At 31.4% G+C, this 115,343-nt stretch carries 106 protein-coding genes, 5 tRNA genes, 1 other RNA gene and 1 riboswitch (2 of these 113 running past the window's edge); of the genes, 85 read left to right on the top strand and 27 right to left on the bottom strand.

Annotated elements, in window-relative coordinates; translation table 11 throughout:
* The 3 genes in view from DEFDS_RS09805 to nikR are tightly spaced (at most 57 nt apart) and all read right to left on the bottom strand, a layout consistent with a single transcriptional unit that may run on beyond the window.
* On the bottom strand, positions 1-939 hold the 5' portion of the coding sequence (locus DEFDS_RS09805; protein WP_013008639.1) for a molybdopterin-dependent oxidoreductase. The gene continues 738 nt to the left of window position 1, outside the view; 939 of the gene's 1,677 nt are visible here — the first part of the coding sequence; it begins with the start codon at positions 937-939; the stop codon falls past the left edge of the window.
* A gap of 8 nt (positions 940-947) precedes the next feature.
* Positions 948-1,448 (bottom strand): TlpA family protein disulfide reductase, encoded by a 501-nt coding sequence (locus DEFDS_RS09800; RefSeq protein WP_013008638.1) that lies wholly within the window; start codon positions 1,446-1,448, stop codon positions 948-950.
* Between the two features lie 57 nt (positions 1,449-1,505).
* On the bottom strand, positions 1,506-1,907 hold the full coding sequence (nikR, locus tag DEFDS_RS09795) for a nickel-responsive transcriptional regulator NikR (protein WP_013008637.1): 402 nt from the start codon (positions 1,905-1,907) through the stop codon (positions 1,506-1,508).
* Positions 1,908-1,964: 57 nt separating this feature from the next.
* On the opposite strand from nikR, the gene DEFDS_RS09790 reads away from it, so the two are divergent.
* From DEFDS_RS09790 to DEFDS_RS09775, 4 genes are all read left to right on the top strand, one after another.
* Positions 1,965-2,759, top strand: a complete 795-nt coding sequence (locus DEFDS_RS09790) for a metal ABC transporter substrate-binding protein (protein WP_013008636.1) — start codon at positions 1,965-1,967, stop codon at positions 2,757-2,759.
* Positions 2,752-3,531, top strand: coding sequence for a metal ABC transporter ATP-binding protein (locus DEFDS_RS09785; RefSeq protein WP_013008635.1), 780 nt, complete (start codon positions 2,752-2,754; stop codon positions 3,529-3,531). The genes DEFDS_RS09790 and DEFDS_RS09785 overlap by 8 nt, the downstream gene beginning before the upstream one ends.
* Entirely contained in the window at positions 3,524-4,321 is a 798-nt protein-coding gene (locus DEFDS_RS09780; RefSeq protein WP_013008634.1) for a metal ABC transporter permease, read from the top strand. The genes DEFDS_RS09785 and DEFDS_RS09780 overlap by 8 nt, the downstream gene beginning before the upstream one ends.
* A 166-nt stretch (positions 4,322-4,487) precedes the next feature.
* The gene (locus DEFDS_RS09775) at positions 4,488-5,693 is read left to right on the top strand and encodes a rhodanese-like domain-containing protein (protein WP_041223729.1); all 1,206 of its coding nucleotides are present in this window, start codon (positions 4,488-4,490) and stop codon (positions 5,691-5,693) included.
* 82 nt (positions 5,694-5,775) lie between these two features.
* On the opposite strand, the gene DEFDS_RS09770 is transcribed toward DEFDS_RS09775, so the two are convergent.
* From DEFDS_RS09770 to DEFDS_RS09755, 4 genes are read right to left on the bottom strand one after another with little or no spacing between them, the layout of a single operon-like run.
* Positions 5,776-6,411, bottom strand: a complete 636-nt coding sequence (locus tag DEFDS_RS09770) for a carbonic anhydrase (RefSeq protein WP_013008632.1) — start codon at positions 6,409-6,411, stop codon at positions 5,776-5,778.
* Entirely contained in the window at positions 6,395-6,802 is a 408-nt protein-coding gene (gene mce, locus DEFDS_RS09765; RefSeq protein ID WP_013008631.1) for a methylmalonyl-CoA epimerase, read from the bottom strand. The genes DEFDS_RS09770 and mce overlap by 17 nt, the downstream gene beginning before the upstream one ends.
* Before the next feature lie 28 nt (positions 6,803-6,830).
* Complete coding sequence (gatB, locus tag DEFDS_RS09760; RefSeq protein WP_013008630.1) at positions 6,831-8,267, bottom strand: Asp-tRNA(Asn)/Glu-tRNA(Gln) amidotransferase subunit GatB; 1,437 nt, start codon at positions 8,265-8,267, stop codon at positions 6,831-6,833.
* An 11-nt stretch (positions 8,268-8,278) separates the two neighbouring features.
* Positions 8,279-8,647, bottom strand: a complete 369-nt coding sequence (locus DEFDS_RS09755; RefSeq protein WP_013008629.1) for a gamma-glutamylcyclotransferase family protein — start codon at positions 8,645-8,647, stop codon at positions 8,279-8,281.
* Positions 8,648-8,762: 115 nt separating this feature from the next.
* On the opposite strand from DEFDS_RS09755, the gene DEFDS_RS09750 reads away from it, so the two are divergent.
* The gene (locus DEFDS_RS09750) at positions 8,763-9,791 is read left to right on the top strand and encodes a zinc-dependent alcohol dehydrogenase family protein (protein ID WP_013008628.1); all 1,029 of its coding nucleotides are present in this window, start codon (positions 8,763-8,765) and stop codon (positions 9,789-9,791) included.
* 4 nt (positions 9,792-9,795) lie between these two features.
* Here DEFDS_RS09750 and DEFDS_RS09745 read toward each other — a convergent pair whose 3' ends face one another.
* A complete protein-coding gene (locus DEFDS_RS09745; RefSeq protein WP_013008627.1) occupies positions 9,796-11,295 on the bottom strand; it encodes a DUF445 family protein in 1,500 nt (499 codons plus the stop codon).
* Positions 11,276-12,184, bottom strand: coding sequence for a Ppx/GppA phosphatase family protein (locus tag DEFDS_RS09740; RefSeq protein WP_013008626.1), 909 nt, complete (start codon positions 12,182-12,184; stop codon positions 11,276-11,278). The genes DEFDS_RS09745 and DEFDS_RS09740 overlap by 20 nt, the downstream gene beginning before the upstream one ends.
* Positions 12,185-12,269: 85 nt before the next feature.
* Here DEFDS_RS09740 and DEFDS_RS09735 point away from each other — a divergent pair, with 85 nt between their 5' ends.
* The 28 genes from DEFDS_RS09735 (at position 12,270) to DEFDS_RS09605 (ending at position 44,603) form a co-directional block, all read left to right on the top strand.
* A complete protein-coding gene (locus DEFDS_RS09735; protein WP_013008625.1) occupies positions 12,270-13,712 on the top strand; it encodes a thiolase family protein in 1,443 nt (480 codons plus the stop codon).
* A gap of 487 nt (positions 13,713-14,199) precedes the next feature.
* Positions 14,200-14,637 carry an Hsp20/alpha crystallin family protein gene (locus DEFDS_RS09730; RefSeq protein WP_013008624.1) on the top strand — a complete coding sequence of 146 codons (438 nt, stop codon included), beginning with the start codon at positions 14,200-14,202 and terminating at the stop codon, positions 14,635-14,637.
* A gap of 46 nt (positions 14,638-14,683) precedes the next feature.
* Positions 14,684-15,799, top strand: a complete 1,116-nt coding sequence (dnaJ, locus tag DEFDS_RS09725) for a molecular chaperone DnaJ (protein WP_013008623.1) — start codon at positions 14,684-14,686, stop codon at positions 15,797-15,799.
* A gap of 10 nt (positions 15,800-15,809) precedes the next feature.
* Positions 15,810-16,190 (top strand): heat shock protein transcriptional repressor HspR, encoded by a 381-nt coding sequence (locus DEFDS_RS09720; protein WP_013008622.1) that lies wholly within the window; start codon positions 15,810-15,812, stop codon positions 16,188-16,190.
* A 14-nt stretch (positions 16,191-16,204) separates the two neighbouring features.
* Positions 16,205-18,808 carry an ATP-dependent chaperone ClpB gene (gene clpB, locus DEFDS_RS09715; RefSeq protein WP_013008621.1) on the top strand — a complete coding sequence of 868 codons (2,604 nt, stop codon included), beginning with the start codon at positions 16,205-16,207 and terminating at the stop codon, positions 18,806-18,808.
* A gap of 145 nt (positions 18,809-18,953) precedes the next feature.
* Positions 18,954-19,874, top strand: a complete 921-nt coding sequence (locus DEFDS_RS09710) for a sigma-70 family RNA polymerase sigma factor (protein ID WP_050742538.1) — start codon at positions 18,954-18,956, stop codon at positions 19,872-19,874.
* Positions 19,875-19,893: 19 nt separating this feature from the next.
* Positions 19,894-20,226, top strand: coding sequence for a phasin family protein (locus DEFDS_RS09705; RefSeq protein ID WP_041223727.1), 333 nt, complete (start codon positions 19,894-19,896; stop codon positions 20,224-20,226).
* Complete coding sequence (locus DEFDS_RS09700; RefSeq protein WP_041223725.1) at positions 20,207-20,788, top strand: NUDIX hydrolase; 582 nt, start codon at positions 20,207-20,209, stop codon at positions 20,786-20,788. Before DEFDS_RS09705 ends, DEFDS_RS09700 begins: the two co-directional genes overlap by 20 nt.
* Positions 20,789-20,971: 183 nt before the next feature.
* On the top strand, positions 20,972-25,657 hold the full coding sequence (locus DEFDS_RS09695) for an NAD-glutamate dehydrogenase domain-containing protein (protein ID WP_013008617.1): 4,686 nt from the start codon (positions 20,972-20,974) through the stop codon (positions 25,655-25,657).
* Between the two features lie 206 nt (positions 25,658-25,863).
* Positions 25,864-27,288, top strand: coding sequence for an aldehyde dehydrogenase family protein (locus DEFDS_RS09690; protein WP_013008616.1), 1,425 nt, complete (start codon positions 25,864-25,866; stop codon positions 27,286-27,288).
* A gap of 10 nt (positions 27,289-27,298) precedes the next feature.
* On the top strand, positions 27,299-28,639 hold the full coding sequence (locus tag DEFDS_RS09685) for a 3-oxoacid CoA-transferase (protein WP_013008615.1): 1,341 nt from the start codon (positions 27,299-27,301) through the stop codon (positions 28,637-28,639).
* 64 nt (positions 28,640-28,703) lie between these two features.
* Complete coding sequence (gene nqrA / locus DEFDS_RS09680) at positions 28,704-30,023, top strand: NADH:ubiquinone reductase (Na(+)-transporting) subunit A (RefSeq protein WP_013008614.1); 1,320 nt, start codon at positions 28,704-28,706, stop codon at positions 30,021-30,023.
* Positions 30,023-31,219 (top strand): NADH:ubiquinone reductase (Na(+)-transporting) subunit B, encoded by a 1,197-nt coding sequence (locus DEFDS_RS09675; protein WP_013008613.1) that lies wholly within the window; start codon positions 30,023-30,025, stop codon positions 31,217-31,219. The genes nqrA and DEFDS_RS09675 overlap by 1 nt, the downstream gene beginning before the upstream one ends.
* Positions 31,209-31,976, top strand: a complete 768-nt coding sequence (locus DEFDS_RS09670; RefSeq protein WP_013008612.1) for a Na(+)-translocating NADH-quinone reductase subunit C — start codon at positions 31,209-31,211, stop codon at positions 31,974-31,976. The genes DEFDS_RS09675 and DEFDS_RS09670 overlap by 11 nt, the downstream gene beginning before the upstream one ends.
* Before the next feature lie 10 nt (positions 31,977-31,986).
* Positions 31,987-32,601 (top strand): NADH:ubiquinone reductase (Na(+)-transporting) subunit D, encoded by a 615-nt coding sequence (locus DEFDS_RS09665; protein ID WP_013008611.1) that lies wholly within the window; start codon positions 31,987-31,989, stop codon positions 32,599-32,601.
* Positions 32,594-33,205 carry an NADH:ubiquinone reductase (Na(+)-transporting) subunit E gene (gene nqrE / locus DEFDS_RS09660; RefSeq protein WP_041223723.1) on the top strand — a complete coding sequence of 204 codons (612 nt, stop codon included), beginning with the start codon at positions 32,594-32,596 and terminating at the stop codon, positions 33,203-33,205. The genes DEFDS_RS09665 and nqrE overlap by 8 nt, the downstream gene beginning before the upstream one ends.
* 20 nt (positions 33,206-33,225) lie before the next feature.
* Complete coding sequence (gene nqrF / locus DEFDS_RS09655) at positions 33,226-34,446, top strand: NADH:ubiquinone reductase (Na(+)-transporting) subunit F (protein ID WP_041223982.1); 1,221 nt, start codon at positions 33,226-33,228, stop codon at positions 34,444-34,446.
* Position 34,447: 1 nt separating this feature from the next.
* Entirely contained in the window at positions 34,448-34,579 is a 132-nt protein-coding gene (locus DEFDS_RS13000; protein ID WP_153801492.1) for a FeoB-associated Cys-rich membrane protein, read from the top strand.
* A gap of 41 nt (positions 34,580-34,620) precedes the next feature.
* Complete coding sequence (gene galE / locus DEFDS_RS09650; RefSeq protein WP_013008608.1) at positions 34,621-35,649, top strand: UDP-glucose 4-epimerase GalE; 1,029 nt, start codon at positions 34,621-34,623, stop codon at positions 35,647-35,649.
* A gap of 59 nt (positions 35,650-35,708) precedes the next feature.
* Positions 35,709-35,794, top strand: a tRNA-Leu gene (locus tag DEFDS_RS09645).
* 323 nt (positions 35,795-36,117) lie between these two features.
* Positions 36,118-36,729, top strand: a complete 612-nt coding sequence (locus DEFDS_RS12730) for a TetR/AcrR family transcriptional regulator (protein ID WP_050742522.1) — start codon at positions 36,118-36,120, stop codon at positions 36,727-36,729.
* Positions 36,729-38,114 (top strand): TolC family protein, encoded by a 1,386-nt coding sequence (locus DEFDS_RS09635; RefSeq protein ID WP_013008606.1) that lies wholly within the window; start codon positions 36,729-36,731, stop codon positions 38,112-38,114. The genes DEFDS_RS12730 and DEFDS_RS09635 overlap by 1 nt, the downstream gene beginning before the upstream one ends.
* Positions 38,098-39,252, top strand: a complete 1,155-nt coding sequence (locus tag DEFDS_RS09630) for an efflux RND transporter periplasmic adaptor subunit (protein ID WP_041223721.1) — start codon at positions 38,098-38,100, stop codon at positions 39,250-39,252. Before DEFDS_RS09635 ends, DEFDS_RS09630 begins: the two co-directional genes overlap by 17 nt.
* The gene (locus DEFDS_RS09625) at positions 39,252-42,338 is read left to right on the top strand and encodes an efflux RND transporter permease subunit (protein ID WP_013008604.1); all 3,087 of its coding nucleotides are present in this window, start codon (positions 39,252-39,254) and stop codon (positions 42,336-42,338) included. The genes DEFDS_RS09630 and DEFDS_RS09625 overlap by 1 nt, the downstream gene beginning before the upstream one ends.
* A gap of 70 nt (positions 42,339-42,408) precedes the next feature.
* Positions 42,409-42,822: an HIT family protein gene (locus DEFDS_RS09620; protein WP_013008603.1), complete on the top strand. Its 414-nt coding sequence runs from the start codon at positions 42,409-42,411 to the stop codon at positions 42,820-42,822.
* 9 nt (positions 42,823-42,831) lie between these two features.
* Positions 42,832-43,593: an imidazole glycerol phosphate synthase subunit HisF gene (gene hisF, locus DEFDS_RS09615; protein ID WP_013008602.1), complete on the top strand. Its 762-nt coding sequence runs from the start codon at positions 42,832-42,834 to the stop codon at positions 43,591-43,593.
* 12 nt (positions 43,594-43,605) lie between these two features.
* Positions 43,606-43,890, top strand: coding sequence for a phosphoribosyl-ATP diphosphatase (gene hisE / locus DEFDS_RS09610; protein ID WP_013008601.1), 285 nt, complete (start codon positions 43,606-43,608; stop codon positions 43,888-43,890).
* On the top strand, positions 43,887-44,603 hold the full coding sequence (locus DEFDS_RS09605) for a Rossmann-like domain-containing protein (RefSeq protein ID WP_013008600.1): 717 nt from the start codon (positions 43,887-43,889) through the stop codon (positions 44,601-44,603). The genes hisE and DEFDS_RS09605 overlap by 4 nt, the downstream gene beginning before the upstream one ends.
* Here the strand turns inward: DEFDS_RS09605 and DEFDS_RS09600 are convergent.
* The gene (locus DEFDS_RS09600) at positions 44,600-45,535 is read right to left on the bottom strand and encodes a glycoside hydrolase family 130 protein (protein ID WP_013008599.1); all 936 of its coding nucleotides are present in this window, start codon (positions 45,533-45,535) and stop codon (positions 44,600-44,602) included. The two genes, DEFDS_RS09605 and DEFDS_RS09600, sit on opposite strands and share 4 nt — an antisense overlap.
* Positions 45,536-45,546: 11 nt before the next feature.
* The gene (locus DEFDS_RS09595; protein ID WP_153801491.1) at positions 45,547-46,686 is read right to left on the bottom strand and encodes a glycosyltransferase; all 1,140 of its coding nucleotides are present in this window, start codon (positions 46,684-46,686) and stop codon (positions 45,547-45,549) included.
* 343 nt (positions 46,687-47,029) lie between these two features.
* Between DEFDS_RS09595 and DEFDS_RS09590 the strand changes: the two genes are divergently transcribed.
* The 25 genes from DEFDS_RS09590 to ssrA all read left to right on the top strand — a co-directional run bounded on the left by DEFDS_RS09590 (position 47,030) and on the right by ssrA (position 63,954).
* On the top strand, positions 47,030-48,199 hold the full coding sequence (locus tag DEFDS_RS09590; RefSeq protein WP_013008597.1) for a nicotinate phosphoribosyltransferase: 1,170 nt from the start codon (positions 47,030-47,032) through the stop codon (positions 48,197-48,199).
* Complete coding sequence (locus DEFDS_RS09585; protein ID WP_013008596.1) at positions 48,189-48,830, top strand: protein-L-isoaspartate(D-aspartate) O-methyltransferase; 642 nt, start codon at positions 48,189-48,191, stop codon at positions 48,828-48,830. The genes DEFDS_RS09590 and DEFDS_RS09585 overlap by 11 nt, the downstream gene beginning before the upstream one ends.
* A gap of 132 nt (positions 48,831-48,962) precedes the next feature.
* A complete protein-coding gene (locus DEFDS_RS12725; protein ID WP_013008595.1) occupies positions 48,963-49,394 on the top strand; it encodes a 23S rRNA (pseudouridine(1915)-N(3))-methyltransferase RlmH in 432 nt (143 codons plus the stop codon).
* A gap of 49 nt (positions 49,395-49,443) precedes the next feature.
* Positions 49,444-49,806 carry a TraR/DksA family transcriptional regulator gene (locus DEFDS_RS13145; protein WP_013008594.1) on the top strand — a complete coding sequence of 121 codons (363 nt, stop codon included), beginning with the start codon at positions 49,444-49,446 and terminating at the stop codon, positions 49,804-49,806.
* A gap of 3 nt (positions 49,807-49,809) precedes the next feature.
* Positions 49,810-51,327: a 2,3-bisphosphoglycerate-independent phosphoglycerate mutase gene (gene gpmI / locus DEFDS_RS09570; RefSeq protein WP_013008593.1), complete on the top strand. Its 1,518-nt coding sequence runs from the start codon at positions 49,810-49,812 to the stop codon at positions 51,325-51,327.
* Between the two features lie 220 nt (positions 51,328-51,547).
* A complete protein-coding gene (locus DEFDS_RS09565) occupies positions 51,548-51,982 on the top strand; it encodes a ComF family protein (RefSeq protein ID WP_231841018.1) in 435 nt (144 codons plus the stop codon).
* Entirely contained in the window at positions 51,979-53,286 is a 1,308-nt protein-coding gene (locus DEFDS_RS09560; RefSeq protein ID WP_041223720.1) for a PAS domain-containing protein, read from the top strand. The genes DEFDS_RS09565 and DEFDS_RS09560 overlap by 4 nt, the downstream gene beginning before the upstream one ends.
* 10 nt (positions 53,287-53,296) lie before the next feature.
* Entirely contained in the window at positions 53,297-54,295 is a 999-nt protein-coding gene (gap, locus tag DEFDS_RS09555) for a type I glyceraldehyde-3-phosphate dehydrogenase (protein WP_013008590.1), read from the top strand.
* 67 nt (positions 54,296-54,362) lie between these two features.
* Complete coding sequence (locus tag DEFDS_RS09550) at positions 54,363-55,517, top strand: phosphoglycerate kinase (protein ID WP_013008589.1); 1,155 nt, start codon at positions 54,363-54,365, stop codon at positions 55,515-55,517.
* A 123-nt stretch (positions 55,518-55,640) separates the two neighbouring features.
* Positions 55,641-56,063, top strand: a complete 423-nt coding sequence (locus DEFDS_RS09545) for an ATP synthase F0 subunit B (RefSeq protein WP_013008588.1) — start codon at positions 55,641-55,643, stop codon at positions 56,061-56,063.
* A 10-nt stretch (positions 56,064-56,073) separates the two neighbouring features.
* Positions 56,074-56,631 (top strand): ATP synthase F0 subunit B, encoded by a 558-nt coding sequence (locus DEFDS_RS09540; RefSeq protein WP_013008587.1) that lies wholly within the window; start codon positions 56,074-56,076, stop codon positions 56,629-56,631.
* Entirely contained in the window at positions 56,628-57,170 is a 543-nt protein-coding gene (gene atpH / locus DEFDS_RS09535) for an ATP synthase F1 subunit delta (RefSeq protein ID WP_013008586.1), read from the top strand. Before DEFDS_RS09540 ends, atpH begins: the two co-directional genes overlap by 4 nt.
* Before the next feature lie 24 nt (positions 57,171-57,194).
* Complete coding sequence (gene atpA, locus DEFDS_RS09530) at positions 57,195-58,703, top strand: F0F1 ATP synthase subunit alpha (protein WP_013008585.1); 1,509 nt, start codon at positions 57,195-57,197, stop codon at positions 58,701-58,703.
* Positions 58,704-58,716: 13 nt separating this feature from the next.
* Complete coding sequence (gene atpG / locus DEFDS_RS09525; protein WP_013008584.1) at positions 58,717-59,574, top strand: ATP synthase F1 subunit gamma; 858 nt, start codon at positions 58,717-58,719, stop codon at positions 59,572-59,574.
* 21 nt (positions 59,575-59,595) lie between these two features.
* Positions 59,596-61,002, top strand: coding sequence for a F0F1 ATP synthase subunit beta (atpD, locus tag DEFDS_RS09520; RefSeq protein ID WP_013008583.1), 1,407 nt, complete (start codon positions 59,596-59,598; stop codon positions 61,000-61,002).
* 2 nt (positions 61,003-61,004) lie between these two features.
* Complete coding sequence (locus DEFDS_RS09515; RefSeq protein WP_013008582.1) at positions 61,005-61,421, top strand: F0F1 ATP synthase subunit epsilon; 417 nt, start codon at positions 61,005-61,007, stop codon at positions 61,419-61,421.
* Between the two features lie 30 nt (positions 61,422-61,451).
* Positions 61,452-62,147 (top strand): tRNA1(Val) (adenine(37)-N6)-methyltransferase, encoded by a 696-nt coding sequence (locus DEFDS_RS09510; protein ID WP_013008581.1) that lies wholly within the window; start codon positions 61,452-61,454, stop codon positions 62,145-62,147.
* A 17-nt stretch (positions 62,148-62,164) separates the two neighbouring features.
* Positions 62,165-62,464 (top strand): MTH1187 family thiamine-binding protein, encoded by a 300-nt coding sequence (locus tag DEFDS_RS09505; protein WP_013008580.1) that lies wholly within the window; start codon positions 62,165-62,167, stop codon positions 62,462-62,464.
* Complete coding sequence (locus DEFDS_RS13065) at positions 62,454-62,636, top strand: hypothetical protein (protein ID WP_041223719.1); 183 nt, start codon at positions 62,454-62,456, stop codon at positions 62,634-62,636. Before DEFDS_RS09505 ends, DEFDS_RS13065 begins: the two co-directional genes overlap by 11 nt.
* Positions 62,637-62,719: 83 nt before the next feature.
* A tRNA-Lys gene (locus tag DEFDS_RS09495) sits at positions 62,720-62,795 on the top strand.
* A 5-nt stretch (positions 62,796-62,800) separates the two neighbouring features.
* Positions 62,801-62,875 (top strand) — tRNA-Glu (locus tag DEFDS_RS09490).
* Between the two features lie 7 nt (positions 62,876-62,882).
* Positions 62,883-62,955: transfer RNA gene (locus DEFDS_RS09485), tRNA-Val, on the top strand.
* Between the two features lie 6 nt (positions 62,956-62,961).
* Positions 62,962-63,036: transfer RNA gene (locus DEFDS_RS09480), tRNA-Asp, on the top strand.
* Positions 63,037-63,110: 74 nt separating this feature from the next.
* Complete coding sequence (gene smpB / locus DEFDS_RS09475) at positions 63,111-63,566, top strand: SsrA-binding protein SmpB (RefSeq protein ID WP_013008579.1); 456 nt, start codon at positions 63,111-63,113, stop codon at positions 63,564-63,566.
* A 41-nt stretch (positions 63,567-63,607) separates the two neighbouring features.
* Positions 63,608-63,954, top strand: a transfer-messenger RNA (tmRNA) gene (gene ssrA, locus DEFDS_RS12855).
* A gap of 483 nt (positions 63,955-64,437) precedes the next feature.
* Here the strand turns inward: ssrA and DEFDS_RS09470 are convergent.
* Complete coding sequence (locus tag DEFDS_RS09470; RefSeq protein ID WP_013008578.1) at positions 64,438-65,385, bottom strand: metal-dependent hydrolase; 948 nt, start codon at positions 65,383-65,385, stop codon at positions 64,438-64,440.
* Positions 65,386-65,672: 287 nt separating this feature from the next.
* Between DEFDS_RS09470 and DEFDS_RS09465 the strand changes: the two genes are divergently transcribed.
* The 6 genes from DEFDS_RS09465 (at position 65,673) to DEFDS_RS09440 (ending at position 72,384) form a co-directional block, all read left to right on the top strand.
* Entirely contained in the window at positions 65,673-66,680 is a 1,008-nt protein-coding gene (locus DEFDS_RS09465) for a carotenoid 1,2-hydratase (RefSeq protein WP_231841017.1), read from the top strand.
* Between the two features lie 28 nt (positions 66,681-66,708).
* Positions 66,709-67,365, top strand: coding sequence for an ABC transporter ATP-binding protein (locus tag DEFDS_RS09460; protein ID WP_013008576.1), 657 nt, complete (start codon positions 66,709-66,711; stop codon positions 67,363-67,365).
* On the top strand, positions 67,358-69,859 hold the full coding sequence (locus DEFDS_RS09455) for an ABC transporter permease (RefSeq protein ID WP_013008575.1): 2,502 nt from the start codon (positions 67,358-67,360) through the stop codon (positions 69,857-69,859). Before DEFDS_RS09460 ends, DEFDS_RS09455 begins: the two co-directional genes overlap by 8 nt.
* 168 nt (positions 69,860-70,027) lie before the next feature.
* Positions 70,028-71,011: a 4-hydroxythreonine-4-phosphate dehydrogenase PdxA gene (gene pdxA, locus DEFDS_RS09450; RefSeq protein WP_041223718.1), complete on the top strand. Its 984-nt coding sequence runs from the start codon at positions 70,028-70,030 to the stop codon at positions 71,009-71,011.
* A complete protein-coding gene (gene rsmA / locus DEFDS_RS09445) occupies positions 70,986-71,795 on the top strand; it encodes a 16S rRNA (adenine(1518)-N(6)/adenine(1519)-N(6))-dimethyltransferase RsmA (RefSeq protein ID WP_013008573.1) in 810 nt (269 codons plus the stop codon). The genes pdxA and rsmA overlap by 26 nt, the downstream gene beginning before the upstream one ends.
* Complete coding sequence (locus DEFDS_RS09440; RefSeq protein WP_153801490.1) at positions 71,788-72,384, top strand: 3'-5' exonuclease; 597 nt, start codon at positions 71,788-71,790, stop codon at positions 72,382-72,384. Before rsmA ends, DEFDS_RS09440 begins: the two co-directional genes overlap by 8 nt.
* Here DEFDS_RS09440 and DEFDS_RS09435 read toward each other — a convergent pair.
* From DEFDS_RS09435 to DEFDS_RS09410, 6 genes are all read right to left on the bottom strand, one after another.
* Entirely contained in the window at positions 72,378-72,740 is a 363-nt protein-coding gene (locus DEFDS_RS09435) for an STAS/SEC14 domain-containing protein (RefSeq protein WP_013008571.1), read from the bottom strand. The two genes, DEFDS_RS09440 and DEFDS_RS09435, sit on opposite strands and share 7 nt — an antisense overlap.
* A 396-nt stretch (positions 72,741-73,136) precedes the next feature.
* Positions 73,137-74,918, bottom strand: a complete 1,782-nt coding sequence (locus DEFDS_RS09430; protein WP_013008570.1) for a chloride channel protein — start codon at positions 74,916-74,918, stop codon at positions 73,137-73,139.
* The gene (locus DEFDS_RS09425; protein ID WP_013008569.1) at positions 74,911-75,693 is read right to left on the bottom strand and encodes an ABC transporter permease; all 783 of its coding nucleotides are present in this window, start codon (positions 75,691-75,693) and stop codon (positions 74,911-74,913) included. Before DEFDS_RS09425 ends, DEFDS_RS09430 begins: the two co-directional genes overlap by 8 nt.
* Entirely contained in the window at positions 75,686-76,369 is a 684-nt protein-coding gene (locus DEFDS_RS09420; RefSeq protein ID WP_013008568.1) for an ABC transporter ATP-binding protein, read from the bottom strand. The genes DEFDS_RS09425 and DEFDS_RS09420 overlap by 8 nt, the downstream gene beginning before the upstream one ends.
* The gene (locus DEFDS_RS09415) at positions 76,366-77,079 is read right to left on the bottom strand and encodes a class I SAM-dependent methyltransferase (RefSeq protein WP_013008567.1); all 714 of its coding nucleotides are present in this window, start codon (positions 77,077-77,079) and stop codon (positions 76,366-76,368) included. Before DEFDS_RS09415 ends, DEFDS_RS09420 begins: the two co-directional genes overlap by 4 nt.
* Entirely contained in the window at positions 77,076-78,209 is a 1,134-nt protein-coding gene (locus DEFDS_RS09410) for a homoserine O-acetyltransferase MetX (RefSeq protein WP_013008566.1), read from the bottom strand. The genes DEFDS_RS09415 and DEFDS_RS09410 overlap by 4 nt, the downstream gene beginning before the upstream one ends.
* A gap of 74 nt (positions 78,210-78,283) precedes the next feature.
* Positions 78,284-78,393, bottom strand: a riboswitch (SAM riboswitch).
* Between the two features lie 137 nt (positions 78,394-78,530).
* Here DEFDS_RS09410 and DEFDS_RS09405 point away from each other — a divergent pair.
* From DEFDS_RS09405 to DEFDS_RS09385, 5 genes are read left to right on the top strand one after another with little or no spacing between them, the layout of a single operon-like run.
* A complete protein-coding gene (locus DEFDS_RS09405; protein WP_013008565.1) occupies positions 78,531-78,782 on the top strand; it encodes a hypothetical protein in 252 nt (83 codons plus the stop codon).
* Positions 78,766-79,428 (top strand): endonuclease III domain-containing protein, encoded by a 663-nt coding sequence (gene nth, locus DEFDS_RS09400; RefSeq protein ID WP_013008564.1) that lies wholly within the window; start codon positions 78,766-78,768, stop codon positions 79,426-79,428. Before DEFDS_RS09405 ends, nth begins: the two co-directional genes overlap by 17 nt.
* 3 nt (positions 79,429-79,431) lie before the next feature.
* A complete protein-coding gene (locus tag DEFDS_RS09395) occupies positions 79,432-79,884 on the top strand; it encodes an Lrp/AsnC family transcriptional regulator (protein ID WP_013008563.1) in 453 nt (150 codons plus the stop codon).
* 7 nt (positions 79,885-79,891) lie between these two features.
* Complete coding sequence (locus tag DEFDS_RS09390) at positions 79,892-80,674, top strand: glycosyltransferase family 2 protein (protein ID WP_041223716.1); 783 nt, start codon at positions 79,892-79,894, stop codon at positions 80,672-80,674.
* 21 nt (positions 80,675-80,695) lie between these two features.
* Entirely contained in the window at positions 80,696-82,261 is a 1,566-nt protein-coding gene (locus tag DEFDS_RS09385; protein WP_013008561.1) for a LysM peptidoglycan-binding domain-containing protein, read from the top strand.
* A gap of 258 nt (positions 82,262-82,519) precedes the next feature.
* On the opposite strand, the gene DEFDS_RS09380 is transcribed toward DEFDS_RS09385, so the two are convergent.
* The 3 genes from DEFDS_RS09380 to mtaB are packed head-to-tail and all read right to left on the bottom strand — an operon-like array spanning position 82,520 to position 86,298.
* Entirely contained in the window at positions 82,520-83,398 is an 879-nt protein-coding gene (locus tag DEFDS_RS09380; protein ID WP_013008560.1) for a phosphoribosylaminoimidazolesuccinocarboxamide synthase, read from the bottom strand.
* Positions 83,376-85,070, bottom strand: coding sequence for an FAD-dependent oxidoreductase (locus DEFDS_RS09375; protein WP_013008559.1), 1,695 nt, complete (start codon positions 85,068-85,070; stop codon positions 83,376-83,378). Before DEFDS_RS09375 ends, DEFDS_RS09380 begins: the two co-directional genes overlap by 23 nt.
* On the bottom strand, positions 85,063-86,298 hold the full coding sequence (gene mtaB, locus DEFDS_RS09370) for a tRNA (N(6)-L-threonylcarbamoyladenosine(37)-C(2))-methylthiotransferase MtaB (RefSeq protein WP_013008558.1): 1,236 nt from the start codon (positions 86,296-86,298) through the stop codon (positions 85,063-85,065). Before mtaB ends, DEFDS_RS09375 begins: the two co-directional genes overlap by 8 nt.
* 130 nt (positions 86,299-86,428) lie before the next feature.
* On the opposite strand from mtaB, the gene DEFDS_RS09365 reads away from it, so the two are divergent.
* Both DEFDS_RS09365 and glnD read left to right on the top strand, forming a co-directional pair.
* Entirely contained in the window at positions 86,429-86,896 is a 468-nt protein-coding gene (locus DEFDS_RS09365; RefSeq protein ID WP_153801489.1) for a flagellar basal body-associated FliL family protein, read from the top strand.
* Positions 86,897-89,458 carry a [protein-PII] uridylyltransferase gene (gene glnD / locus DEFDS_RS09360; protein ID WP_013008557.1) on the top strand — a complete coding sequence of 854 codons (2,562 nt, stop codon included), beginning with the start codon at positions 86,897-86,899 and terminating at the stop codon, positions 89,456-89,458.
* 114 nt (positions 89,459-89,572) lie between these two features.
* Here glnD and DEFDS_RS09355 read toward each other — a convergent pair whose 3' ends face one another.
* Positions 89,573-92,953, bottom strand: coding sequence for an EAL domain-containing protein (locus DEFDS_RS09355; protein WP_013008556.1), 3,381 nt, complete (start codon positions 92,951-92,953; stop codon positions 89,573-89,575).
* 146 nt (positions 92,954-93,099) lie between these two features.
* On the opposite strand from DEFDS_RS09355, the gene DEFDS_RS09350 reads away from it, so the two are divergent.
* Positions 93,100-95,259 carry a methyl-accepting chemotaxis protein gene (locus tag DEFDS_RS09350; RefSeq protein ID WP_013008555.1) on the top strand — a complete coding sequence of 720 codons (2,160 nt, stop codon included), beginning with the start codon at positions 93,100-93,102 and terminating at the stop codon, positions 95,257-95,259.
* Between the two features lie 53 nt (positions 95,260-95,312).
* On the opposite strand, the gene DEFDS_RS12720 is transcribed toward DEFDS_RS09350, so the two are convergent.
* Complete coding sequence (locus DEFDS_RS12720) at positions 95,313-96,398, bottom strand: GGDEF domain-containing protein (RefSeq protein ID WP_013008554.1); 1,086 nt, start codon at positions 96,396-96,398, stop codon at positions 95,313-95,315.
* Positions 96,399-96,688: 290 nt separating this feature from the next.
* Between DEFDS_RS12720 and DEFDS_RS09340 the strand changes: the two genes are divergently transcribed.
* The 5 genes from DEFDS_RS09340 to DEFDS_RS09320 all read left to right on the top strand — a co-directional run bounded on the left by DEFDS_RS09340 (position 96,689) and on the right by DEFDS_RS09320 (position 104,361).
* Positions 96,689-99,481, top strand: coding sequence for a bifunctional diguanylate cyclase/phosphodiesterase (locus DEFDS_RS09340; RefSeq protein ID WP_013008553.1), 2,793 nt, complete (start codon positions 96,689-96,691; stop codon positions 99,479-99,481).
* 161 nt (positions 99,482-99,642) lie between these two features.
* A complete protein-coding gene (locus DEFDS_RS09335; RefSeq protein ID WP_013008552.1) occupies positions 99,643-100,284 on the top strand; it encodes a GntR family transcriptional regulator in 642 nt (213 codons plus the stop codon).
* Between the two features lie 9 nt (positions 100,285-100,293).
* On the top strand, positions 100,294-101,679 hold the full coding sequence (locus DEFDS_RS09330; protein WP_013008551.1) for an ATP-grasp domain-containing protein: 1,386 nt from the start codon (positions 100,294-100,296) through the stop codon (positions 101,677-101,679).
* A gap of 11 nt (positions 101,680-101,690) precedes the next feature.
* A complete protein-coding gene (locus DEFDS_RS09325; RefSeq protein WP_013008550.1) occupies positions 101,691-103,250 on the top strand; it encodes a KamA family radical SAM protein in 1,560 nt (519 codons plus the stop codon).
* Positions 103,243-104,361, top strand: a complete 1,119-nt coding sequence (locus DEFDS_RS09320; RefSeq protein ID WP_013008549.1) for a M20/M25/M40 family metallo-hydrolase — start codon at positions 103,243-103,245, stop codon at positions 104,359-104,361. The genes DEFDS_RS09325 and DEFDS_RS09320 overlap by 8 nt, the downstream gene beginning before the upstream one ends.
* Here the strand turns inward: DEFDS_RS09320 and uvrC are convergent.
* Complete coding sequence (gene uvrC, locus DEFDS_RS09315; RefSeq protein ID WP_050742521.1) at positions 104,332-106,140, bottom strand: excinuclease ABC subunit UvrC; 1,809 nt, start codon at positions 106,138-106,140, stop codon at positions 104,332-104,334. The two genes, DEFDS_RS09320 and uvrC, sit on opposite strands and share 30 nt — an antisense overlap.
* Before the next feature lie 191 nt (positions 106,141-106,331).
* Between uvrC and DEFDS_RS09310 the strand changes: the two genes are divergently transcribed.
* From DEFDS_RS09310 to DEFDS_RS09280, 7 genes are all read left to right on the top strand, one after another.
* The gene (locus tag DEFDS_RS09310) at positions 106,332-107,327 is read left to right on the top strand and encodes a TAXI family TRAP transporter solute-binding subunit (RefSeq protein WP_013008547.1); all 996 of its coding nucleotides are present in this window, start codon (positions 106,332-106,334) and stop codon (positions 107,325-107,327) included.
* Positions 107,328-107,416: 89 nt separating this feature from the next.
* A complete protein-coding gene (locus DEFDS_RS09305) occupies positions 107,417-109,444 on the top strand; it encodes a TRAP transporter permease (RefSeq protein WP_013008546.1) in 2,028 nt (675 codons plus the stop codon).
* 118 nt (positions 109,445-109,562) lie between these two features.
* A complete protein-coding gene (locus tag DEFDS_RS09300) occupies positions 109,563-109,982 on the top strand; it encodes a secondary thiamine-phosphate synthase enzyme YjbQ (RefSeq protein ID WP_013008545.1) in 420 nt (139 codons plus the stop codon).
* A gap of 5 nt (positions 109,983-109,987) precedes the next feature.
* Positions 109,988-110,836 carry a DHH family phosphoesterase gene (locus tag DEFDS_RS09295; protein WP_013008544.1) on the top strand — a complete coding sequence of 283 codons (849 nt, stop codon included), beginning with the start codon at positions 109,988-109,990 and terminating at the stop codon, positions 110,834-110,836.
* Positions 110,833-111,408, top strand: coding sequence for a ribosome biogenesis GTP-binding protein YihA/YsxC (yihA, locus tag DEFDS_RS09290; protein ID WP_013008543.1), 576 nt, complete (start codon positions 110,833-110,835; stop codon positions 111,406-111,408). The genes DEFDS_RS09295 and yihA overlap by 4 nt, the downstream gene beginning before the upstream one ends.
* Positions 111,368-111,937 (top strand): phospholipase D-like domain-containing protein, encoded by a 570-nt coding sequence (locus DEFDS_RS09285; protein ID WP_013008542.1) that lies wholly within the window; start codon positions 111,368-111,370, stop codon positions 111,935-111,937. The genes yihA and DEFDS_RS09285 overlap by 41 nt, the downstream gene beginning before the upstream one ends.
* Positions 111,934-112,626 carry a DUF554 domain-containing protein gene (locus DEFDS_RS09280; protein ID WP_013008541.1) on the top strand — a complete coding sequence of 231 codons (693 nt, stop codon included), beginning with the start codon at positions 111,934-111,936 and terminating at the stop codon, positions 112,624-112,626. Before DEFDS_RS09285 ends, DEFDS_RS09280 begins: the two co-directional genes overlap by 4 nt.
* Before the next feature lie 27 nt (positions 112,627-112,653).
* Here DEFDS_RS09280 and DEFDS_RS09275 read toward each other — a convergent pair whose 3' ends face one another.
* From DEFDS_RS09275 to DEFDS_RS09265, 3 genes are read right to left on the bottom strand one after another with little or no spacing between them, the layout of a single operon-like run.
* The gene (locus DEFDS_RS09275) at positions 112,654-113,040 is read right to left on the bottom strand and encodes an acyl-CoA thioesterase (RefSeq protein WP_013008540.1); all 387 of its coding nucleotides are present in this window, start codon (positions 113,038-113,040) and stop codon (positions 112,654-112,656) included.
* The gene (locus DEFDS_RS12715; protein WP_013008539.1) at positions 113,041-113,592 is read right to left on the bottom strand and encodes a chalcone isomerase family protein; all 552 of its coding nucleotides are present in this window, start codon (positions 113,590-113,592) and stop codon (positions 113,041-113,043) included. It abuts the gene before it with no gap.
* The gene (locus DEFDS_RS09265; protein ID WP_013008538.1) at positions 113,579-113,995 is read right to left on the bottom strand and encodes a MerR family transcriptional regulator; all 417 of its coding nucleotides are present in this window, start codon (positions 113,993-113,995) and stop codon (positions 113,579-113,581) included. The genes DEFDS_RS12715 and DEFDS_RS09265 overlap by 14 nt, the downstream gene beginning before the upstream one ends.
* Before the next feature lie 229 nt (positions 113,996-114,224).
* Here DEFDS_RS09265 and DEFDS_RS09260 point away from each other — a divergent pair, with 229 nt between their 5' ends.
* A protein-coding gene (locus tag DEFDS_RS09260; protein ID WP_013008537.1) for a thiolase family protein crosses the window boundary here: on the top strand, positions 114,225-115,343 show its 5' portion. It continues 57 nt past the right edge of the window; the window shows 1,119 of its 1,176 coding nt (coding positions 1-1,119); it begins with the start codon at positions 114,225-114,227; its stop codon lies beyond the right edge, outside the window.

Raw genomic sequence — 115,343 nt, 5'->3', positions numbered from 1 at the left:
GCCTTTTTCTAAGAATTTAGAGATTTCATAAATTTTAATTTTCTTTTTAGGTAAAACTGTTGGTTTTTCAAAACTTTCTTTAGATGATCTGCCAAAGTAAAGATAGTCAAGGTTATCTGTTATTACAGCTAAATGATTTATCCAGTTGATAATGTTTTTTCCATTTGTGTATCTTTGAAGCCCCATACCAGTTATTATGCCGGTTTTACCTTTTTTGAAAATATCAGCTAAATAAAATAAATCTTCAGTTTTTACATTTGTTATTTTTTCAAAATTTTTATCCACTTGTTTATTTTGTAAGATATTGATAATATTTACTACAAGGATTCCATCAGTAGCAGGGTTTATTCTTATAAATTTATCAGCCAGTTTTACTGTTTCTGATTTAATCGGGTCGATATAGATTATTTTTTTACCTTTCTTTTTTAATGTCTTTAGATAAGCATAAAGATGTGGGCTTGTTACTTTGCAGTTTTTCCCAAAAAGGATTATATTGTCAACTAACTCTAAGTTTTTAATGTCAGGGTTTGTTATATTTCCAAAATCTTCTATGTGAGCTGTAATACCAGTTTCATCGCAAAGACTCCCATCAACGAAGTAGCAGTTTTCAAACTGCTGAAAAATAAGATCATAGTAGCTCATATAATACCCAAGGCTACCACTTCCTCTAAGATAAAGGATATTTTTATCAGCATTTTCTTTTAAAAATTGTGCTGTGATTTTACAGACTTCATCAAAATTTTTCTTAACTGTTTTATTATCAATTTTTATAAAAGAGTAATCGTCAGTTAAAACTTCACGCTCATAAAATTTTTTTAGCTTTATGCAGAGAAAATTTTTAAAGCCATTGATTTTGTTTATATAGAAAAAATTGCCCTTTTCATCTACGGAAAAAGGGCAACAGTCAGGGCAATCTTTTGAGCAAAAAAATTTTTGCATAAAGATACTTATTTATTTAAAAGGTCTAAAATATAATTTTCGAGGTCTTTTTCATCTATGTAACCAACATGTAGGTTATAAAGTGTGCCACCTTTTTTATAAAATACACTTGTAGGTATTGTACTAACGTTGAAATAAGCTTCAAGCGATCTGTCTGCATGGTAAACAGGATAAGTTATCCCATATTTATTAACAAATTTAACTGCATCATCTACATTATCATCAATGGAGAAAGCAAGTATGATAAAACCTTTGTCTTTTAATTTGTTGTAAACTCTTACGAATCCTGGGGTTTCCTGGTTACATGGTGGGCACCAAGATGCAAAGAAATTTACCAGGATGACTTTATCTTTATATCTATTTTTTAACTCTTTAAACTGAGCTACATTTATTGTTTCTAAGCTTGAAACAATCTGTTTTGTATTTTCTGCCTGTTGGTTTTGGCTACAACTTGAAAACAGTAAAGATAAAACAAGAATACTTACCGCTAATATAGATTTAATCCTCATAGATTCCCCCTTTTTTTGAATAGGTATAATTTAAAATGGATCAATTTTCAAACTGTTTTATTCTAAATCTGCAATTGTCAAGTTTGTCTGTTTTATATTTTTTAAGAATTTTAATTTTTTGTATAGTTCATTTATTTTTATACTTTCCCCTTTTACAATAATTACTTCAAAGCAGTTGTCATGATCTAAATGGATATGTTGTGATGAAATGATAATATCGTGAAAGTCATGTTGTATATCCAGCAGATTGTTAACAGTTGTTTTTTCGTGATGGTCATATAGAATACTGATTATTCCTGCAATCTGTTTACCTGCTTCCCATTTCTTTTTAGTTATAAAATCTTTTATTAAATCATAAATAGCTTTTGACCTGTTTTCGTACCCTTCTTGTTTAATTATTGTATCAAATTGATTTGCTATATCCTTAGGCAGTGAAACCCCAAATCTTACAACTGGCATAAAAACTCCTTTATTAAATATGAAATTATAATATTATATTACAACGGAGGGTGCAATATGAAAATAAAACTGTTTTTAATATCCTTAATAATGTTAGCTTTTACTTATAGCGGTTACTGTTTAAAAGTTGCTACTACACTTTTCCCTATTGCAGATCTTATCTCAAAAATTGGTAAAGAAAAAGTAGACGTGGTTTACTTGATAAAACCTGGGGAAGATCCCCATCATTTTGAACCTACCATTGACGATATAAAAAGGTTGCAAGGGGTTTCGATTTATTTTGCAGTGGATAAAAGATTTGATAGTTTTGCTTTGAAATTGGCTAAAAAAGTTTTGTTTTTAAATGATGAGATAAAATCGAATAACCCTCACATATGGTTATCTTTTGAGAATATGAAACAGATTGGAAAAATAGTTAGTCAAAAACTGTGCGAATTAGATAATAAAGGGTGTGGATTTTATAAAGAAAACTATGATGAATTATTAATGGAGTTTAATTCTTTAGAAAATAGATATAAATTTGATAATGTTAAAGTGTTAGAATGTCATCCTGCTTGGACGAAGTTTCTTGCAGAAGTTGGTATTACCTCTGTAGGTTATATAAAAAAAGGTAGAGAGCATGAGCCTGGGATAAAAACGTTAAACCGTGTGATTAATTTAGCAAAAAAAAATGGAGTGAAATACATAGTTTGTGCTACAAATGATAAAAATAAAATATTTAACAAAGTTGCCAATATATTGAATGCAAAAATCATAGTTTTAGAGCCTATTGGCGGTTATGATGGCTATACTGATATTTTCAAATTGTTTGAACTTAACTTAAATAATTTAAAAAAGGACATTAATGAATAATCAACCGATTTTAGAAATAAACAATCTAAAGGTAATTTTTGGAGATAAAGTAATTTTAGAAAATATAAATTTAAAATTACATAAGAAAGAGATTATGGCTATAGTTGGCCCTAATGGTGGGGGGAAAACAACGCTTTTAAAGACCATTTTAGGTATTTATAAACCGGTTGCTGGTGAAATAAGAATATTTGGGAAAAAATATAAAAGATTACCCAAAGGTTTTGTGGGTTATTTACCGCAAAAGGATTTAATTAACTATAATTTTCCTATTTTAGTTAAAGATGTGGTTTGTATGGGGCGAAAGATTTTAAAACCATTCCCTTCAATTTTGAATGAAGAGGATAAAGATTCTTGTTATGAAGCACTTAAAAAGGTTGGGATGGAAAAGTTTATTAAAGAATCTTTCAGTAGTCTTTCTGGTGGGCAAAAGCAGAGGGTTTTGATTGCACGCCTTCTTGCTATGCAGCCAAAGATTTTGATGTTTGATGAACCATCAACAGGGCTTGATGTTGTAGGGCAAGAAGACTTTTATGAGCTTATAAATGAGTTGAGAATGGAGAATGATATTGCAATTTTAATGGTAACTCATGATATAGGGGTTATTTCAAACTATGTGGATACCGTTGCATGTCTAAATAAAAGCATACATTTTCATGGTTCTCCAAAGGATGGCAAATTACCTGATGTTTTAGAGAAAGTATTTGGAAAAAATATACAGCTTATTGTGCATGATCATCAATGCCTTACTTGCAAGGGGCATATTCATGAATGAGATTTTTAATGTTGATATTATTAAGTATGCTTTTTTAAATGGTATTATTGTCAGTGTATTATGTGGTTTTTTATCGTTTTTTGTTGTTCAAAAGAAGATGTCTTTTCTAACTGTAACAATTTCACATTCAGCATTTGGTGCTATTGCATTAGCTTTGCTACTTAAAATTAATCAAATGGTTACTTTGTATATTTTATGTTTTTTAATAGCTTTTGCAGTTTACGAGCTGAAAAAACGTTCTAAGTTGGAATTTGAAACAGTTTTAGGGATATTTTTTGCATCGAGTATGGCATTGGGTGTGGTGCTGATAAAGTTTGCTGATTATGGTGCTTTTGATTTGAGTGGAATACTTTTTGGGAGTATACTTTCTACTGGTAAACAAGATTTGTATTTAAGTGGGGTCACATCATTTTTAATATTTGGAATTTTTGTTATTTTGCTGGACAAGATAATTTTTACTATGTTTGATGAAGATGTTGCCGCTGTTTCTGGGATTAATACAAATCTTATAAATTATATTATTCTAATTAGTATTACTTTGGTAGTTGTGATTTGTATTAAGCTGATAGGTATAATTCTTTTAACTGCTTTTATGACAATTCCTGCTGCAATTGCCCTTTCGTTGACAAAAGATTATCGTTTTACAATTTTTATTTCTATTTTAGTATCTCTTTTAATTTTTATTTTCTCTTTCTATTTATCATATCAGTTTGATTTACCTCCAGGTGCAACAACTGTTTTGGTTGGAACCTTCTTATATTTAGTTGTTAATGTATTAAAAAAGAGATAGTATTAGAATATTGTTATATTATAATATTTGAATATTCTAATATATCGATAAATATTATCATAATTACTTGATAGGATTTAAATTTTTATAAAAAAATATTCTATTTTTTATTGACACCATTTTGAGCATTTGGTATTATTTATTAAGTTTATTAGAGGAGGTAGCTATGAAGAAAAAACTAATTAAGGTACTCTTAGCTTTATTTGTAATTGGCATTTTATTCTCAGGTTGTGCAAAACAGGTTCAGGCTCCTAAGGCTGAAAAGCCTAGAAAATCTGTTGAGCAGATGGTCAAAGAAGCTGGATTTGAAATTGTTGATTTTAACTATGTTAAAGGATTGGTTGGAAATGGCTTGAGAAAATTTAACAAAGTGGTTTTTATTGATGCAAGACCAGAAAGAAAATATGATTCTGGCCATATCCCTGGTGCTATCAGTATCCCTGACACTAAGTTTGATAAGTATGTTGGGCAGCTTGATCAACTTAAAGTTACTAAAGACAGATTATTAATTACTTATTGTGGTGGATATAAATGTGTAAAAAGCTATCATGATGCTAAATATCTAAGAGATAAGGGGTACACAAATATCAAAGTTTATCTAGCAGGCATGCCGGATTGGTCAAAGAAATCTTACGCTGAAATTACCTACAAGTATGCTAAGAAGCTGCTTGATAAAGGTGTGCTTTTTGTGGATGCAAGACCAGCATTGAAGTGGAAAAAAGGAACTATTCCTGGTGCAATTAATATCCCTGATACTAAGTTTATGAGAGATCCAAATCCTTATTTAAATGTGTTGCCAGAAGATAAAAATGCGCCAATAGTTGTTTTTTGTGCGGGCTATCATTGTATAAAATCTCATAATGTGGCTAGATTATTAAAAGAAAAATTTGGATATAAAAAAGTTTATGTTTATGCTGGTGGCGTCCCAGAGTGGAAAGCAAAAGGTTTTCCAATAGTAAAGCCTGGTAAAGCTGTAGCAAAGAAAACAACTGCAGCTAAAAAAAGTGTTTCTGCAATTAAACCTGGTCCAGATGAAGGGACTGTAGATATTGAATTTTTCAAAACATTGATTGATGATAGACCAGATAATATTCATATAGTGGATGTTAGAACTCCTGAGGAGTTTGAAGAAGGGCATGTAAAGGGTGCTATCAATATTCCTGTAGATGACATGTATAAAAAAGGGTGTGATTACATTATTAATAAACTTCCAAAAGATGGTTATATAATTTTTATGTGTGCAAGCGGTGGTAGAGCAGGGGAGATGTACTTTGGGCTCAAAGAAGACTGCAACTACAAGGAGATGGACAGATTATACTTTTTAGATGCTCATGTTAATTATGATAGTGGAAGATGTGAAGTAACTGAATAAGAAAGTCTGTAGTTTTCACTAAGGTATAAAGAGGTAGTGCTATTGTGCGCTACCTCTTTTCATTAAAACAATTAAATAGTTACTATTGGGTTAGTGGTTCGAATTTTTGTTTTTCAAAATTGAAAGTAAAAATGTCCCCTGTTTGAATTATGTAATGCCATCCAAAAATTTGTAATTTTTTATCCAGAACTTTCTTTTTTATATATGGATACGTGAGAAGATTTTTTATTTGATGGACAATATTGTTTTGCTCTACAAATAGTTGTAAATATTCAGTATGATGTATCTCAATATTTTTAAGCTCATTTAAAATAGGTTCTGAAATTTTAAGCCACTCTCTTATATTTGGTAGGTTATCCAATTTTTTAATACCATTTAACAAAGTATTACATCCTCCACAGTTTGAGTGTCCGCAAACAATAATATTTTCTACTTCTAAAATGTTAACAGCATATTCTATGGCTGCAGTCGTTCCAGCATAATCTTTTGCAATACGGTAAGGTGGTACAATATTTGCAACATTTCTTATAATAAAAAGCTCTCCTGGGAGTGTCTTTGTTATTAGATTAGGAATAACCCTTGAGTCAGAGCATCCAATAAAAAGGGTATGGGGCTTTTGTTTATCTTTTAATTCAATATAAATATCACGAAGTTTTTCAAAGTCTTTTTCTTTAAACTCAAAGACACCTTTTAAGAGCTTTTCAATGCTTTTTTGCATGTTCACAGAGCTCCATTAAAACGCCATTGGTGCTTTTTGGATGAACAAAGGCTATTAATTTTCCATGAGCTCCTGCTTTAGGCTCTTCATCTATTAGTTTAAACCCTTTTTCTTTAAGATTTTCTAAGCAAGATTTAACATCATCCACAAGATAAGCAATATGGTGAATCCCTTCCCCTTTTTTTTCTATAAATTTTGCTATTGGGCTATCGGGTGAAGTGGGCTCTAATAACTCAATATTTGATTCTCCAACTTTTATAAATGCAGTTTTAACTTTTTGAGATTCCACTTCTTCAAAATGATAAGGTGTTATACCTAAAGTTTTATAAAGAGATAAAGCTTCATCAATATTTTTGACAGCAATACCAATATGGTCAATCTTTTTTAACATGACATCCCCCCACAGCTTAATCTATATTTTATGATAGCAACTTTTGTAATAACTGGTTTACAAGTTTTGGATTTGCTTTCCCTTTTGTCTCTTTCATTACCTGGCCAACAAAGAATCCTTGAAGTTTCTTCTCCCCATTTTTATATCTTTCCACTTCTTTTGGGTTTGCTTCAAGCACTTTTTTTACTATTTCTTCTATTGCTGATTCATCACTGATTTGTATTAACCCTTTCTCTTCTACAATTTTAGCAGGTGATTTTCCACTTTCTAAGACAAGCTGGTACACCTCTTTACCTATTTTACCTGAGATTTTACCATCATCAATCAGTTTTACAATTTCTGCAATGTGTTCAGGCTTTACATTTAATTCAAATATATTACACCCTTTTTCATTAACATCTCTTAATACTTCACTCATAATCCAGTTGCTTATTGCTTTTGGGTTGTTGTGGTTTTTTACTGATTGCTCGAAGTAATCAGCATAATGTTTGTTTGATATTAAAACTTCAGCATCATAAGAAGGTAGTCCATATTCTTTCATAAATCTTTCTTTTTTAGCATCAGGAAGCTCAGGCAAAGTAGATTTTACTTTTTCTATCCAATCATTTTCTACTATCAATGGTACTAAGTCAGGATCAGGGAAATATCTATAATCGTGTGCCTCTTCTTTGCTTCTCATTGATACAGTAATCCCCTTGTTTGGATCCCAGAGTCTAGTTTCCTGAACGATGGTACCACCTTCATCTAAGATTTTAGCCTGTCTTTTTATTTCAAACTCAATAGCTCTTTGGACATTTCTAAAAGAATTCATATTTTTTATTTCTGTTTTCGTTCCGAATTTTGTTTCGCCAACAGGTCTTAGAGAAATATTTGCATCACATCTGAGAGAACCTTCTTCCATATTACAGTCGGAGACCTCTATATATTCGAGTATAGTCTTTAATTTTTGTAGATAAGCTCTCGCTTCCTCAGGTGTTCTGATATCTGGCTCACTAACAATTTCTATCAAAGGTACACCAGTTCTGTTTAAGTCTACATAGCTATGAGCTGGTGACCCCAAATTTTCTCCATGTATTGATTTCCCTGCATCTTCTTCCATGTGGATTCTTGTTATACCTATTTTCTTTTTTACCCCATCGATTTCTATTTCGATAAAACCGTTTAAACAAATAGGTAGCTCATATTGTGATATCTGATAACCTTTTGGAAGGTCTGGATAAAAATAGTTTTTTCTGGCAAAAACACTTTTTCTTTGAATATCACAGTTTAAAGCAAGCCCTGCTTTTATCGTATATTCTACAACCTGTTTGTTTAATACAGGTAAAACCCCTGGCATACCCAAGCAGACTGGGCAAACGTGTGTATTTGGGTCAGCCCCAAACTCTGTGGAGCAGGAGCAAAAAATTTTACTTTTTGTGGATAGTTGCACATGTACCTCTAAGCCGATTACCGCTTCGTATTTCATATATTCTCCTTTTATAAATATTTTTTTGTAAATTTGCCTTCAGGTAATAGCTTGGCATCTTTTAAGTTACCTAAATATGTATAAATCCATGCCAAATATTCGTTATTATCTTTGTCATAAACTGTTGTAACTTCTCTTTTATACCCTTGTTCAATGTAATCTAAAATTTTAAAAATAATTTTTGTGTTAGAAATGAAATATAAAGTACCTTCAATCTTATTATTACCACTTTTTATATAGGCTGGATGTTTATCATTTATCATATACAAGGAACCAAAAGTGTATGCATCGATGGAAGTGATTATATATGGTTCAATCAGTGAATAGTTTGGATACCCTTTTTTTAAAAGTCCATAAACAAAAAGCTTATCAATTAACATGGTGCTTTTTTATTATTATTTTTAATTTTTGTAAAGAATTGATTATAAAATTTATTGCAAATAATGTGTGTATACTTAAAATAACTCATAGATAATATGCAGCAGGGAGGAGATTATGAAAGCGCTTGTGATAGATAAGCTGTGTAATGTATTAGAAGAGGAGCAACCTTTAACGCTTGTAGATTTACCAATACCAGAGGTTGGGCGAAATGAAATTTTAGTTGAGGTTTCTGCATGTGGTGTATGTCATACTGAGCTTGATGAGATAGAAGGGAGAACTCCTCCTCCTGTTTTGCCTGTTATTCCAGGACATCAAATTGTAGGAAGAGTTGTACGGAAAGGGGAAGGTGTTACGAAATTTGATATTGGGGATAGAGTTGGTATTGGATGGATTTATTCTGCATGCGGTGAATGTGAGTTTTGTAAAAAGGGGTTGGAAAATTTATGTACCAATTTTAAAGCAACTGGTAGAGATGCAAATGGTGGATATGCAGAATATTTTAAAATAGGTGAAGATTATGCTGTTAAAATTCCTGATTATTTCAGCGATTATGAGGCTGCACCTCTTCTATGTGCTGGAGCGATAGGTTATAGATCACTAAAGCTAGCAAATATTAATAATGGGGATAGGTTAGGGCTTACAGGTTTTGGAGCTTCTGCCCATCTGGTACTAAAATTGGTAAATTTTCTTTATCCAGATACCGAAGTATTTGTCTTTGCCAGAAATCCAGCTGAAAGGGAGTTTGCCCTTTCTTTAGGTGCAGTTTGGGCTGGTGATACGGCTGACTTTTCTCCAGAAAAGCTTCATGCAATTATTGATACTACTCCAGTCTGGAAACCTATAGTAGAAGGGATGAAAAATTTACTCCCTTCTGGTAGAATGGTGATAAATGCAATTAGAAAAGAGGATGTAGATAAAGATTATCTTTTAAATATTCGCTATGAAGAGCATTTGTGGCTTGAAAAAGAGATAAAGTCTGTTGCGAATGTAACATTAAAAGATATTGATGAGTTTATAAATATAGCTGCAGATGCACAGATTAAACCTGAATATCAACTTTTTGACCTTGAAGAAGCTAATAAAGCGTTAAAGGAGCTCAAAAATAAAAAGATAAAGGGGGCAAAGGTATTGAAAATAAAATAATAACTTAATGGACAAAAAGTAGTAATACGGATTGAATCAAACCAAACATAAAACCAAGAATAAATCCTAAAATATTTATCCATTTAAATTGATCTTTCATAAATGAAAATATAAGATCTTCTAATTTTTGAAGATCAAGTGAGTTAATTTTATCTTCCACTAATTTGTCGATATTTAATGAAGTCACAATCTTATCAATATTTGATTCTAAAATGCCATTAACTCCTTTAATTACAGATTCTTTAATACTAAAAAATGTTTTTTTGGGAATTTTGTTGTAAATATTACCAATAGGGATATTTTTCAAGATGTTTTCAATAGATTTGCTTATTACAGGAATAATTGTATGAATTTCCTTTTCTGTTAAATTAAATTTGATTGTTTCAGGATTTATACCAAATTTTTTTATAATATCTGATATTGTTAAATCAGGATTTTGTATGAAATAATTTTTGATTTTCTCAGAAAGCTTATTTTTCAAATTGATGGATAATAATTCATTCTTTAACCAGTTTACAATTTTTATATATGATGAATAAAGATTTTCTAAACCTATTTTTTCGGCAAGTTTATAGATGGGTGTTTTTAAAAATTGCTCAGTTTTTAATTTTATAAACTCTTCTATTTTTAGCTTTACTGTTTCATCTTCTTTTATAGATTTGATAAGTTTTGGCAATTCATTGTTAATTAGTTCTCTTATTGTGTCCTCATTTAAAAAAATATTTAATACACCCAGTTTGAGTTGGTCAATAAAACCATTGCCAAAATATTGATTCTTTATTTCTATAAGCTTTTTTACCAATTTTTCTTTAATTGATTTGTCTTGTAACAGCTTGTCAATAAAGCTTATTATATTATCTGAAATTTGAGCGACTTTTTCTATTATTAAATTTTGTTGTTCCTCAGACAATAAATTTGAAATCGATTTCCCTGAAAGAAGAAAATTGTTGATGTATGAAATAATTTCATTTGCTAGATATTCTTTTAAATTTTCATTTTCAAAGAAACTATTTAGAAAACTGTCTACTATTTGTTCAAAATTGTTAAACTCTGAGATTTTCTTTTTGTTTATGTTTGCAATTGAATTATTTAATAATTCATTTAATATGGATGAGAGATCTATATTGTTTGAATTGAAAATGGATGTTATAATATCATCAATATCTAAACCAAAAGATTCTATAATTTCAGAAAGATTTCCGAAGTCTTTATCCAAAAAATTTTTTATCTCGTTTTCAATTGTATGTTCAAGGACGTACTGAAATTTTTCAGACTCTATGGCTTTTTTTAATTCTTTTTCTGTAATTAATTCATTCCCAACAAGTTTTCCTATTTCGTATGCTAATTTATTTCTATTTTTTGGAATAACGCCTTGCCATCCAAAAGAGTACCATCTTTTTTGATATGGCTTAAATAGCATTTTAATAGCGAGAAAATTTGTAAAATATCCAACAAAACCTGTTAAAATTGGAGTTGATATAAGACTAATAAAGTGTGGCTGCATATAATGCTACCCCTTCTCTAACTCCAAAATCGCTGACGGTTAATTTTTCGGCTTTAGCAATATCCATAATTTGAAGCATTATTAAAGTTCCTGGAATGATAAGATCTTCTCTGCCAGGCTCGAGCCCTGGGATATTTTTTCTTTCAGTTGCATCCATAGAGCATAATTTCTTTAAGATATTTTCAATATTGGATTTTTCTAATGTTAAGCCATGGACTTTTTTATAGTCATAATTTTCTAATTTTAGATGAATGGCTGCTAGAGTTGTTGGTGTGCCCGCAGTTGCAATCAACTGTTTAGCTTCCTTAATAAAATTTAAGCTATCCAAGTAAGTTAATATTTCTTCTTTAGTTTTTTCTAAAAGATTGTCACTTACTTTTGATTTAAAATCAAACTTATCTGCAAATTTTACTACACCCATTGGAGCGCTTTTGAAAATTAAGTTATCTCCATCTTTATAAATAAATTCTGTTGAGCCTCCACCAATATCAAATATTAAAAAATTATCACTATCGATGGATAAACCAGATGTTACGCCTAAAAGGGTCAATTTAGCTTCTTTTTCTCCATCAATAACATCAACTTTTAAATTTATTTCTTCACACAAAGATAAAAACTCATCCCCATTTTCTGCTTCTCTAACAGCACTTGTGGCAACGGCATAATATTTATTTACAAAAAAAGTGTCCATTATTTCTTTAAATTGCTGTAATGCTAAGACAGTTCTTATGATAGCTTCTTTTGATAAGTATTTTGTGTTTATAAAATTTTCACCAAGCCTTGTTATTTTTCTATTTTGAAAGATAATTCTATCGATTTTTTCGTTTTTTACATCTGCTATTATCAATCTAACAGTATTTGTTCCGATATCTATACCTGCTACTCTCATGAATTCCTCTAAAAGTTTTTGTTTTTTTAGGATTTATTTTTTGAAAATTCAAGTTAAAATAATAACAAAAAGTTGGGAGAGTTGTATGGGTGTTTTTATCTACAAGGCTGGACTATCAAAATTTGGGAAAAGAAAGTCTAATATAATTCATCTTATACAAGAAGCAGTTTTTAATATGAAAACTGATATAAGTGATGTGGATGCTGTATTTATTGGGTTAATGAATCCAGAAGAGTTTACAGGAGTTGGTAATATTGCTTCTTATGTGTTGGATAAACTTGGCTTGTATAAAATTCCTGCAGTCAGAATAGAAACAGCTTCAAGCACTGGTGCAGCAGTGTTGTATTATGCTTATGCTGCAGTAAAATCAGGAATCTATAAAAATGTTTTGGTGATCGCTGCAGAAAAGATGACAGAAATGCCGACAAATAGAGTAACAAAAATTTTAGCAGAGGTGATACACCCTGCAGAAAGAAAAACTGGAGCAACAATGCCGGCACTGGCTGCGCTTGTAACAAACAGATTCGCATACGAGAATAAAATTAAAAAAGATGTGTTGAAAAAACTTCTTTTTTATGTAGCAGAAAAAAATCACTATTATGGTCAGTTTAACGAATTTGCCCAATTTAGAAAAGAAATTGATTTTGATACCTATATTAAAAGTAAAATAGTATCTAGTCCACTTTCGCTTTATGACTGTGCTCCAATCAGTGATGGCGCTGCAGCAGTTTATTTGTCTTCTGAAAAAGGTGATATTGTTGTTGCGGGAATTGGTCAGGGTACAGATAGGCAAGCGTTGTGTGAAAGAGAGATTATCACATCTTTTGAGTCTACAAAAGCTGCTGCATTTAATGCTTTTAAAATGGCAGGATTGAGCCCTATGGATATAGATTTTGCTGAGATTCATGATGCCTTTACCCCTTTTGAAGTAACTGGCCTAATTGATACTGGGTTGGTGGATAAAAAGGAGATTATCAGGTTTTATGAAGAAAGACTTGGGTATCATGATGGGAAATTGCCTGTTAATATTTCAGGTGGGCTAAAATCAAGAGGTCATCCTGTTGGAGCATCAGGTTTAGCACAGGTGGTAGAAGTTTATAATATTATGAATGGGAAGTACAACGATGAGATATCCCTTAAAAGATGTGATGTTGCTCTGACTCAAAGTATAGGAGGATTAGCAACAAATAATTTTGTGATAATATTAAAAAGAAGAGGTAGTAAGGTGAAGTCAACTTTGAGATATGACTTTAATGATAAAAGAAAATCTAAAAAAGAGAAAATGAGCAAAATTCCACAAATATATTCTTTTACAGAGCTTTATATTACTCCAGAAGGGGTTAACTCTCCTTTGAATTTAGTAATGGTGCAAAGAAAACAGAAAAAATTCTTAGCAAGATATATAGGTGATGTAAAACCTAAAATTGGTCTTAAACTAAGTATTAAGAAAATGGATAATGGTATTTTGTATGCCTATCCAGAAGCAGGGTTTATTGAAAAAATCAGAAAGAGATTGAAGAAAAAATAAAAATTGGTAGTAACAACAGAGGCTTTTACAAAAGAGTCTAAGTTAATGGCAATGTTATAATAATGTAGTTATTTCGCAATTGCCCTAAAATGCGATCATTGTGACCTCCTTCATTAATTTAAATTGAGGATGTTGCACAATAGACTAACTTGTTGATAATTATCATCATCATGAGATTGCTTCGTCGCATTTGCTCCTCGCAATGACAACAATTTTGGGTCATTGCGACCCCGCCATTTAGCAGTAGGTTTTTTAATTTAAAGTTTTGTTTCATCTATGTTTATAAAAGTAAACTATTAAAATGCTAACGTAAATGGCGGGGGAAGCAATCTCAAAACTACTATGTTAGCATAAACTTAATTTATTGTACAACAGTCTCTATTATTATACAGTTAAAAAAATTGAGTTTTTCTTTATAAAAAGACTTGACATAAATCGACTCAAGTATATTTTATAAAATGACTAAAATCGAAAATAGGAGGTAAATATGGCAATAGTAAGATGGGATCCTTTGAAAGATTTGATTTCAATTCAGGAAAGAATCAACAGAATGTTTGATGATACTTTAGCTACTAGAAAGAATTCTCCACAAACTGACTGGATACCACCGGTAGATGTGCTTGAAACAGAGAAAGATGTTGTTTTGATCGTTGAAGTGCCTGGAATGAAAGAAGAAGATATAGATATTCAAATTTCTGATAACATTTTAACTATTAAAGGTGAGAGAAAGTTGCCAGAAAATGCTGCTGAAAATTACTATAGATTGGAGAGACCTTACGGTAAATTTGTAAGAAGTTTTCAGTTACCAGAAAATGTAGATGTTAATAAAGTAAAGGCAAGCTTAAAGGATGGTATTTTGAAAATCAGTATAGCAAAAAGTGAAAAGGAAAAACCAAAAGTAATAAACGTAATAAAAGAAGATTAATAAGGGGGGACATCCCCCTTTCTCAAAAGGGAGTAGAGGGTGAGTTATGGCAGAGACATATTATGATATACTGGGTGTAAGTAAAAATGCATCTCAGGATGAGATAAAAAAAGCTTATCGTAAACTTGCAAGAAAATACCATCCTGATTTAAACCCTGGGAATAAAGAAGCTGAAGAGAAGTTTAAAAAGATATCAGAAGCTTACGCAGTATTATCTGACCCTGAAAAGAGGAAACAGTATGATACTTTAGGGCACGATGCTTTTACTTCAAGTGGTCAGGGTTATGATTTTTCAAATATGAATTTTGAAAATTTTAAAACTACATACGGTGATTTTGATATTTTTAAAGATATTTTTGAAGAGATTTTTGGCACTGGTTCAAAAAGAGGTGGTGCTAAGTCAAGAAAGAGTACGCCTCAAAGAGGTGAAGATTTATACTATAATATTCAAATCCCTTTTAGGGATGTAATTTTTGGTAATACAATTGAATTATCTGTTAGAAGGTTAAAAAACTGTGATGCATGCCATGGAAAAGGTGGTGAGAAGTCCGTATGTGGTGTTTGTGGAGGTAGCGGTGTCGTTAAACAAGGTTCTGGTTTCTTTGCAATTACAACTACTTGTCCACAATGTAAAGGTGAAGGTGAGATAATTTATAAACCATGTAATAAGTGTGGTGGTAGAGGAAGATTTTATGTGACAGAAAAAATAAAGGTTAGGATACCTGCTGGTGTTGATAATAATTCAAAAGTTAGAGTTCCTGGAAAAGGTAATGATGGCATAAATGGTGGCCCAAGTGGTGATTTATACATTGTAACAAATGTTATACCTCATGAGATATATAAAAGAGAAGGTGATAACCTTTATGTGAATGTGGATATTGATATGTTTGAGGCTGCTTTAGGTGAGAAAATTACAGTGCCTACACCTTATGGTGCTGTTAATATAAATATCCCTGCAGGGACACAGCCTGGTCAGAAATTTAGAATTAGAGGTAAAGGTGTGCCTCATCTAAAAGGTGGAGGTAATGGAGATTTATATATTGTAGTAAATGTTAAAGTACCTCAGGTTGCTATTGAAGAAGATAGAAAAATTTTAAAAGATATGAGCAAGAGGTACAACATTGTTAATAGAGATGTTTTACTGTCAAAAGGAAGGTTATAGGGGGTAGCTTATGAGAAAAAAACCGTTGTATGTGATAAGTATTGTTTCTGAAATGTTAGATATTCACCCCCAAACCTTGAGGCAATATGAAAGATTAGGATTTATAAAGCCAACACGAACGGAAGGCAACACAAGGTTATATTCTGATGAGGATATAGAAAAGTTGAAGTTTATAATTACATTAACGAAGGATTTAGGAGTAAATCTTGCAGGTGTAGAGATTATTTTAAATATGAGGGAGCAAATCAATGAACTTCAATCCCAGGTTAGAATGTTGCTTGACTATATAAAAAATAAATTAGGAGAAGATGTTGACAAAAATTTAAAAGAGGGGGCAATAGTCCCTACTAAAAAAGCCAATATTATCAAAGTAAAAATTGAAAAAGAGTAATTTGGAGGTGAATTATGATAAATTGGAATAAAATGACTATAAAAGCAAGTGAGGCATTGCAGAATGCCATAAAGTTGGTTGAAGATAAACAGCAACAACAATTATTACCAGATCATATATTATATGCTTTGATCACTCAGGAAGATGGGTTGATAGTCCCTCTTTTGCAGAAAATAGGTGTTAATATAGCATCTTTAAAAGAAGATTTGATAAAAGCTATTGATGGTTTACCAAAGGTTAGTGGTTCTGAACAAGTTTATATGTCTCAAGATGCAAAAAAAGCTATCGATTATGCTTTTGAATCGATTAAACAGTTTAAAGATGAATATGTATCAACTGAACATTTTCTTTTAGGTTTGGTTGAGCACGCAGGTTATGGTTTGAGACAGATTCTAACAAAATATGGTATAGATAGAGCAGTAGTTGAAAAAGCTATAAAAGAGATTAGAGGCTCAAGTAGGGTAACAGATCAAAATCCTGAAGAAAAAATGAATGCTTTGGAAAAATACACCATAGATTTAACTGAAGCAGCAAGGAATGGTAAACTTGATCCAGTTATAGGTAGGGACGAGGAGATTCGTAGAGTAATACATGTTTTGTCAAGAAGGACAAAAAACAACCCAGTGTTAATTGGTGAACCTGGTGTTGGTAAAACTGCTATTGTGGAAGGGCTTGCCCAAAGGATAGCAAATGGAGATGTGCCTGATTCTTTGAAAAATAAAAGGGTTCTTGCTCTTGATATGGGTGCTTTAATCGCAGGTACAAAGTTTAGAGGTGAGTTTGAGGAAAGGCTGAAGTCTATCTTAAAAGAGATCAAAGAGAGTGAAGGCGAAATTATTCTCTTCATTGACGAGTTGCATACCCTTGTTGGAGCTGGTGCAGCTGAAGGTGCTATGGATGCTGCAAATATATTAAAACCAGCGTTAGCAAGAGGTGAGCTACACTGTATTGGTGCAACGACACTAGATGAATATAAAAAATATATAGAAAAGGATGCAGCGTTAGAAAGGAGATTCCAGCCTGTATTTGTGGATGAGCCATCAGTTGAAGATACAATTTCAATCTTACGTGGCTTAAAAGAAAGATATGAAGTTCATCATGGTGTAAGGATAAAAGATGCAGCATTGGTCGCTGCTGCATATCTTGCGCATAAATATATAAGTGATAGGCAAATGCCAGATAAAGCAATAGACCTAATAGATGAAGCTGCTGCAAAAATTAGAATGGAGATAGACAGTTTACCAACTGAGTTAGATGAACTTGAAAGAAAATTGAGACAGCTTGAAATAGAACGTCAGGCTTTGAAAAAGGAAAAAGATGAGGCAAGTAAAAGCAGATTAGTTAAGCTTGAAGAAGAAATTAGTAACTTACAAGAAAAGATAAACGAGTTGAAAACTCATTGGCAGAATGAAAAGAATCTCATTATGGAATCCCGTAAGATAAAAGAGGAGATTGAACAGGCTAAAATAGAGATGCAAAAAGCTGAAAGAGAAGGAAATTTGGAGCTTGCTTCACAGATAAAGTATGGAAAGTTGATTGAGTTGCAACAAAAGCTTGAAGAAGTAAATAATAAGTTGAAAGAGATTCAGAAGAATAAGAAGATGCTTAAAGAAGAGGTTGATGAAGAGGATATCGCTGCAATTGTTTCGAAATGGACAGGGATACCAGTTAATAAACTCTTAGAAGAAGAAGCAGATAAACTTATTAAAATGGAAGAGTATCTACATAAGCGTGTAATCGGTCAAGATAAAGCTATAAAAGCTGTAAGTGAGGCTATCAGAAGAAGTAGAGCTGGATTGAATGATCCAAAAAGGCCTATCGGTTCATTTATTTTCCTCGGTCCAACAGGTGTGGGTAAAACTGAGCTTGCGAAAGCGTTGGCTGAATTCTTGTTTGATTCGGAAGATGCTATGATTCGTATTGATATGAGTGAATATATGGAAAAACATGCTGTGGCTAAATTGATAGGTGCTCCTCCTGGTTATGTAGGCTATGAAGAAGGTGGCCAACTAACCGAAAGGGTAAGAAGAAGACCATATAGTGTGATTTTGCTGGATGAGATTGAGAAAGCTCATCCTGATGTGTTTAACTTATTGTTGCAAATACTTGATGATGGTAGGTTAACTGATTCTAAAGGTAGAACAGTAAACTTTAGAAATACTGTAATTATTATGACTTCTAATATAGGAAGTGATTTGATACAGCAGGAGTTTGCAAAAGAAGGGAGCTGGGAGGAAAAGTATGAAAGGATTCATAATCTGGTATTTCATCAGTTGAGCAACTACTTTAAACCAGAGTTTTTAAACAGGGTGGATGATATAATAGTATTCCATCCACTTGGAGATGAACATTTAAGAGAGATTGCTAAGCTGTTGTTAAACAATTTTGCTAAACGTTTGGCTGAGAATAATATCGAAGTTGAGTTTGACGATAGTGCTATTGATATGGTTGTTAAGGCTGGATATGATCCAAAATTTGGTGCAAGACCAATGAAAAGAGCAATTCAGAGATTGATAGAGAATAAGATAGCTGAGGAGATTATTAAAGGGAATATTAAACAGGGCGAAAAGATAAAGGTTGTTTTCCAAAATGAAGAATTAGTAATCGAAAAACTTTAAAAGGCAGGAGGGGTTTCCCTTCTGCTTTTTTTTATTTTAATTTGCAATTCTGTTAGTAAATATCAAAAAAATATGTTATAATAAATGAACAAAAGAGTTTAATTGTTTATCTTTAGAGTAAATATTGGTGATAAATGGTGGGGGTATGGAAGATATAAATACTGATAAAAATAAAGAGTTAGTAGAAATAGATGAATCTTTAGATGAAAAAGATTTTGTTGAAATACCTTTGATTACTGATATTTCTGAGGATGGTTTAAAGAACTATCTTAATCGTATATCTCAATTTCAGCCTTTGAGTAGAGAAGAGGAGTATGAATTAGGTAAAAGGATTCAGCAAGGGGATAAAAAAGCCCTTGAAAAGTTGGTGTTATCGAACTTGAAATTTGTGGTATCAATTGCAAATAGGTATAAAAATACTGGATTGCCTCTTGCTGATATAATTAATCAAGGGAATCTTGGACTACTTGAAGCTGCCAAAAGGTTTGATCCTGAGCGTGGTGTAAAATTTATATCTTATGCAGTATGGTGGATTAGACAGGCTATTATCCAAGCTCTTGCAGAACAATCTGGTACTGTAAAACTGCCTTTAAAACAGGCAAGTATTCTTTACAAAATTAATGAAGCTATAGAAGTTTTGAGTAAAGAGCTGGGGAGAGAACCCACTCCGGATGAGATAGCAGTGTATTTAGATATGGATCCTGCAGATATTGAGAATGTTTTGAGAGTTTCGAGAAATTATCTTTCTTTAGAAGCGCCTATAAAAGATGGTGAAGATCGAGCTTTTATAGATTTATTAGAGTCAGGTGGAAAAAGTGTTGAAGAAGAGATTTTTTTAAACACTCTAAAGGCAAATATAGAAGAGATTGTCGATGAATTAAATGAGAGAGAAGCTCAGATAATAAAATGGAGATTTGGGTTAGAAGGGGAAACTCCAAAAACTTTAGAAGAGATTGGGGAAATCTTGAATATCAGTAGAGAGAGGGTTCGTCAGATTGAAGCTAGGGCATTAAATAAGCTTAAAAAGAAGGCATTGAAGAGAAAGTTAAATGACTTTTTAAATTAGAGTTATTTTGGAGGTAGCTATGAATGATTTAGCTAAAAAATTTATTGTTTTGGGGTTGGGGTTAGCTGCTTTAACTGAAGAAAAGGCAAGAACATTTTATGAATCACTGATTAAAAAAGGTGAAGGTGCTTTAAATCAAGACTCAAAATTTTTAAAAGATATTGTTGAAAATATAGATAAAAACAGCAAAGAGCTTGAAGATGCTTTAGAAAAGCTTTTGAAATCATTTGCAGAAAAGATGAATCTGGTCTCAAAGGATGATCTAAAAAAGATGGAAATGAAAATAGCAGAATTAGAGTCCAAAATTGATATGTTGAAGAAGGAGTTTCAGTCTGAAGAGAAACAAGATTGATTGTATAGTTGAAGTTTTAGCTGGATACAAGAGAGTTAAAAAAAAGGCCATTGATAAATCTGCTGCAGTTTTAATCCCTTTTATCTACAATGATGATAATTTAGAAATTATTTTTACAAAGAGACAACCTTGGTTGAATAATCATAGTGGTGAAGTATCTTTCCCGGGTGGTGGAGCTGAAGATGATGATAATACTTTGAGAGATACAGCTCTCAGAGAGACTTTTGAAGAAACAGGTATTTCAATAAGTGATGTTGAAATATTGGGTAAGTTAGATGACGAGTACTCCATAACAAATATAAAAGTTACTCCCTATGTTGGTTTTGTTGCAAAGAATTTGAAAGAAGTGAATTTTAAAAAGGATGAAACTGAGGTTGAAAGAATTTTTACTGTACCTGTAACATATTTTTATAATGAGAATATTTTTTGGACTGAAAACTGGGTGAGAAATAGCGAAAAGAGGGAAGTTTATTTCTATAAATACGATGATTTGATAATTTGGGGGCTAACAGGTCGTATTTTGTTTAAAATGTTAAATTTGATTAAAAAGTGTTTTGTATGATTAAAATTAAGTTTAATTGATTGTTTGTTTTAATTAACATATGAAAATAATGTTTATATTCTAAAAAAATAATATTTCAATCATAAGTAATATAATTTTTTAATTATTAATAAAATACCTTGTATTATCATTATCTTTGTTGTATTAGTTGAATGTTATAAAAATAATATTTAGGAGTGCACCATGCTTAATATATCATGTTTAACAGCCAAAGAAATTTTAAAACATCAAGGGCAGGAGAATGTTTATAAGCGTTATTTGGATTTAATATCAAAAAGTTATGGTGAAAATAGTGTAAAATATGATTTTGCTAAATTGTTATATTCTCATTTACCTCAAAACTTGCTTAGTATTTTAAGCGATAATGATTTAATCAGTTTTTTAGATTACCTATTCGATGTATTGAACAATAGGAAAAAGAAGAAGTTTTATTTGGATAAAATTCACTCTCTCGATACAAAGTTTTTTATAGGTAATTTTTCTATAATTTCTGTTGTTACTGATGATAGACCTTTTATTGTAGATAGTATTAGAGAGTACTTTTATGAAATTAGATATAATCAGCAATTTTTACTACACCCTATTTTTAATGTGAAGAGGGATAAAAAAGGGGAAGTGGTTGAAATTGGTGAATCAGATTTGGGATTCAATAATGAATCTTTTGTTATCATCTTCTTGGAAGAAATTGATGAATCAAGGCTTAATGAAATAACAGCAGAAATTGCTAATATATATGAAGAGATTGCTCTTGCGGTTGATGATTTTCCAAATATGGTGAAGGTGCTAACAAATCTTTCAGAGTACTATAAAAATAAAAATCCTGAAGTGTCAGATTTTATTAATTGGCTGATTGATGGGACTTTTATTATTCAAGGGGTAAGAATATTAGATATCACAGACTTAAAAAATGAGAAATTTAAAGCAGATCAGTTAGGTGTTTATAAGCTTAATAGGACAACAAAGATTATACCAAAACTTGTAGAGGCGATTAAAGAAAAGCGTCTAAGGTTTGTTGAAGGCTACCCTGTTGTTATGGATAAAGCTATATACAAATCCAAAATCAAAAAGAGAAGAAATTATGATAGGATAATGTTTGTTGATTATGAAAATGGAAAATGTAGAGCGGTAACAGTATTAGGTGTATTTGGTAAGCAAGGGATAGCTACTCCACCCCATAAAATTTCAATTTTAAGGAAAAAAATCGATAATTTGTTTGAGTACTTCAAATTTGTTAAAGGCTCTCATGATTATAAGTGGATTCAGGATACATTAAACAATTATCCTAAAACCGAGATATTTAATTTGGATAGTTCAGATTTGGTAGATGTTATTAGGTTGTTGTTGACAATTCAAGGTAAGAATCAGATTAGAATTTATACTAAAGATTTTAAACCATCAAAACATTTGTATGCCTTGATAATTTTTCCTACCGATAGGTTTTCTGCAGAAGTTGTTAACAATATAAGTAAAAAAGTAGCAGAAAAATACAATGGGAAACTTTTAGATATCTCAATAAGATATGATGAACATGGCTATACATTCTTGCATCTACATATCTTAGCAAAAGATATTAAAGATTTAGATGCGGTTAAGGAAGAGGAATTAAAAGACATAGTTATTGATGAAATAAAAGATTGGAACGATATCTTTTATGAGATGTTGTCTTATAAATTTACTGGCAGGAAGGTTGATGATATATTTGCTTTATTTAGCAATAGCTTGTCTGAAAGTTATAAATCAAAAATGCCTCCTCAAGAGGCTGTTAAAGATGTTGAAATACTGTATGATTTAAAAGGGTTGGTTTCCCGTTTGTCTTCTGTAGAAAATCAGGTCTATTTAAAACTTTATTCAGATAGAAGAATTTTGCTTACAGAGATAATGCCTGTTATAGACAATATAGGTTTAAAGGTTATTGAGGATGAAATTTATGAAGTAAAGAAAGGGGAAGAAACTCTATACATAAGTAGTATTTTAATAGCAAATGTGGAAGATGCTGAAGAGTTTTTGAAAAGGTTTAAAAAGATATTGCCAGAGATTGTTACTGCCGTTATTGAAGAAAGATGTGAAAATGATAAGCTAAATGGGCTTTTATTATTAGAAGAGTTAACTTATAGAGAAATAGAAGTTTTAAGAACATTGAGAAATTATGTTTCACAAGTTGATGTTACCCTAAGTAAAGTTACGATTAATCAGACTTTGCTGAAATATCATCATATTTCAAAACATGTAGTTAGAATGTTTGAAGAAAAATTTGATATTACAAAAACTGTTAGAAACTATGATGAAGTGAAAGATGTTGCATGGGGCTGTTTAGAGGAAGTTCAGACCCTTGTTGAAGATACTGTATTTAGAAAAATATTTAAGCTATTAGATGCAATTGTTAGAACAAACTTTTATAAAACTCCAGAAAGAGATTATATTTCTATAAAGATTTCAAGCAGACAACTTGATTTTATCCCTGACCCAAAACCACTTTATGAAATATATGTTCACAGCCCAAAAATGGAAGGGGTTCATTTAAGAGGCGGTAAGGTTGCTAGAGGCGGTTTAAGATTTAGCGATAGGCCTGATGACTTTAGGACAGAGATTTTAGGATTGATGAAGACGCAGGTGGTTAAGAATGCTGTAATTGTTCCTACTGGTTCTAAGGGTGGGTTTATTGTCAAAAAGAGGTTTTCTGATAGACAAAAGGACATGGAACACGTAATTGAACAGTATAAAACATTTATTAGAGGGTTATTGGATATTACTGATAATTATCAAGGGCGTAGAATTATTCATCCTGATAATGTGGTAGTTTATGATGAAAAGGATCCATATCTTGTTGTTGCTGCTGATAAAGGGACTGCCACTTTTAGTGATATAGCAAATAGTATTTCTATCGAATACGGTTTTTGGCTTGGTGATGCATTTGCTTCAGGTGGTAAAACCGGTTATGACCATAAAAAAATAGGTATAACCGCAAAAGGTGCTTGGGAGTGTGTAAAAAGGCATTTTAGAGAGTTAGGTAAAGATATTCAAAAAGAGGAGTTTACAGTAGCTGGTATTGGAGATATGTCTGGTGATGTTTTTGGTAATGGTATGTTGTTGTCAAGAAAGATTAGGTTGCTTGCTGCATTTAACCATATACATATTTTTATTGATCCAAATCCAGATGCAGAGACAAGTTATATAGAAAGGTTAAGGTTGTTTAAGTTGCCTAGATCTACATGGAAAGATTATAACCCTGAGTTAATTTCTGAAGGTGGTGGAGTTTTTGATAGATCTGCAAAAAGTATAAAACTTACACCTCAAATGAAAGAGATGTTTAAAACAACTAAAGACGAAGTGTCTGGTCAAGAGTTAATACAGATGATTTTAAAAATGGATGTTGAGCTATTATGGAACGGTGGTATCGGGACATATGTGAAGGATTCTAGTGAAACAAATGAAGAAGTTGGTGATCATGCAAATGATGCTGTTAGGGTAAATGCTGAGGATTTAAAAGTTAAAGTTGTTGGTGAAGGTGGTAATTTAGGTTTTACACAAAAAGCAAGGATTAAGTTTGCTTCTCTTGGCGGTAAAATAAACACTGATGCTCTTGATAACTCTGCTGGTGTTGATATTTCTGACCATGAGGTTAACTTAAAAATTATTCTTGATCAATTTTTAAAGAAAAAACTCATTAAAGATGTTAAGGAGAGGAATAAACTTATTTTGGATTTGACTAAAGCTGTTGAAAAATTAGTTCTTCATGATAATTATATGCAGTCTCAAACAGTAAGTTGTGACCTTATTCGTTCTAAAGATAATCCGATTATTTTTGAGGAAACCGCAAGATTTTTAAAGGATATAGGTTTATTAGATTTTAAACTGGAAAATATTAATTTTATTAAAGAGAAGAGAGATATTACAAGACCTGAGTTAGCTGTGTTATTATCTTATGTAAAAATATTTTTATATAACGAAATAGAGAAAAATATTGATCTTAATGATCCAATTATTAGAAAACTTTATTTGAGCTATTACCCAGAATATATGATTAAAAGATTCGGAGAGCACCTTTTTGAGCATAGGCTGGCTAAAGAGATTGTAGCAACTGTTATGGTTAATAAAGTTATTAATCAAACGGGAATTACATTTTTTATAGAGCTTTATAAAAATACTAATCAGTCTTTTGCAAAATTAATGGAGAAATATTTACAGATTGATGAACTGTTGAATGTTGAAGAACTGAGAGAGAGTATTTATGCCCTTGATAACAAGGCAAAAGCAGAATCTCAATATAGAGCACTGATTGAAATTGAGAAAACATTAAAACTTGGCGTTGAATGGCTGGTTAATGAGACTTATGAAAAATTATTGTTAGAAAATAAGGACATTTTCTTAAAAATTGCTTCTAAGATTACATCTAAAATGACTGGAACTATAAAAGAACAGATGAAATTTTTTACTGAAGAGTTAGTTGATGGTGGGTTTTCAAGGAAATTGGCAAAAGAGATAGCAAATATTAAATATTTGAAACCTGTTTTTGATATTTTTGAGGTGGTAATATCTAAAGATATTGATATTGATACAGCTTTAAATAACTATTTTAAAATAGGTGAAACATTTAAATTCCTTGATATGAAAACTGCAATTAAAAATGTGCCAATTAGTAGTGAGTGGGATAGAATCAATAGGGAAAACCTGCTTAAGAAATTAAAGTATTTACAAAAACGATTATTAGAGAAGGTGTCTCTCGATGCTCAATTTGTTAAAAAGCTACAAAATAAAGAAGAAACATTCTTTAATAACTATAATAACTTTATAAATGATGTTGAATCTGGAAAAGTTGCTACGCTTGTTCCTTTTAACGTTATTTTAGAAATGTTTTTAAATATTTTATAACTTCATAAGATTTTTAAAGCTTTCTGAGTTTATGACTCAGAAAGCTTTTTCTTTTTATTCTGTTTATTAATGAGTAATTTAACTTCGAAATGAGTTAAAATCATAATTTTATTAGAGCAATATTCCTTTTAGTCTAAAATTCCTTGATATGGCTTAAGTTATGAGTTAAATTCAGTTATATAAAATATATTATCGGGGGGTGTTTTATGAAAACATATAAGCTTTTTTGGGATGGGAAGTGGCAGGAAACAGAAAAAATTATCGATGTAATTAACCCTTATGATAATAAACCATTTGCTAAGGTTTATGAAGCTTCTATTGACGATGTAAATAAAGCAATCGATACAGCTTATAATGCAAAAGAAAAAATTGCGTCTTTAACTGCAAAAGAAAGAGGTGATATTTTAGATAAGATTGCAGATTTAATAGCCGATAGATTTGATGAGTTTGCTGAAACGATTTCTTTAGAGTCTGGTAAAGCTATTAAATTTGCAAGAGGAGAAGTTGCAAGAGCAATTGAAACTTTTAAATTTAGTGCGGATGAAGCAAGAAGATTAAGTGGAGAAGTTGTGCCACTTGATGCGGCTGCTAGTGGTAAAAATAGATTTGGCTATTATAAGAGGTATCCTGTGGGTGTTGTTGGAGCGATAACACCATTTAATTTCCCATTGAATCTTGTTGCTCATAAAGTTGGTCCAGCTATAGCAGCTGGCTGCCCAATAGTTTTAAAACCGGCTACTTCGACACCGATTACAGCTGTAAAACTTATTGAAGTAATTTTAGAGGCAGGCTTTCCTGCAGATGGGATAAATTTAGTTGTGGGTTCTGGTTCTACTGTGGGGAATGCCATTGTTACTTCTGAAAAGGTAGCAAAAATTACTTTTACTGGTTCACCAGAGGTTGGCTTACAGATTAAAGCAAAATCAGGGATTAAAAGAGTTACATTAGAGCTTGGTAACAATGGACCAGTTATTATTAATAAGGATGCTGATATTTATAAAGCATTACCAACTTGTGTTGTTGGTGGTTTTGCAAATTCTGGTCAAGTTTGCATCAGTGTTCAGAGGATTTACATACATGAAGACAAGTATGATGAATTTAAAGAGCTTTACGTAAAAAGTGTTGCAGAGATGGGAGTTGGTGATCAATTGAGCGATAATGTAGTTGTCGGCCCGATGATAGACTTGAAAGAAGCTGAGAGAGTTGAACAATGGGTAAATGAGGCGATTGAGCAAGGTGCAAAAGTGTTAGTCGGAGGGAAAAGGGAAGGAAGTGTTTATTATCCAACAGTTCTTGAAAACTGCACAAGTGATATGAAGGTTGTTAAAGATGAAGTGTTTGCACCTGTTGTATCACTATTTAAATTCAAAGATTTAGATGATGCTATAAAACAGGTAAATGATACAAAGTATGGTTTACAAGTGGGAGTATTTACTGAGAATATCAAGACCGCTTTTTATTTAATAGATAGACTTGAGTTTGGGGGTGTCATGGTTAATGATGTTCCAACTTTTAGAGTGGATAATATGCCTTATGGTGGTGTGAAGCTTTCTGGACTTGGTAGAGAAGGGGTTAAATACGCTGTTGATGAAATGACAGAAATAAGGATGGTTATGTTTAATTTAAATTAAGAGGTGTATTATGGCAGAAATTTTAAAGTCCTCAATAGAGGCTATTAAAGATGTTATAAAAGATGGGATGGTTGTCGCTGCGGGTGGTTTTGGACTTTGTGGAATCCCTGAAAATCTTATTAATGCAATTAAAGAGCTAAAGGTAAAAGATTTAACATTTGTCAGTAATAATGCTGGTGTGGATGATTTTGGATTAGGTATATTACTGCAGACGCGTCAAATAAAAAAAATGATATCCTCTTATGTGGGAGAAAATAAAATTTTTGAACAGCAATATTTAAATGGTGAGCTTGAGTTAGAGCTCGTACCTCAAGGTACTTTAGCTGAAAAATTGAGAGCTGGGGGAGCAGGAATCCCAGCTTTTTATACAATGACAGGTTATGGTACTATATTAACAGAGGGGAAAGAAATTAAAGTATTTGATGGTAAAGAATATGTGTTAGAAGAAAGTATCAGACCTGATCTTGCAATTGTTAAGGGTTGGAAGGCTGATAAAAAAGGGAATGTAATCTTTAGGTATACTGCAAACAACTTCAATGAAGTTTGTGCTAAGGCTGCAAAGTTTACAATAGTTGAGGTTGAAGAGATTGTTGATGAGATTGATCCTCATTATATCCATTTACCAAGTATTTATGTGGATAGGATTGTTTTAGGTGAAAGATACGAAAAGAGAATTGAGCAATTAACAACATTAGAAAATATGACTGAAGCTAAAATGAATGAGAAAAGAGAGTGGATGGCAAAAAGGGTTGCAAAGGAATTGAAAAAGGGGATGTATGTAAATCTTGGAATAGGGATGCCAACTCTTGTAGCTAACTTTATAACTGATGATATGGATATTACACTGCATTCGGAAAATGGTTTGTTAGGTATTGGTCCGTTTCCTAAGACTGAAAAAGATGCAGACCCTGATTTGATAAATGCTGGCAAGCAAACTATTACATATAAGAAAGGTGCAGCTTTTTTTGACTCTTCAGAATCTTTTGCAATGGTTAGAGGTGGCCATATTGATTTGTCCGTTTTAGGTGGTATGCAAGTGAGTGAGAAAGGGGATCTGGCAAACTGGATGATACCTGGCAAAATGGTAAAAGGGCCTGGTGGAGCTATGGATTTGGTTAGTGGTGTTAAAAAGGTTATAGTAATGATGGAGCATGTTGCAAAGGATGGAAAACCAAAGATACTGAAAGAGTGTACTTTACCTATAACGGGCAAAGGGGTTGTAGATATGCTTGTAACTGATAAAGGGGTGTTTGAAATAAACAGTGAAGGGTTATATTTACTTGAAATTTCACCATTTTCTGATTTAGAAGATATAAAGAAAAGTACAGGTTGTGAAGTCAAGGTTAAGTAAAATCTACTTGATTAATTGGAATTTATAAATATAATTGTAATAATTTTAAAATAAAGGGCTGGTAATGAAAGAGATTAAGATTAAAAGGGGGCTTGAGCTCCCTTTTGGTAAGGTCTGTGATTTTAAAGGGGAAAAGTTATCTCGCGAAATTGGTTTTGTGGGTGATGATTTTACAGGTTTAAAGGTAAAGTTTTTAGTGAATGAAGGGGATAAGGTTTCTACTGGTTCACCAATTTTTATTAATAGAAAAGATGAAGATGTGGTTTTTGTTTCCCCTGTAAATGGTGTTGTAAAGAATATTGTAAGGGGTGAAAAGAGAAAATTTTTATACTTGAGTATAGAAGTTGAGGATCATACATCTGTAGAAGCTATCGATTTTAAAGATAACAATTTGAATTATAAATATATTTTATTAAAATATGGATTTTGGCCATATTTTAGAAAGAGACCTTTTGATAAAATCCCTTCTTCTACATCAAAACCTGTAGCAATTTTTGTAACAGCTATAGATACAAGAGGTTTTGCACCAGAACCTAATTTTATCATTGAAAAGGAAAAAGAAAATTTCATAAAAGGGGTAAATGTCTTAAAGGAAGCTTTTGGTGTAAAGACATTTTTATGTGTTGATAAAGATTTTAATAAAAGTATGTTATCTGAAGATAATTTATTAGAAGTAGCTGTTTTTCATGGTCCTCACCCTGCTGGACTTGCTGGTACCCATATCGATTATTTAAGAAAGCCAACAATGGAAGAAGAAGTATGGTACATAGATTATCAAGCTGTAATTGATATCGGTTATTTTTTTAATACAGGTAAAATTAATCCCTATAAATATGTTTCTATTGCTGGTTATGGCTTTCAAGAAAATGGTATATTTAAGATATTAAAAGGGAGCAGGCTTGATAATATACAGGATTTAAGCAAAGATTATAGATATATTTCTGGATGTTATTTGTATGGAAGAAAGATTGATGAAAATGCTCCTTTTGTTGGTTTTTACGATAATCAGGTTTCAATCATAAAAGAAGGGGGTGAAAAGAGGCTGTTTGGGTGGATTTCCCCATCAAGAAAATATTTTACAGTTTTAGGCGTTGCTCTTTCTAAATTTATTAAACCTAAAAAGTATATTTTTGATACATCGATGCACGGTAGCCTGAGACCTATTATTCCAATATCTTCGTACAATAAAGTTACAGCTATTGATACAGAACCTTTGGCATTATTAAGGGCTGTTTTGACAAAGGATATTGATAGAGCCATAGATCTTGGTATTTTATCTTTAGGTGAAGAGGATTTTTCTTTATATACATATGTTTGTCCAAGTAAAATCGATTTTATAAAACATTCAAGAGAGCTACTTGATACAATAGAGAAGGAATGGTGATGAAAAGGTTGCAAAAGATTTTTGATAAGATAGGTGAGCACTTTAAAGAAGGTGGTAAATATAGCAGATGGTATCCTCTTTATGAAGCAACAGAATCTTTCTTTTTCTCACCAGATACAAAAACTTCAGGCAAGTGTCACATAAGGGATGTAGCTGATTTTAAAAGGGTAATGATTTTTGTTGTTATAGCACTTTTACCAGTAACAATATTTGCTATTTATAATACAGGATTACAAACGAACCTTTTAATTAATGAATATAATATAATTCCAGATGGTTTTCGTTGGGATGTTTTAAAATGGTTCCATGTAAGTTTTGATAGTAGTATTGTTAGTAATTTTGCTGTGGGGCTTGCATACTTTTTACCCCTTTATGCAGTAACTATGGTTGTGGGTAGTTTTTGGGAAGTATTGTTTGCTGTTGTTAGAAAACATGAAATAAGTGAAGGGTTTCTTGTAACAAGCTTATTATATCCTTTAATTCTCCCACCAAATGTCCCATTGTGGGAAGCATCAGTGGCTCTTTCATTAGGATTAGTGCTTGGGAAAGAGCTTTTTGGCGGCACTGGGATGAATGTTGTAAACCCAGCACTGATATCAAGGGCTATTTTGTTTTTTTCATACCCTGCAAGTATGACAGGTGATAGAGTTTGGACTGGTATTGATGCTGTTAGTGTTGCTACTCCTTTAACACTTGCATCATCTAATAATATAATTAGTGAACATTATAGATGGATGGATGCTTTTTTAGGATTTATCCCTGGCTCAATGGGTGAAACATCTACACTCCTATGTATCGTGGGTGCTTTAATTTTGGTTGTTAGTAATGTGGCATCATGGCGTATAATGGTTTCTGCAGTAATAGGGCTGATTTTTACTTCTACACTTTTTAACCTAATTGGTAGTCAAACAAATTATATGTTTAATCTACCTTTTTATTGGCACTTGGTTTTGGGTGGATTTGCTTTTGGAGTAGCTTTCATGGCGACAGATCCTGTAAGTGCTGCTTATACAGATAGAGGAAGATGGATTTATGGTTTTCTTATAGGTTCTTTAACAGTGCTTGTAAGAGTTGTAAATCCTGCTTATCCAGAGGGGACTATGCTTGCTATAATCTTTGCAAATATTGTAGCGCCAACAATAGATTATTTTGTAATAAAATCAGTTATTAAAAGGAGAAATAAAGTTGCAGCCTGATAGCAAAAGAAAAACTCTTTTTGTTGCTTTTGTCATATCTTTTGTTTGCTCTATACTTGTTTCTGCAGCTGCTGTATTATTGAAACCTGTTCAAGAGAAAAATCAGATTAAAGATGTTTTAAAGAATGTTATTCAGGTTGCAGGGATAGATGAAAGAAATAATATAAATGAAATTTTGGGGAAAAAGCTGCTGCCAAAATTATTGGATATGGAAACATATAATTTAGAGGATATCAAAGATATTGGTGGTTATTATAAAAATTTTAAAAAGATGCTTAATGATGATACAAAATCTATAAAGTTAAAGCCTGAAGAGGATTTGGCAAGTATAGGAAGGATACCAAAGAAGGTTTTAATTTATTTTGTTAAAGAAAATAATAGTGTTAATAAAATTATAGTCCCAATTTATGGTAAAGGGCTCTGGTCAACATTATACGGATTTCTCTGTATTAATGCAAAAGATAAGTCAATTTGCGGTATAACTTTTTATGAGCATAAGGAAACTCCTGGGCTTGGTGGAGAAGTGGATAACCCTACTTGGAAAAGAAAATGGGTTGGTAAGATGATTTATGATAAGGATGGTAGATTAAAATTGACAGTGATTAAAGGTGAGGTAAATCCTGATTCTGCTGAAAAGATTTATCAGGTTGATGGTTTAAGCGGTGCTTCACTTACAACTGCTGGGGTAAATAATATGGTTAAATTTTGGTTGGGTGATAGAGGTTATAAAAAATTTTTGATGAAAAATACATTTTAGAGGATGTTAGATGAAAAAGTATAAAGAAGTCCTCTTAAAACCTATATTTAGAGATAACCCGATTGCTGTTCAGGTGTTGGGGATCTGTTCTGCTTTGGCTGTGACTTCTAAACTTGAGACTGCGATTGTGATGTTTTTGGCTGTTACTTTTGTAGTGGCTTTTTCTAACCTTTTTATTTCACTGATAAGAGATAATATCCCTACAAATATAAGAATTATTGTTGAGACAACTATAATTGCCACTTTAGTTATTATCGCAGACCAGTTTATAAAAGCGTATTTCTTTGAAATAAGTAAACAATTATCTGTGTTTGTGGGGCTAATCATAACAAACTGTATTATTATGGGTAGAGCTGAGGCTTTTGCACTGAAGAATGGCCCAATAGAAAGTTTTTTAGATGGAATAGGTAATGGTGTCGGTTATGGTGGGATTTTGATAGTAGTGGCAATAATTAGAGAGTTAATTGGTTCTGGTAAATTACTCGGTATTACAATTCTAAAACCTGTATCTGAGGGTGGTTGGTACACTCCAAACGGTTTGTTCTTACTTGCACCAAGTGCATTTTTTATTATTGGGCTTTTAATCTGGCATGTTAAAAGGCAGATAGGGGATTATGATGCTTGAGCATTTGCTTAGTCTTTTTGTAAAATCTATATTTATAGAAAATATGGCATTATCCTTTTTCCTTGGTATGTGTACATTTATAGCTGTTTCTAAAAAGATGGAAACAGCTGTTGGGCTTGGGATGGCTGTTATCATTGTGCAGTTTATTACAGTGCCAGCTAACAATGTCCTTTATCAATATATTCTAAGAGACGGAGCTTTGAGCTGGCTTGGTTTGAAAAATGTAGATTTATCGTTTATTGGACTTGTATCATACATTGGTGTGATTGCTGCGATGGTTCAAATTTTGGAAATGGTTGTGGATAAGTTTTTTCCAAAACTCTACAACTCACTTGGTATTTATCTTCCGTTAATTACTGTAAATTGTGCAATATTGGGTGGCTCTCTCTTTATGGTTCAAAGAGAATATACACATATTGAATCGATAGTGTATGGGCTTGGATCAGGTATGGGTTGGGCTTTGGCAATTATCTTACTTGCAGGTATAAGAGATAAATTAAAATATAGCAATCCACCTAAAGGGCTTGAAGGGGTCGGTTTAACCTTTATTGTAGCTGGTTTAATGGCAATTGCTTTTATGATTTTTTCAGGAATAAAATTATAGAGTATTGAGGTGGGATTTTGATAGAAATAGTTTTAGGGGTATTATCTTTTACATTTATTATTTTGATGCTTGTAGCTGTTATTTTATATGCAAAAAGTAAGCTTGTTCAAACAGGCGAAGTAAAAATTTATATAAATGATGAAAAAGAGCCATTAGTTACACAAAAAGGTGGTAAGCTTTTATTTGCATTGGCTGAAAATGGGATTTATTTATCTTCTGCTTGTGGTGGCCAGGGAACATGTGGTTTGTGTAAAGTGAAGGTGTTGGAAGGTGGTGGTGATATTCTCCCTACAGAGCTATCACATATTTCAAAAAGGGAGGAAAAGGAAGGGGTAAGACTGAGCTGTCAGGTAACGGTTAAAAATGACTTAAAAATTGAGGTATCTCCTGATGTCTTTGGTGCAAAACAGCTTGAGTGTGAAGTGATTTCAAACAAAAATGTGGCTACTTTTATTAAAGAGCTGGTTTTAAAGATCCCTGAGGGTGTTGATTTTGATTTCAAAGCAGGTGGTTTTATTCAAGTGTGGGTGCCACCTTATACTGCTTATTTCAAAGATTTTGATATAGATGAAGAATATAGAGAAGATTGGGAAAAAGCTGGTTTATTTGAACTTGTATCCAAGGTAGATGAGCCTGTTGTAAGAGCTTATTCTATGGCAAACTACCCATTAGAGAAGGGGATAATAATGCTCAATGTGAGAATTGCAACTCCACCTCAAAATAGAAAAGATATTCCACCTGGTAAAGGGTCTTCATATGTTTTTAGTTTGAAACCTGGAGATAAAGTAACCGTTTCGGGCCCTTATGGTGAGTTTTTTGTAAAAGATACAGATAATGAAATGGTTTTTATCGGTGGTGGTGCTGGTATGGCACCAATGCGTTCTCATATTTTTGATCAATTAAAAAGGGTAAAAACAAATAGGAAGATAACATTTTGGTATGGTGCAAGAAGCAAGAGAGAGCTTTTTTATGTAGAGGACTTCGATAGACTTGCTAAAGAGCATGATAACTTTGAATGGTTTATAGCATTATCAGATCCTCAACCTGAGGATAACTGGGATGGGTTTACAGGATATATACATGAGGTTGTCTATGAAAATTATTTAAAAAATCATCCTGCACCTGAAGATTGTGAATATTATTTGTGCGGCCCACCTGTTATGATTGAAGCAGTATTAAAGATGCTTGATTCTCTGGGAGTTGAAAGAGAAAATATCCTTTTTGATGATTTTGGAGGGTAATGTGATCGATTTTATAATATTTGTAGTGATTGTGACATTTGTATTTTTTATTTTTATATTGTTTATGAAGAACAAAAATAAGGATGGGTGTTGTTCTCATACAGGTGGTAGTTGTTCTTGTAATAAAGATTAATTTATAATATTAATTTCTATATTTATAGTTAAGGGGGGCTTATGAATATTCTTGTTACTGGTGGAGCTGGTTATATTGGTAGTCATGTAGTAAAGGAGATTCTTGAGAAAAGATCTGATAATGTTGTTATTCTTGATAATTTTTCTACAGGTAGCAGAAAGAATGTTGATACTTTGAAAAAAATTGATGTGAATGGTAGATTAAAAATAATTGAAGCTGATTTATCCAATTTTAGTTTAGTAGAGGGGATTTTTAAATCATATTCTTTTGATGCAATAATACATTTTGCAGCAAGCATTATTGTGCCAGAAAGTGTGGAAAATCCTCTCAAATATTATATGAATAATACTGTAAATACCACAAATTTGATTAGACTGGCAACTAATTATGGGGTTGAAAGATTTATCTTTTCATCAACAGCTGCAGTTTATGGGGAGCCTGAAGAGGTACCAGTAAAAGAGACAACGATTTTAAGTCCAATTAACCCTTACGGTATGAGTAAAATGATGAGCGAGAGAGTGCTTATCGATACTGCAAAGGCAAATAACGATTTTAAATATGTGATTTTAAGGTACTTTAATGTGGCTGGTGCAGATATGAACAATGCAAAAACAATAGAGGATATAAATCCTCGAATTGGTCAGGCATTTCCTGAAGCGACACATTTGATAAAAGTGGCAGCTGAAACAGCTACAGGGAAAAGGGATAAAATCTATATTTTTGGTGATGATTACGATACAAAAGATGGTACATGTATTAGAGATTATATTCATGTCGATGATCTTGCAATGGCTCACTTGCAGGCACTTGATTATTTAAATGAGAATGTGAGTGATATTTTTAATTGTGGATATGGGCATGGTTATACGGTAAAAGAGGTTATAAATACAATGAAAAAAGTCAGTGGTGTTGATTTTAAAGTGGAAATAACTGGTAGAAGAGCTGGCGATCCATCAAAACTGATTGCTGATAATAGCAAAATCTTAAATAAACTTGGTTGGCAGCCAAAATTTGATAATTTAGAGTTGATTTGTAAAAGTGCTTTTGAGTGGGAAAAGAGATTAGATTGAGCTTGATTATTATATTTGTTGACAAGGGGTACTAAAATACATATATGTTTTTTTGTTTCGCCCAAGTGGTGGAATTGGTAGACACGCAGGATTCAGGATCCTGTGGCCGTAAAAGGCCGTGGGGGTTCGAGTCCCCCCTTGGGCATTTCTGGATTCTCAAGGTTTTAATAAATTTTTGTACAGTAAAATATGTTTAAGTTCCAGATTGCTTTCCCCGCCGTTAGTGTTTAAACTTTGATAGTTATACATTTAAAACATAGAATATTAAAAATTTTAAACTCAGCATCTACTACACTGAATGGCAAGGGCGCAATGACCCAAAATTGCTGTCATTGCGAGCGTTAGCGAAGCAATCTGAGGTGATTAAGCAGTTATTATTGTGCAACACCCTTGACTACTATGCATCACCTTTTTTTATTGACAATTTTAAATAGATATTTTAAATGATTATTTGAAATGGATGTTAAGATGGATAAAAGAGATAAAATAATTTTAGCAGCACTGGAGCTTTTTGCAGATAATGGCTATAGAAAAACGTCTGTAGCTGGAATTTGTAAAAAAGCCGGTGTTAATATCGCCTCAGTTAATTACTATTTTAGATCTAAAGCAAATCTATATCGGGAAATATTTAAAAAGGCATTTGAAATAGCTGAAGAGAAAATGCCTTTATTAAAATTGAATAATTTAGATATTCCTTATGAGAAAAAACTATATCTTTTTATTGAGACTGTAGTTAAGAGAGGTTATTCTGAAGACGAGTCAAGATATTTACCACAACTTTTTTTACACGAATCTATGCAATCTAGTGGTATTTGTGATGATATTTTAGCTGAGATTAAGTCTAGGTATAGAGAGACACTTTTTAATATTGTAAAAGGGATTACTGGGATAAACGATTTTGATAGACTTCATTTAATGGGTTATAGTATAATGAGTCAGTGTTTATTTTTAAAAATTAATCCTATGATACAAAAAGAAATTGTGAAAAATAAAAATGACGTAGAACTTATTAAAAAATTAACGGATCATATATATAAATTTAGTTTGGCTGGTTTAGAAAATTATAAAAGGTTTGAGTGATGAGAGTTTTATTTTTTTATTTTTCAATTATTTTACTTTTGACAGGTTGTATAACCAAAGAAATACCTAAATTAAACAATTCTGATTTGCCAGCAGATTATAAATTTAAAATTGAAGGGGTTAAAGAATATGATAAAGAGTGGTGGAAAAGCTTTGGCTCAGATGACCTAAATAGTTTAATTATTTTTGCCCAAAAAAATAACTTTGACCTAAAATTAGCTGTGAAAACAGTAGAAGAAGCGAATTTACAATATAAAAAGGATAGAACTGCATTATTTCCAGAAATTGGTTTAAACGCTGGTTATGAGAGAACAAAAACCAAGAATAAAGGGTTTAATACTGTCACTGTAAACAATTATTATTTAGGTTTATCCGCATCATACGAGATAGATATATGGGGAAAAATTAGAGAAGGGATAAAGCTTACAGAGCTAAATGTATTGGAGAAAAGATTTGATTATGATGCACTATTTAATACTATTGCTGGGGAGATAACTACAAATTGGTTAAATACTTTAGCAATTTTTGAAAAAGAATATTTGTTAAACGCAAAATTAAAATTATTGGAAAATCAAAAGAGATTATTAGAAAATAAATACTTCTCTGGGGAAATTAGTTTAAAAGAGCTTTATTTGATCGATCAGCAAATAATTTCTACTGAAAATGCAATAAAATTATTAAAAAATAACAAAAACATTTATGAAAATAGGATAAAAATTTTATTAGGTTATAATAATATTGATATAGAGCTAAAAGATAGGACACTACCTGAAGTTGATTTTGATATAAAAACACCTGTACCTTTAGAATTAATAAGACTTAGACCAGACATAAGGCTTTCTGAAGTAAATTTGATGAAATCCTTTGCGGCATATAAGATATCGAGATTAGAGAGATTTCCAACTTTTAGTATTTCTGCTTCTTACAAATATAGCTCAAACGAAATAAGTAGTATATTTGATAACTGGGTCTTAAATATTGCTGCAAACCTTTTTTATCCGTTAATAGATTTTAATAAAAGGAAATATAATGAATTGATTAACAAGATTAAAGTAGATGAATCCTTTATAAATTATAAAAAAACAGTTTATCAGGCTGTAGTTGATGTTGAAAATGGTTTTTTAAATATTTCCAATTCATTAAGTCAGCTTGAGACTACAACGAAAAATTTACAAAAAGAGGAAAAACAGTATCAATTAATAAAGTTAAAATATCTATCTGGCGAAAATAGCTTGATAGATTTGATTTCTGAAGAATTAAAACTTATCGATTACAAACTTGATCTTATCGATAAAAAGTTGAGCTATTTAGAAAGTCTTGTGAGTTTTTATAAAGCATTAGGTGGGAGATATTACAAAGAGGTTAAACATGGAAAAGAACAGTAATGGTTATTACAAAAAATCTGTATTGCAGAGGATCTTATCTTTTATTTTAATAGTTGTTATTGTTTTTGGTGGTTTAAGTTTATCAAAATATCTGATTAAAACAAAAAAGGTTGCAAAGAGAAAAAAGCCTAAAAAGATTTTTGTAAATGTTGAAGTTACCAAAGGTGAAAAAGTTGATACAAATTATATCATTAAAGGTTTTGGCAGAATTTATCCAGCAAAGGAAGTTTCAATTGTGCCTGAGGTTAGTGGCAAAGTTGTATATGTGAATCAAAATTTGATAGAAGGCGGTTTTATTAAAAAAGGGGAAACATTAATCAAAATTGATGATACAGATTATAAGATAAGATTAAATAAAGAGCTTGCTAATCTAAATTCGTTGAAAGAGGATCTGATTTTAGAAAAATCAAAAAGAAATAGAGCTCTAAAAGAGCTAAACTCAGCTAAAGATTTTATTAAAGATATAGATAATGAATCTTTGTATGTTTTAAAACGAGAACCTTATATTAAAAAAATCGAAGAGAATATAAAAATAGCAGAGGAAAATATAAAGCAAGCTAAACTTGATTTGGAAAGAACAGTAATTAAAGCTCCTTTTAACTGCTATGTATTGAAAAAATATATTGATGTGGGAGGGTATGTAAACAGTGGTGTAAAAATTGCTGATATAATTGATGCAGATATGGTTTATGTAAGAGGGAATATTACAAAGGCTGATTTGAAATATTTAGATATTAATAAAAATATAAATGCAGTTGTTTATAATGATGGGGAAAAAATTGATGCTAAATTATTTAAATTAGAAAAAGCATTGGATGAAAAAGGGTTACTTTTAAAAGTAATTTTAAAAATAGATAGTTTTAATCCAAACATCTTTTTGTATGACTATGTAACTTTTGATTTGATAGGTAAAGAGTTGAAAGGTATTGTTAGACTTCCTGAAAGAGTTGTAAGAGAAGATGAATTTGTATGGATTGTAAAAGATAATAAGTTACATTTAAAGAAAATAAAAATTTTATTTGAAGATGAAAACTATGTTTATACTTACGATATTGACGAAAATTCTCAAATAATCGTAACAAACCTTTCATCTGTAGTAGAAGGGTTGCCAGTAAAAGTTATTAATAGGGTAGATTAATGGCAAATGGTATGAAAAAGGGTGCTATTGGCTGGTTTATTGATAATCCTGTTGCTGCAAATATTCTTATGATTTTCCTTATAGTTGGTGGGCTTTACTGGAGTACTCAAATAAAACAGGAAGTTTTCCCTGAATTTACTATAGATTCGGTAATTGTAGAAGTTGCGTATCCTGGAGCAAGCCCAGATGAGATAGAAAAAGGGATTTTACTTCCGATAGAAGAAGCAGTGGATGGGCTTGATGGAATAAAAAAGGTTACATCAACAGCTAATGAAGGAGTGGGAGAAGTTGTCATTGAGGCCACCCTTGATGCAGATATTAACCAGCTTTATCAGGATGTAAAAAGTGAAATAGATAGGATTACTACTTTTCCAGAAGATGCTGAAGAGCCTAAAGTTTATATCCCATCTAGGAAAAGAGAAGTAATCACGCTGATTCTGTATGGGAATCAAGATGAAAAAGTTTTGAGGGAATGGGCTGATAATATTAAAGATAGATTACTTCAATATAAAAATATAAGCAGTGTAGAACTTTTAGGTGATAAACCTTATGAGATAAAGATAGAATTAGATAGAGATGTTTTAAGAAAGTTTAATCTGACAATTTCTGATGTTGCAAATAAAATAAAAAATTACAACCTCGAATTGCCAGCTGGTAAAATTGAAACAGCAAAAGGGGATATCCTAATCAGAGTAACGGAGAGAAGGGAGTATGGCAAAGATTTAAAAGATATTCCGATTGTTTTAAGTGATTATGGAAGAGCGATAACTCTTGGTGAGATAGCAAAAATTTCAGACAATTTTGAAGAGACTAATACTTTTTTAAAGTATAACGATTTGCCAGCTATTGGTATTAGAGTTTATAGAGTTGGCGATCAAAAACCGATAGAAATAGCGGAAACTGTAAAAAAGTTTATTAAAGAGATTAATAATGAGCTACCACCTGGGCTATACACTGACTATGTAAATGATAGATCAAAAATTTTTGCTCAGCGTATAGATTTGCTTTTGAGAAATGCAAAACTTGGTCTAATTCTTGTTTTTTCATTATTAGCTTTGTTTTTAGAGATAAGGCTTGCTTTCTGGGTGATGCTTGGGATACCTATCTCTTTTCTTGGTTCGATGTTGTTGTTCCCTCAATTTGATGTGTCAATAAATATGGTATCACTTTTTGCTTTTATAATCTGTCTTGGTATCGTTGTGGATGACGCTATCGTTGTTGGAGAGAATATTTACAGATACAGACAGCAGGGGTTGCCATTTAAAAAGGCTGCATTGATTGGTGGCAGAGAAGTTATGGTCCCTGTGATATTTAGTGTTTTGACAAATATGGTGGCTTTTTTACCGATGTATTTTGTTCCAGGAGTAATGGGTAAAATATTTAGAATTATACCTGTTATTGTGGTTTCTGTTTTTACTATTTCACTCCTTGAAAGTCTATTTATTTTACCATCTCATATCGGGCATCAAAAAGAAGAACCTATGTTTATATTAAAAATGATAAATAGGGTTCAGCAAACCATTAGTAAATATATTTTAAAATTTATCCACTCTGTGTATGGTCCCATTTTGAAGTTTTGTATAAGATTTAGGTACGTTACTTTCGTTTTTTCTTTGATGGTATTAATTGTTGCTGTTAGTTTTGTCAAAAGTGGTAGAATAGGGATAGTCTTTTTCCCAAAGGTGGAATCTGATTTTGCCTATGTTAAGTTTGTTTTGCCAGTTGAAAGCAGTGTGTTTGATACATTAAGAGTGGCAGAGTTTCTCACTGAAAAGGCTAAAAAAATTATTGAAGAAAATGGTGGGGAAAAGCTTGCTCAAGGTATTTTGACAAATATAAATAATAATAGTGGCTTTATACAGGTTTATTTAAGTGATCCAGATGTTAGGCCGATAACAACTACCAAATTTACAAATTTATGGAGAAAAGAGTCCAAAGATTTAACAGGGATAAAAACAATTAAATTTTTCTCTGATTTTGGTGGCCCAGGCCATGGTGCTTCTTTGACTGTTGAGTTACAGCATAGAAATATTAAAACTTTAAGAGCTGCAAGTAAAGAGCTTGCAAATTATCTTGCAACTTTTAATAACGTATCTGATATCGATGAAGGTTTTGCAGACGGTAAATTGCAATTTGATATAAAATTAAATGACAAAGGGAAGGCTCTTGGTATTGATTCGACATATTTGGCAAGACAGCTTAGAAACTATTATTATGGAGCTGAGGCTAAAAGGTTTTTAAGAGGTACCGATGAAGTAAAGATTATGGTAAGGGCTGATGCAAAAGAGAGGGATTTTGAATACTTTTTCAAAACATTTTTGGTTGATTTACCAAACGGTTCTAAAGTGCCATTAAAAGAAATAGCTGAGATTAAAAGAGGTAGGTCTTATACTACAATAGATAGGAGAAATTTTAGAAGGATTATCAATGTAACAGCAAATGTGACCCCTGAAAATCAAACAAATAAGATCTTGGAAGTGGTGAAAAGTGAATTTTTACCAGAGCTACAAAGGAAGTTTCCAGGTTTAAACTATAGCTTTGAGGGGAAACAATCTGATATGCGAGATAGCATGTCTGCTTTATTTAAAGGATTGTTAGTTGCTATAATGGTTATTTATGTCATGCTTGCTATCCCTTTTAAGAGTTATTTTCAACCATTGATAATTATGACAGTTATCCCTTTTGGTATAATTGGTGCTCTTGTTGGGCATATTTTATTAGGGTATGATCTTAATTTAGTTAGTATGTTTGGTATTGTGGCCCTTGCTGGTGTGGTGATAAACGATTCTCTTGTTTTGATAGATTTTGCAAATAGAAAAAGAAGAGAGGAAAATGCCACATTTCATGATGCAATATATGAAGCAGGGCTCAAAAGATTTAGACCGATTTTGCTTACTACTCTCACAACCTTTTTTGGATTGATGCCCATGATTTTTGAGACTTCTGTTCAGGCAAGGTTTTTAATACCGATGGCCATATCTTTGGGGTTTGGGATACTTTTTTCCACTTTTATAGTTCTGATTTTGGTGCCTGGACTTTATGTGATTATAGAAGATGCTATTGGTATTGCTAAAAAACTGTTTTAAACAAAAGGTTGAATTTTCTTACAAAAGCTTATAAAAATTTATATAAAGTTTAAATTTTTAGAGGTGGGAGATGGATTGTATATTCTGTAAAATAATTTCTGGTGAAATACCATCTGCAAAGGTTTATGAAGATGATGATTTTATAGCTATTCTTGATATCAGGCCTGTTCATCTTGGACACACATTGTTAATACCTAAGAAGCATTTTAGAAATATTTATGACACAGATAAGGAAATAGGTGAAAAAATTTATCCAGTATTGGTAAAGCTTGCAAATGCAATAAAATCAGCCTTAAACTGTGATGGCTTAAATATTGTGCAAAATAATGAGCCTGCAGGGGGGCAGGAAGTTTTTCATTCACATATTCATTTAATCCCTAGATATGAAAATGATGGGATTAGATTTGCTATTAAGCATAAACAATATGAATCAAATGAGCAGATGGCAGAATTTGCTAAAAAGATAGCTAATAAACTCAAATAAAGGTTAAAGATGCTTGCAAAACGGATAATCCCCTGTCTTGATGTCAAGGATGGTAGGGTCGTAAAAGGGACGAAGTTTGTTAATCTAAAAGATGCTGGTGATCCTGTAGAGGTGGCAAAGCAGTATGATTTGGAAGGTGCAGATGAGATTACTTTTCTTGATATTACTGCAAGTGCTGAAAATAGAGGGATAATTATTGATGTTGTCAAAAAGACTGCTGAGCAGGTTTTTATCCCACTAACTGTTGGTGGTGGAATAAGGACAATTGAGGATATTAGAAATCTTTTGAAAGCTGGTGCTGATAAAGTGTCTATAAACTCTGCTGCAGTAAAAAATCCTGATTTTGTAAGAGAAGCTTCAAGTGTTTTTGGTTCTCAATGTATAGTAGTTGCTATAGATGCTAAAAGGAAATCAGATGGTTATGGATGGGAAGTTTATATCCATGGTGGTAGAACTCCTACAGGTATAGATGCTATAGAATGGGCAAAAAGGATGGAGCTTTATGGTGCTGGTGAGATACTACTTACCAGTATGGATATGGATGGCACAAAAGAGGGGTACGATATAGAGCTGACAAGAGCAGTGGCTGAGGCTGTGGAAATACCTGTTATTGCATCAGGTGGTGTGGGCAATTTGCAGCATATTTTAGAAGGATTAACCAAAGGGAAAGCGGATGCAGCATTAGCAGCTTCTATTTTTCATTATAAAGAGTATTCTATAAAAGAGGTTAAAAAGTTTCTTAAAAAAAATGGTGTACCTGTTAGACTATAAAAAGGGGTTTAAATGAATCTAAATATATTAGAGAAATTGGTTAAAACTATTAGAGATAGGAAGTTAAATCCAAAAGAGGGCTCTTACACCAATTCACTTTTTGAAGCTGGTGAAAATAAGATTGTAAAAAAACTCGGTGAGGAGTTTGCAGAGTTTTTAAAAGCTTATTTGAAAGAGAGTGATGAGAGAATCACAAGCGAGTTTGCAGATTTATTATATCATTTTTTTGTTACTTTGGAGTATAAAGATATAAAATTTGAAGATGTTTTAAGTGAGCTTGAGAGGCGTCATAAGTGAAGCTTTTGAGCCATCTTATTTTTGAAGAAGTCGAAAATAAATTAGAAAATCTTACCATCTTAGATTATGTCCTAGGCTTAAGCTATGTAGCTGTGAAAACTGAGGAAGGGATTGGTCTCGCTTATACCTTTAGAAATGAAATTGGGGGTGGTTGTAATATCCTAAATAGAAATCTAAAAGGTGAGCCAGCAAAAGAGATTGCAAGACTTTTTTTCAGTGTTGACATATTAGAATCAGCTATTGGCCTTGCTACAATTAATTCGTGTCTTGATAATGGAGAAAGTGATAATGATGATATTTTAGAAAGGATAGATTTTAATAATAAAAAGGTTGCAATTGTAGGATTTTTTAAACCAGTTATTGAAAAAATTAAAGATATCGTGGATGAATTGTTTATTTTTGAATTAAAAGATTTGCCAGGTGTTATACCTCCAAATATGGCTAAGTTTTATCTTCCAGCTTGTGATGTGGTTATTATATCCGGTACGACATTGGTCAATAAAACCACAGAAGATTTTTTATGTTATTGTAACGATTCATCTATAAAAATCTTGATGGGGCCAACAACACCTTTATCTAATGAGCTTGCAAAATTTGCAAATATTGCTGGTAGTTTTGTAAAAAGTGATGGGATTATAGATGCTGTTTCAAAAGGTGCAGGGATGAAGGGGGTAAAACCCTTCATTGAAAAGAGATGGCTACAAGCGCTTTAAAAACAAATTTTAGGTGTTGCTGTACAGTTTTCTAATATTTTATCAACAGTTGTTCGTGCTAAACATATAGAAGTATCTGCTGCTCCATAATAAACTAACAGTTCATCACCTTTTTGAATCCATCCACAAGGGAATACAACATTTGGGACATCTCCAACCCTTTCATAAAAATCCCTAGGGGCAAATATAAAGTGGGGTGTATAGCTTATTAACTTCCAAGGTTTTTCATGATCTAAAAGCATTGCTCCAACTCTATAAAGATTTCCTCCAGCTGTTTTCCTAACTCCATGATAAAGTAGTAACCAACCTTTTTCAGTCAAAATAGGTGGAGTTGAAGCTCCCAGCTTATAATTACCCCAACCAGGTTCAGGAGAAAGTATCGCTTTTGCATTTCCCCAATAAATCAGGTCTGGTGACTCTGAAATCCATATAGTACCACCAGCTCCTGCCATTCCACCAGGCCTGTTGATAAGATAATATTTTCCATTGATTTTTTCTGGAAATAGGACTGCATCTTTGTCATCAGTAACAGTTGCAAAACAAATTCTAGTAAACTCTTTAAAGTCTTTAGTATAACCGATACCTACTCTTGGTCCATAAGGTCCAAAAGCCACATAGGTTATGTAATATGTATCATCTATTTTCGTTATTCTTGGGTCTTCGACACCATATATTTCGTAAATTGCATATTCTTCATCGTTACTTGGTGTAATCCATGGTCTTTCATCAACAGTAAAATTAACACCATCTTTTGATCTTGCCAAAGTGAGATGACTGTGTCCATCAATATCTTCAACTCTCAACAATAGTAGAATTTCATCGTTAAATTCAGTTGCAGCAGCATTAAACACAGTATTACATCTGTATGGAATATCATCTCTAGTGATGATTGGGTTATTTTTATCTCTTTCAAATATATCAAATCTGCCCATGATGTCTCCCCTTAATCTAAAGTTATTATATTATCTAAATTTATATTGACTTTTGTAAGTTTTTTATAAAGTTCAATATGCTTATTTGCAATTATATCCCATGATATTTCATTTTTTACATAAATTTTTGCATTGATTGACATAGATTTTCTTAAACTTTCATCCTCGATCAAAGCAGCTGTTTTTTCTATATATTCTTCAAGAGTATTACAAGCAAAACCTGATTTGGACTTTTCAAAAGTTTGTACCATAGAAAGTGTGGCACTTGAAACAACAGGTTTTCCAAAGGCAAGACAATGGGCAAGTATCCCGCTTTGTGAGTTTATTTTATATGGCAAAATGATTATATCTGAAGCTGAAATTACTGTATCAAATGAGGATTGTGAAAGTTGACCTCTGATGAGATAAATTCTATTTTTAAACGGTGATTCTTCTATTTTTTTGAAGATAATGTCTCTATATTCTCTGTGCTCTATACCTCTGATTTTTCCTGCGATAACTAATAGGATATTTTCGTATTTATTAGCTAATTCGTTAAAGATATCTATTGTAGTTTCAAAATTTTTTGAAGGCCTGAAATAACCTATTTGAGTTAACACTATAGAATTATCAGGCAAATTTAAGATTTTTTTAGCATTATCTATTTCTTTTATAACTCTAGATCCGTGTGGAATAACTGCAATTTTATCTTCAAAACTTTTATCAATGACATTTAATAAAGTATCTTTTTGATAATTTTCATGGACGATTACTTTGATGCTGTTTCTAACTATTGCATCAGTGATGATTTTATGCTCTTTGGGCATATCTTTATACACGGTGTGTAATGTAGTAATTACTGGTATATCAATTAATCTAAAATTTAAGATTAAAGGTATAATGTTGAGCCCAAACTTTCCACTATATAAACCAAACTCATGCTGGATATGAACTATATCTGGGGTAAATCTCATCATCATGGAAAAAGATTTATCAGAAAAATCGGGATCATCATAATCAAAGGCAGGAAAAACATTTTTTCCTTGAGAGCCATAATGGGATACAATATATGTATCAACCCCTTTTTTTCTAAGCTCATCAGTTAGATACTGTGTATATGTGGCTATTCCGCATTCCACCGGTGGATAAGATGAGATAAAACCTATTCTCATTTTATCCTCCATTTTTAGTTACATTGGGCAATAAGCAGTAAATAAGATATTTTCTGTTTTTAAAAAATCAATAGTCAGTTAAAAGAATAAATTTACTTGTAGATCAATGTAATTAATAATATAATGAGTTAGTCAGGTTATATGAGACATATATTTTGAGGCTGTTGCACAATGGAGCAATTTTTTGATATAAATGTAGCTTTAAGATTGCGTCGGCAACTTTTGTTGCCACGCAATGACTCTAAAATGCCGTTATTGCGAGCATCAGCGACGCAATCTGAGGTGCTTAAGCTATTATTATTGTGCAACTCAATTTATAAAAAATGCTAATGAGAGGGGCGTGATGTTTGATCTACCAACAAAAGAGGAGATATTAAAAGGGCTTACAACGGATGTGTATTTTATAAGAACTGAGGAAGTGCTAAGGAAAAATAATATTAATAAAAGAGTGACCATGGAAGTTGCTCAAAAAGGGATGCCTGAAGAGTATCCGTTTGGTATTTTTGCTGGTCTTACTAATGTGTTAAAATTATTAGAAAATAAACCTGTTGATGTTTATGCTATACCAGAAGGGAACATTTTTTTTGAAAATACTCCAGTAATGACGATTATAGGGAATTATCTAGATTTTGGTATATATGAGACAGCTATTTTAGGATTTTTATGTCACTCTTCTGGGATTTCTACAAAAGCTGCAAAATGTAAAATAGCAGCTGGCGATAAAATTGTTTTATCTTTCGGTGCAAGAAGAGTTCATCCTGCAATTTCTGGTATGGTTGATAAATACGCATATATTGGTGGATGTGATGGTTTTTCTGTTGTTTTTGCTGAAAAGTTAATTGGGAAAAAAGCATCTGGAACTATCCCCCATGCTTTGATAATTCAAGTTGGTGATACCCTTGAAACTATGAAACTATATGATGCGGTGGTTGATGAGGATGTAAGAAGAATTGCGTTAATAGATACTTTTGGTGACGAGAGATTTGAATCTTTGAGGGTTGCAGAATTTTTAAAGGATAAACTCTATGGTATTAGGCTTGATACACCTGGTTCTCGAAGAGGAAATTTGAAAAAAATTGCAGAAGAGATAAGATGGGAGCTTGATATAAGAGGTTTTAATCATGTAAAACTTTTTGCTAGTGGTGGCCTTGATGAAAAAGCTATAATTGAGCTTAAATCTGTGATTGATGGTTTTGGAGTTGGTACAAGCATTTCCAATGCAAAAGTTATGGACTTTTCAATGGATATTGTTGAGATAGATGGTAAGCCATTAAGTAAAAAAGGTAAAATGTCTGGGTTTAAATATGCGTATCAGTGTGAAAACTGTTTAAATCAAAGGTTTAGTGTAAAAAGTGATGATGAAATTATTTGTGATTGTGGAAACAGAATGGTAATGATTACTAAGAAGGTAATGGAGAATGGGAAAATTTTGTGGGAAGAGGATATTGAATCTATCAAAAATCGTGTAGTTTCTCAGTTTGATAAGATAAAAAAGGGGTTGTATGTCGTTTGAATTTAAAAGAATGTTGATGGTTAAAGAGCAGCTTCAAGGTAGAGATGTTAAGGATAAAAGGGTTCTTGATGCTTTTTTAAATGTTCCAAGAGAGTTATTTGTTTTAGAAGAATATAAAGATAGGGCCTATGATGATTCACCGCTTCCTATCGGGTACGGACAGACTATTTCACAGCCTTATATGGTTGCAAAGATGACAGAACTGCTTGATTTAAATGAGGACGATATTTTACTTGAAATTGGTACTGGATCTGGTTATCAAGCGGCAATTGCCTCAAGACTTTGTAAGCATGTTTATACAGTAGAGATAATTCCTGAACTTGTGGATTTTGCTAAAAGCAATCTAAAAAAAGCAGGTATAAAAAATGTTACCGTTATTTTGGGTGATGGCAGTGTTGGATTGAAAGATTATGCTCCTTATGACAAAATAATTATTACAGCTGCAACAGAAAGTGTGCCTGAGGAGCTTTTTGAGCAATTAAAGGTAGGTGGATACCTTGTTGTCCCTGAGGGGGATAGATTTACTCAATGGTTAAAAAGATATATAAAGCTAGAAGAAGGTAAGATAGTATCAGAGGATTATTCTGCCTGTGTATTTGTCCCTTTGAGAGGTAAAAAAGGGTTTAAGTAGGCTTTTATTGTTAAGACGATAAACTTCTTTGTAATAATAGTAAAGTCCTTCATAACAAACTGAAATAAAGGTAAGTAAATATAAAGATTGTTGACATTGGAATATTGATAGTTTATAGAGACAACAACTTTTATGCGGATAAAGATAATTATAGGCGCTAAAATAACTGATAGAAATTTAATTGAGCTGTTAAAAAAGTATTTTAAGAGGCTTGAAGTGTACCACGATATAGAGCTAATCGATTTTAAAAGCTCTGGAGTTGAATCAAAGGATATTAACAAATATAAGCAGTTTTCAAGAGATTGTTATCTTGTTGGTTTAGATGTAGAAGGGAAAACGATGGATTCAGTTACATTTGCTAAAAAATATCTTGATAATACATTTAAAGATATAGCATTTTTGATAGGCGGAGCAGATGGTTTACCAAATGACTTGAAAAAAGAATGCAATGAACTATTTTCTTTGTCAAAGTTGACATTTTGTCATGAGCATGCTTTGCTTGTTTTGGCAGAGCAAATTTATAGAGGTGTTATGATAAATAAAGGGCATCCGTATCATAAATAGAGATAGAATAAAAACTCTCAAGTTATTTCTTGAGGGCTTGGAGGTAGAAATGGATAAAGAAAAGTTGGCTTATTTCAAAGAGAAACTTTTGAAAATGAGAAGTGAGTTGATAGATAAATTGCAGAAAAAATATGCTGAGGCTATTGATATTGGTAAAGGGGATGGTTTGGATTCAGCTGATGAAGCTTATAAAATTTATAATAGGAATTTGATGTTAGGAAGAGTGGAAACGGATGCTCTTAAATTAAGGCTTGTTGAAGATGCATTAAAAAGGATTGAAAATGGGACTTATGGTATTTGTATTAGTTGTGAAGAAGAAATAGAGGAAAAAAGATTGGAGTATGTTCCATTTGCTAGGTATTGCACAGAGTGTAAAACAGAATTGGAGAAAAAAGGGCTAATAAGGATGTAGTTTATGAAAAAGCTTATCTTACTCATATTTGATGGTTGGGGGTATAGAGAGGATAAGGATAATAATGCAGTAATACTTTCTAATCCAGAAAATTTTCTAAAATTGTGGAATAATTGCCCACATACACTCTTGAATGCTAGTGAGGAGTGGGTTGGTTTACCAAAAGGGCAAATGGGTAATTCTGAGGTTGGTCACACGAATATAGGCGCAGGAAGAATAGTATATCAAGATATCGTTAGGATTAATAAGGCAATCGAAAATAACGAATTGGACGATAACCGTAATATTCTGGATTTTATAGATAATGTTAAATCTAAAAATAATCGTGTTCATCTCTTTGGTTTGGTTAGTGATGGAGGTGTTCATAGTCATATAGAGCAATTAAAAGGTTTGATTCGTTTTTTTAAGAATAAAGGGGTAAATGAAATTTATATACATGCTTTTATGGATGGTAGAGATACACCACCAAAAAGTGGGATTAATTATATAATAGATTTGAATAAATTTTTAAACGAAAACGATTATGGAGTTATAGCTACTATCTCCGGTAGATATTTTGCAATGGATAGAGATAAGAGATGGGATAGAGTTGAAAAAGCTTTTAATGCCATAAGAAAAGGTGAAGGGCTGTTTTTTGATGATCCAGAAAAAGCAGTTATTGAGGCATACTATAGAGGGGAAACTGATGAGTTTATTACCCCAACGGTAGTTGATAAAAATGGTATTGTAAAAGATGGTGATGGTATATTTTTCTTTAATTTTAGAGCTGATAGAGCAAGGGAACTGACGAGAGCTTTTATTGATGAAGAGTTTGAGTATTTTGATAGAGGTAGTAAGCCTGATGTAGAATTTATAACTATGACAGAATATCAGAAAGATTTTAATGTGCCAGTTGCTTTCCCTCCTGAAAATCTTAAAAATATTTTTGGAGAAGTAATTAGTAAAAAGGGGCTTAGACAGCTTAGGATTGCCGAAACTGAAAAATATGCCCATGTAACATTTTTCTTCAATGGTGGTAGAGAGCTTGTTTTTGAAGGTGAAGAGAGGATATTAGTCCCTTCCCCTAAAGAAGTAGCTACTTATGATCAAAAACCTGAAATGTCTGTTTTTGAGGTTGTTGATAGATTTGAAGAAAAAGTTACAAATGAAAATATAGATGTTGTTATAATGAATTTTGCTAATCCTGATATGGTTGGACATACTGGAGTGTTGGATGCAGCTATAAAAGCATGTAAAGCTGTTGATGAAGCGTTGGGCAGGGTGGTTAAAATTGCTGATGAATTAGGTGCTGTTTTATTGGTTACAGCAGATCATGGCAATTCGGAGCAGATGTGGGATTATGAGAATAACCAACCTCATACTGCTCATACACTTAATCCTGTTCCATTTATTATATATAATTATGATTGTAAATTGAAAGATGGGATGGGGAAACTTGCAGATATAGCACCAACAATGCTTGAAATATTAAACATTGATAAACCTAACGAGATGACAGGTGAATCGCTAATTGCTAAATGAAATATTTTATGCTGAGTGTTTGGTATGTGGTTGTCAAATAAATTTTAGAGATATTTTGTGCAATAGGTGCTTTAACTCTTTTGAACAGATTGTCTTTAGATGTAATTCCTGTGGTTATCCTTTAGAAGTAGAATCCAAATTTTGTAAAAACTGTTTAAGTCAAAAATATTATGAACAAATGTACATTGTTTACTGGTACAATAGTGTTATGCGTAACTTCATGAAGTATGTGAAGTTTCATTATGGTTTAAAGTATAAAAGTGTTTTTGAGTTTTTGCTGAGTAATGTTGATATACCTGGAGACTATGACTATATCACACCTGTTCCTGCACATTTCACTCGTAAATTTAGACGCATTATACAACCTGCATATTTAATCTCAAAAATTTTATCTAAAAAATATGGTATAAAATATAAGTTGTTATTAAAAAGAGTAAAGAATACAAAATACCAATGGAGATGCAAAAAGCATGAAAGGATAAAAAATATCTCTGGAGCTTTTAAAGCTAAAGCAAATTTAAAAGGTTTGAAAATATTACTAGTTGATGATATAATGACTACAGGTGCCACAATAAATGAATGTTCTAAAGTTTTATTAAAAAATGGTGCAAAAAAAGTGGATGTGTTTTGCCTCACAAAAGGGAAACCTATATGAAAAGATTGGATATTTTACAAGAATTAGCTGAATCGTTGGGTAAAAGTTTTTTTTATGTTGATTTTGAAAAGAAAGATTGTTGGTACATCAAAAAAGATTCTGTAAAAAAGCAAGTTAATTCTGAAAAATTGCAAAAATATTTTGAAAATATTGAGATTAAAAACCCTTCTTTAATCAAAGGTAAAAGTAAAAGAAAATGTATTTTTATCTACAAACTTACAAATGAGTGTATGGTAGGTGTTATTATTTTGAGAATCGATTGCATAAATGAGTATTACTACAAATTACTAAGTAAGTTTATCGATTTATTTCTTAAAATGAAGTGTTCTGAAAATAATTATGAATTAGAGATTGAAATGTTAAGAGATGAGCTTGATGAATGTGAAAGTACTGTTAGCAAATTTGATAAAAAGATTGAAGAATTAGAGAGTTTAATCGATGATTATAAGATACAAATCGAAGGTTTAGAGGAGAGCGTAAATGTTTTAAGGAACAGTCGCTCTAAGATGTTAAAACTGATTGATGGTATAAAATTTCCGCTTTTTTCACTAAATAAAGAGTATGAACTAAATAATGTTAATAAAGCACTTGGAGAGTTAACTGGGGTTGATTCGTTACCAAAATTTATTGGTAGTAAATGTTATAAAACTATTTTTAATTTCGATGAGCCTTGTCCTTGGTGTAAGCTTGATTCGGTTATTAATGAAAATGAACAGTTTGTCCAAAATATAAATGTTAAAATTCAAAATGAAGATTATTGGTTTGAGCATATAATGTTTCCAATTATTGATGAAAGTGGCGATATAGTTGAAGTAGGTGAAATACTACATGATGTTACAAAACAGTATAGGCTTTATGAAGATCTAAAAAATACACAATATAAAGTTAAAAAGATTTCTAAAGATAGAGTGTCTGCTTTAAATGAAGTTTCAAAATTAAAAAAAGAGTATGATGAACTTTTAAATGAATATGAAAAACTCTCTAATAAGCATAAAAAGTTAATAGCAGTTTTTGAAAAAGTTATAAACGAAACAAGAGCGGGTGAAGTTTTAGCATTAAGAAAAGAAAATAGTGAACTAAAATATAAAATTTCACAGTTGACGCAATTAGTTGATAGATTAAATAAGAAATTAGAGGATAGTAAGCAAACTGAAAAAGAAATGTATAAAAAAACAATATATAGTATTGACAGATTGTATAATATGATTACAAAAAGGGGTGATTTTAAAAAAGATGAGTACGATAAGATTCTTGAATTTATAAGTACTCAGATTGAATTAATCAAAGAAAAACTTGAAATATAGGAGGAATAGGATGGCGGTTAAAGTTGCGATTAATGGTTTTGGTAGGATTGGGCGTTGCTCTTTCAGAGCTGCATTGCAAAAAGGACTTGATATCGAATTTGTAGCAATCAATGATTTGACGGATGCTGCCACATTAGCCCATTTATTAAAGTGGGATTCTGTTCACGGACAGTTTGATTTTGATGTGTATGCAGAAGATGATTATTTGGTTGTTAATGGTAAAAAGATAAAAGTTTATGCTGAAAAGGATCCTGCAAATCTTCCTTGGAAAGAGCTTGATGTTGATGTGGTTATTGAATCTACAGGTTTATTTAGAAAAAGGGAACAAGCATCAAAACATTTAGAAGCTGGAGCTAAAAAGGTAGTTATATCTGCACCTGCAGAAAATCCTGATATTACCGTTGTTTTGGGTGTTAATTTTGATAAATATGACAAAGAGAAACACCATATTATTTCTAATGCTTCATGTACCACTAACTGTTTAGCACCTGTAGCAAAGGTTTTAAATGATAATTTTGGTATAGTGAAAGGTGTTATGACTACAGTTCACTCTTATACAAATGACCAGAGAATACTCGATTTACCTCATAAGGATTTAAGAAGGGCAAGAGCGGCTGCAGTATCTATGATTCCTACTTCCACTGGTGCTGCAAAGGCAGTAGGGTTAGTATTGCCAGAATTAAAAGGTAAACTCGATGGACTTGCAATTAGAGTCCCAACCCCAAATGTTTCCATCGTTGATTTGACATGTGAACTAAGCAAAGATGTGACTGTCCAAGAAGTTAACAATGCTATTAAGAAAGCAGCAGAAGGGGAAATGAAAGGTGTGTTACAATATGTGGAAGATGAGTTAGTATCTATAGATTTTAATGGTAACCCACATTCAAGCATTTTTGACTCTAAACTAACCAAGGTTGTTGAAGGGAATTGTGTTAAAGTGTTTAGCTGGTATGATAATGAGTGGGGTTATTCTAACAGGATTGCGGAGTTAGTAACTAAGTTGCTATAAGAATGCAAAAAGGGGCGCTTGCCCCTTTTTTTATTGTTACATTAATTTTCTTACGGAGGGAGTTAAAATGGTTAAGAACGTAAAAGATATGGATTTTGAAGGTCAAAAGGTATTTTTACGTGTGGATTTTAATGTGCCCATTAAAGATGGTGTGATTCAAGATGATACAAGAGTTAAAGAGGCGTTACCAACTGTAAATTATATAAAAGAGCGTGGGGGAAAGGTTATATTAGCAAGCCACCTTGGTAGACCTAAAGGGGAGAGAAAGTCTGAATTTTCACTAAAACCTGTTGCCGAGTATTTGGGTATCCCTTTTATTGATGATTGTATTGGTGAAAAGGTTATTAATTACGTAGAAAAAATGGAAAGCGGTGATATAGTTTTACTTGAAAACCTTAGATTTTACAAAGGTGAAGAGAAAAATGATGAAGTTTTTATTAATGAACTAAGAAAGTTTACAGATATTTATGTTAATGATGCTTTTGGTACTTGTCATAGGAAACATGCTTCAGTTTATGGTTTACCTAAAAGTGTTGATGAAAAATGTGCAGGATTCTTAATAGAGAAAGAGGTAAGATATTTTGAAAAGCTATTAAAATCACCTGAAAGACCTTTTACAACAATTATCGGTGGAGCTAAAGTAAGTGATAAAATAGGTGTTTTAAGAAGCCTTTTAGCTTTAGTTGATAATATACTTATTGGTGGTGCTATGGCATATACTTTCTTAAAGAGTATGGGTTATAATGTGGGGAACTCATTGGTTGAGGATGATTACCTTGAGGTTGCAAATGAGATCTTAGATAAAGCGAAAGAAAGAGGTGTTTCTATTTATTTACCTTTAGATCATATTGTGTCTGATAGTTTAGATGGGGAGCCAGAATATATAGATAATATTGAAATTCCAGAGAATAAAATGGGATTGGATATAGGTAAAAAAACAATATTGAAATATAGAGAAGTTCTTGAGGTTAGTAAAACAGTGTTATGGAATGGCCCAATGGGTGTTTTTGAAAAATCACAATTTTCTGAAGGGACATTCAGTATTGCCAAAATACTTGCTGAGATTGATGCTACAACGGTAGTCGGAGGTGGTGATTCTGTAAGTGCTGTTAAAAAAGCTGGTTGTGCTGATAAGATTGATCATATATCTACGGGTGGAGGAGCTTCTCTTGAATATATTGAATATGGAAGCTTACCGGGTATAGAAGCGCTAAAATCATAAAATATTGTTTTATATTAGTAAAAAAAATCGTTGACAATATATGATTGTTTTGGTATGAGTTTCAAAACATTTAGTTATTGTGTACAGTATACAATCTTTTTAGAAGCTTGATCGGGAGGGAAAATGATAAATTTAGATTTTACACTGTTTTTGCAGGTTATCAACTTCTTACTGATTCTTATCATTGGTAAAAAACTTATTTATGATCCCGTTATTGGTACGATTGAAAGAAGGGATTCTAGAATAAAGGAGTTGCAAAAAAGTGCAGCAGAGATGCTTAAAGAGGTTGAAAGACTCAAAAGTGAATATGAAGAAAAAATGTTGAATGTAAAAAAAGAGATTTCTGAATATCAGAATAAAATTAGGCAGGAAGCTATAAACGAAGCAACAGAAAAGGTTTCAAAAGTAAAAAGTGAATTGGATAAAAAAGTTGAAGATGCAAGAAAGCAGATTGAGATAGAAAAAGAGAAGGCTAAAGTAGAGCTTGAAGCTGAAGCTAAGAAACTTTCTGAAATGATATTGGATAAGATTATTAAGGTTGCTTAGGAGGATTTTTGTGAAGAGGTTATTTTTTGTACTGAATTTTATATTAATTACAACCTTAGTTTATGCAAATGAAGGTGAACATGGGGTTAATTTAGTAAAGGATTTTACCTGGAGATTTATTACTTTTATAGTATTTGCTTTTATATTAATTAAGCTATTAAAGAATCCAGTCAAGAATCTTTTGGTTAACAGAACAGATGAAATTAAAAAGGCGATAGAAGAAGCAGAAAGAGCTAAAGCTGAGGCAGAAAAAGAGTTAAATAATTATAAAAGTAAACTTTCTTCAATGGAAAAAGAGCTCGAGGAGATGAAGAAAAGAGCTATGGATGCTGTAGAAAAAGAGAAAGAGTTGATATTGGAAGATGCTGAGAAAAATATTGAAAAATTAAAGAAGTTTGCAGAAAACCTTATCGAATCTGAGGTGGTTAAGGCTAAAGAGGAGCTGAAAGCGTTGACTGTTGATTTGGCAATAAAATTGGCTGAGGAAAGGCTAAATAGTACATTAGATAAAGAAACAAAAGAGAAAATAGCTGAAAAATATATTAAGATGTTAGAGGTGCAAAATTGATAGTTACGGCTGTTGCTAAAAGATATGCTAGTGCTCTTTTCGATTATGCAAAAGAGAAAGGGATTATAGATACCGTTTTAGATGAATTGAAAGGGTTGGTAGAATTATTTGAAACATCTGAAGATTTTAAACAGTTTGTAAAAAATCCGTTAATCAAAAAAGAGGATAAAGAGAAAGTATTTAAAAAACTTTTTGATGATGGTAAGATTTCTGAGGCCCTTTACAATTTTATGATGATATTAATCGAAAAAGGCAGGTTAAATCTTTTGGTGGAGATTTATTCTTATTATAGATACTTGTTGATGGAAGAAAAAGGTGAAGTTGATGCCTATGTTAAGGTGGCAGATGAATATGATGATAGGATAAAGAACGAAATAAAAAGTGCACTTGAGAGGGTTACAGCTAAAAAGGTTAATCTGAATATTGAGGTGGAAAAAGATATTTTGGGTGGTTTTATTGCTCAGGTGAAAAGCGATTTGTATGATGTAAGTATAGCAGGACAACTTAAAAGATTAAAAGATGTATTGTTAAAAATATAAATTAATAAGAAGGAGTTAAGCTATATGCAGATAAGAGCTGAAGAGATAAGTAAAATTATCAAAGAACAGATTGAGAACTTTGAGCAAAAAGCCGAGATGGAGGAGATCGGTACGGTTTTAAGTGCCGGTGATGGTATTGCGAAAGTATATGGTCTTGATAATGCAATGGCTGGGGAGCTTGTTGAGCTTTCAGGTGGAGTATATGGTATTGTGTTTAACCTTGAAGAGGATAACGTTGGTATTGTTATCATGGGGGAATACGAGCATATTAAAGAGGGTGATATTGTTAAAAGGACTGGTAGAATTGCATCGGTACCAGTTGGGCCAGAGCTAGTTGGAAGGGTAGTTAACCCTCTAGGGCAGCCTATTGACGGTAAAGGTCCTATCGATGCGAAAGAGTACGATGTTATTGAAAAGATTGCTCCTGGTATTGTTAAAAGGAAGCCTGTTCACGAGCCTTTGCAAACAGGTATCAAAGCGATTGACTCTATGATACCTATAGGTAGAGGGCAGAGGGAATTAATTATTGGTGACAGACAAACTGGTAAAACAGCTGTTGCTATTGATACTATTATAAATCAAAAAGGACAAAATGTTATTTGTGTTTATGTGGCTATTGGTCAAAAAAGATCAACTGTTGCAAGGGTGGTTGATACATTAGAAAAACATGGAGCTATGGATTATACTATAATTGTTGCTGCTACAGCCAGTGACCCTGCGCCACTACAGTTTATTGCTCCTTTTGCTGGTTGTACAATGGGTGAATATTTTAGAGATAGAGGTCAGCATGCACTTTTGATATATGATGACTTGTCAAAACATGCTACTGCTTACAGGCAGATGTCTTTGTTGCTTAGAAGACCTCCTGGTAGGGAAGCTTATCCTGGTGATGTTTTTTACTTACACTCAAGGCTTCTTGAAAGAGCAGCAAAATTTAATGATGAAAACGGGGCTGGTTCTTTAACAGCTCTGCCTATTATTGAAACACAAGCTGGTGACGTTTCTGCATATATTCCAACAAACGTTATTTCAATTACTGATGGTCAGATATACCTAGAAACAGATTTATTTTATGCTGGTATCAGACCGGCGGTTAACGTTGGTCTTTCAGTATCAAGGGTTGGTGGTTCTGCTCAAATAAAAGCTATGAAACAGGTTGCTGGTAGATTAAGACTTGATCTTGCTCAGTATAGAGAGCTTGCTGCTTTTGCTCAGTTTGGTAGTGACCTTGATGCAGCTACTAGAGCACAGTTAAACAGAGGTGAAAAGCTTGTTGAGATATTAAAGCAAGGTCAGTATCAGCCAGTTCCAGTAGAAGAGCAGGTACTTATCATATTTACAGGTGTAAATGGTTATTTAGATGATATCCCAACAAAAAGTATCCAGAGATTTGAAAAAGAATTTACAAATTATGTGAAAACAAATAAACCTGATATTTTAGAAGATATAAGGACTAAAAAAGCTTTAGATGATGATTTAACTAATAAAATGAAAGCTGCTGTTGAAGAATTTAAAAAGCAGTTTAATGCTTAATTAGGAGATTATAATGCCCGGGATGAGGGATATTAAAAGGAAAATTGCTTCGGTTAAAAGTACACAAAAAATAACTAAAGCTATGAAAATGGTTTCTGCAGCAAAATTGAGAAGAGCTCAAGAAGCTATGGAAGCTGCGAGACCATATGCAAACAAAATATATGATGTTGTTACATCAATAGGGAAAAGGGTGAATCCTGAGCTACACCCTTTCCTTAAAGCTAAAGAGAATGTGAATTCTGTATGTCTTGTGATGTTTACATCAGATAGAGGGCTTTGTGGTGCCTTTAATGCAAATGTCATAAAAGCTGCAAATAAATTTATTGAAGAGAATCAAGATAAAGAAGTTAAGCTTATATGTGTTGGAAGAAGGGGTTATGACTTCTTCAGAAAAAGGGATGTTGATATTTTAGAGAAATATACCAGCTTTGGGGGAAGAGTTACATTTGATGATGCTGTAAAAATTGGTGAGACCATAGTTAATAACTTTTTAGAAGAAAAGTTTGATGAGGTATATATCTTATATAACGAATTTAAATCTATAGTTTATCATGTTCCAAGAGTTGTAAAGATATTACCTCTTGTTTTTGAAAAAACTGAAGATGAAGTTTTGATAGATTATTTATATGAACCAAAACCAGATATTCTTTTAAATAATATTATGCCAAAATATATTAATTTTACAATATTTAGAGCTTTGCTTGAGTCCACAGCAGGTGAGCATGGTGCGAGAATGGCTGCAATGGATAATGCTACAAGAAATGCTGGTGAACTCATAGATAAGCTTGTTCTTAGCTTTAACAAAGCCCGTCAGGCTGCAATTACAAAAGAAATTTTAGATATAGTAAATGGTGCAGAAGCTTTAAAATAATGAATAAATGGGGTGTATATAATGGCAAATGTAGGTAAGATTGTACAAATAATTGGTCCTGTTGTTGACGTAAAATTTGAATCAGGACAATTACCTGAAATTTATAACGCAATTAAAATTGAAGATAAGGCTCATGATCGTGTAATAATTTGTGAGGTTGAGCAGCATTTAGGTGAAAACACAGTTAGAACAGTTGCTATGACATCTACAGATGGTCTTGTTAGGGGGATGGATGCTGTTGATACTGGTAGACCAATAGCAGCGCCAGTAGGAAAAGGTGCTCTCGGAAGAATTTTAAATGTTGTTGGTGAGCCAGTTGATGAGCGTGGGGAAGTTCAAGCTGATGATTACTGGCCAATTCATAGACCTGCTCCAAAACTTGAAGATCAAGAAACTGGTTATGAGATTTTGGAAACTGGTATTAAAGTAATAGATTTGTTAGAGCCATATACTAAAGGTGGTAAAACAGGATTATTTGGTGGTGCTGGTGTTGGTAAAACAGTTCTTATTATGGAATTGATTAACAATATTGCTAAACAGCATGGTGGTTACTCTGTTTTCTGTGGTGTTGGTGAAAGGACAAGGGAAGGTAATGACCTCTGGCTAGAAATGCAAGAAGCAGGGGTTTTAGATAAAGTTGCTCTTATTTATGGTCAGATGAATGAGCCACCTGGCGCAAGGATGAGGGTAGGTCTTACAGGTCTTACCATTGCTGAGTATTTTAGGGATGTTGAAGGTCAAGACGTGTTGCTCTTTGTTGATAATATATTCAGATTTTCTCAGGCTGGTTCTGAGGTTTCTGCGTTGCTTGGTCGTATGCCATCTGCGGTTGGTTATCAGCCTACACTTGGTACTGAAATGGGTGAGCTCCAAGAAAGGATTACATCAACGAAGAAAGGTTCTATTACATCAGTTCAGGCTGTTTACGTTCCTGCGGACGACTTGACAGACCCAGCTCCTGCTACAACATTTGCTCACTTAGATGCAACAACAGTATTATCCCGTCAGATTGCAGAGCTTGGTATTTATCCTGCTGTGGATCCTCTTGATTCTACTTCAAGGATTCTTGACCCAAATATAGTTGGTGAGGAGCATTATTCTGTAGCAAGAGGTGTTCAGGCAGTATTGCAAAGATATAAAGAGTTGCAGGATATTATTGCTATTCTTGGTATGGAAGAATTGTCAGAAGAGGATAAATTGATAGTTGCTAGAGCAAGGAAGATTCAGAGATTCCTTTCACAGCCATTCCATGTTGCTGAGCAGTTTACTGGTATGCCTGGTAAATATGTACCATTGAAAGATACCATAAGAGGTTTTAAAGAGATTCTCGAAGGTAAATGTGATGATCTACCAGAACAGGCATTTTACATGGTAGGTGGAATAGAAGAGGTATACGAAAAGGCTGAGCAACTTAAGAAAAGAGGATAATGATGGCTGAAAAACTTCGCTTTATATTAGTGTCACCAGAGCGTGAACTATTAAATGATGAAGTTGATGAGGTGATTGCTCCTGGTGTAGAAGGTGATTTTGGAATTTTACCAGGGCATACACCATTTTTAACTGCTTTACGTGTTGGTGAGCTTATATATAAAAAGGATGGTAATGAGGAGTATGTTGCACTGGATAGAGGATTTTTAGAAGTATCTGATGATGTTGTAACTGTGTTGGCTGAAAGTGCAGAACTTGGTAGAGAAATTGACTTAGAAGAAGCTATCAGGAGAAAGCTGGAAGCTGAAAAAGCGTTGGAAGCTGCTAGAAAAGAGGATGAAATTAAGTTTAGAAAAGTGGAAGCTCAATTACAAAGAGAATTGCTAAGGGTTTCTGTAGCTGAGAGATATAAAAGATAAGCGGCTTTTTAAGCCGCTTTTTTTATTTATATGGATAAAACTGTAGATTCAATCATCTATAAAGATATTTTTATAGTCCAGCCAAAAAATGGTTTCAGATTTTCAGTTGATTCTCCATTATTATTTAGATTTATTAATAAGAACAAAATATTTAAAAATGCATTAGATATCGGTAGTGGAAGTGGTGTACTTTCTGTATTGCTAGCTAAACAGTTTAATATAGATTGTATTGATGCCGTTGAGATTGATAAAGTAATGTACGAATGTTTAGTTGAAACAATAAAAATGAATAGATATGAAAATAAAATTTATCCACACAATAATGATATATTCAGATTTAAACCTGATAGGATGTATGATTTAGTAATATGTAATCCACCTTATCGTAATAGAAAAAAAGGAAGAATATGTAAAAGCGATATCGAGAATCAAGCTAGATTTGATGATCTCATGCCAATTGATAAATTGTTTAGTTATGTTAGAGGTGTCATTAAAAATAGGGGATATTTCTATATATGCTATGATGCAGATCTGTTTGTAACACCAATATATCTTGGTAGGAAATATGGATTGGAGCCTAAAAGAATTCAGTTTCTTCATCCTAATGAAAAATCGTCAGCTAAAATCGTTTTTATTGAATTTATTAAAGATGCAGGGGTTGAACTTAAAATAGAACCACCTATATTTCAAAATAGCAAAGAATTTGAGATGCTGCTGAAAGAATAAAATATAAGAGGTGGCATATGAGTGCTATGGTATTTTTTTCTGCTACACCGATAGGTAAAGAAGAGAGTGTTTCAAAATATGTAGCAAGAGTAGTTAAAAAAATTAAAGAGAGTGGTTTTAATTGGCAACTAACTCCAATGGGTACAATTGTTGAAGGTGAAAATTTGAAAGAGGTTTTGAATGTTGTAGCTGATGCAGTAGAAGAATTAAAGGACTGTAATAGAATATCAATCTCGATTAAGATTGATTATAGAAGAGATAGAAAGTCAGGACTTGATAAAAAAGTAGAATCTGTAATGAGTAAAATTGAAAAATAAAGGTAAGATTTCCTGTTATAGTTGTAAAAATTTTTTTATTACATGGGATAAAATGCATCCATATGGTTGTAAAAAAATAGGGTTTAAATCTAAAGTTTTACCTATGTTTGAAGTGAAAAAAAGTTCAGGAATAGATTGTTTGTATTTTACTCCAAAGCATAAAAAAATTTAAAAAAGATGAAAAAATTTGTTGACTTTATTTTATTGTTTTGTTATAAGCTAAATCCCGTCAGCGAGATAGCTGATGTTGAGAGTGAGCCGTTAGCTCAGTAGGTAGAGCAACTGCCTTTTAAGCAGTGGGTCGCAGGTTCGAAGCCTGCACGGCTCACCATTAATGTCCCCATCGTCTAGCCTGGCCTAGGACACCGGCCTTTCGAGCCGGTAACGGGGGTTCAAATCCCCCTGGGGACGTGAATATGGGCGGTTAGCTCAGCTGGGAGAGCACCGGCCTTACAAGCCGGGGGTCGTAGGTTCGATCCCTGCACCGCCCATTTTCAGGGGGCGTAGTTCAGTTTGGTTAGAACGCCGGCCTGTCGAGCCGGAGGTCGCGAGTTCGAGTCTCGTCGTCCCCGTTTAAAAGCCATCTCGAAATAACGAGATGGCTTTTTTTATTTACAATTTATTTCAAAAGGGTATTATTATACATATGAAAGTGTTAGCTACAAATAAAAAAGCTTATCATGATTATGAAATATTAGAGAAATATGAGGCTGGTATTGTACTCAAAGGGACAGAGGTTAAATCTGCTAAGAATGGTAGAATAAATTTAAGAGATTCTTTTATTAGAATTAGTAATGGTGAAGCATTTTTGTTAAATTGTCATATATCCCCTTATGAACAAGGTAATATTATGAACCATGATCCAACTCGTACAAGGAAATTATTATTACACAAAAGAGAAATTGAGAGATTGGCTGGAAAAGTTCAAGAAAAAGGGTTAACATTAGTACCCTTGAGGGTATATTTAAAAAATAACCTTGTTAAGGTTGAAGTTGCTTTAGCAAAAGGGAAAAAATTGCATGATAAAAGAGAAGCGATTAAGAAGAAAGATTTAGATAGAGAAATATCAAGAACATTAAAAAATAAGTACAAGATAAAATAGACTTGATAAAATCAATTATGTTAATAACATTATAAGTATAAGGGGGCGAAAGGTTTCGACGGGGAAATCGTAGGCTTAAGGAGCATGCCGAGGTCTGGTGCCTCGTAAAACAACCAGACAAAAATAGTTGCAAACGACGAACTTGCACTCGCTGCTTAATTAGACAGCGACGTCCACCTGAGGCTTGCCTGCGGCTTCAGGCTGGGCGCCAATTTAGCAGGCTTTGCCTACTGTGACGCCTCTAAGCAGTAGGCGAGATTTTAGAGGCTTGCTGCTGGATACCCTGCCTATGGGGTCGCCAGCAGGACTAAAAAAACATAGGCTAAGCATGTAGCGCCTTAAGCCGAAGTTTCCTCGGACGCGGGTTCGATTCCCGCCGCCTCCATAATTGATGTCTGGATTCTGACAATATTCTAAAAAGATTGTTTCCTAATTGTGAACATGAGTTATATTCATTTAAGTATTTTTCAGCCCGTTTATTTTTCAATACTGCTAAAAAATAATCCCAATGTTTCATCTTTCGGGATTTGTAACTGCCATTCATCTCTAATATTACTAAAGATAATACCTTCTCTAAAGCTTCATAGTGCAACTAAATTTGTGTAAGATTGAGGCTATTGCACAATAAATTAAGTTTTGCTGAGGATGTTCCACAATAGACTAACTTGTTGATAATTATCATTATTATGAGATTGCTTTGTCGCATTTGTCCTCTCAATGACCCATAAATTCTGTCATTGCGAACGAAGTGAAGCAATCTCATGATTAAACGTCGTAGGTGAGATCGCTTCGTCAGCTTACGCATTCTCACGATGACTGTTTCGCTGCTATTGCGAGCGTTATCAAAGCAATCTGAGGTGCTAAGCAATTGTTATTGTGTAACACCCTCAAAGTTATATTTATAATTTACTATTTTTGATTTGTCCTCATTGGTAGTCAATATAATGCTGAAAGGAGTTTCCCTTTTGATATTTAAGCTCTTCAAGGTAAACATAAATCTTAAATCTGAGATTTTATAAGTGTTTTTACCTATTTTTTGAATGATAGGATATTTTGTAAACCAGTAGTAAGTTTTTAAAAAACCATCTACAGTAAATATATTAGATAAATTGTTGGTTTTTAATGAAGTGTATTTTTCAAAATCATTTAAATTTGTATCAGCGAATAATGTTTTTGTGGCAACATAATATGAAGAATTATCTTCCATTATTACTTTCCAAAAAATCGGTGTAAAAGGTGAGGGGCTTAAATAAACCTTTTTATCAGGGTATCTTGATTCTAACATATTTGTGTAAATAGCCTTAAGTGCTAAATTTGACAGAGGATAAACAAAGATAAAGCTAAACAATATTAATCTAATTTTTTTAGAAGTAAGTTTTTTTGAAATGAAAAAGAATATCAATATAGTGACTGTGAAAATAGGATCTATTATAAATGTGCACTCAAGAGTGTATCTTTCATTTGTAAAGTGGAGAGCAATTTGCGTACCGTAACTTGTAATTAAATCCAAAAATATGTGAACAAAGCTAAAAAATGTAAAAATTAAAAATATCTTTTTTAAATCTGTTTTACGAAAAAAAATATATTTTAATAAGAGTGCTGAAACGAATGAAAGTAGAATAGCACCTAAAAAAGAGTGAGTTATCCCGCGATGGTGAATCAGATAAAGCTGAGGATTACCTGCAAGTCCAATGATATTATCAATATCCGGCAAAAGTGCGCCTATCACTGAAATTATGTATATACTTTTGTCACTTTTTTTATCTTTTAAATATGAACCGCTTAAAAGTCCGCTCCCAATATGAGTAACAGGATCCATTTTCATCTCTTTTAAGTGAAATATATATAAAAAATTAAAGTCTATAAAAACCTAAATTAAAATCATTACAAGTTTATTTTTTAAGTTATGTATGTTAAAACTTAAATATGAAAAAATATATTATAATTCATAGAATAATGATTTGAAATTCATTATAGGGCTTTTAAAGAGAGAGAAATTTTTGGCAAAGTAAGGTATATGTCTGAAAATAGCCTTACGAGGAAATTTGATATGAATAGATATCTTATGAGGGTTGGTGCTTGAGATTATTTATTTTAATATTACTTTTGTTTACAAATTTTGCTTTTGCATCAGACTTTGTAAAATTAAAGGCAACTGACCGTGTAAATCTGCCTAATGACCTTTATTATAAAGATAATTTTGTAAGTCAATGGTGGTATTTTACAGGGCATTTAAACTCAAATGATGGGAAAAGATTTGGCTATGAGCTTACAATATTTGTGGTAAATGTGAATAAGAAAAAGTATAAAAGCAAATTTGGGCTAAACAGGATTTATATTTCTCATTTTGCAATTACAGACATAAACAATCAAAAATATTACTTTGAAGATGATACATCAAGAGGAGCCTATAATGAAGCTGCAGCAAGTGATAATAAGTTGTATGTAAAGGTTTTTGATGATTTAGTTACCGGTAGTATTGAGCAAATTGACATAAAAGCAAAAGCTAAAAATTTTAGTATTGATATAAAATTGATACCTACCAAAAATCCTATTTTAAACGGAGAAAACGGTTATTCAAATAAGATTTACGGATGTGAGGAGTGCGCTTCATTATATTTTTCAATTACAAGGATGAAAACTACCGGATATTTACAGATTGATGAGAAAAAATATTCCGTTTCGGGGGAAAGCTGGTTTGACAGAGAAATTAATTCAGATTACAGCACCGATAAATTAAAAGGTTGGGACTGGTTTTCAATTATGCTTGATGATGGCAGAGAGATTATCATTTATCAAATTAAAGATAAAGATGGTAAAATTGACAAAAGCTCATACGCGGCAATTATTGATAAAAGCGGCAATAAAATTAATCTTGATTTTGATAAAGTAAAACTAAAACCTTTAGAATTTTACAAATCAAAAATAACTTCTGCAAAATACCCTATAAAGTGGGAAATCAAGATAAACGATAAGAAGATATTTGTGGAATCCCTTGTTAAGAATCAAGAGTTTGTAGCTTCAAAATCCACTTTTAATTATTATTTTGAAGGTGCTTGTAAGGTTTATGGGGATTTTCATGGAAAGGCTTATATGGAGCTTACAGGATATTGAAATATTGTAAAAAATATTGGAGAAATTGATGATAGCTCTTAAAAATCTATGTAAAAGTTATGGTGAAACAAAAGTTTTAAAAGATATAAATTTACATATCAAAGATGGAGAATTTGTATCAATCATGGGCCCATCAGGCTCAGGTAAATCCACACTTTTGAATATAATTGGTGCAATGGATAAACCTAATACTGGAGAAGTTATAATTAATGGTGTAAATATTACAAATTTCAATGAAGAAGAATTAACTGAATTTAGAAAAAAGTATATAGGTTTTATTTTTCAGTTTTTTAATCTGTTCAACAATCTTACAGTTTATGAAAATGTATTAATCCCACTTTTGATAAATGGCATTAATAATGAAGATGAGATAGAAGAAGTATTAAATATCCTTGATATTAAACATAAAATAAACAATTTTGCACATCAACTATCAGGTGGTGAGCAGCAAAGGGTTGCAATAGCACGCACAATAATAAAAAAGCCTAAGATTATTTTGGCTGATGAGCCAACAGGAAGTCTTGATACACTCACTGGTGAAAAAATCTTAAATATTTTAAAGAGTTTAAATGCAAAATATAATACTACGATTGTTATGGTTACTCACAATGAAGAGATTGCAAAATTTACCGATAGAATAATCCGTATTAAAGATGGCCGTATTAGAGATTGGATAAGTGATTAACAGTTTAAGACTCATATTTATTTTTGCTTTGAGAAATTTAAAAGAGGAAAAGCTCTTTAGCCTTATATCCATTTTTGGTGTAGCTCTTGGTGTAGGCTTGTTTTTATCTATCTTAAATTCCACCCAAAGTGCAATAAAAAGTATGTCAAGTGATATAGAAAAATTAAATCCTATAGCAAATTATGAGATAAATGACAAATTTGGCAAACCTTTTGACGAAAGTATAATTAAAATTTTAAACGATAGACAGATAAGAAATTACCCTGTCATAAAAAATAATGCTCAATCAGAAGATGAAAAATTAGTTATCCCTATATTTGCAATAGATTTACTTAAAGCAATAAAAAACAGTAATATTGACATAACAGACTCAAATTTAGATTTGCAGAGTTTTTTTCAAAAGCAAAATGCAATATTTATTACAGATGACATTGCAAAAAGATTAAAAGTAAAAGTAAATGAAGAGCTTTTCCTAAATGTAGATGGAAGAAAAAAGTTTTTTATAGCTGGAATTATAGATTCAGAGCAAGTGCCTTCAGGTATTTATCAGGATATTGGTAATTTTCAGGAAGAATTTAAATTTTTTGGAAAAGTATCAAGGATTGATGTAAATTTAGAACAAGAGCAGGTTGATGAGCTAAAATCTTTGTTGCCTGCAAATCTTCTTTTGCAAAAGAAATCTGTGCTTATAAAAAATCAAGGGGAAATCTTAAAATCGTTTAAAATGAACCTTTATTTTATAAGTTTTATAGCTTTTTTAGTAGGATTCTTTATGCTCTTTAATACTATTTTTATTACCGTTGTCAAAAAAAGGGAACAAATTGGCACATTAAGGGCATTGGGAAGTTCAAAATTGCAGATTTTATTTTTGTTTATTTTTCAATCACTTTTCCTTGGTATTTTGGGCTCAATTTTAGGGCTATTATTGGGACAAATTTTAAGCATATATTCTTCTGCTGTAGTTGAAGAAACAATAAGTACAATCTTTAAACCTGTTTATATAAAAAACATTTTTTCGTTTAACTCATATTCATTTTATGCTGTTTTTTTGGGTATCTGCATCTCACTCTTATCCTCTGTTTTTCCTGCGATAGAAGCAGCCAGGGTAAACCCTGTAGAAACTGTAAGAAGAGGGACTTTTGAGCTAAAATTTAAAAAATATTATAAAATTTGGTTTTTAGTTGGACTTTTTTTTATTGGATTAGGAATACTGTTTAGCTTTTTTGATTATTACTACAATATTTCTGAGTATCCTTATCTATCCTATGTAGGAGTTTTTTTTATACTGATTGGTTTTTGTGCTGCAGCATTTTTATATCTTGAAAAGCTTATAATTTTTGTAGAAAAATTTATAAAAAAGATATTTAAGACAGCAGGTTTTATATCTTTTGCAGATATTTTCAGTAGCTCATACCGATTTGCCATTGCATTAATAAGTGTAGCTATTTCAACGGCACTTGTTATCAGCATGGTTACTTTAATAGATTCCTTTAAAATTTCACTCACAAAATGGATAGATAACAACCTTAGAGCAGATATTTTTATCAAGTCCGCAAGTTGTTCGTCCAATTTTTGTTTTGAGCCCCTTGATGAAAATACTTTATATAAAATCAAAACTGTTGATGGGGTAGAAGCTGTCAGCACTTTTCGTGCTATGCCGGGGACTTTTAAAGGGAAAGAGATACTTTTAGGTTTTGGAGAGGAAAAGGTTGTTAAAAAGTATCATAACGGTATCGATAATTTTGAAGTAACAAAAAGTGTAGCTGTTTCAGAGTATTTTAAAATTAGATACGGTTTAAAAGTAGGGGATTTTATAGAAATTGACACGCCAAAGGGGAAGGAAAAATTTAAAATCAGAGAAATTTTTACAAGTTATTCTAATGTAAATGGATTTATAATCTTTGATAATTCTTTTCAAAAAAGGTATTGGGACGAATTAAAATTTACTCAAGTCAGTATTTATCTCAAAAAAGGGGTTGATGCAGATAGTGTTATCAGCAAATTAGAAAGCTTAATTAATCAAGATGGAAGTTTAGATATTTTCAATAACGATGTTATCAGGAAAAAGGTTATCAAAATCTTTGATAAGAGCTTTGCTATTACTTATGCTATTCAGGGGATAGCTCTTATTGTATCACTTTTTGGTATGGGGAATATGCTCTATGCAGTAGCCCTTGAGAGAAGAAAAGAGATTAGCATTTTAAAATATTTAGGTGCAAATAACAGGCTTTTATCTAAAATCTACACACTGTCTGCAGCTGTAATCGGTTTCTTTGGTGCTTTTTATGGAGTCTTGCTTGGAAGTGTATTAAGTCTAATAATCATCAAAGTGGTAAATACAAAATCTTTTGGCTGGTCAATTGAATATCATGTTAACTTTATCAAAACATCACTTTTACTCTTAGTCCTTGTGCTGTTTGTAATTTTAGCGGGTTTATTGCCTATCAAAACCATCAAACAGCTAGACCCTAAAAAATTTGCAAGTTATGAGTAAATATTTCCAATTATAGGTGTAGAAACCCTAAGCAATCTAAATAAATCTTAGATTAAATGATTTATATTATAAGATATCCTATAATGTAGTGCAATAACCTGCTACTTTGTTTATTGTAAAATAATAAATTTTCTTGATTTAAAATGATTGGGGGAATATATAACAAGTATGGAAAAGATTAAGATTGCAGTTACGATTGGAGATCCTGCAGGGGTTGGTCCAGAAATTTGTTGTAAAATGATACGTGATTACTGCAATAAAAAGCCTGACGATTATGAACTGTTTGTGGTTGGATATAAAAATATCATTAAGAATACTTTTCAAAATGTACTTAAAGATGATTTTGATAAATATAATTGTGTGATTGTAGAGCCTGATGAGAAAGTAAACTTAGAAAGTATCCGTTATGGCGTTGTTAATAAGGAATGTGGCAAAGCTTCTATGTTATTTGTAGAAAAAGCAACTAAGATGGTATTAAATGGGCAAGCAGATGCTCTAGTAACATCGCCTATAAATAAGCAGGCTATAAATTTAGCTGGATATGATTTTCCTGGTCATACTGAATATCTAGGTTATTTAACAAATACATATGATTTTAGTATGATGCTTGTGGGGGATAAAATAAAAGTAGTTCTTGTAACTACTCATTTAGCAATAAAGGATATAGCAGATAGAATTGATAAAAAAGCTGTTAAAAAAGCAATTTTAAATGCAAATAGCGCAGGGCGTTTTTTTGGAATTCAAAAACCCAGAATTGCAGTTTGTGGATTAAACCCTCATGCTGGAGATGGGGGTGTGCTTGGGGATGAAGAGCTTAAAATAATAACCCCTGTTATAAATGAATTAAAAAGTGAAAATATAGATGTACATGGCCCATTTCCTGCTGATTCACTATTCCCAAAGGTATTGATGGGTGAATTTGATTTTGTTGTTTGTATATATCATGATCAAGGGTTAATTCCTGTTAAAATGGAAAGTTTTGGTGCAGCAGTCAACGTTACTCTTAATTTGCCAATAATTAGGACTTCTGTCGATCATGGCACAGCTTATGATATTGCTGGTAAAAATTTAGCAAATTATGGAAGTTTACAAAGGGCAATAGAAGTTGCTAAGGATATGGTAAAAAATGTTAAACTTAATCAAAGCTTATAAATCAGAATTTAATAAAACGAAAAAATCACTTGGTCAGCACTTTTTAACTAATAAACATTTTATAAGTGAAATTGTTAGTTTTTTAGATTTAAAAGAACATGATAATGTAGTTGAAATAGGACCAGGTTGCGGTGTCTTAACATATGAAATATTGCAGAAAGGGGTAAATTTGACTGTAGTTGATATAGATAGTGATGTTTGCGATTTTTTATCAAGATATCTTTATTATTTCAAAAATCTAAAAATCATTAATAAAGATTTTATTGAAATAACTAGAGATGATTTGCCTGATGGTAAGCTTAAGTTTGCTGGAAATCTTCCATATAATGTATCAGTCAAAATTTTTGAAAAATGTGTAGATTTTATAGATGATATAGAGTTAATGACTTTTATGTTTCAAAAAGAGGTTGCTGATAGATTGACCAGTGAACCCTGTTCTAAAACTTACTCTTCACTTTCTATCTTTGCCCAATACTATTTTAATATTGAAAAGATTAGGAATATATCAGGTGCAAATTTCTGGCCTAATACCAAGGTTACATCTACTGTTTTAAAATTTATCCCAAGAGAGAGATATTTTAATGACTTGAACAAAGAAAAAAGATTTTTTGATTTTGTGATGAGTTGTTTTAAAAGTAAGAGGAAGACATTGAAAAATAACTTATCTTATTTGAGCAAAGAGCAATTAGAAAAGATTGATAAGCATTTTGGAGAAAAGATTAGAGCAGAGCAATTGTCATTAGACGATTTTATAAAACTTTTTGAAATGATTGAAAATGAATAACGAAGTAAAATCCTATAAATTTACTGTTGTAGATACTGAAACAACTGGTCTGAGTCCTTACAAAGGTGCAAGATTAGTAGAAATAGCAGCGGTTAGGTTGGATGAAGGGCTCAACATTCGTTTAGATAGGGGGTTTTCTACTTTGATAAATCCTAAGAAACCTATCCCTTTTCAAGCATATAAAATTCATAAAATCAGTGATGAAATGGTAAAAGATGCACCGACTATCGAAGAAGTATTACCTCACTTTTCTAAATATGTCGAAAATACTGTTTTTGTAGCTCACAATGCTCCTTTTGATTTTAAATTTATCGATTATTTTTATAAAAAAACTGGGATGAATTGCCCCTTAATTGCGGTTATTGATACTCTCAAGTTATCAAGGAGAATAATACCTGGACTTAAAAGTTATAGTCTTGATTCGTTAATTCAACATTTTAATATAAAATTGAAAATAAATGGTAGTTATAGGCATAGGGCTATTTATGATGCGCTTCATACAGCTATTATTTTTAAAAAACTAATTGAGATAGAGAGTCAACGTAAAGGTTCTCTGCTGTTGAGTGATCTTGTATCTTATTGTTATTGAGTAGCAAGCCAATCTTTAGCTTCTTCTAATGTATTACAAAGTTTTAGATTTTTTCTTCCTGTCAATCTTAGTATCAAGCTATATACTGCCTTCCTCCATCCAGTAACACCCACAACAGCACCTACTTTTACAAAAGGCTTGTTATGTTCGGCAAAATCTTTTAAGGCAAGTTGTTGTTCTTTCCCACCCATTAAATCAGTAACATTTACCAAAGTGTAAACGCTCCCTTTTTGAAGAGAACTTATTACCTTTTTCCCCTCTTCAATTAGTTGGTAAAATTCCATAGGTGTGGCTTTTGAAAAATCTAAGTATATTATGGTCTTGCCTTTATGTGAAATAACTTGGAGTCTATCCATGCTGAATACCTCATTTGTGTATTTTTAAACGTTGTTATAGAAAAAAAGAGTGTAAAAGTCAAGTTTGGAGTTAGATAATAAGTTTAATAGAAATATTTAAGTTGTTGCACAATGGTTGAACATGTTGAACATCAGACTAACATATTGATAATTGTTATAATTATTAGATTGCTTCGTCACTAAAGCTCCTCGCAATGACGAAAACCTGTTTATCATTGCGAACGAAGTGAAGCAATCTCCTGTTTCAACGTTTTACTTGAGATCGCTTCGTCAGCTTACGCTTTCTCGCGATGATTGTATCGTTGTCATATCGATCTTTGGCGAAGCAATCTGGAAATTGGCAGTTATTACTGTGCATCGTTCTATTGTATTACCTGTTTTAATATGAAGTGTGATTTAGAAGAGGGCTTCTTGTTTTTTCTGTTTTCTCAATTCTTTATTATAAATGGTTATGATATCTCTTCTTGTAATTATCCCTACCAGTTTTCTATCTTCCAATGTATTAACTACTGGAAGTAGTTCAATGTTTTTAAAACCGATTGTTTCTATAGCATCTGCAAGTGTAGCTTCAGGTGTTATCACAGGAGTTTCTGTGTCACATATTTCTCCTGCTACTACAATATCTTCAAGTCCTTCTTCAAACACAAATTCTCTTATCTCTTCGAATCTTAATACACCAACTAATTTGTTTTCATCATTTATAACAGGGAAGCTGTTATGTTTAGTTGTTGGAATAAACTCCAAAATATCTTTAAAATGCATGTCTGCTTTAATGATAATTGGATCTTTACGCATTATATCGCCCACTTTAATTTCTTGAAGGATCTGAATAAAAAATTCACCTTTGTGTATAGGTGAATCACTCCTTGATCTAACTTGTGATATATATATTGTAGTGTTTCTAAGAACTAGAAACGAAATAGATGATACCCACATAGCTGGAACTAATAGATGATAATTTCCTGTCATCTCAGATACCATGATGATTGTTGATAAAGGTGTATTTGCAATTCCTGCAAAAAAACCTGCCATACCCACAAGAGCATAAGCTCCTGGGTTAGCAACTACTGTTGGGAAAATTTTTTGAAGTAATAACCCCATAAATCCACCAACAGATGCACCTATCACCATTGATGGACCAAATATTCCAGCACTTCCACCACTTCCAATACTAAATGATGTTGTAAAAGTTTTTGCAAAAATTAAAATTAAAAGGAACCATATTGCTAACTCACCATTCATTGCCTTTTCAATATTGGCATAACCACCACCTAATGCTTGTGGAATAAAATATCCGATTAGACCTGTTAAAAAACCACCAATCACAGGTTTTGAATAATTTGAAACTTTGAGCGATTTAAATATATTGTGAGTTTTATAAAAGATATTTACATATAAATAACCAAAAAATGCACATGCAAAACCTAAAATGGTATAAGTAAAAAGTTCTAAAGGATTTGTAAATTTGAAATCTGGCGTAAGAAATAGTGAATCCCATCCAAAAATACTACAAAATATTGAATAGGCAATAATAGATGTTATTGTGGAAGGGAGTAAAACTTCTGCTTCTAAATCGCTTGAGGAGTATAAAACTTCGGCTGCAAATATTGCTCCAGCTAAAGGGCTTCTGAAAATAGCTCCAACTCCAGCTCCCATTCCAGCAGCTGTTAAAATTCTTTTTTCTCTATCTGTTATATTTAGTTTTCTTCCTAAGAAAGATGCAAAACCAGCACCAATCTGGGCAATAGGGCCTTCTCTACCGCCTGAACCACCTGTACCAATTGTAATTGCGCTTGCAATTGTTTTGATTAATGGCACTTGCCATCTAATATAACCATTTTTAAAATGGATTGCTTCAATAGCAGCATCTGTCCCGTGTCCTTCAGCCTCAGGAGCAAATTGATAAACTAAAAATCCACTTAATAATCCACCTATAGCAGGGATGATAAATAACATCCATCTTTTAAATTCTGTTGTAGCATGACCAAATAGTGAAGGCTCACCAGCAGTTTCACCAATCCTTAAACCAGCTAGATAATCAAGAAAAAAGTATGAAGTGCCTTGCAACATTATAAAAAATATAATTGCTCCAAGACCAGCTATTATTCCAACAATTGTTCCTAAAATGAACCATCGACCGATAACAGGGAAATTTATCTTTTTAAAAAAATCATTCATAATTTTTTATTTTTCCATATTTGTCAAAAAATATTTTATAGCTAAATAAAACCACAAGTAAAGAGGAAAATATGACGCTTGTAAAAATTACAATCATTATAGATAGTTGATATTTTACAGCTACAATAGGGTTTGTACCTGATAAAATTTGCCCTGTCATCATTCCAGGTAAAAATACAAGACCTATACCGCTCATAGAAGTTATATAGGGGAGGGAGGCTGCTTTTAGTGAGTTTATAATTATCTCTTTTACAGCTTCAAAAGTTGAAGCACCTAGGCAGAGTAGGGATTCCACTTCTTTTTGCTGATTCTTTATTTGGGAGTAAAAGCGTTCAATTGCTAGTGCACATCCGTTCATAGAGTTTCCTAAAATCATACCCATCAATGGTATAAAATATCTGGCTTCATACCAAGGTGTTAAGCCTATTATTATTTTAATAAATATGAAGCCAATAAATAGCGTTACCAATGTTATTGACAAGAAAATATAGAAGAAAAGATTTTTGACAGGGACTTTTGCTTTTTTAAGTATGATGTTGCTCGCAAAAAGAGCCATTACAAGAAAAACTAAAATTATTATATGAAAAGTATTTAGTTGAAAAATATACTTTAGAATAAAACCTGCTATAAAAAGCTGTATAGACATTCTGGTAATTGCGATTAAAAATTGTTTAAAAAGCTTAAATTTTAGTACTTCTACCAAAATGAGATTGATAAAGACCAAGAAGTATATAATCATCAAACCGGTGCTATTGATGTCAATTATATTATTCATTTAAAACCTTCTTTATTTCTGTCTCATCTATTTTTTTATAATCACTTAATATTGTTCCGTTTGATATAAGCACTTGTATATCACTGTTTGTGATTAAATTGATTGAATGTGAGATAGAAATTATCCCAATTTCTTTTTTAATATTGTTTAAAAGGTCAATCAAAATTTGTTCGCTATTGATATCAAGTGCTGATGTGGGTTCATCTAATAGTAAAAAGTCTGGTTTTAAGGTTATAGCTCTTAAAATTGCAGCGATCTGTTTTTGCCCACCTGAGAGCTCTTTAATGGGTTTTTCCAAAAACGATTTATCATAACCAAAGTTTTTTAGTAACTCTAAATAGAAATTGATATCAAGTTTTTTTTCTTTGTGAATTTTTAGGTTGTAAATTGTTTTTATATCGTCAATTACTTTGTCACCAAAAAGCAAAGGTTCTTGGTGTAAATACAAGATTTTAGAGCGTAATTTTTGCGGAGGTAAATCAAGAATATTTTTATTAAAAACAGTTATTTCCCCTGTAAAATTAATAAGGTTTACTATGGATTTTAAAAGGGAGCTTTTGCCACTGCCGCTTTTACCAAAAATTGTGTAAAAAGTTTTTTTGTCAAATTGATAATTAACATCTTTTAAAATATAAGTGTTATTGTTTTTATAATTAACATTTTTTAGTTTTATCATATGGTTTGAAATATAAATATCCCTTTTTTATCAGTATAAGAGATTATTTCTCCATCTTCAAATTCTATGCGTAATTCCTCTTTTATTTTTTCTGGTAGTTCCATGAAGGATTCTTTAATTTTCAGCAAAGTTGTTTCATCCTGATTTAGTCTTGTTGCCCACTCTTTAAAGTTGTGTCTTTTAAATTGAGATTGAAAAGTTAATAATCTGAATTTATTATTAGCAAATTCTAAGATTTCATTTATTGTGTAACTCCTAAAATGTGAATTGTCTCTTATAAATTCTATGACATTTAAGTATGCATCTTCGATATCAACTATGCTGTCGATGAGTACGAAAAAACCGTTTTTTTGTAAAACCCTATGTGTTTCTTTAAAGAATTTCCTTGGATTTCTAAAATGATGTAATGCTATCCTGCAGGTAACAATATCAAATATTTTATTTTTAAACGGTAGATTTTCTGCTTTGCAGTTTATACAGTTTTCTAAATTATTTTTTATTTTAGCAGTTTTTAGCATATTGAAACTAATATCAGTGGCAACAGTAAGTTTTGCATTAAAAACTTTTATAAAGTGACCAGTGGCAGTGGCTACATCAAGAAGTTTATCAAAAGTATAGTCGCTGAAATAATCTTTACAGTAATCAAGATCGAAACCTTCCTTGTGGTCAGAGCTGAAAAAATAATTTAGAGCTGCGTTATCAAAACTCATTGATTTGCAACTTTGTTATAAATTTTTGATAAAAACTCTTTTATGCATGATGTTTGTGTGTCAAACTCAAGGAGAAAAGCATCGTGTCCATAATCAGATTCTATATTTACCCACTCAGGATTTTTCCCATGGTTTTTCATTATATTAACAATTTCCTCTGTTTGATATGAAGGAAAAAGGAAATCTGATGTAAAAGTGATAAACAACGAATCAGCTTCAATTCTGCCAATTGCTTCTTCATATGAGCCATAACCATATGATAAATCGAAAATATCCATAGCTTTAATGATGTAAAGATAACTGTTTGCATCAAAACGTTCAGTAAATTTATAACCATTATAACGCAAATAATTTTCCACTTCAAAATATCCGAAGAAATCGTAAATCCCTCCAAAGGTAGCGTATCTCCTACCAAATTTTTTATGGAATGATTTATCAGACATATAGGTGATATGGCCGGCCATTCTTGCAATAGCTAAGCCATCACGTGGAAAAGTTTTTCCATAATAATCACCATTCATCCAGTTTGGATCTTTCATAATGGCAAATCTACCAATTGTGTTGAAAGCTATTGCCATAGGAGTTATTCTGCCTGCGGTGGCAATTGGGATAATGGAGTATGTTTTTTCAGGAAATGTCACAGCCCATTCAAGAGCTTGCATCCCCCCCATAGAACCGCCAGCAACACATAATAGTTTTTCGATACCAAGGTAATCTATAAGTTTCTTTTGAAGTTTTACCATATCTTTTACAGTAAAAACGGGAAATTTTAAACCGTATGGTTTCCCTGTACTAGGGTCTATTGATGCAGGTCCAGTAGTCCCATAACAGCTACCTAAAAAATTGGAGCAAATGATGAAGTATTTGTCAGTATCAAACGCTTTGCCTGGTCCTATCATATCATCCCACCAGCCAGGCTTTTGATCATCTGGAGAGTTGTATCCTGCTGCATGTGCACTACCTGTAAGTGCATGGCAGATTAATATGGCATTATCTTTTTTTTCGTTTAGTTTGCCATATGTTTCATAAGCTACAGTAATTGGCGATAAGATTCTTCCACTTTCAAAATAAAAATCATCTTTAAAGGTTACGTATTTAGTTTTAACTAATCCCACTGAATTTTCTTTCATCTTTTAATCCTCTTAATTTTGTATAAAAAAAAAAGCCTCTTTATGCGAAGATAAAGAGGCTTGTATTCATCAACCTCTTATCTTCCCCTCTTTCAGGGCGGGACTTAGCACCTGTCATCAGCAAAATGCTGACCGGTTGCTGTGGCTTCACAGGGCCCGTTCCCTCCACCACTCTTGATAAGAGTTCATCTTGCCAATCTACCATATTCAGATAGGATTGGCAAACATATACACATATAATACTTAAAATGTTAAAATGTCAATTATTTTAGTTGATTTAATCAAAGAAAAAAATATAAAAGTATCAGCAAGGGTGGGTTAATGAAAGATAAGAAAAAGTTATTAAAAGATTTTGAAGAACTTGCTGCAAAATTGGGTATTAAAATAAGATATGAAAAAACAAACGCCCGAGGTGGATTGTGTAGAGTAAACGAAAATTATTATATCATAATAGATAAAAAAGCCTCAACAGAATATAAATTGAATATTATTGCTCAATCATTAAAAAAATTTGATTTAAGTGAAATTCATATAAAACCTAAAATGAGGGAACTTCTTGAAGAACAGGAATGATATTAAAGAAATATATGATTTATTATTGAAAGCTTATGAAAATCTTAAAAGTCCATCAGTCACTAAAATTGCTGAGAAAAATGGTAGAGATCCTTTTAAGGTTTTAGTGAGTTGTTTAATTTCTCTTAGAACCAAAGATGAGGTTACGTTAGAGGTTTCAAAAAAGTTATTTGAAGTAGCTGATACACCTAATAAACTTTTAAAAATGGAAGATGAAGAGTTGGAAAAAATACTATATCCAGCTGGTTTTTATAGAAAAAAAGTAAAAGTTTTAAAAGAAGTTTCTAAAACGTTAATAGAAAAGTATGAAGGTAGAGTCCCTGATTCGCTAGAGGAGCTTTTAAAAATTAAAGGTGTGGGGAGGAAAACAGCAAATCTTGTGTTGGTTGAAGGGTTTGATAAAGAGGGGATTTGTGTTGATACTCATGTCCACAGAATATGTAATAGGCTTGGTGTAGTAAAAACTAAAACACCAGAGCAAACAGAAATGGATCTTAGGAAAATATTGCCAAAACATATGTGGAAGAAGTGGAACGAAATTCTTGTGAGTTATGGTCAGCATATTTGCAAGCCTATATCACCTTTATGCTCAGCTTGCATACTTTATGATAAGTGTGATAAAATAAATGTAGATAGATGGAGGTAAGAAATGAAGCATATTGATGAAACAGATAAAAAGATAATAAATATTTTAATTGAAGATGGTAGGACTTCTTATGCGGATATCTCTAAAGCTGTAGGGATGAAGCCACCTTCAGTTATCGAGAGGATTAAAAAGTTAGAAAAAGAAGGGATTATTGAGCAGTATACTACTAAAATAAACTACAAAGCTCTCGGTTATGATATCCTTGCATTTATAGGTATATCAATTGATAATGCTCAGCATATCGAAGATTTTGAAGTTATGCTATCAAATTTTGATGATGATATAGTTGAATGCCATCATGTTACAGGTGATTTTACTATGCTGTTAAAGGTTATCACAAGAAATACTGAAACGTTATCTAAACTTATTAAAAAAATAAGAAATATTAATGGAGTAAGACAAACAAATACAATTTTGGTATTTTCAACCATAATGGATAGAATGAGAAATATTTAACTATGTTATGATTTCTGTTATTATCCCTGTCAAAGATAGAGTTAACTCTTTAAAAGATGCCATTGAATCTGTTTTATGGCAAACTTATAAAAATTTTGAAATAATAGTTGTGGATGATGGCTCTGAAATTGATATAAAATCGAAAATATACCCATATTTGGACTTAATTAGATTTTTTAGATTAGAGAAAAATAGGGGGGTAAGTGCTGCAAGAAATTTTGGGATAACTGTTTCGAAAGGGGAGTATATAGCATTTTTAGATTCTGATGACATTTGGCTTCCGAGAAAACTTGAAATGCAATTAGAATTTATGAATAATAACGGCTTCGCAGTATCTCACACTAATGAATTTTGGTACAAAAATGGTAATTTTATCAACCAGGGATATAAGCATAAAAAATATGGTGGCTATATTTTGACTAAAATTTTAGACCATTGTAGAATAAGCCCTTCAAGCTTTGTAGCCAAAAGGAATGTTTTTAACAAGACGGGTTATTTTGATGAGTGGATGAAGATAGCTGAAGATTATGATTTATGGCTCAGGGTTGCACTGTTTTTTGAAATAGGTTATTTGGACTATCCGTTAATTGTAAAAAGATATTTTTTAGATAATCATTTGAGTAGCTCCGTTAAAAATATAGAATTTTATAGATTGCTATCATTAAAGAAATTTTTTTGCAAGTACCATAAATATATGGATAGGCATTTACAAAAAGAGGTTGTTAAATTTATAAATCATAAATACAAAATTGTAGCAAATGGTGTAAATAAAATGATTGAAAGGTTTTAGTTTTTAGTTTAGGATTTTGATATGAGAAAATTAGTTTATATTATTTTTGTATTTTTAATAGCAACTTCATGTTCTTATATAGATTTTAAAGGGGAAATAAATAAAGAAGTAAAATCTAAAGAGAGTACTAACCTCAAAATCTTAGAACAACCTTTGGTAAAAAAGAAAATTTTACCTGATTTGGATGAAAAGTTATTTAGTTTATATACCCCTGAGTTGAATATTGATTATTCTGATCTCTTTGACAAAGAATTAGCGCTTAATATGGACTCTGAGACATTTAATCAAAAAAATTACGATATTCCAATTGTGATAAATGATAGAGTAAAATTCTTTATTAAAAGATATACAAAATTGTATCCTACTACTTTTCAAAGATGGCTCAATAATGCAAATAAGTATATTTATATCGTAAAGGATATTTTTAGAAGGATGGGGTTACCTACTGATTTGGCATGTTTGCCATTTGCAGAGAGTGGCTTTGATGTATATGCATATTCTTGGGCTGGCGCAGGTGGAATGTGGCAGTTTATGAACTCAACAGGTAAGATATATGGGTTAAGAAATAACTTTTGGCTTGATGAGAGAAGAGATTTTGAAAAGGCAACTGTTGCAGCAGCAAAATATTTAAAATATTTATATGTATATTTTGGTGATTGGTACCTTGCGATTGCTGCATATAATGCAGGTTTCTATAAGGTTTTAAAAGCAACTCAAAGGTATAAGACAAAAGATTTTTTTAAACTTGCCAGATATAGATATCTAAAAAGAGAGACTAAAGATTATGTGCCTAAATTTATTGCGCTCACGGTGATATATAAAAACTATTTAAAGTATGGTTTTGAACCACCTGAGACAGAACCTTTAATTTATGATAAAATTAAGTTAAGTCAGCCTGTAAATTTGTATGTTATAGCTGATTTGCTTGATACCAATTTTGAAACTTTAAAGGAGTTAAACCCTGCACTAAAAAAACCTATTACCCCACCCAATGATGGTTTTGAATTAAGAATCCCTTATGGTACAAAAAATTATTTAGAAAAGAAGATAGCTAGCATGAGTCCAGAGGAGCTCTTGCAGGTAAAAATATACTATGCTAAGAGAAAAGAGAGTATTGCAAGAATTGCAAAGAAATTCCGTGTTTCTAAAAAATCGATAAAAAAATTAAATAAACTTTACTATGATTATATCCTTTTTTCTGGTCCAATATTTATCCCTATAAAAAAATATGAAAAATCACTGGCTATGCAAAACTTTTCAAACGATATAAACGCTGTCATTCCAAGAGTTTATATTGTAAGAAGAGGGGATACTTTTTATGGTATAGCTCATAAATATGGATTGACGGTTGGGCAGTTGATGAAGCTTAATAAAGGGATTAATCCAAGATTAATTAGGCCTGGAGATCCTATTATTATTTCTAAATCAGAGAGAATAGTCAGATATAGAAAATATAAAATAAAAAAGGGTGACACACTTTGGAGTATAGCAAATAGATTTAATACCTCAGTAGAGAAGATTAAAAAGAGAAACAAACTTAGAACAACTCAGCTAATACCTGGAAAATATCTGATTATCCCTAATTAAATTTGAAAGGGGCGCCAGCACCCCACGAATTATAGACAATATTCATAGATTGCTTCGCTAACGCTCGCAATAGCAGCGAAACAGTCATCGCGAGGAAGCGTAAGCTGACGAAGCGATCTCACATACGACGTTTAATCATGAGATTGCTTCACTTCGTTCGCAATGACAAACAGGTTTTCGTCATTGCGAGGAGCTTTAGCGACGAAGCAATCTCATAATCATGCTAATTTTCAACAATCATACTATTGTGTAATACCCCTATTTTGTTAAGATCTCCATTATTTCTAAATATCTTTTTGATGTTTGCTCTATAATCTCTTTTGGTAACTCAGGCCCTGGAGCTTTTTTATCCCAGTCTAAAGTTTCAAGATAGTTTCTAACAAACTGTTTATCCATGCTCTCTTGGGGTTCACCCACTTTATATTTTTCTTTAAACCAAAATCTAGAAGAATCAGGGGTAAGCAGTTCATCTATTAAAATGATTTCACCATCTTTATTGCCAAACTCCATTTTTGTATCAGCAATGATAATCCCTTTTTCTTCTGCTATTTTTGCACAATATGTGTATATTTTAATTGCATAATCTCTCAACTTTTCAGCTGTTTTTTGACCTACCATTAGAACCATTTGCTCAAATGAGATGTTTTCGTCATGCTCACCGATTTCTGCTTTTGTAGCAGGAGTAAACAATGGTGGTTCTAACTTTTGCGATTCTTTTAAATTTTTTGGTAGTTTAATACCGCATACTTCACCAGTTTTTTGATAATCTTTCCAGCCAGAACCTGTAATATAACCTCTAACAACACATTCTACAGGGTATGGTTTAGCCTTTTCTACAAGCATACTTCTGCCTTCTAAAATATTTCTGTATTTTTTACAGATTTCTGGCATCTCTTCAATATCTGTTGTTATAAGATGGTTTTTTACAATGTGAGATGTTTTTTCAAACCAAAATTTTGAAAGTTGAGTTAGCACATAACCTTTATATGGGATCCCATTAGGTAAAATAACATCAAATGCTGATATCCTGTCAGTTGTAACTATCAATAAATAGTTTCCTAAATCGTAAATATCTCTTACCTTACCTCTACCTATTAATTTTAATTCAGGTATTTCAGTTTTTAAAACAACATCCATTGGACCCTCCTACAAAGTTAAATCTTTTTATTCTATTTATTGCCTCAATACCACCAATAATATTAAATGCTTCATACCCCAAGTTTCTTAAAAATCTTGTTGCTAAATATCCCCTAAAACCAACTGCACAATATATATAAACAGGTCTTCCTTTATCAATTTCTGATAGATGGCTCCTAATATCATTTACGTATATATTTTTTGCTTTTTCAAATCTGTAAGCTTTATATTCCAACTTTGTTCTTACGTCAATTATTTGAATTGAGCAATCTTTATTATAGATTTCAATAAATTCTTGAGGTTTAATGCCAAATCCTTCTCCTCTATCTTGGTTTGCTGCGACAAAACCGGCTTTATTAATATTGTCCCTTGCCGAGCCAAATGGTGGGGCATAACAGAAATCTATATTTTCAAGATCGTAGATTGTTAAATCTCCATATATAGCTGACGCAATTGCATCAACTTTTCTAACCGTAGCATAACTTCCGCTAGCTTCTACACCCAATACTTTTTTTGTTCTTTTATCAAAAACTGTTTTCATAAAAATGTATTTATAACCAGGATAATATTCAGCGTGATCGGGATCTTCTGTATAAACAAAATCGGCATCAAAACCAGCTGCTATGGCTTCATCAAAACTTAAACCTGTTTTTGCGACAATTTTATCGAGAAAGCCAACAACACTTGTGCCAAGTACTCCAGGATTTTGCAACATCCCTCCAGCAGCATTACAACCAGCTACTCTACCTTCTCTATTTGCAGGGCCAGCTAATGGTAAAAAAACATACTGTTTTGATACTATATGAAATTTTTCTACAGCATCACCAGCCGCATAAATAAAGTCATAATTTGTTTGCATATATTCATTTGTTTTTATTGCACCAGTTTCACCTAAAGTTATCCCTGCTTTTTTAGCAAGTTCTATATTTGGTGCTACCCCTGTAGCTACGAAAAGCATATCAGAATGTAATATGGTTCCATCGTTTAATATTACTTTGTAATGTTTATTATCATAGCTTACTTCTTCAACAAACTTTTCTGTATGTATATTGACTCCAACTTCTTTCATTTTGTCTTCAATAGCTAAAACTATTTCATGGGAATAATTTGGTAAGATATGTTTTTGAGCTTCAATTATTGTTGCTTTTATATTTGAGTGATAAAGAGCTTCAGCTATTTCAACACCAATATACCCTCCCCCTATAATTATGGCTGATTTTGGGTTGTTTTTTTCAATAAATTCTTTGATTTGGTCCACATCTTCCACAGTTTTCATTTGGAAAAAAGGTGTTTGTTCAATCCCTTTTATTTTAGGTATAACTGTTTTGGCACCTGTAGCAATGATAAGTTTGTCAAATTTGTCTTCAAAAGTGTTATCTCCACTTTTTACTAAAACTGTTTTACTTTTTGGGTCAATATCGATAACTTCGTGTTTAGTAAAAATATTTAAGTTAAATCTTTTACCTAAACTTTTTGGTGTGTGTAATAGCAGATTTTTTCTGTTATTAATTATTCCAGCAATGTAAAAAGGTAGTCCACAGTTTGCATAAGAAACGTTTGCTGTTTTTTCATAAATTGTAATATCAATAAACTCATTAGTTCTTCTTGCTTTTGCTGCAGCACTTGCACCTGCAGCAACACCACCTATTATAATTAACTTTTCTTTACTCAACTAAACCTCCTATAAGTCTATTTTTTTCTCTTTTTAGGATTTTTATATTATAAAAATTGTTCACTTCTAAATTATCATTAACGATTTTTACATAGTGGTAATTTGAAATATGTCCACCACCATTTTTCTCTAATAATATTTTTGCAGTTTTACCAATCATTTTAAGTTCTGAATTTAATTTTAACTTTTTACCAATTTTTCGAAGCATTTTTGCACGCTCTTTTTTTATGTTTTCTGGGATCTGATTTTTCATTTTACTTGCTAAAGTTCCTTCTCTTTTAGAATAGCTAAATACGTGTAAATAATCCACATTTGCCTTATTTAATACATTAATAGTAGACTCAAAATCTTCATCTGTTTCTTCAGGAAAACCCACAATTACATCTGTGCCTATTGTGCAATCAGCTATTTTTGATTTAATTTTGTTACAAATATCAATGAAGTCTTCAGCTGTATGCCTTCTTTTCATAAGTTGTAATATTTTATTTGAGCCATTTTGTAGTGCAATATGGAAATGATTACAGATTAGACCATTGGAGTGTTCTACAATATCTATAAGTTCATCATCAATTTCATCCACATCCAACGATGACAACCTAAACCTTATATTTTTATTTTGGTATTGTTTAATAATTTCTTTTAAAAGATTTTTCAGAGTTGTATTGTGATCTATACCATATTTACCTATATGTATTCCTACTAAAACTATTTCTTTATAATTAAGATTAACAAGGTCATCTATTTCTTTTATAACTTTTTCAATAGGTTTAGATTTAGGTTTCCCTCTTAAAAAAGGGATGATGCAATATGTACAAAACGCATCACAACCATCTTGAATTTTTAGGAAAGCTCTAGTTTTTAATTTTGGTTTTGAAGTTTGTTTATAATCATTTAGTTGAAATGTGTTAGAAAGAAATTCGACAAGTGATTCTTTCTTTTCGTTATCCAAGACAAAATCTATATAGCTTTTTATCTCTTTTGAGAGTATTAAGGCATAACAACCTGTAACAAGGACTTTTATATTATATCTCTTTTTTATTTTTTTAATGAAGTCGTTACATTTTTTTTCTGCCAACTCTGTAACTGCACAACTATTTATTACAACAACATCAGCTTCTTCAATATTATCAACGAATAAAAAACCTTTTTGACTTCCTTCAAGCTTAATGTTTTCACTTTCAGATAGATTTACTTTGCATCCAAAAGTGTGAATATATATTTTAATCATCAATTCCTCATGAACTATTTTATTTTTGAGGTATCAATATAAATGTCCCCTGTAGGTTGTCAATATAAAGTAGCATTTGCGCCTGTAAAGGCGCTTTTTTTTTGTATATTTTTATGCTATTATTTGTAGTATGAAAAAAATTATTATTATTATCTTATCAGTAATTTTTCTGATTATTGTAGTTCTCTTATTTATAAAAAGTTATTTTAACATCTCTTTTAAGTCCGTTGTATCGAATATTAGGTTTCAAAAGAAGAGTGTATTTGAAAAGTATAATGTAAAAGAGATGAAAATTGGGGATGATTATGGAGTTTTTGTAGAAAATGTGGTAGCTACTAGTGCCGATTTAAACAATAGACATATAAAGTTAGATTTATATATTGTTACTGAAAATAAAAAAGTAGCAAAGATATTGGCTAAAAATAATAAACAAACAGCTATGGCTATTGCTGATATTTTGACAACCTTTAAAATTTCTGATTTAGTAACTGAAAATGGTAAAAAGTTTTTGAAAAGGCAGATAAAAAAAGTTTTAGAGCTAAAATATGGTGAAGGAACCATCAAAGAAATTTATTTCCATAATATGGTATTTAGTTAAATGATTAAAGATGAATTAAAAAATTTTTATTGGAATAGATGGAACGATATTAAAGAGAGTAGGAAAAAGTATCCTACTTCCTGGCAGTTACTTTTTAAAATTTCTGAGTTATCTTATGACACCATTAAATATGCTTTGAAGTTGACAGATTTTCCTTTAGATAATATAACTTTTATTTCGCTTGGTAGTTTTGCAAGGGAACAGATGTCCCCTTTTTCAGATATAGATATTTTGTTGTTACATAAAGATAGTTTAAAAAGTAAAGAAAAGGATGCTATATCAAAATTCTCTACTCTTTTATGGGATATAAATATTAATCCCGCAATTCAGATAAAATCATTTAAAGAGATTAAACAAACAAATAAACTAGATACCACTGAGAAAACTGCGCTTATTGATTATAAATTTATTGAAGGTAATAACTTGCTATTTGAAGAGTATGTAAAAACAGTAAATTCTTATATTATAGAGAAAGGTAAAATGAAATTTTTGTTAGAGCATATAAATGCTGCAATGAAGAGGGGGGAAAAATATCGCGATTCTGTATATAAATTAGAGCCAAATTTAAAAGAAGGGCATGGTGGGATTAGGGATTTTAATTTTATCTGTTGGATTAACAGAATACTTTTTAATGGTGCAAGTCTTAACACTTTAATAAAAAAAGATATTATCACAATAGAAGATTATGATTTATTGATGAAAGGTGTGGAGTTTATTTTTAAAGTGAGAAATGAGTTACATTACTATTTTAACAGAAAATTCGATATTTTAACGATAGAAGCTCAAAAGGATATTGCGTCAGAGCTTGGTTATATTACCACATCTATGTCATTAAATGTGGAGCATTTTTTAAGAGATTATTATGGTCATGCTCGTAATATTTCACAAATTACAAAAAAAGTAATCAATAAAGGGCTACAGGAGATAGTCTATAATAAAACTCATAAAAAGGCTACCATAAGAAAACTTGGTTATGGACTTATTCAGTACAATAATAATTTGACTGCTGAGCATCCAGATATTTTTGAAAAAAATCACGAGTTGCTGATAAATGTTTTTTATATCGCTGCAGTAAGGTCTTTAAAACTTTCTGATAAACTTATCAATATAATTCGAAATAATCTATATTTAATAGATGAAAACTACTTAAAAAAGTATGGCAAGCTATTTCTTAAGGTTATTTCAAGTTTCCCTTATTCCTACAAGATTACAAAAAATATGTTAAATACAGGAGTGTTAGAGAGTATTATTCCTGAGTTTAAAGAGATTATTTGTAGAGTTCAATATGATTTATACCACCACTACACTGTGGATGAGCATACGATTTTGGCTCTAAAATTTATTGATGATTTGATAACAAATGCAAATCCTCGTAATAAGAATTATATAGATGCTTACAAAAGATTAAAAAGAAAAGACCTTTTGGCGTTATCTATTTTGTTGCATGATATTGGTAAGGGGCAAGGTTTTAACCATTCAGTTGTGGGAGCTAAAATGTCTCAAACTATTTGTAAGAGATTGGGTATGCATCCAGATGATATTGACACTGTATCCAATATGGTGGAACAACATCTGTTGATGAGTCATATAGCACAAAGAAGGGATTTGCATGATATTGAAGTTATTGAGTATTTTACAAATTATCTAAACAATGAAGATGAGCTGCATCTTCTTTATCTGTTGACTTATGCTGATATGAATGCGGTTGGTGGTGATTTGTTTAATGAGTGGAAGAGCTCTCTTTTGACAGAGTTGTATTTAAAATCTAAAGCAGCTTTGGAGAAAGAGTCTATTATAAGTGAATATAATAAAATTGTAGAATTAAAAAGAAAAAAACTATTTGAGCGAATTTCTGATGATATAATAAAAGGTTTCATAGATAAACTGGATTCAGAATATATTTTTACCTATAAGGTTAAACATATTATAAGACATCTTAATATGATTAAAAAACTTAATCCTGATGTTAAAGTTTTAACCGATTTTTACGTTAGAGACGATTTAAATTGTCTTGAGTTTAATATCTGCACTTATGACTTTTTAGGGTTGTTAAAAAAGTTATCAGGTGTTTTTGCTTATTATGGCCTAAATATTTTGGGAGCTCAGATTTTTACTTTTGACAATAATATTGTTATTGATACTATTCAGGTAGTTTCTTCTAGTGATTCAACTAATAATTTATTGAAAAAAGGGGATAAAATAGCAGTAACTATTAAAGAAGTTGTTACAAATAAAACCTCAGTTGAGGATTTGATTAAAAGGGCATCTACCCCATTTTTTAAGAAAAAGATACCTAAAGAGATTAAAAAGAAAGTGGAATTTGATAATGAAATATCATCAAATTATACTGTGATTGATGTTTTTACTGAGGATAAAATTGGGCTGTTGTATAAGATATTGTCTGTTTTTGAAGACTTAGGAATCAATGTGCAAAAGGCAAAAATTTCTACGGATGTGGATAGAGTTGTAGACTCTTTTTATGTAACAGACAAAAATTATCATAAAATTACAGAACAGACATTTATTGATAAAATCAAATTCTCTTTAATGGAAGTAATCTGATTTTTTCTACTTAATCAATTATGAAAAATATTAATTAAGGGTGTGAAAAAGTAAATTTTAGATAGCATAATAATTGTATTTAATGTTAAAATATTATAGTTATGCAACTAATTGTTAATATGAATCAAATAAATTCCAAAAACTGATTTCATCCATAGGCTTATAAAATAAATATCCTTGTAACTGATTTATTTTTAATCTTTTTAAAATGTTTAATTGATTTTCGTTTTCAACTCCCTCTGCAATAGTTTTCAAACCTAATTCATCAGCAAATGATTTTATAGTCTTGACCAATGACAACACTTTTTTATCGAATTCGATATTTCTTGTAAATGTTATATCTATTTTGATTTTATCTATTGGTAAATTTGAAATATAATTTAATGATGAATACCCTGTACCAAAATCATCTAAAGAAAATTGTATTCCTAATTCTTTTAAACTAGTTAACAAGTTATTCATTTTTTCAAAGTCATTAATAAATAAGCGTTCAACTATTTCAATTATTATATACTTAGCTAAATTTTTATTTGAAGATAATAAAGTATTAAATTTTTCAAGGAAAACATCACTACTGAAACTTAATGGAGAAATATTTATAGAGATGGGTACTATCTTTAGTTTTTTGCTCAATCTATTATTTAATACTTCTAAAACGTGTTCAACCATCTTAATTTCTACATCTCCGATAAGATGAGAATGTTCAAGAACATGGATAAACTTTCCAGGTGGTATTATCTCACCATCTTTTTGCCATCTTAATAGTAATTCTGCACCTTCTATCGATAACGTTTTAGAATCAACATATGGTTGAAAAAAAGGTACAAATTCATTATTTTTGAATGCTTCATGTAATTTTTTGAAAATATTAAATGAATGAACAAGTTTTTCTTCCTGAAACTTATCAAAAAAGTTAATTTTTTTGTTTAGCTGTTGCCCTTCTTTTAAAGCTATAAAAGAGTTTTTTAATAGCCTTTCTGCATTGTTACCATTATCTGGATAAAAAGTTATACCACTATAAAATTCCAGCTTAACTGTTTTATTATCTATCACATATTCTTCTTCTAACTCCTTGAAGACTCTATCCATTATTGAGAAAATATCTTCCTTTAATCTTATATTTTTCATTAAAAGACCAAAGATATTTTCCTGAAACATCCCTAATATATCTGTTGATTTAACTGAAGATTCTAATCTTGATTTTATAACATTAAGAAGTTTTTCAACTTCCTCTTTAGTCAATATATGACTTGCCGCGTAAATATTTACAGGTTCCAGCAACACCAAAGCTGTTTTGTTTTCTTTTTTTACTTCACTTAAATAGTTATTTACAATTTCAATAAAATAATCTTTTAGAGGCAACCCTGTAATTGGAGAATATTTAGTTAGCTTTTCAATCTCTTTTTTTAGTTTCAACTGTTCACTAACATCCTTACCTATTGCTATATAATATTTTATTTCACCTTTTACAAAATAAGGAGTGATAACTGTATAAGACTCAATTAATTTACCATCTGCAGTTTTATAAACGATAAAGTCAGAAAAAACATTACCTGATTGTAAAGTCTTATAAAAGTTTTTTGCAAACTCTTTCGTATGAGTTTTTGAAGAAAATATTGAGTGATGTTTACCAATTATATCCTCTTTATCCCATCCGAATATTTTTGCAGTGGAATCATTTATGTATAAAATATGAAAGTCTTCATCCATAATCACAACAAAATCAAAAGAATTATTTAATGCAAAATTAATCGTTTTAAACCATTTTTCAGTTTCTATTCTGTTGATTGCAAATGATAAATCTTTAACAACTTCATAAAACAGCAATAATATTTCATCCTGAAAAAAATCTTTTTCTTGAGCAAGTATAACAATACTGCCAACAACTTCATCTTTTTCAATAATCGGTAAAAAACAACAAGAGTTTATATCATATTTTTCATATATTGGTTTAAAAACAACCAGTTCATCGTTAGATTTGACATCATTTTCAAAGGCGATCTGTTTTTTCTTTATACTTCTAATCATACTGCAATAGTTTTCAGGTTTTCTTCCTGACAAAATTTTTTCTAAGTATTTCTTTGCCGTATCATCAATATTTTTTGAGTAATAAGTTGGCCTTAAATAATCGCCATAAAATTTTAATATTAACCCATAGCTATCTTTGCCCAAAGTTGTAGAAACATTTAATAAGTTATCAAATAATTCGTTTATGTCAGACGCTCTGACTATCAATCTATTGACATATGACAATAAATTATACGCATCATTAAGTCTTTCATATTTTTTCTTTTGATAAACTTCTTCAGTTATATCTCTTGCAATATTAACTATACGGATAACTTTATTATTTTCTAATATGGGAACAATTACACTTTTTAAATAAAATAGCTTGCCATCTTTTCTTTTATTAATAAAAGTATACTCAAACTCTTTACTTGACTTTACATCTAACCATAAATTTTTATAAACATGATGCGGTACCTCTCCTGATTTAAATATATTAGGCTTTTTACCAATTAATTCTTCTCTTGAATAGCCTGAAATTAATTCAACAGCATTATTAACATAAATGATTTTCCCTTCAGAGTCAGTTACAAGATACCATTCATAGGCTTTATTTGCAGCAATTGATAAAAAGTTTAAAAACTGATTTTTTGCAATTTGTGAAAGAGTAAACTCGATATTACTTTTTAAATCATATAAAATATTTAAAACTCTTTTATCAAAAAAATAAGGTATATGAGAATATATTAATAAAATATATCTTACACTATCCTGAAATTTTATCGGAATTGCACAACTGGATATAACTCCTCTCTTTAACTGTTCAATCAACCAAATATACATATTCTCATTATTAAAAGTAAATTCATTAACTATAATCTCATTTGTTCTATAGGCAACAGACGCTGTACCCCGACCTTCAGGAATTCTTTCATCTATAGAAACTTTTACACCTTTTGCTGTATCATCTTTGATGTTTTTATTAAAATGTAATATTGGTTTTAAATATTTGCCTTGTTTTGTTGTTATAGTTATAACCTGACAATTTAATTTATAGGCTAAAATATCAATCAGCTCATCAAATAACTCCTTTTCAGAATTAGTTCTTAATAAGATCTTATTTATTTCTTTTGTAGCTTCTAATAGATGTTCATTTGTGATTTTAAATTTACGGAATAGGAAGATTAAATATTCTTCATTATTTGGTGAATGTAAGAAATATCCTGATAAAATGCGTTTTTGATTTTTAGTACTTACTCTTAAATAAATTTTATCTATGAATTTTTTATTGTTTAAGAGTATTGCTTCCTCTTTAACAGATAAATAATCTGTTATTTTATTGCCCTTAATTGAATTTTGGACATTAAATAACTCTTTTATCTCGTTATTATAAAGTTTAATATTGAATTCTTTATCTAATAAAAGGATTCCTATATTCTTACTTTCTAACAAATCTTCTATTTTTTCTCTTATCAAGTTAAATAACATAAACGTATTTATAACATAATATTTTTTAAATGTTAATTATTTTCATACATCAGAATAAAATTCCATCTAAAGCAAAAACAACTTGAACCGTGAGTACTATAGTGATAAAAACTTACATTGTTATAGTATAAGTTAAGAGGTTAATAATGAAATTTAGAACAAAAATATTGTTACTAATTTTTATTTTGGTGTTCCTAAATACTGTTGTTATATCTACTATTATGATTACTTCAAATCTAAATTCTTATAAAAAGTTTATTAAAAATTATGAAAAAGAACAGATAGAAAAAGTAAAAAATAAACTTAAGAATTATGTAAATATTGTTTATGAAGTAGTTAATCAAAGTTATAAAGATACTAAAAATATCGATTATATTAAAAAGAATTACGGTAAAAGATTAAAAAATGTGATTGATTTAGCTTATAATATAGTTGAAAATGAATATAAAAAATATAAGAATGGTGAAATATCAGAATCAACTGCGAAATCAAATGCTTTAATAGCTCTTTCAAAATTGAGATACGACAAAGGTGTTGGTTATTTCTGGGTAAATAGCGATGATTTGCCATATCCAAAAATGATTATGCATCCAATCGCAAAACAACTAAACGGAAAAATTCTCGATAATCCCAAATATAATGTTGCTTTAGGTAAAAATAAAAACTTATTTACTGCTATGGCAGAAATTTGCAGAGAAAAAGGGGAAGGTTTCGTAGATTATCTTTGGCCAAAGCCAGGAAAAGATAAACCACAACCTAAGCTTTCTTATGTGAAACTTTTTAAACCCTGGGGATGGATAATTGGTACTGGTATTTATGTTGATGATGTTGAAGAACAAGTAAAGAAACAGGTTTTGAATTATATAGCGAAAATGCGCTATAACAATGGCTCTGGTTATTTTTGGGTTAACTCTACAGATTTACCATATCCAAAAATGATAATGCATCCTATCGCAAAACAATTAAATGGGAAAATTCTCGATAACCCTAAATATAATGTTGCCGATGGAAATGAAAATTTGTTTGTTGCAATGGTTAAAGTGACTCAAAAATCAGGAGATGGATTTGTTAGGTATAAATGGCCAAAACCAGGTAATAAAAAACCACAACCTAAACTATCATACGTTAAGAGATTTGAGCAATGGAATTGGATAATTGGGACAGGTGAATATATTGATGACATTATGAAACTAATTGTTAAAAAAGAAAATGAAAAGAGAAAAGAAGTCAACAATGCAATAGTAAAGATTGTAATTACTGCATTACTTATCTTAATACTAACAATGGTAATAGGATTTATTATAACAAATAGTCTTGTAAAAAGATTAAGAATTTTAGGAGATAGTTTAAATGAATTATCAAAAGGTGAAGGTGATTTAACTAAGAATTTAGAAATAAATGGTAAGGATGTTGTTGCAGAAGTTGCACATTCATTTAATAAATTTGTAAATAACTTAAGGAAATTAATAGTTGATGTTAAAACTGGGACAAAGAACCTGGATGAATTAAGCCACACATTAGAAAAATATAGTGAAAATTTTTCAACTTCATTCCAATCTCAGAAAGATGCTATAACATCTACAGCAAGCGCAATGGAGGAAATGAGTGTAACTTCTAATGAAGTAAAAAGTAGAATTGAACAAAACACAGAAAATATAAAGAATCTTCTTAAAGAAACTGAAAATGGTAAATTATTTGTAGGCAATGCTGTTAACCATATGAATCAAATTGACAATAACGTTAAAGAATTATCTAGTATGTTTGGCAACCTCAATAAATCATCTGATGAAATAGGTGAAATTTTAAATGTAATTAAAGAAATAGCTGATCAAACAAATCTTTTAGCGCTCAATGCTGCAATTGAAGCAGCAAGAGCAGGTGATCATGGTAGAGGTTTTGCAGTTGTTGCAGATGAAGTAAGAAAACTTGCAGAAAAAACACAAAAATCTATTGAAGATGTTGAAGAAATAATTGGTAAATTGAGAAAAGATACTTTAAATGCTAATAATCAAATGAATGTTTCAATTGATAGTGTAAACCAGGGTACAAAAGAAATTTCAAATGTAAATGAGGTTTTTGATAAAATTTATAACCTTATGTTAGCTGTTAATGATGCTAGTGAAATCATTTCCCAGTCAATAGAAGAACAAACCTACGCTATTAATTCCGCCAATGATTCTGTCCAATCAGTCAAAACAAGTATTGAATCTGACACAGAACTTTTAGATAACTTAATTAGTTTAACAGAGGAAATGATATCCAATATAAAACAATTAAATCAGCTTCTTAATAAATTTAAAGTATAAGAAAATAACCAAAAGATAACTAAATTGATATGGTATTGTGAATATTACATTTTTTAAATCACCTTATTCTTGCCTTCTTTCTTTGCTTTATATAAGGCTTCATCTGCAATTATAATTAAGTCATTAGGGTTTAAATTATCTTTTGGTATGATGGTTGAACAACCTATACTTACAGTTACTCTTCCAAATGTAGCATAATCATGTTTTATGTTTGTTTTATTTATATTTTTAAGAATATTATTCGCTATCATCTTTGCACCATATTCATCTGTATCATATAACATAATAATAAATTCTTCACCTCCAAATCTTGCAACAACATCATTATTTCGCTTAACATTTTCTTGTAATATAAGTGCAATTTTTTTCAAAACATTATCACCAGCAATATGACCATAATTATCATTATATTTTTTGAAATCATCGATATCTATCATTAAAATAGAAATAGGTTTTCTATCCCTCTTAGCATTTTCCCACGATTGTTCAAAAAGTTGTTTAAAGATATATTTATTTTTTAAATTTGTTAATTTATCATGCGTACTTTTATGATATAAATCAGCAATTTCTATTTCATTCTTTATTTTAAGTTCTAAATCTCTAAGTCTATAGTAATCTATAATATAATTAGAAAATAAACCTGCAAAAGAAACAAAAAATAAGCCAATGACATCATTTATTAAAACATATTTATTTGTAAATGGAAATACAATTGAAAATACAATAAATACCAAATTAATAATAATAACTGTAAAGATATTATACTTAAACGGCAAATTTGATATGTTTGTAACATAAAGAATTAAAAATACTAAACCAGTATAGTAAAACTGATTAATATCCTTAGAAATAAAAATTACGGCACAAATATTAATACTTACCAGAATAGCAATTATTGAAAAAGCGATTATTTTAACTTTTATATTATTTTTCAAAAGCAATATAATAAAACAAATTGAAATTGGGATACCTATAAATAAAAACCTAAATTTCAAAAAAAGATATTTAAATTGTGGATATAATAAAACATCTAATATCCCAAATGAATAAAACAGCAGTACACCTATTACAGATGTTAATTTTAGAATTTTTTCATTAACTAAATTTGTTACATCCAAATACTCAAATTTTTCAACCATTTTTGTTTAACTCACATGATACCTTATCCCAATATTATATATTTCTTAAAGAAGTGTAAATTTTATATTATCAAAGATACTTTTAATTGCATTAATATAAGTTTTAATTTAATTTTTGTCGAGCTTTCCTTTAAAATTTAGCTGGAAAAGGCTCCAGTTTCTGATTGGCATGATTTATTTTTGTGTATCTTTCAAAATCAGTTACATAATGGGGATCTATTTATAATAAATTACATTATACGTTTCAACTATAAATTGACAAATTTTATCCTTTTATTCTATAGTTATTTATGTTTAAAAAGTTAATGTTTTGCAATTTACTGAAAAGAATTTCTTTTAAAGATGATGAAAAATTTTTTATCAAGATAAAGCATATTTTTTGTAATTTTGATGAAAAACCTGATATTGATTTAATTAACAATAACAAAGAAATAATAAATAATTATAAAAAAATGTTATCTGGTGATTTAACATATTTCATATATCAACTACCATCTGAAACAAATTTAATATTGTATTCAAGTTTATTAAAAAGAGATGAATCTGAAATAGAGACTGTGGAGTTTTTAATAGTTGCTGAGAGTGAATTGGTAGGTATTGTTAATGGCTTAATTAATAACAAATACATTGGATTAATTATATATCAAGATGATAAAATCAAGTTTGTTGATAAAGGGTTTGAATATATTACAGGTTACTCTTTTAAAGAAGTGAAAGAAAAAAGATTATCAACTTTTTTTCATGACTACGCTAAGGAATCTATTAAGTATTTGAGTATTTTAAGACAAAAAGGGAAAAATATTGAGCAGCATTTTTCTCACATCCCTTTTTTAGCTAAAAGCGGCTTTTATAAATATTTAAATCTATACGATTCAACAATTGATTTTTTAGGGGATAAAGCTGGGTGTATGATATTTTTAGATGTTACCGAAGAAAAATATCTAAACGATGTGAACAGGATTCAGTTGGGTTTGAATAAAATTTTTAGCAAGATAAAATTTAAAAAAGATTTATTTAAAGGGATTTGTGATTTTTTAGTATCTTTGCCTGATATCAGATTTGCCTGGATTGGAGAAGTAAAAAAAGATGGCGTTTATCCTATTTTTTATAGTGGATATAATGAAGGTTATATAAAAGTATTAAAACTAAAACTAAATGATCCAGAGATTTCGAAAGGGCCAACTATCAGTTCTATAAAACGAGGGAACATCTCAGTAAACCCAAACACAAAAGAAAATCCTGCTGTTCTTTTATGGCGAGATGAGATGGTAAAAAGGCGATTTTTTTCTTCTTGCGCTATCCCTATTAAATACGAAGATGAATATAAATATGTGGTAAATATGTACGCAGGTGAACCTTATTATTTTAATGAAAAAGTGGTTGAAGCACTAAAAAGTTTACAAGAAGATATTTCAGATTTTTTAGTTAAACTGGACGAATTAGAATTTAAAGAGTATCTCTATAAAGCAATAGAAAACTCCCATGACTGGGTTATGATTACAGATATAAATGGGAAGATTGAATATATAAACAAAGCTTTTGAAATTATTTCTGGTTATAGTAAAGATGAAATAATTGGCAAAACCCCATCAATTTTTAAATCTGGTTTGTATGATAGTGAATTTTATAAAAGATTATGGGACACAATATTAAATGGAGAAGTGTTTAACGGGGTCGTAATTAACAAGAAGAAAAATGGTGAGTTTTTTCAGTTAGATCATACAATTGTTCCTATAAAAATAGATGGCAAAGTAACAAAGTTTGTATCAATTGCAAAGGATATTACAAAAGAAGTTACTTTAGAAGAAGAGATTAAAAGATTTAAGTATTTTGATACGCTAACGAATTTATATAACAGAAAAGGTTTTATTTTGGAGACTAAAAAAGCAATAGAAAAATTCGGCATGTTAAAGGGTGTAAAAGTCATTTGTTTAATTGATATTCATTCCTTTTCTTATTTAAATGAGGTTTATGGGTTTAAAACCTGTGATGAGTTATTGAAAAAATATGGTGAGACTTTAAAAAGCACATTTTATAACACAGACATAGTGGCAAGGGTGAGCAGTGACGAATTTGCAATTTTTCTGATGATTAATAAAGAAGAAGAATTAACTCATATTTTAGATAAATTGTTTGAGATAAATGCAAATCCTATGAAAATAAGGGACGATTTAAAGATTAAGATTGATATAAATGTTGGAGTAAAAATTCTAAGTGATTTAGACGTAGAAGATGCTTTAAGTAAGGCAGAGCTTTCTGCAAAGCTCGCAAAAAAGGAAGGGGCTAACACTTTTAGAATTTACAATGAAGAAATAAATAAAAGAATTTCTCAACATTATAATACCTTACAGCTTGTTTTAGATGCAATAAAAAATAGATGGTTTGTTTTTCATTTGCAGCCCATATATAATGTTAAAGATTTGGATATAATAGGTTTTGAAGCGTTGATTAGGATTAATCATCCAGAAAAAGGGGTTATTTATCCTAATGTGTTTATTGACCTTGTTGAAAACTCACACCTATTGGAGGAATTTGAAACTCATTTATTTCAAATGATTATTGATTATTTAAATAAGATGAATTTTTCTGATAAAAATTATGAAATTTCGATAAATGTGAGTGTAAATTCGTTTAAAAAAGGCTTAATAGAAAAATACGTTAAAATTATACCAGAACATATGAGAAATAATATAAATATTGAAATTACAGAGCGAGTTTTTGCTGAGGATAATGAAAAGATAATAAATATTTTAAACAAAGTAAAAGAAAGTGGTTTTAAAATAGAAATTGATGATTTTGGCACAGGTTATTCTTCTTTAAGTTATATGGAAAGAATACCTGCAGATATTATTAAAATTGATATGTCTTTCACTCAAAAGCTGGAAAGCTGCTTTAGAACAAAAGCAATAGTAAAAACAATTATTCAACTTGCTCAAAATTTAGGCTTAAAAACGATTGCAGAAGGTGTTGAAACAAAAGAGCAGTTTGAGATACTAAAATCATTAGGTTGTGATTATGTGCAAGGGTATTATTTTTCCAAGCCTTTGCCATTAGACAAAATAGTTCCTCTCATTTGTGGATAAATAATGTAAGTTTTCTATTTTTGCGTATAGCTTGATATTGTCTTTAGTCAAATGAGAGAGAAATCACAAAAAGATATAAATTTAAATTAAAAAATTGTTGACATTTTTTTTTAAATACCATAGATATTGTCGACAATCGACTGTCGGCGAAAGGTGGTTGTATGTTTGACAGGGAAACATACAAAGATAAAGTTAAAAAGTTTATTTTTGAAATGATACTAAAAAGAGAGTTCAACCCAGGTGACCAGATAAGAGAAAGCAGTATTGCTGCTATGTTAAATATCAGTAGAGCACCAGTAAGGGAAGCTTTTAGAGAACTTATAGCTGAAAGGATTTTAGAGTATAAGCCTCATAAAGGAACATTTCTTAGAAAACTTACTCCAAAAGAGATAATAAATATTTATACAACAAGAGGAGTTTTAGAAGGTTATGCTGTTGCTGATGCTATGTTTAAAATCAGCGATGAAGACTTGGATATTTTAGATGATTATGTAAAACAGATGTACCGGGCAGCTAAAGCTGATGATAACTCTGTATTGATTGATATTGGTGATAAATTTCATGAGCTTCTATTTACTAAATGTGAAAATGAGTTGTTAGTTTATGAGACTAAAAGATTAAGCTTTAGATCGCATGTTTTATTTTCCCAAAATTGGGGAGTCATTTATACACCAAACGAAATTAAAAAAAGGCATATTAAAATTATCAATTCGATAAAGAGTGATAATAAAAAGTTAGTGGAAGAAGTCATTAGAGAGCATTATCTGGAAACAGGACAAAAAATAGCTCTTAGAGCTCAATGAGAGGTTGATATGGAGCATATATTATTTACTAATTTTGACTACAATCCAGATAAGTATTATTTTGTTTATGTGGGTGAGCTAAAATCTTATGGTATAAATACTTTCTTTGCAGAAGCTCTCTCTAAATTAAAACCTGAAAGGGAAGTGGAGTTTTTTGCCATTGTTCCAGATGTTTTTGAGCAGTACGATTATGAAAATATAATTGTAATAAATCCAATAGTTGAAGCTTATCAAAAGAAATCCACTAACAAGAGAAAGATAAGCTCAAGAATTACTTCAAGGGAGTTTTATACTGCTGTTTCCCACAATGAGTATGTGCACAATATGATACATAAGATATTAGAAAATCAGGAAGAGCTTTATGTGTATATGTTTGAAAGCTCTCCTTATTTGACTTTAATAGAGCACGAAAAAGTAAAACTAATAGGACCAGATCCATTTTTGGTTGAAAAGTTTAATAATAAAATATTTCAATATACTCTTTTGAAAAATGAAATCCCAGTTGTAGAGCATAAAATTTGCAACAGCTTTACTCAACTGGTAGATGAAACGGAAAGTCTAAGGGATAAATGGGTTGATGGTATCTTTGTGACTTTAGAATATAGTGCAGGTGGTGCAAACAGTATAATTTCTTACACAAAAAGGGAACTTTATGAAAAATTTAAAGGGTTTGATACCAATTATCTTATTTCGAGATATATCCCTCATAAATACGACCCCACTGTTTTAGGGGTAGTGGGAAATGAAAATGATGTATACATTGCTGGAGTGGCAGATCAAAGAATAGTTGATGGTACAAAGTTTACAGGTTCAACTTACCCATCCATATTACCAGAAAAGGTTCAAGATCAACTTTATGATTATACAAAAAAAATAGGTAGAATTTTAGGAAAATATGGTTACAGAGGTATTTTTGGTTGTGATTACATTGTAGACGATGATGAAAATGTATTTTTTGTGGAAATAAATGCAAGAAAACAGGGAACAACATTGGAGTTTTGTTGTACACTTGAAAACTGTTTGCCTGAAGGTAGCCCAAACCTACCAGAATTGGAATTACATGCAGTATTATATGAGAAATTCCCTGAAAATGTTATTGAAAAACGTGATTGCAACGAGATTCATTGGGGTACTTATAATTTTAAAGTCCCAACAAATACGGTAACTGATGGTTATATCCCTCAATTTAAAGATGAAAGGGAAATTTTTAGAAAAGTGGCAAAAGGGAAGTTAAAAAAAGACTATGTGGTGATGGAGCATATTGGTAACGATTTTATTATTACTACAGGTACTTTTTTGGCCAGAATTGTTTCAGTGGCAACGACAAGAGAAGAGATGCTTGAGGGTATAGAGTTTGGTAAAAAACTAGTAGAAAATACAATTTTTATACTTTAGGAGGTAGAGTAATGGATTATGGAGATGCTTTAACAAAAGAGTTGTTTGACAAAATATTTAGTGGTGAAAAAAAAGAGGTTTATAACTTTTTAAGAGATGAGATTAATGAGTTATATCAAAAAGCGAAAAGTGAAGAACTCACAGCACCAATAGTAGAGCTTTTTAGAAAGCTTCTTTTGTTAAATGAAAAAGATGGGATTAGCGCAGAGTCTTTTGGCTTTAATAGGGAAGAGTTATTAGAGCTTGCTGATAAACATAAAAATATAGATGAGCATGGTGTGACAGTAGGCGGTAGAGTTTTAAAAGCTATTCCAATTGTTGAGGAAGCAAATAAGAGGGTTGAAGAATATCTTGCTAAAAAAGATATTGAAGCGCCAAGTGGAATAGAATTATGGGATAAAATTGTTGAAAATAAGAAAAGGATTATGGAAACACTTGGTATGACAGATAAAGATTGGAACAGCTACACAGGTCAGTTAAAATTTGCCATAGAGGATGTGGAAACGCTTTCTAAAATAATTGATTTACCTGAAAAGGCTATAACTGATGTATTGAGAGTTACAAAGCATTATAGAATGAGACTTACACCATATTATGCAAGTTTGATAATGCCTGGAAATATCAATGACCCGGTATTGCTCCAATCAGTACCTACCGGAGAGATGGTAGATAATGTGGGTGTAGAGATTCCACCTGTAGCTGCTGACCATTCTCCAGCAAGATTGATAGATCAGTTTTACCCAAGAGTAGTTACGATCAAATCTACAAATATGTGTGCGATGTATTGCACTCACTGCTTAAGAATTGCTCATATTGGCAAAAAAGACAGAATTTATAACAAAAAAGCATATTTGGAAGCTTTAGAATATATTAAAAATAATAAAAACATCAGAGATGTACTTGTAACTGGTGGTGATGCATTTGTATTGCCTAACTCTTTGATTAGATGGATATTGGAAGAGCTGGATAAAATTGATCATGTAAAGATGAAAAGATTGGGGACAAGGATACCAGTTACAACACCACAGAGGGTTGATCAAGAGCTTTTAGATATTTTAGAAGAAAGTAACGATAAAAAACCATTGCGCGTTGTTACTCAGATAAATACAGCTCAGGAAATAACACCTATATCCAAAGAGGTATTTAAACAGATTTCCAAGAGAGTTTCAGCAGTTTTAAATCAAGCAGTTCTATTAAGAGGGATAAATGACTCAAAGGTAAAAATGTGGAAGCTTTGCGAAACAATACAGGAAGCTTATGTAAGACCATATTACGTGTTTAACTGCAGTTATAGAAATCCACAATTTGCCCATATGAGAGTGCCTGTGCAGGTTGGGCAGGATATTATAGAAGGGATGTATGGAAATATCTCAGGAGATGCCATCCCAAGGTATATTGCTACAGCAGGTGGTAAAATACCATTGCATAGAACAAATGTTGTAGAGTTTGCTGAGGATGGAAATATTATTTTGAGAAAGCCATGGAGTGGTGAGATTGTAAAATATCCAGATGCAGATCCTGAAACATATAAAAATGACAAACAGTTCGCTTTTAGGAAATACTATGATTAAACAGCAGTTTATAAATTTTTATAAAAATGAGGAGTCTGAAATATTCAGACTCCTCACAGACTTAGTAGAGACAAACAGTTATAGTTTTAACGAAAAAGGGATTAAAAAGTGTTTAAATATTTTTAGCAAAAAAGCTAATTTTCTATCGTATAAATTTTTAGAAAATAACTGTTTATTGCTGGAAAATAGCTCTAGTGGGAAAGATTATATTTTACTCATGGGGCATATGGATACAGTTTTTCCTGAAGACTCTAAATTTCAAAAAATTTTGTTTGAAGGTGACGTTGTAAAAGGGCCTGGCACATACGATATGAAGGGTGGTTTAGTTGTAGCTTTATATGCGCTGAAATTTCTACATTTTATTGGTGAATTAAATAATTTAAATATAAAGTTTTTGATAAATTCTGATGAAGAGATTGGTTCTTTAAAATCTAAAACTTTGATTGAAAAATATGCAAAAGGTGCAAATTGCGCTATTGTTTTTGAGGGTGCAGGAGAAAATGGGGAAGTTGTTACAGGTAGAAAAGGTAAAATTGGTTTAAAAGCCTTTTCAAAAGGGGAAGCAGGGCATGCTGCTTTTATCATAAAAGGTAAAAAATCAGCAATCTTGGATATTGCTCATAGAATAATTGATTTTGAAAACCTAAATGACATCAAAAAGAGGATTTCTTGCAATGTGGGTAAAGTTGCTGGGGGTATAGGTGCGAATACTGTGCCAGATTATGCAGAGATTATGATTGATATCAGGTATAGTTGCAAAGAGGATGGAGATTATTTGGCCAAAAAGATTTTGGATATAGCTAATAAAAGCTATATTAAAGGTGTTAAATTTGAAATGATTAAGACAAGTGAAAGACCATGTATGGATGAGAATGATAATATGAAATTTTTTAATAAGTTAAAAGAGCAGTTTTCAAACTATGGAATAAATTTGAAAAATGAATTTAGAAATGGTGTATCCGATGCAAATTTTATATCAGCATGTGGTGTCCCTGTACTGGATGGATTTGGTCCTTTAGGTGGGAATGATCATAGCGATAAGGAATTTATTATAAAAGACTCTGTTAGTGAAAGGATATTTTTAACTGCTGTTGCCTTGAAAAGTTCGTAAAAAATTGACAATATCTTCTGCAACCTTTTTTGAAATCTTACATTTTTTAGAGAGCTCTTCGCTTGTTATGTTGCTATTTGTATAAATATCTGGAAATTCTTTTAAAACTTTTTTTATAGTTTTTTCTCCAACCCCTTTAATTTGTAAAAGTGGGGATGATGTTAGGTCTTTTAAGGCAAGTTTTCTTTGGTATTCTATAGCAAATCTATGTGCTTCATCTCTTAATTTTTGAATCAAAAGCAACACTGGGTCATCCTTTTTAAAATTAATCGGATTTTTTCTGCCTGGGATATAAACTTCCTCTTTGGAAAGATTGTTGTTAGGCTCATCTTTGCTTCTTCCTTTAGCAATTGAGATGAAATTTGCCTGTATATTTTGTTCTTTAAATGCTCTAATGGCACTTTGTAACTGCCCTTTTCCTCCATCTATAATATATAAATCAGCTTGTTCCTCTTTATTTTTCATAATATTTAAGGCTTTTCGCCTAAAAATCTCATGAATTGCTAAGAAATCATCATTGTTGGCAGATTTTATTTTATATCTTCTGTATCTATTTTTATTGAAAGAACCGTTTTCAAAAAAAATAGAAACACCAACTGTATTTTTCCCGTAAAGATGAGAAATGTCTATACACTCAATAGTATTAATATCGTTTGGTAAATGGCATTTTTTAGCAAGATGTTCAAATAAGTCTTTACTTTTAATTTTTTTTGAAAGTTCTGTTTCAAAAAATATTTGAAGATTTTTATCAGCAAAATCTAAAATATCTTTTTTGATAGATTTTGTTAATTTAATATTTTTTTTAAACTCTTTTAATGTGTCTTCTAACAGTCTGTCAGTAAAATAGTTATTGTTTATTATAATAGATATTTTTTCAGGCAAAATCTTATTTTTTGTATAAAACTGTATTATGAAACCCGGGATATCATCTTGATAAATCTGCGAATTAAAAATCTCCCTATCTACTCCTATTATTTTACCGTTCCTGATAAAAATGATTAAGAGACCTGAGTATTGCTCATAAATTGTTTTAAAATAAAGAATATCAATATTTGCGTCTGTTTTATAAACTATATGCTGATTTAAACTTAATTTTTTTAGACCATTTATTTTATCTCTGTATTCAGCAGCTTTTTCAAATTCCAACTTTTTAGAGTGTAGAATCATTTTCTCTTCAAAATATTCTAATAGATTTTTAGTTTTTCCTTTAAATACACTTATGATATTATCTACTAGCGACATATATTCTTCTTTGCTTATTAAACCTTCACAAGGTGCAGTACACCTTTTAATTTGATAGTTAATACAGGATTTCCCTTTTTTAAAGGTCTGTTCAGAGCAAGTTCTTATTGGGAAAAGCTTTAAAAGTTCTCTCAATATTTCTCTTAAATCACTCACATTTACAAATGGACCTAAATATGTTGAATCTGAGGAGATTTTCCTACTTATTTTAATTTTTGGATATTCATGCGCAGTAATTTCTAAATAAGGATAAGACTTAGAATCTTTAAGTAAAATATTATATTTTGGTTTCTCTTTTTTTATCAGATTTGCTTCTAAAAGTAATGCTTCGACTTCGTTTTTAGTGATAATATATTTAATATCAAATGCTTTTTGCACCATTATTTCAGTTTTTAAATTAAGATTGTTTGTAAAATACGATTTAACTCGATTCCTTAGATTTTTGGCTTTTCCTATGTATAAAGGGGTAGAGTTTTTATCCAAAAAAATGTATACGCCTGGTTTTTCTGGTATTGTATTAAAGTCAAATTTTTTCATATTAAAAAAATCTAACAAAATATTTTAAAAAGTAAAGATTAACTTATTTTGTTTGAAAAATAGATTTAATAACCTTAATAAATAAAAATTGTTTGAAATACTGAACGAAGTTCATTTTACTTATTGTGAACATAATCTTGACAATCAAACATAATTATGTATATTGAAACAAAATTCCAAGGAGGTAAAATATGAAGAAGTTTTTATCACTAATTGCTATTCTGTTATTTGTTGTGTCCGTTTCACCTGATGCGTTTAGTAGGATGAAATTCGTTACTATTGGTACAGGTGGGGTAACTGGGGTTTACTACCCTACAGGTGGTGCAATTGGTAGAATAGTTAACAAGAAGTCTAAAGTTTATGGTCTTAAGGTAACAGTTGAATCAACTGGTGGTTCAGTTTACAATATCAACGCAGTTTTAAGCGGTGATTTAGAGTTCGGTATTGCGCAGTCTGACAGACAGTATCAGGCATGGCATGGTCTTGCTGAGTGGAAAGATAAAGGTCCTCAAAAAGATTTGAGATCTGTATTCTCTATCCATCCAGAATCCATCACTTTAATTGCTAGAGCAGATGCTGGTATTAATTCACCTGCTGATTTAAAAGGTAAAAGAGTAAATATTGGTAACCCAGGTTCTGGTCAGCTTCAAAACTCAAAAGACGTTTTAACTGCTTATGGTTTATCTGAAAATGATATCCAAGCAGAATACGCTAAAGCAGTTGAAGCACCTGGATTATTGCAAGACGAAAGAATAGATGCTTTCTTCTACACTGTTGGCCATCCAAATGGTAATATTAAAGAGGCTACTTCAGGTAGAATTAAAGTTAAACTTGTTCCTATAGCAGGAGAGGGTGCTGAGAAGCTTGTAACAAAATATCCTTACTATGCAAAATCAGTAATCCCTGTGAAATTTTATCCAAATGCAGTTAACAAAGAAGATGTTCCAAGTGTTGGTGTAAAAGCTACATTTATTACTTCAAGAAAAGTAGATCCAAAAATTGTTTATGCAATAACAAAAGAAGTTTTTGAAAATTTTGATAAATTTAAAAAATTACACCCAGCTTACACTGTACTTACAAAAGAGAATATGCTTCAAGGTTTAACAGCTCCTATTCACAGAGGTGCTTTGAAGTACTATAAAGAATCTGGCTTAATCAAGTACATAAGAAAAGATCTTATTCAATAATTTGTGATAAACAAATAAATTATCAGTAAATAGGAGAGGGTACCCCCCTCTCCTATTTTTTATGTTTATCAGTCATATATGGGGGTAATATGAACTCAGAAAATATAAAAAAAGCAGAAGAGATACTCAAAGAGGAAACAGGGGAATTAAGAGAGTTTAGGCCTCATGAAAGATTAATCTTTGATACAATTGCAGTTGGTTGGGCATTCTTCCAGTTGGCATTAGCGAGTTTCCTAATTTTAAACAGTACATATGTGAGAGCTATTCATCTTGCTTTTGCTATGGCCTTAGTATTTTTATCAATCCCTTTCTTTAAAAAACCAAAGCGCGTTTTACGCTTTTTGAGTGTAACAGATAAAATACCTTTGATAGACTATATCTTTGCAATCTTAGGAGTTGTTTCAGCTTTATATATTGTGATCGATTACAACGGTATTGCAATGCGAGCAGGTAGTCCTTTACCTAGAGATGTTATTTTTGGTTTGTTATTAATTGTGGTTTTACTTGAGGCTACAAGGAGATCCATTGGTCCTGCTTTGTCATTCATTGCCATAGTCTTTTCACTTTATGCATTTTTCGGCCCATATATGCCTGATGTTTTGGCCTATAAAGGTGTTACTTTAACCAAATATGTTAATCAGCTTTCGCTATCTACTGAAGGGATATATGGTATACCTTTAGGTGTTTCAGCTTCAATAGTGTATCTTTTTGTACTCTTAGGATCGATGCTCGATAGAGCTGGTGCAGGTAAATTTTTCATTGATTTAGCTGTATCATTACTTGGTAAATATAAAGGTGGACCCGCTAAAGCTGCCATTGTTTCAAGTGCTTTAACAGGACTTGTATCAGGCTCAAGTATTGCAAATATTGTGACTACTGGTACGTTTACTATTCCTCTTATGAAAAGTGTTGGTTATCCAGCTAAGAAAGCGGCAGCTACTGAGGTAGCAGCAAGTACTGATGGGCAGCTCATGCCACCGATTATGGGTGCAGCTGCATTTATTATTGCAGAGTATGTGAATGTACCTTATATCGAGGTAGTTAAGGCTGCTGCAATTCCTGCATTTGTTTCTTATTTTGCCCTTTTTTTTGTTACCCATCTTGAAGCAAGTAAGTTAGGGCTAAAAGGTTTGCCAAAAGAGCAGCTTCCAGATTTTAAGAAAACACTTAGAAATGGTTTACACTATCTTATTCCTATTGGTATGTTGGTTTATGAGCTTGTTGTTTTGAGACATTCACCAGAACTTGCTGCATTTAGAGCAATTATTGTATTAGCTGTCATTATCTTTATTCAAGAGTTTGTAAAATTTAAAAGAGGAGAAAATGACCATTGGTTGAAAAGTGCAATATCAATTATTAAATCAGGTTTTGTTGGTGGCTCAAGAAATATGATATCTGTTGCACTTGCGACTGCTTCAGCAGGAATAATTGTTGGGCTTGTAAATACAGGAATCGGTAGTATGATTACTGAGATAGTTGAGAATCTTGCTCAGGGTAATATATTCTTGTTACTTGTTATTACAGCTATTGCAAGTTTGCTTCTTGGTATGGGGCTTCCTACTACTGCTACATATATTGTTATGGCGTCATTGACAGCACCAATTATTGTTGAGGTTGGGGCAAGTTATGGGTTCTTTGTCCCTCTTATGGCAGCTCACTTATTCTGCTTCTATTTTGGTATATTGGCTGATGATACCCCGCCTGTGGGACTCGCATCATATGCTGCGGCTGCTCTGGCTGACTCAGAGCCGATTCCAACAGGTTTGCAGGGTTTCTTATACGATATGAGAACAGCGATTATACCATTTATGTTTGTATTTAATCCTGATTTAATACTTCATCAGGTGTATAGCTGGCCGTTGGGAATTTTGATATTTGTTATGGCTGTTTTTGCAGCATTCGCTTTTACAAGTGTGATTCAAGGATGGCTCATTACAAAAAATAAATGGTTTGAAATTCCATTTTTGTTAGTAGCAGCGCTCATACTATTTAATCCTGAAATATTATTGCATTACTTACCACTTGGTCCAGAATATAAATATTATATGTATATACCCGGTTTAGCTCTTTTCTTTTTAGTATTGATAGAGCAAAAGTTAAGAGAAAAACTCGTTTAATCTATTTAAGGGGGGCTTCCCCCTTTCTTATAATTTCTTTAGTTTCTATAACTTGACCTTGTTTTCTTAAAAAATTGTATTAAATTGTTGAGATAATTTTGCTGGTTTGGAGGAAGGTATGAAGAGCTATAGGAAAGAACTTTGGTTTAATACAAAAAATAGAGTGGAATTTATTAATATTACAGATGAAGTACAAAAAGCTGTTGATGAAAGTGGTGTGAAAGAGGGGCTTTGTCTTGTAAATGCTATGCATATTACTGCTAGTGTATTTATAAATGATGATGAGAGAGGGTTACACGAGGATTATAAAAGATGGCTTGAAGAGTTGGCTCCACATGAGCCAATATCAAGATATAAACATAATTTAACTGGCGAAGATAATGGTGATGCACATTTGAAAAGGCAAGTTATGGGTAGGGAAGTTGTAGTAGCAATAACAAATGGAAAACTTGATTTTGGCCCATGGGAGCAGATATTTTATGGAGAATTTGATGGTCAGAGGAGAAAAAGGGTTTTGATTAAAATAATAGGGGAGTAGTTTAAATGTTTTTGCATATTACGCATAATGATTTGGATGGTGCAGGTTGTGCTATTTTGATGAAAAAGGTGTATGGTGAAAGGATTGAGTATTTTTCGATGAATTATGATGAGATTGATAACTTTCTTTTAGAAACTTATCAGCGATATGAAAAGATATTTATAACAGATGTATCTCCATCTTTAAATATTTTTGAAAAAATAAGGGATGAAAAAGAGATTATTTTAATCGACCATCACAAAACAAGTGAGAATTTTAAAAAATATGACAATGTTTATCATGAAATAGGAAAATGTGGAACCCTTTTAACTTTAGAGTATTTAGAACAATTGGGGAATATAAATCTAAAAGAGTATTATGAGCTTGTTAGATTAGTAAATGATTATGATTTATGGCTTTTAAAAGATAATAGGAGCCTTGATTTAAATAAACTGTTTTATTTATACGGTTTTGATAATTTTGTTGAGAGGTTTTTGAAAAAACCTTCTGTAGATTTAGATGAAAAGGAGATTTTTGTACTTAATATTGAGAATGAAAGGCAACAAAAGTATATTGAGAATGTTTCAACTACAGTGAGAGAATTTTTTGATAAAGAAGGTAGAAAATTTGGTGTAGTTTTTGCAGAACAGTATAACTCTGAATTAGGCCATTTTTTGATAAATGAAAAAGGTTATGCTTACGTTTTCATAATAAATATTCAAAAGGGTAAAATTTCGCTTAGGTCTAGAAAAGATGTTGATGTTGCAAAAATTGCTGTGGCAAATGGTGGCGGTGGTCATAAGAATGCTGCGGGTTTTTCTACGGGATTTGATTTTTGTTTAGAGAATTTTTTAAAAGAGGTTGGGGTTTTATGAAAGCTGAGTATATTAAATCTGCAGTATATGAAAAAGATTATCCAGATACCGATTTGCCGGAAATTGCTTTTGTTGGCAGAAGTAATGTTGGCAAATCTTCTATGATAAATACTCTTGTAAATAGAAAGAAGCTTGTAAAAGTCAGCCAAAAACCTGGGAAAACAAGAACTATTAATTTCTTTAACATAAATGATGAATTGATATTTGTGGATTTGCCCGGCTATGGATATGCTAAGGTTTCTAAAAAAGATAGAGAGCTTTGGAAAGTGATGATAGAAACCTATTTGACAAAAAGGTCTCAATTAAAAGCTGTAGTTTTGATAATTGATATAAGGGTTGGGCCTACAAATGATGATAAATTAATGTATGAATGGTTTATGGCATATAATGTACCCACCATTGTCGCTTTTACAAAATGCGACAAATTGTCAAATAATAAGATACAAAAACAGTTGGCTATCATAAAAAAAGAATTTGGTGATGGACTTGGTGATTATGTTCTTTTTTCGAGTGTCACCAGACGAGGTAAAGATGAGTTATGGGGAATTATTAAAGAAAAAGCATCTTTATAAGTTTTTAATTGGTTTGATTGTTTTAGCTTTTATTTTTGTAAATAATATTGTTGCACAACCTGAACGATTTGAGGGCAAAGTAACTTTTTTAGCTGATGATAAATTGTTAAAACCTATGATTCAAGATATTGAGAATGCTAAAAAAAATATTTACATAGCTATCTATATGTTTAAAACAGACGATTACAAATTTAATTTATCAAATTTAATTGAAGAGGCACTATATGATGCTTTGGATAAAGGAGTTAAGGTATATGTGGTTTTTGATAAAGGGAAAAAAGACGATATAACTACAGAATTTAATATGGATACTGCTGAAGAATTAAAGAGAAGGGGTGCTGTGGTTAGGTTTGATTCACCAAAAAGAAGATTACACTCAAAATTGATGGTGATTGATAAGAGGATAGTTTATATCGGTAGTCATAATTATACACATAGCGCACTTAAATATAATAATGAAACAAGTGTTAGAATTGAGTCAGCAGATGTTGCTAATGAAGCTATTAAATATATCAAGGGGATACAATGATAACCGGGACTATCGTTAACACTTTTACCGTAGCAGTAGGGAGTATTATTGGAGTAACGATTGGTAAAAATATAAAATCCGAAATAAAAGATTCTATTATGAAAGGGCTTGGTTTGGCTGTTGTTGTCTTGGGTATAAAAATGGCTTTTACTGATCATGATTTTTTGATGGCTTTATTTGCTATAGTCTTAGGGACTTTAATTGGTGAGATAATAGATATAGAAAAGATGATTGAGAATTTTGCTGAATATATAAAAAGTAAAGTGAAGTCTGATTCTGGTAGTTTTGTGTTGGGGTTTGTGTCTGCTTCTGTGCTTTTTTGTGTGGGTTCTATGACCATTGTTGGTGCTATTAAAGATGGATTGAATAATGATCCTTCTGTGTTATACGTCAAAAGTTTATTGGATGGTGTTACATCAATTATATTGGCTTCTACTTTTGGAATTGGTGTGTTTTTTTCTATTATAGTTATTTTTATTTATCAGGGAGCGTTATCATTAATAGCTTTTAAATTAACCTTTTTGTTAAACGATGAAATCTATATTAATGGTATATCAGTAGTTGGGGGTATTATAATTTTGGGAATTGGCCTTAATATGTTAGGAATTACTAAAATCAAAACAGCAAATATGCTACCTTCGCTTTTTTTTATTCCAATAATTGACGTGCTTTATAAACTATGGGGGTAAAAAAGGTAGGTTAAGAGGGTTAACCTCTTAACCTTTTATAATTTTAAGAAACTTTTCAGGAATTTTTATCGGTTTGTTTGTTTTGTTATCATATGTTACCATAACAGTTTTTCCTATAGCAAAGATTGTACCATTGTTGTCATGTAAGGTATATGAAATTGTAAAACTTGTATTGCCGATATCTATAACTTCCATTGTAACATAAACCTTATCAATGAAATTTATAGGTTTTTTATATTCACATTCAGCTTTAACAACCAGTATGAATACACCATCTTTCATTAATTCTAAGAAATCTTTTTTAAAAGCTTTTGTCCTTGCTACTTCAAAATATCTAAAAAACATTACATTATTTACATGACCATATGTGTCAAGGTCTCCATATCTAACTTCTACTTCAACTGTTACTTTCATCTACTCTTTCCCCAATAAACCTTCCTTTAACCCACTATCAGCAGGTTCATCACCCACATAAATCTTTATTAAAGCGTCTGCTAATGATTTAGATTTAAAATCCCCTATTTTATCACCATTCTTTAGAACTGTAACCATATCGTTATCAATAATTAAATCTACTTCGTCACCTTTAACAACATCGAAACTAACAGCATTTAGAAATTCTTGCACAGCACTTTCTTTTAATAAATTTTCATCTATTTTTTCAAAACTTTCTTTGAAAGCATCCTTCATTTGTGAAGCTTTAACCTTTTTGTATAAAAAGTGCATTTTAACAACTTTTGTTGGTGCAGAGATTACGGCGTTAGCATCATCAGTTTTTTGCTCTAGATAAAGAGCACCGATGTAAACCTTGATGAAAAATTTTTTTCTAAAACCAGTTCCGTTTAAAACTAAATTTTTCCCAAAATATTGATATGTGTCTGGGATATTTACCCCTTTTACAACTTTTGAATAACCAACAGGGGCTATTAAAACAAGTAATAGTAATATGATACTAAGCTTTTTCATCGTTTCCTCCATTTTCTTTTTTCATTGCATCTAAAACTTTTGCTTTGTACTCTACGATATCTTTTCTAAGTGATGCCAGCTTTGCTATCTTATCATCTATTTTCTCAATATGGGAGTCCAAAATCTCTATTAGCCTTGGTACAATTTTCTCAGGTGTTTGATGGACTCTATATATACTAGCCAATTCTTGCATCTCTTTTAGTGTTATACCCAGCTCTTTTAATTTTAAGATAAACTTTAGTTTGATTATATCATCTTTTGTGTAGATTCTTATTCCACCGTCCAATCGTTTTGGTGGAGTGAGTAAACCTATTTCCTCATAATATCTAATTGTTCTGGTTGTTGTACCCAACATTTCAGCAACTTCACCTATTTGATAATGAGTTTCACCATTTATTTTCATCTTACTTCACCTTTACGTTAATTAGTTATTTATTCAATAATACTAAAACAGCATTTTGTCAAGAAAATTGATTTTTGAAGATATTAAAGCCTTGTTTTTATATAAATAAAACAGATTTATTGTTTAATCGTGAATTTTAGTTCAAAATATTTAATATAATGTTATAGACAGCTTGACATTTACGTAAAATACATTTATAAGATAATAAAATTCTATTTTGAGGTGTGATATGAGAGACGTGTTTGTTGTTGAGGGATTGAGAACACCTTTTGGATCTTTTGGAGGGAGTTTATCTGATGTCCATCCTGCAGTTTTGGCTGCTGATGTTATTAAAAAACTTTTAGAGAAAACTGAAGTTAAGCCTGATGACATTGATGAGGTAATATTAGGCCAGGTTCTTACGGGTGGTTTTGGACAGGCACCTGCAAGACAGGCTATGAGATATGCTGGTTTGCTTGATAAAGTGCATGCTATGACTATCAATAAAGTGTGCGGTAGCGGTTTAAAAGCTTTGATGCTTGGGGCTCAATCAATAATGCTTGGTGATTCAGATTTAGCAATTGTTGGTGGCATGGAAAATATGTCTATGGCTCCTTACGCTTTGTTACAAGCAAGATATGGGTATAGGATGGGGAATAATGAAGTTGTAGATCTGATGATTTATGATGCTTTATTAGACCCTTATACAAAAAGACATATGGGTGAGCTTACTGAAGAAACGATTAAAAAGGTAGGTGTAACTAGAGAAGAGCAGGATGACTATGCAGAAAGGTCATATAAATTATCTCAAAAAGCTGTTGAATCTGGTATTTTTGATGAAGAGGTTGTTCCTGTAGTTAAAAAAACTAAAAAAGGGGACATAGTTGTAGATAAGGATGAAGAACCTTTTAGAGTAAATTTTGAGAAGCTTAGACAGTTAAGGCCTGTTTTTGTTAAAGATGGTACAATAACTGCAGGCAATGCTTCTACAATAAATGATGGTGCAGCGTGTCTGCTCCTTGCTAGTGAAGATGCTGTAAAAAAATATAATTTAAAGCCAATTGGAAGACTTGTTGCATATGCTACAAATAGTATTCATCCAGACGAGTTTTCTTTAGCACCAGTAGGTGCTATCGAAAAAGTATGTGAAAAGGCAGGGCTAAAATTGGACGATATAGACCTTTTTGAAATTAATGAAGCCTTTGCTGCTGTGGTACTGTTTGCTGTTAAAAAATTAAATTTACCACTTGATAAAGTTAATGTAAATGGTGGCGCTGTTTCTATTGGCCATCCAGTTGGCGCAAGTGGTGGGAGATTGGCTGTAACCCTTTTAAAGGAGATGCAAAGAAGAAATGCTAAATATGGCCTT

Origin of the sequence: Deferribacter desulfuricans SSM1 (genome assembly GCF_000010985.1) — a bacterium.
In the GTDB taxonomy this organism is placed as follows: Bacteria; Chrysiogenota; Deferribacteres; order Deferribacterales; family Deferribacteraceae; genus Deferribacter; species Deferribacter desulfuricans.
Note: the sequence above shows the minus strand (reverse complement) of the source record. Positions and strands in the feature narration are given on the sequence as shown.

Excerpts from the sequence above, each read along its gene's own strand:
- DEFDS_RS09800 (WP_013008638.1), bottom strand. The coding sequence starts at position 1,448 with ATGAGGATTAAATCTATATTAGCGGTAAGTATTCTTGTTTTATCTTTA.
- nikR (WP_013008637.1), bottom strand. The coding sequence starts at position 1,907 with ATGCCAGTTGTAAGATTTGGGGTTTCACTGCCTAAGGATATAGCAAAT.
- DEFDS_RS09790 (WP_013008636.1), top strand. The coding sequence starts at position 1,965 with ATGAAAATAAAACTGTTTTTAATATCCTTAATAATGTTAGCTTTTACT.
- DEFDS_RS09785 (WP_013008635.1), top strand. The coding sequence starts at position 2,752 with ATGAATAATCAACCGATTTTAGAAATAAACAATCTAAAGGTAATTTTT.
- DEFDS_RS09780 (WP_013008634.1), top strand. The coding sequence starts at position 3,524 with ATGAATGAGATTTTTAATGTTGATATTATTAAGTATGCTTTTTTAAAT.
- DEFDS_RS09775 (WP_041223729.1), top strand. The coding sequence starts at position 4,488 with ATGAAGAAAAAACTAATTAAGGTACTCTTAGCTTTATTTGTAATTGGC.
- DEFDS_RS09770 (WP_013008632.1), bottom strand. The coding sequence starts at position 6,411 with ATGCAAAAAAGCATTGAAAAGCTCTTAAAAGGTGTCTTTGAGTTTAAA.
- mce (WP_013008631.1), bottom strand. The coding sequence starts at position 6,802 with ATGTTAAAAAAGATTGACCATATTGGTATTGCTGTCAAAAATATTGAT.
- gatB (WP_013008630.1), bottom strand. The coding sequence starts at position 8,267 with ATGAAATACGAAGCGGTAATCGGCTTAGAGGTACATGTGCAACTATCC.
- DEFDS_RS09755 (WP_013008629.1), bottom strand. The coding sequence starts at position 8,647 with ATGTTAATTGATAAGCTTTTTGTTTATGGACTTTTAAAAAAAGGGTAT.
- DEFDS_RS09750 (WP_013008628.1), top strand. The coding sequence starts at position 8,763 with ATGAAAGCGCTTGTGATAGATAAGCTGTGTAATGTATTAGAAGAGGAG.
- DEFDS_RS09745 (WP_013008627.1), bottom strand. The coding sequence starts at position 11,295 with ATGCAGCCACACTTTATTAGTCTTATATCAACTCCAATTTTAACAGGT.
- DEFDS_RS09740 (WP_013008626.1), bottom strand. The coding sequence starts at position 12,184 with ATGAGAGTAGCAGGTATAGATATCGGAACAAATACTGTTAGATTGATA.
- DEFDS_RS09735 (WP_013008625.1), top strand. The coding sequence starts at position 12,270 with ATGGGTGTTTTTATCTACAAGGCTGGACTATCAAAATTTGGGAAAAGA.
- DEFDS_RS09730 (WP_013008624.1), top strand. The coding sequence starts at position 14,200 with ATGGCAATAGTAAGATGGGATCCTTTGAAAGATTTGATTTCAATTCAG.
- dnaJ (WP_013008623.1), top strand. The coding sequence starts at position 14,684 with ATGGCAGAGACATATTATGATATACTGGGTGTAAGTAAAAATGCATCT.
- DEFDS_RS09720 (WP_013008622.1), top strand. The coding sequence starts at position 15,810 with ATGAGAAAAAAACCGTTGTATGTGATAAGTATTGTTTCTGAAATGTTA.
- clpB (WP_013008621.1), top strand. The coding sequence starts at position 16,205 with ATGATAAATTGGAATAAAATGACTATAAAAGCAAGTGAGGCATTGCAG.
- DEFDS_RS09710 (WP_050742538.1), top strand. The coding sequence starts at position 18,954 with ATGGAAGATATAAATACTGATAAAAATAAAGAGTTAGTAGAAATAGAT.
- DEFDS_RS09705 (WP_041223727.1), top strand. The coding sequence starts at position 19,894 with ATGAATGATTTAGCTAAAAAATTTATTGTTTTGGGGTTGGGGTTAGCT.
- DEFDS_RS09695 (WP_013008617.1), top strand. The coding sequence starts at position 20,972 with ATGCTTAATATATCATGTTTAACAGCCAAAGAAATTTTAAAACATCAA.
- DEFDS_RS09690 (WP_013008616.1), top strand. The coding sequence starts at position 25,864 with ATGAAAACATATAAGCTTTTTTGGGATGGGAAGTGGCAGGAAACAGAA.
- DEFDS_RS09685 (WP_013008615.1), top strand. The coding sequence starts at position 27,299 with ATGGCAGAAATTTTAAAGTCCTCAATAGAGGCTATTAAAGATGTTATA.
- nqrA (WP_013008614.1), top strand. The coding sequence starts at position 28,704 with ATGAAAGAGATTAAGATTAAAAGGGGGCTTGAGCTCCCTTTTGGTAAG.
- DEFDS_RS09675 (WP_013008613.1), top strand. The coding sequence starts at position 30,023 with ATGAAAAGGTTGCAAAAGATTTTTGATAAGATAGGTGAGCACTTTAAA.
- DEFDS_RS09665 (WP_013008611.1), top strand. The coding sequence starts at position 31,987 with ATGAAAAAGTATAAAGAAGTCCTCTTAAAACCTATATTTAGAGATAAC.
- nqrE (WP_041223723.1), top strand. The coding sequence starts at position 32,594 with ATGCTTGAGCATTTGCTTAGTCTTTTTGTAAAATCTATATTTATAGAA.
- galE (WP_013008608.1), top strand. The coding sequence starts at position 34,621 with ATGAATATTCTTGTTACTGGTGGAGCTGGTTATATTGGTAGTCATGTA.
- DEFDS_RS12730 (WP_050742522.1), top strand. The coding sequence starts at position 36,118 with ATGGATAAAAGAGATAAAATAATTTTAGCAGCACTGGAGCTTTTTGCA.
- DEFDS_RS09635 (WP_013008606.1), top strand. The coding sequence starts at position 36,729 with ATGAGAGTTTTATTTTTTTATTTTTCAATTATTTTACTTTTGACAGGT.
- DEFDS_RS09630 (WP_041223721.1), top strand. The coding sequence starts at position 38,098 with ATGGAAAAGAACAGTAATGGTTATTACAAAAAATCTGTATTGCAGAGG.
- DEFDS_RS09625 (WP_013008604.1), top strand. The coding sequence starts at position 39,252 with ATGGCAAATGGTATGAAAAAGGGTGCTATTGGCTGGTTTATTGATAAT.
- DEFDS_RS09620 (WP_013008603.1), top strand. The coding sequence starts at position 42,409 with ATGGATTGTATATTCTGTAAAATAATTTCTGGTGAAATACCATCTGCA.
- hisF (WP_013008602.1), top strand. The coding sequence starts at position 42,832 with ATGCTTGCAAAACGGATAATCCCCTGTCTTGATGTCAAGGATGGTAGG.
- hisE (WP_013008601.1), top strand. The coding sequence starts at position 43,606 with ATGAATCTAAATATATTAGAGAAATTGGTTAAAACTATTAGAGATAGG.
- DEFDS_RS09600 (WP_013008599.1), bottom strand. The coding sequence starts at position 45,535 with ATGGGCAGATTTGATATATTTGAAAGAGATAAAAATAACCCAATCATC.
- DEFDS_RS09595 (WP_153801491.1), bottom strand. The coding sequence starts at position 46,686 with ATGAGAATAGGTTTTATCTCATCTTATCCACCGGTGGAATGCGGAATA.
- DEFDS_RS09590 (WP_013008597.1), top strand. The coding sequence starts at position 47,030 with ATGTTTGATCTACCAACAAAAGAGGAGATATTAAAAGGGCTTACAACG.
- DEFDS_RS09585 (WP_013008596.1), top strand. The coding sequence starts at position 48,189 with ATGTCGTTTGAATTTAAAAGAATGTTGATGGTTAAAGAGCAGCTTCAA.
- DEFDS_RS12725 (WP_013008595.1), top strand. The coding sequence starts at position 48,963 with ATGCGGATAAAGATAATTATAGGCGCTAAAATAACTGATAGAAATTTA.
- DEFDS_RS13145 (WP_013008594.1), top strand. The coding sequence starts at position 49,444 with ATGGATAAAGAAAAGTTGGCTTATTTCAAAGAGAAACTTTTGAAAATG.
- gpmI (WP_013008593.1), top strand. The coding sequence starts at position 49,810 with ATGAAAAAGCTTATCTTACTCATATTTGATGGTTGGGGGTATAGAGAG.
- DEFDS_RS09565 (WP_231841018.1), top strand. The coding sequence starts at position 51,548 with ATGAAGTATGTGAAGTTTCATTATGGTTTAAAGTATAAAAGTGTTTTT.
- DEFDS_RS09560 (WP_041223720.1), top strand. The coding sequence starts at position 51,979 with ATGAAAAGATTGGATATTTTACAAGAATTAGCTGAATCGTTGGGTAAA.
- gap (WP_013008590.1), top strand. The coding sequence starts at position 53,297 with ATGGCGGTTAAAGTTGCGATTAATGGTTTTGGTAGGATTGGGCGTTGC.
- DEFDS_RS09550 (WP_013008589.1), top strand. The coding sequence starts at position 54,363 with ATGGTTAAGAACGTAAAAGATATGGATTTTGAAGGTCAAAAGGTATTT.
- DEFDS_RS09545 (WP_013008588.1), top strand. The coding sequence starts at position 55,641 with ATGATAAATTTAGATTTTACACTGTTTTTGCAGGTTATCAACTTCTTA.
- atpA (WP_013008585.1), top strand. The coding sequence starts at position 57,195 with ATGCAGATAAGAGCTGAAGAGATAAGTAAAATTATCAAAGAACAGATT.
- atpG (WP_013008584.1), top strand. The coding sequence starts at position 58,717 with ATGCCCGGGATGAGGGATATTAAAAGGAAAATTGCTTCGGTTAAAAGT.
- atpD (WP_013008583.1), top strand. The coding sequence starts at position 59,596 with ATGGCAAATGTAGGTAAGATTGTACAAATAATTGGTCCTGTTGTTGAC.
- DEFDS_RS09515 (WP_013008582.1), top strand. The coding sequence starts at position 61,005 with ATGGCTGAAAAACTTCGCTTTATATTAGTGTCACCAGAGCGTGAACTA.
- DEFDS_RS09510 (WP_013008581.1), top strand. The coding sequence starts at position 61,452 with ATGGATAAAACTGTAGATTCAATCATCTATAAAGATATTTTTATAGTC.
- DEFDS_RS09505 (WP_013008580.1), top strand. The coding sequence starts at position 62,165 with ATGAGTGCTATGGTATTTTTTTCTGCTACACCGATAGGTAAAGAAGAG.
- smpB (WP_013008579.1), top strand. The coding sequence starts at position 63,111 with ATGAAAGTGTTAGCTACAAATAAAAAAGCTTATCATGATTATGAAATA.
- DEFDS_RS09470 (WP_013008578.1), bottom strand. The coding sequence starts at position 65,385 with ATGGATCCTGTTACTCATATTGGGAGCGGACTTTTAAGCGGTTCATAT.
- DEFDS_RS09460 (WP_013008576.1), top strand. The coding sequence starts at position 66,709 with ATGATAGCTCTTAAAAATCTATGTAAAAGTTATGGTGAAACAAAAGTT.
- pdxA (WP_041223718.1), top strand. The coding sequence starts at position 70,028 with ATGGAAAAGATTAAGATTGCAGTTACGATTGGAGATCCTGCAGGGGTT.
- rsmA (WP_013008573.1), top strand. The coding sequence starts at position 70,986 with ATGTTAAACTTAATCAAAGCTTATAAATCAGAATTTAATAAAACGAAA.
- DEFDS_RS09440 (WP_153801490.1), top strand. The coding sequence starts at position 71,788 with ATGAATAACGAAGTAAAATCCTATAAATTTACTGTTGTAGATACTGAA.
- DEFDS_RS09435 (WP_013008571.1), bottom strand. The coding sequence starts at position 72,740 with ATGGATAGACTCCAAGTTATTTCACATAAAGGCAAGACCATAATATAC.
- DEFDS_RS09430 (WP_013008570.1), bottom strand. The coding sequence starts at position 74,918 with ATGAATGATTTTTTTAAAAAGATAAATTTCCCTGTTATCGGTCGATGG.
- DEFDS_RS09425 (WP_013008569.1), bottom strand. The coding sequence starts at position 75,693 with ATGAATAATATAATTGACATCAATAGCACCGGTTTGATGATTATATAC.
- DEFDS_RS09420 (WP_013008568.1), bottom strand. The coding sequence starts at position 76,369 with ATGATAAAACTAAAAAATGTTAATTATAAAAACAATAACACTTATATT.
- DEFDS_RS09415 (WP_013008567.1), bottom strand. The coding sequence starts at position 77,079 with ATGAGTTTTGATAACGCAGCTCTAAATTATTTTTTCAGCTCTGACCAC.
- DEFDS_RS09410 (WP_013008566.1), bottom strand. The coding sequence starts at position 78,209 with ATGAAAGAAAATTCAGTGGGATTAGTTAAAACTAAATACGTAACCTTT.
- DEFDS_RS09405 (WP_013008565.1), top strand. The coding sequence starts at position 78,531 with ATGAAAGATAAGAAAAAGTTATTAAAAGATTTTGAAGAACTTGCTGCA.
- DEFDS_RS09395 (WP_013008563.1), top strand. The coding sequence starts at position 79,432 with ATGAAGCATATTGATGAAACAGATAAAAAGATAATAAATATTTTAATT.
- DEFDS_RS09390 (WP_041223716.1), top strand. The coding sequence starts at position 79,892 with ATGATTTCTGTTATTATCCCTGTCAAAGATAGAGTTAACTCTTTAAAA.
- DEFDS_RS09385 (WP_013008561.1), top strand. The coding sequence starts at position 80,696 with ATGAGAAAATTAGTTTATATTATTTTTGTATTTTTAATAGCAACTTCA.
- DEFDS_RS09380 (WP_013008560.1), bottom strand. The coding sequence starts at position 83,398 with ATGGATGTTGTTTTAAAAACTGAAATACCTGAATTAAAATTAATAGGT.
- mtaB (WP_013008558.1), bottom strand. The coding sequence starts at position 86,298 with ATGATTAAAATATATATTCACACTTTTGGATGCAAAGTAAATCTATCT.
- DEFDS_RS09365 (WP_153801489.1), top strand. The coding sequence starts at position 86,429 with ATGAAAAAAATTATTATTATTATCTTATCAGTAATTTTTCTGATTATT.
- glnD (WP_013008557.1), top strand. The coding sequence starts at position 86,897 with ATGATTAAAGATGAATTAAAAAATTTTTATTGGAATAGATGGAACGAT.
- DEFDS_RS09355 (WP_013008556.1), bottom strand. The coding sequence starts at position 92,953 with ATGTTATTTAACTTGATAAGAGAAAAAATAGAAGATTTGTTAGAAAGT.
- DEFDS_RS09350 (WP_013008555.1), top strand. The coding sequence starts at position 93,100 with ATGAAATTTAGAACAAAAATATTGTTACTAATTTTTATTTTGGTGTTC.
- DEFDS_RS12720 (WP_013008554.1), bottom strand. The coding sequence starts at position 96,398 with ATGGTTGAAAAATTTGAGTATTTGGATGTAACAAATTTAGTTAATGAA.
- DEFDS_RS09340 (WP_013008553.1), top strand. The coding sequence starts at position 96,689 with ATGTTTAAAAAGTTAATGTTTTGCAATTTACTGAAAAGAATTTCTTTT.
- DEFDS_RS09335 (WP_013008552.1), top strand. The coding sequence starts at position 99,643 with ATGTTTGACAGGGAAACATACAAAGATAAAGTTAAAAAGTTTATTTTT.
- DEFDS_RS09330 (WP_013008551.1), top strand. The coding sequence starts at position 100,294 with ATGGAGCATATATTATTTACTAATTTTGACTACAATCCAGATAAGTAT.
- DEFDS_RS09325 (WP_013008550.1), top strand. The coding sequence starts at position 101,691 with ATGGATTATGGAGATGCTTTAACAAAAGAGTTGTTTGACAAAATATTT.
- DEFDS_RS09320 (WP_013008549.1), top strand. The coding sequence starts at position 103,243 with ATGATTAAACAGCAGTTTATAAATTTTTATAAAAATGAGGAGTCTGAA.
- uvrC (WP_050742521.1), bottom strand. The coding sequence starts at position 106,140 with ATGAAAAAATTTGACTTTAATACAATACCAGAAAAACCAGGCGTATAC.
- DEFDS_RS09310 (WP_013008547.1), top strand. The coding sequence starts at position 106,332 with ATGAAGAAGTTTTTATCACTAATTGCTATTCTGTTATTTGTTGTGTCC.
- DEFDS_RS09305 (WP_013008546.1), top strand. The coding sequence starts at position 107,417 with ATGAACTCAGAAAATATAAAAAAAGCAGAAGAGATACTCAAAGAGGAA.
- DEFDS_RS09300 (WP_013008545.1), top strand. The coding sequence starts at position 109,563 with ATGAAGAGCTATAGGAAAGAACTTTGGTTTAATACAAAAAATAGAGTG.
- DEFDS_RS09295 (WP_013008544.1), top strand. The coding sequence starts at position 109,988 with ATGTTTTTGCATATTACGCATAATGATTTGGATGGTGCAGGTTGTGCT.
- yihA (WP_013008543.1), top strand. The coding sequence starts at position 110,833 with ATGAAAGCTGAGTATATTAAATCTGCAGTATATGAAAAAGATTATCCA.
- DEFDS_RS09285 (WP_013008542.1), top strand. The coding sequence starts at position 111,368 with ATGAGTTATGGGGAATTATTAAAGAAAAAGCATCTTTATAAGTTTTTA.
- DEFDS_RS09280 (WP_013008541.1), top strand. The coding sequence starts at position 111,934 with ATGATAACCGGGACTATCGTTAACACTTTTACCGTAGCAGTAGGGAGT.
- DEFDS_RS09275 (WP_013008540.1), bottom strand. The coding sequence starts at position 113,040 with ATGAAAGTAACAGTTGAAGTAGAAGTTAGATATGGAGACCTTGACACA.
- DEFDS_RS12715 (WP_013008539.1), bottom strand. The coding sequence starts at position 113,592 with ATGAAAAAGCTTAGTATCATATTACTATTACTTGTTTTAATAGCCCCT.
- DEFDS_RS09265 (WP_013008538.1), bottom strand. The coding sequence starts at position 113,995 with ATGAAAATAAATGGTGAAACTCATTATCAAATAGGTGAAGTTGCTGAA.